The sequence below is a fragment of the Marivirga sp. genome (assembly GCF_035704835.1).
GTDB lineage: Bacteria > Bacteroidota > Bacteroidia > Cytophagales > Cyclobacteriaceae > Marivirga.
Genome location: NZ_DASSWQ010000012.1, coordinates 1 through 100,050 on the forward strand (window position 1 = coordinate 1; position 100,050 = coordinate 100,050).

Sequence of the window (100,050 nt, forward strand, 5' to 3'; positions counted from 1 at the left end):
TGGCGCCATCACCTCTTTTAGCACCAGTGCCAATGATGAAAATGCTGTCGTGACAGTTGACGCTTATGGTACCTATACCTTCCGTTGGACTGAAGACAACAATGGCTGCACCGATTTTGATGAGATTACCGTGAATTTTAACCCCCTCCCCTTAGTAACCGACCCAACCCCTGAATTCTGTGAAGAAACTGAAGGATCAAATAATGCAACAGTAGATTTAACTGCATTGGAAAGCGATATAAATTCAGAAGCTAGCAGTGCTTTTACATGGTTTACAAATAACGATTACCAAACAGGTGAAATCACTACAGGATTATCAACTTATGTCGTTTCAAATAACCAAATTCTTTATGTTGAAGTAGAAAACACCATCACTGGATGTGTTAATCAAACTCCTGTAAATTTCACGGTGAATCCGCTGCCTGTGGCTAATGATTTAGCTAAAAGCCTTAATGAAACAACTGCCAACAGTGGTATTGCAGAAGACGTTGATTTAAATCAATATAATACAGAGGTAAACATAAATTGGGAAGATGCAGGTTATTCAATTATTTGGCATGCTGAAACTTCCCAAGGTTCAGGAATCAAAGCTGGGGTTGTTAATATAGTTGATATCTCAGACGGAGAAAGATTTATTGGAGTAGTAAATGATCCAAATAATTGTGAAAATGAAGCTATTATTGATTTTACAATTAATACAATACCAGATATCCAAGATCCAGAGCCCATATATTGTGAGGATACATATGCTTCAGGAAGTGCACTAGCAAATCTAAATGATATTGAAAGTAGTTATGGATTATCAGAAGTTAATTATAATTTTATATGGTATGAAGATTCAGGATTAAGTCAAGCATTGGCCAATCAAGAAGAACAAAACGTTACTTCTTCATCCTTCTTTTATCTTAAAGTAGAAGATGCTGGTAACTCATCTATTTTCAACTCAACACAGGTCACATTTACAGTAAATTCTAAACCACAAGCTAAAGATTTATCATATACTTTCTGTGAAGAAACTTTAGGTACTCTTCAAAGAACTCTTGATCTAACAAGTTTTCACCCTGAAGTAAACACAGCAACTTCTGGAAGTTATAGCTTTGAATGGTTTACTACTGCAGATTTAAATCCAACAAATCAAATCGCTGCGGGTGATTTAATTAATTATACTGTTAGCGATGCAAGTTCATTGTATGTATTGGTTACAAATGACAATACAGGCTGCGAAAATAGTTCTGAAGTAAGTTTCACAATTGTACCACAACCACAAGTAAGTATTGCATCCCCTACTTACGAAATTTGTGAAACTGATATTTTTGAGGTTACTAATATTGCTGCGGACATAACTATTCAGGATGAAGCAAGCTATGAATGGACTATAGTTCCTGGTCAAGGCACGGGAATAATTACTAATAAAACTACGCTAACAGCAACATATCAACCAAGTGCTACAGATATTGCAAATGGAAGTTTTTCATTAAGATTAACAGCCACTGGAAATTTTGATTGCGCATCTGTATCTGAAGATATAACTGTTAATATTACCTTGGCTCCTACCGTAAATGCAGGTGATGACTTAACCATTTGCGAAGGAGATATTGTTGATTTCTCTACAGTGGCAATGACACCATCAGCAACAGAATATGCTTCTTTATTGTGGGAAAGCACAAGTGCAAATCAAGGGACTTTTAGCGATGATGAAAGTTTGAGGCCAAATTATACCCCATCAGCTGATGAAATTACTGCAGGATCCGCCACTTTGAAACTTAGTGCTATTGGTAATAACAGCTGTGCAAATGTGGAGGATCAGATTACAATTACAATCAATCCTGAACCAACTGTTACTACAATGACTGATTTCACAATTTGCGAAACAGAAGTAATTAATATCTCAGGTGACTTCGGAGGCAGTGTAAATGCTGCCGAGTGGCAAATCGTAAACGGAAATGGCTCTATTATTTCTGAATCGACTACTGGAAGCACAGTTTCTGCAATCTATGATGCTGACCCTACCGATATTGGTTCAAATGTTATACTAAAATTAATCTCTACTAGTCAAGATGCCCCTTGTGATGTGGTAGAAGATCAATTAACGATTACAATTAAAAGAGCGCCTATCGCCACAGCACCAACAGATTTTGAAATTTGTGAAAATGAAAATATAAATCTTTCTGGAACTATTGGTGGTTCAGCAACTGATGGAGATTGGATCATTACTTCTGGCGCTGGTAGCATAGGGACATCAACATTTACAGGTACAACTGTCACAGCTACTTACACACCAGCCTCTGCTGATTTTGGAAATACAGTTACCTTTGAATTAGTAGCCCTTGACCCTGAAGGAGAATCATTTTGTGCTAATAATTCTGATGAGGTATCTGTTACAATAAGAACTCTTCCAGTGGTAAATGCAGGTAGCAATTCAGAAATTTGTGAATATGATGACTTTAATTTTGCAGATGCCACAACTAATGCTTCCGCTTCCAATTATAACAGTATTGAATGGTCAACTTCAGGGGATGGATCTTTTGATAATTCCTCATCACTGCTTCCTGTATATAGCCCAGGACCTAATGATATAATTAATGAGTCTGTTACGCTTACATTAACTGCTCAATCTAATAATCCTACGGTATGTAATGCAGTGAGTAGCAATATGACTTTAACTGTAAAACCACAGCCAGTAATTAATACAATTAGTCCTATTAGTTTATGTCCAACTGATACTCAACCGGAAATAGCCTTATCTTCAGACCTAGCTGGAGGAGCATTCACATGGACAATAACAAAGAGTGATCAATTAGGATTAGCTTCATCAGGAAATGGAAATATCCCAGCATTTACAGCTCAAGAAAACATTTCTGGATTACCTGTTACTTCAATTGTGACGATTCATTATGAACTTAATGGATGTATAGCAGATCAGAGTACTTTTGAAATCACTACAAAACCAACACCAGTTACCGAACAGGTAGATAACATATCCGTTTGCGCAGGTGATTTAGTGGAAGTAAATTTTGAGGCAAACACAACTGGCGAAACCTTTAACTGGTCAAATGATGGTATTGATATTGGGAACGGTTCATTTACATCTGGAAATGGCACCATCACATTTATAGCTGATGAAAATATTTCAGGATCACCTAGAGTGAGCACATTTACCTACAATGCGACTTTAGATGGTTGTGTCAGCGAAACGAAAACATTCTCAGTTACATTACTGCCTACTCCAGTTTTCAATACTGTTGCAGACATTGAAGTTTGTTCTTTTGATAATATCACAACTAATTTTAATACCAATGTTGCTGGGGTTAGCTATTCTTGGACTAATGATAATACAGATACTGGAATTCCTGCAAATGGATCAGGCAATTTAAATTTCTCAGCTAATGAGAATCTTACTGGTGCCGATGAAGTGAGCAATATTACTGTAACCGCTACTAAAGGCGGATGCATTAGTGCCCAAGAAACTTTCCAAGTTATTGTTAAGCCAAAACCTATTATTGTTGTGCAAAACGATATAGAAATTTGCCCAGGCGATGATATTTCATCAATTCTATTTTCCGATAACTCCTCTGGAAATAGCACTATTACTTGGACGGCAACAAACGCATCTAATATAGGACTTCCTGCTAGTTCAGGTACTTCCGCTATCCCAGCTTTTACAGCAGCTACTAATAATGGGACCAATGTAATTGTTTCAACCATTACAGCAACTAGTACATGGGATGATTGTACAAGTGATCAGATAACATTTAGAATTAGGTTAAAACCTACTCCTATTATGAATTCAATCCCAGACCGAGCATTTTGTGCTGAGGATGTGGTTTCTACTAACTTCTCCAATAGTTTAGGGGCAGGTACAACCTACAATTGGGTAAACGACAATATTAATATAGGATTAGCGGCTAGTGGTACAAATGATTTCAACTTCACATTACCTGAAAACAAAACAGGCTCAGCAATAGTAGCTAACATATCCGTTACACCTGAAAACAATGGTTGTATTGGCCCTACTGAAATTTTTACTATCACCTTAAATCCTACACCAGTAATTACTAGCTTGCCAGATATTGAGGTTTGTTCAGAAGAAATTTTATCTATTCCTATAAGTACAGATTTATCAAATGTAAGTTATTCTGTATCTGCCACTGATAATAGCTTATTCACAAGTGGTCCTGTTGTTAATAATGGAAATATTGAATTCACCATGGCAATAAACACTTCAGGGACAGATATTGTCTCCAATATCATTCTTGTCGCAGGAAAAAATAATTGTGAAAATCAGGAAGTTTTTGAAGTAACATTAAAAAATAGACCAATTGTTACTCCTGAAAATGATGAGTCGCCTTTATGTGCTGGAACTAATGTACCTGTAAGGAATTTTTCTCATGTTGTAGGAGGTGGAACATTTAGTTGGGAGATAACTGAACCAGATTTAATTGGTGACGCAACTCCTCTCACTGGTAATGATGATTTCCCTGGCTTCACTTTAGCCGAAAATAATACAGGTTTAGCCATTGAAGGCTATGTGAAATATTTTAGTACAAGTAATGGATGTGAAAGTTTACCAGATTCTTTTAAAATCACCTTAAAACCTACCCCAATAATTCAAAATGAGAATTTGGTTTTCTGTGATGGAGAATTTGTTAATATAGAATTCTTAGATAATGTAGAAGGAATTGGCAGCTATAGCTGGAGCATAGAAAATGTTACACAACCTACAATTGGTATTAACAATGCTTCGGGTACAACTGATCCTGGTTCTAACACCATTACATCAGCAGGATTTACAACAGTTAACAATTCAGAAACTGAAGATAATATTGCAATCATTACCGTTAATTCTATTAATAATGATTGTGAGGGGCCTATTAAGACTTTTGAAGTCAGGGTTTTACCTATCCCAACTGTTACTAATAGTAATTTTGAGCCTACTACCTGTTCTAATGACACCTTTGTTTTTGAGCCACAATCAGAGGTAGCATCCGTAACCTTTGAATGGAACTTAATTTCTGGGGATAGTACGATTGTAAAAGGGCTAGAGTCTAATGGAACCGGTGATATTAGTCTAGACCTCATTAACACTTCAAGTGTTAATCAAATAGTAAATTATGAAATCACTCCTATAAATGGAGATTGTACGGGTGAAAGTGAAGAGCTAACCATTACCGTTAGACCAGAAGTGAGGTTTTCTGAAATAGAAACTGAATATATCGTTTGTAGTGGTCAAGATTTTACTTTGCCATTAAGAGTACAAAATAATTTAGCAAATATTAAGTATAGATGGACAGTATCTGACAATAATTCTGGCGCAAAAGATAGCATAGCAACAACAGTAGGAGGTAATTTGGTCAATACAATAGATGGAAAAAGTGATACTATTTTATACACTATCACTCCATTATTAGATAATGGAGTATGTGCAGGTTCTTCAAAAACTGTTCGAATAATTGTAAACCCGAATGCTATTGTTGAAATAGATCCAGTTCAAAATATTTGTCAGGGAGAAAGTATAACCTTAAATGCAGTCTTATCCAATGGAGCTGAGAGTGGAACTTGGTCTGGAGGATCTGGTGAATTCAGTTCTTCAGATTTACTAACTACTGTTTATACACCTGCACCTTCAGAATATGGTGAAGATGTGACGCTAAGATTCACAACTAATGACCCTGAAGGACCATGTGGAGAAGTTTTTGATGAAATTACCTTTACAGTAAATACTCTTCCAGAAATAGAAATCTTAAATGACCCATTCCCTAACGAGTATTACTGTGTTGATAATGGAGAAGTTGAATTAGTTGGAAGTGAGGAAGGCGGTATTTTCAGTGGAAATGATGGTGTGATAGAAAGAGATGGTAAATATTATTTTGATCCAGAAGATGCTGGAGTTGGTGGTCCGTATCGTGTTTTTTATTCCTATACAAATGAAAATAATTGTGAGAGCACTGTTGAAACTAGAGTGACTGTATCAAATGGACTTGATGCTGAATTCGAAACTGAGGTAGATGATAATGGTGGTTATTTCTGTGCCAATGGTCGGATACTATTAGAACCTGAAGAAGATGGTGGCACCTTTGAAGGTCCTGGACTATTAATTACTGGTAATTCTACCTATTTTGATCCAACTTCTGAAGATGTTATTGGTCTAGATTCAGTAACAATTACCTACAGAATTTCAGAGTCTGAAGCTAGCTGTGTTAATTCCAGTTCAAAAATTTTCATAAGAATTCCAGAACCTAATATAACACTTGATTATCAAAATGTATGTGGAACTGATAATGCGGTTCAGGTAACTATTAACCCTGGTTATAATACAGACCGTGATGAATTATTTGATTTCGAATTAATCTATAATAATTCTGAATTGTCAGTGGATGCTAATGGCATAATTCAATTTTCATCTCCAGGTGAAAAAGATATAATCATTATAGGTACAACAGCATTAGGATGTCAATTTGAAACGGACACTACTATAATAGTTGGAAATATTCAGGAAGTAAACTTCAGTGCTACTAATTTAAAAACAACTACTCAAGGAGAAACACCAACTCAATTTAATGATGAAAGTATAATTGATATAATTAATAGCGACTCAACTATCCACTCAATCAAATCCTATCTATGGGACTTTGGAGTAGATGGAGTTGATACAGATACTTCAAGTTTACAAAACCCAACTTTTAATTATGAAATAGCTGATGCCTATGATGTTCGATTAATAATTGAAACAAATTTAAATTGCTATGATACAATTACAAAAACAATAAACATTGTTCCTGCTATAAACACGTATCCATACTTAGAAACATTTGACAATACTACGGGAGGATGGTACACAACATCAGATATTGGTTCAAGCTCTTGGATACATGATTTCCCTAATGGAGCATTTGAAGGTCAAAATGATAACAAGGAACCTGGTGAAATATGGAAAACTGCTGCTTATCCAGATAGCATTCCATCAGGCTATCTAGAAAATGAAAATTCATTCCTAGTAGGCCCAACATTCGATTTAAGTAGTTTAGAAAAGCCAATGATATCTTTTGATATGTGGCTTGATGTTGAAGATGAAAGATTTGAAGGAGCAATAGTAGAGTATTCTACTGATGGGAGGAAATGGGAAGTATTTGGAGGGGAAAATGATGTATTAAACTGGTATAATGTAACTAATAACTCCCCTATTGGTGGTGATTCATCTAATACTGATAACCTAGCCTGGTATTTTACAGGTAATGAGAGAAATTGGGTAAGAGTTGCACACGTAATTGATAACGGTTCAATTGGCAACCTATCAAATGTATCATTTAGAATAAATTTTAGAGGTGATAGATTTAGTGGTACACCTGACGGCATGGCAATTGATAATTTCTATGTAGGAGAAAGACAAAAACTTGTACTTCTAGAAAAATTCACGAATTTAAATTCTAGTGACTACAGTGCGAAGAAAGAAAATGTTCAAATCCTTATGGATTCTGAAATTGGTAAAGACGTATTACCATTAAACTATCATATCTCCAGTCCGTCTCCTGATCCAATAAATGCTAGAAATCCTATACAATTAGATTCAAGAGCTGCAAGTTATAGCATTGAAGAAAGTTCTAAAATAATGATTGATGGTAAACCTTTTGACAATAGCATAATAAATTCTGATGGCAATAGCCTAAATGAGGATTTCATAGCTACAATTACAAGGCAATCATTATTAGAACCAAGTGGGCTGATAAATGTTACAATTGATGAAATTGATGACGAACATACAATTCGCTTTACTGCATTACATCAACCTAATGAGCAAAATAAAGAGGATATCATAGTGTATTTCTTTATAGTTGAAAAATCTGCTGAAACATCGGATGGTTCATTTACCAATATCGTAAGGAAAATAATACCAAATATAAATGGATTAAATTTAAATGATTTAGATGAAGGATCAAGTATAACTTATGATTGGGAAGTGAATTCAATCTATACCAACGATGAACTTGCTGTTGTTTCAGTTATTCAAAACCAAATTTCTAAAGAAATATTAGAAGTAATGATAACTGACATTAATAGCTATAAATCACAAGCTGAAATCACTTCTATAAAAGAGAATATAGGGAAATTAGGAATGAAGTTATACCCAAATCCTTCTAGAGGTTTGGTAAATATTACATTTACACAACCATTAAAAGATGATATAGATTTAATGATTTTTGATATCAAAGGAGCTTTAGTAAAACATAAAAATGTAAAAGCAGGTTTACAAAGTGAACAGTTTGATTTGAAAGGTATTTCTTCTGGTGTTTACCATATTATTTCCAAAGATGGTGAAGGTAATTTAAATAGAATGAAGCTTGTTATTATTGACTAAATGTTGATAAAATAAAAGTAAAGATTCTTAAAACTATATTTTTATACTGGCGTTATTTCAAAAGTTTATTATTTTTTGATTAATATTCACCGCTGATAAAAGCGAGGTTTTATTAAAGTGTTTTTTTGCTTAATTTCGTGAATTATTAAACCTTTGTTTCAACATTTAATATAATTAAATTATACATGTCAGATCAAGCAAAATTATCATACGCAGGAAAAGATTACAATTTACCGGTTATTGAAGGTACAGAAAAAGAGATAGCTATTGATATTAGTAAACTTAGAGCTGATAGTGGACTTATCACTATTGATCCAGGTTTTAAAAATACAGGCTCAACTAAAAGCGCAATTACCTTTTTAGATGGTGAAGAGGGTATTCTTCGTTACAGAGGGTATTCTATTGAAGAATTAGCAGAAAAATCTTCCTTCTTAGAAGTATCTTATTTGTTGATCTATGGTGAATTGCCAACTGAATCTGAATTAAAGCATTTCCAAAACGAAATTACAACGCACACTTTAGTGCATGAAGATATTAAAAAAATATTAGATGGTTTTCCTTCTAATGCTCATCCAATGGGCGTATTATCATCTTTGGTTTGCTCTCTAACTGCATTTTATCCTGAATCTCTAGATCCTAATCGTTCAGCTAAAGAAGTAGATTTAAGCATCGTTAGAATTTTATCTAAAATGCCAACCTTCGCAGCTTGGGCATTTAAGAATCAAATTGGCCATCCTGTAAATTATCCTGATAATGAATTGGACTATGGTTCAAATTTCTTAAAAATGATGTTTGCTTTACCAGCTGAAAAATATAAAGCAAATCCAGTGGTTGCTAAAGCATTGGATACTTTATTAATCCTTCATGCCGACCATGAGCAAAACTGCTCTACATCTACCGTAAGAATTGTAGGTAGTTCTCAGGCTAGTTTATATGCTTCAATTTCTGCTGGTATCAATGCCCTATGGGGTCCATTACATGGTGGAGCTAATCAAGCTGTATTAGAAATGTTGGAAGAAATTCAAGAAGCTGGAGGCGATACCGCGAAATTTATTGATAAAGCAAAAGATAAGAATGATCCTTTCCGCTTAATGGGATTTGGACATAGAGTTTATAAGAATTTCGACCCTAGAGCAAAAATCATCAAAAAAGCAGCTGATGATGTTTTAGAGCAATTAGGAGTTAATGACCCATTATTGAACATTGCCAAAGAATTAGAAGAAATTGCATTGAAAGATGAGTATTTCGTAGAGAAAAAACTTTATCCTAATGTTGATTTTTATTCTGGTATCATTTACCGGGCAATGGGTATTCCTACTGAAATGTTTACCGTAATGTTTGCACTAGGACGCTTACCGGGATGGATTGCTCAGTGGAAAGAAATGAGAGAAAATAATGAACCTATCGGTCGACCAAGACAAGTTTACACTGGAGAAAACTTAAGGTCTTACGTGGCGATGAACAAGAGATAACTATAAATTAATTGATTTAATCACAAAGTCAACCTACAACTATAGGTTGACTTTTTTAATTTTACAGAATTAATAAAATATACACATGAGTTTACAAGAAGATTTTAAAAATGCAGCTGAAAGGTCTAAAACAGAAATTAAAGAAAGACCTTCTAATGAAGATTTGCTAAAATTATATGCATTATATAAACAAGCTGACGAAGGAGATCTAACTGGAGAAAGACCAGGCGGATTTGATTTTAAAGCAATTGCTAAATTCAACGCATGGGAAGAATTAAAAGGGAAATCTTCTGAAGAGGCGATGAAAGAATACATTGACTTGGTAAATAAACTAACTAACGCTTAATTAAATAAACTTGCAACAATCTGAAAAAGAAATATTTCTAACTCATATAGCACAAACTTCTCCATTTCCATTTTTATTGGAAATAGAAAGCGCTAAAGGTATTTATTTGTACAGCTCAGATGGAAAACCTTATATGGATCTTATTTCAGGTGTAGCGGTAAGTAATTTGGGACATCAACATCCCAAAGTAATTGAAGCAATAAAAAAACAACTGGATAAACACATGCACATCATGGTATATGGTGAGTATGTGCAATCTGCTAGCAATCAATTAGCTAAATTACTTTGTGATCATCTCCCAAAACATCTTAACAGTGTTTATTTCTGCAATAGTGGGGCAGAATCTATAGAGGGGGCATTGAAATTAGCTAAAAGGGTAACAGGAAGAACGCAAATGCTAGCGTTTAGAGGTGCCTATCATGGCAGCACACACGGAGCATTAAGTATTTCTTCTAACGAAAATAAGAAATATCGTTTTAGACCATTGCTTCCAGATGTAGGTTTTTTAAGGTTAAATAACCATGATGATTTAAGCTTCATTACCGAAAGAACAGCTTGTGTGGTTATTGAAACTGTACAAGGAGATGCAGGAATAAGAATCCCCGAAAAGAAATTTTTAGAAGCCTTACGACAAAAATGTAATGAAACTTGTACTCTATTAATAATGGATGAAATTCAATCTGGAATTGGCAGAACAGGAAAACTTTTTGCATTTGAACATTTTGGGGTTGAGCCAGACATTTTATGTACTGCAAAAGCATTGGGAGGTGGATTGCCTTTAGGCGCTTTCATAGCTAATAAAAACCAGATGAGTTTGTTCACAAAACAGCCTATGTTAGGACATATTAATACATTTGGTGGTAATCCTATGAGTTGCGCTGCAGCTGTTGCTACGCTCGAAGTAATTTTAGAAGGAAACTTTCTTAGTGAAGTGGAACGAAAAGGGGCAAAATTTGAAGAATTGATTTCTCACCCAGCAATTGTAGAGGTTAGACGAAAAGGAATGATGTTTGCCTTTGAGTTTGAATCAGATGAAATAGTAAATAAAATAGTGCAAGAATGCCTCGCAAATGGTGTGATTTGCTTCTGGTTTTTATCCTGCCCAAACAGTTTTCGAATTGCCCCTCCCCTAACAATCAATGATGAAGAAATAGATAAAGCATGTGAAATCATTAATAATGCCATTAAAAAAGTGGTGCAGTAAGTCGCTTCAAAAACTATTTAAACTTTAATTTCTATGTCTGAGCTTAGCATTCTTAAAATATATGATGCGGAAGAATTAGAAATTCTTATTAATAGCTTAGAAAAAAAGTTTGGCAACTTAGAATATGAAGATTCAAAAAATCTATTAAAATTTCCCACCAATCCTTCCATTTCAATTAGGCTTCCTTTTGATTTTAAATACGACCAAAAAAAATTGAATCATTCAAATTTTTTAATCATCATTATTCATTCAGGTGAAGCAGCTTTGGCGTATTCAGAAGAAAGCCAGATTGTAGAGCATAAGATGATAAAAGCCTACATGGTCCGTCAAAAGCAAGGAAAGAGTCAAATCAAACACTTAAAAACAAAAGGCAAATCCAAGGCAGGATCTAGAGTCAGACTAGCAGGAACTGACCATTTTTCTGAAGAAATAAATGAAAAAATAGCAGAATGGGATGAGTATTTTGAGATAGGTAAAATAGCCATAAGTTGCAATAAAACCTTACAACCATTTTTATTTAACCGTCCCGATGCTGCCCTTAAAAAGAATGACGTGAGAATGTTTAAAATACCTAAACACATTCAAGAAGCTAACTTTGAGAACTTATCTTTTATTCACAACTATCTCATATCAATGGAGTTAAAATTTGATGATTCTGATAAGGAATTAATAAATAATTTAATTTCGACTATTGATAATGATTAAAAATATAAAGTGGAAAAATGAATTAATAAGTTAGAGTGTAATCATTGTCATAATTGCAACTTTATAACTAACAGGATGGCACACTCCTGTAATTGGAAAAGTACAATCTTGGTTTTTAGCTACTCATATTCTCACGCCAACTTTAGAAAAAAAAGAAAATACTTCTTTTGATTATGATGGTCAATTAATGACACCTGAAGGCAAAAGAATTGACTATGATGATCTAAAAGGTAAAACCAACTTCATTAACTATTGGGCCACCCACCTGGTGTCCTCCTTGCCTGGCTGAAATGCCTTATATTGAAAAGCTCTATCAACCATTAAAACACGAACCAGATATTGTTTTTCTAATGATTTCAAAAGATAACAATTTTGAAAAAGCCATAAAATTTAAGATAAAAGAAGATTATGATTTACCAATTTTCAAAGAATTGATAAGTCCTACTCAATTAACATCACAAATATTACCCACAACCTACGTAATTAAAAATGGAACAATTGCTTTTCGGAAAGAAGGGATGAGTAATTTTAATACTGAAGATTTTAAACGATTTTTATTAGAATAACAGATTTTATTAAAGTTAAGAATTAATTCAAATCCGAATTGCTTTATATGGCTAAACACCGTATTTTAGAAATATAATTTTAACATTCTAAAAATAATTTAGATGAATTGGTTGCGAAAAATTGGTTATTTTAGTGCATTTATAATTCCAGCATTAACTATCCTAGGCTTTTATTTAGGTGGAATTGCCAATTTGTCAACTTTGATATTTGTTTATGCACTTATTCCGGCTATAGATGCAGCGGTTGGAAGAGATCAAACTAATCTGTCAAAAGAAGCTGTAAAGTCAATAACCAATGATTACTATTATAGATTTATCACCTATTGCTGGACTTATTTTCAAATAGCATTTTTAATTTGGGCAGTTTGGGCTGCTTCTACGCAATCATTAACCATATTCGAATGGATAACCTTTACTGTAGCTGTTTCACTTTCTACTGGAGGCATAGGAATCACAGTTGCACATGAGCTTGGTCATAAGAAATCAAAATTAGAACGATTTTACAGCAAAGTACTGTTAATGACGGTAAGTTACATGCACTTTTACATTGAGCACAATAAAGGGCATCATGTACGCGTATCTACTCCCGATGACCCTGCAACCAGTCGTGAAAATGAAACCTTTTATGCCTTTTGGTGGAGGTCGGTTTCTAAAGGATATCTAAGCGCTTGGGAAATAGAAAATAAGAGATTGGAGAGAAAAGGGAAATCAAAATTCTCTATCCACAATCAAATGATTTGGTTTACACTCCTACCTTTTATTTTTGCAGGATTCTTGACTGCAAGCATTAGTTTTTATTTAGGTCAAATTACCTGGATTCCAACTATATTCTTTTTTGCTCAAAGCTTTCTTGCTTTTTCTCTACTAGAAGCAGTAAATTATGTAGAGCACTATGGTTTAAGAAGAAAGAAAATAAATGATATTAGATATGAAAGAGTAGCACCTCATCATTCATGGAATGCTAACCATATGGTGAGTAATTTTTTCTTATTCCAGTTACAAAGGCATTCAGATCATCATTTTAATGCGATAAAAAGATATCAGGTATTAGATAATTATGAAAATGCACCGCAACTTCCAGCAGGATATCCTAGCATGATTTTGTTAGCTCATTTTCCACCAATATGGTTTAAGGTTATGAATCCAAAACTACAAAAATGGAATAATCTTAAACCTACCTAAGTGCGAATCAATAAGTAAAAGGCATAAAACTAAATGGCTATTAATAATACCATTTTGATCGACCTCTTCTTAACATTTTTCTCACATCACGTATAAAAGCTAAAGCCAAGTATAATAAAATAGGAGAACCAAAGGTCAAAAAAGACGAATAAATAAAGAAAATTCTAATATGAGAAGAAGGAAGTTCCATGATTTCGCCCAATCTACTACAGACGCCAAATGCTTGATTTTCGATGAATTCTTGAACTTTTTTCATAATATCCCTTAATTTTAAACAAATAAGGCAAAAGCCTCGTTGATTATTCGATAAATTTAGAATTCTTTTTTTAAATTTACTAAATACATTGGAATAGTTCCAATATAAATATAATTTCGCATTAACTTCCAAACATAATCAAATAATGAATCAAATGAGACAATTATTTTACGCTGCCGTTCTTTTAGGAACAATGACTTTTTCAGGCTGTGCATTAAATAAAATGATGCAAGCTGCCGAAGAGCAAGCTATCGATGTAAATCCAAACCCTCTAGAACTTCACGGAGATGAGGTGGCATTTACGGTAGATTTCACCTTACCATCTAAAATGCTTAAAGACGGAATAACTTATACTGTAAATCCATATTATGTATATGGTGATAAAGAAATTGCTCTAGATGCAGTTAATTTCTTAAAGAGTGATTTTCCTAATAGTGATACTGAGCCTGTTAAAACAAGCCAAGACTTCACTTTCGCTTATGAAGAAGATATGAGTGAAAAAGGTGAATTAGTAATGCAAGGAACAGCTACTATCGAAAAAAATGGTAAATCTGCATCTACTGATAGAAAAGCTTATGCTACAGGAATTGTAACAACCTCTCAGATGGTTATTCCTTCTTATCACGCTGCATATGCTGACCACGGATATAACAATAAAGAGGAATTAGTTCCTAACAATGTTAATTTTTACTTTGACCAGGGGAGTTCAGTTTTAAAATCATCTGAATTAAGAAGTGAAAAAGGTAAACAATTTAACGCTTTTATAGCTGATAAAAACGTAACAAGAACTGTAACTATCACAGGTACTCACTCTCCTGAAGGTCCAGAAAGAATTAATAGTAATCTATCAGAAGAAAGAGCTAAAGCTATCGAAGACTATTACAAAAGACAAATGAGACGTTATGACTATAAAGGCATGGCCGACTCAATAGAATTTATAATAAAGCCAGTAATAGAGGATTGGACTGATTTCAAGAAAGCTTTAGCTGAGTATGATGGAATTTCTAGTGCAGAAAAAAGCGAATATACTAACATAGTAAATGGTGCTGGAAGCTTTGAAGAAAAAGAAGATAGATTACATCAATTATCAACTTACGATAAAGTATTTAGAGATATTTATCCAGATTTAAGAGCAGCTAAAACTGAAGTTTTAACAGTAAAAGAGAAAAAATCAGATGCTGAGATATCAGTATTAGCAAAGCAAGTTGCTTCTGAAGAAATATCTGCTGACACTTTATCATTAGAAGAATTAATGTTTGCTGCAAGCATGACTCCATCTTTAGAGGAAAAAGCTACAATTTACGAAGCTGCTACTAAGAAAAATGATGATAGTCCTGTTGCGCACAATAACTATGGTGCTGTTCATTTAGAATTGGCCATGAATGCTGAAGGTAACGAAATGACGACTTTGGTTGAACAAGCTATTACGCAATTTGAAATTTCTAATAAGAAATCTGAAAATGCAGAGGCATATGCAAACTTAGCAACAGCTTATGCAATGCAGGGAAATTATGAAAAAGCATACGAAGCTGCTTCAAAAGCAAATGAGATGACATTAAGCAGTGAAAATGAAAGAGGCTTAATGGGTGTTAAAGGTGCTTTAGAAATAATGATGGGTGAATACAGCGAGGCTACTACATCTTTACAAAATACTAATGAATCTGAAGTTAACATGTTTAACAAAGGTTTAGCTTTATTGCTTCAAGGAAATTACGAAAATGCAGTAAGCACATTTGAAGAAGTTGCTGGAAAAACATCTGGTAAAGGTATTCATTCAAAAGCTCATTATTTAGCAGCTGTTTCAAGTGCTAGATTAGGAAAAGAAAGTGATGTAATTAGTCACTTAGGCGAGGCTGTTGCTGCTGATGCTGATTTAAAAGCAAAGGCTTTATCTGACCTTGAGTTTTCTAACTATCAAGCAAATGAAAATTTCAGAAATGCATTGAAATAAAATTCAATAAAAAATACTAGTAAAAGCACTAGCCATTTGGCTGGTGCTTTTTTTTGTCAAATTTTGAAATATCAAAACACCACTTCATCCGCTTTAAAATAGAATTATAGTTAGTTATATCAAATGTATATACTTGTTTGATACTGCTTGGGATTAAGATTATATTTAAGTATGCCGCAATCAAAATTTTTAATCTGAATAAAAATTAATGAACTCTGGAGATTGAGTTGGTAATTGGCGGTTGAATAACTATTTTTACCCTGTAAAATTTTCAAAATAGATGAGAGAGATTCAGTTTAGAGAAGCGCTTAATGAAGCAATGTCCGAAGAAATGAGACGTGATGAAAACGTATTCATTATGGGTGAGGAAGTTGCCGAGTATAATGGTGCATATAAAGTAACCCAAGGGATGTTAGATGAATTCGGTCCTAAAAGAGTGATAGATACTCCAATAACCGAATTAGGGTTTTCTGGTATTGGCGTTGGTGCCGCAATGAATGGAACACGCCCTATCATTGAGTTCATGACTTTCAATTTTTCATTAGTAGCGATTGACCAAATCATTAATTCAGCTGCAAAAATGATGAATATGTCTGGAGGTCAATTCAATGTTCCTATTGTTTTTAGAGGTGCAACAGGTAACGCAGGACAATTAGCTTCACAGCATTCTCAAAACTTTGAAAATTGGTATGCAAATACTCCTGGTTTAAAAGTAGTAGTTCCTTCTAATCCATATGATGCAAAAGGATTATTAAAATCCGCCATTCGTGATAACGACCCAGTAATATTTATGGAGTCGGAACTGATGTATGGTGATAAAGGTGAAGTTCCTGAATCAGAATATCTTGAACCAATCGGTAAGGCCAAGATAACAAAAAAAGGTACTGATGCCACTTTAATATCATTCGGGAAAATGATGAAAGTAGCCCATGCTGCTGCTGAAGAAATGGAAAAAGAGGGTCACTCTATTGAAGTAATTGATCTACGAACAGTAAGGCCTATCGACTATCCTACGATTTTTGAATCAGTAAAGAAAACCAATAGATGTGTGGTAGTAGAGGAGGCCTGGCCTCTAGCTTCTATTTCTGGAGATTTGGCATTCAATATCCAGAAAACTGTTTTTGATTTCTTAGACGCTCCAATTTTAAGAGTAAATAGCTTAGACGTTCCTGTTTCTTATGCCCCGACCCTTTTGGAGGCAGTACTACCAAATAAAGAACGAACAATTAAGGCATTGAGAAAAGTCATGTATTTAGATTAAACTCTTAAAAATTTTTATAATATTGGAAGGCTAATCCTCAAATGGTTAGCCTTTTTTTATACAAAAGATTTCCTGTTCTATCATTTTGTTCCCATTTAAATTAAGCGACTATTTGGCATTATTAGTAATTAATACGCCTCTCCACCAAAGCTAGATAACAAAAAAAGGCTGCCTTCCTATATGGAAAACAGCCTTCAATTTAAATTTGATGAGTTTTAAGATTCTTTTGGCAAAACGTTTGTAGAAATTCTCACGCTTCTTTCTTCACCAATATTTGATACAATTCTTATTACTTTTTTCTGTGTCCCCATTTTACCTCTACTGTTGAATTTAACAGTAATTTCACCAGTTGCCCCAGGTGCAATTGCTTCACCTTTTGGGTATTTAGGAACTGTACAACCACAAGTTGTTTTTACATTTGAAATAATCAATGGTTGTTTACCAGTATTTTCAAATTTGAAAACGTGCTCTACAACATCACCTTGGGTAATATCACCAAAGTCATGATTTTCCTCCTCAAAAGTGATTTCTGGTCCATTTGTACTTTCAGTACTCTGTGCTATCGCACTACCTAAAATTAGAAATGATGCGAAAAATAATATTGCCTTCTTCATAATTGAAATGATTTTTTATTAACGATAAGTAAAGTTACGAAAATTCAATAAAAATGATACCATAAAAAATAGATTGTGCAGGATTATTATTCTCTAAACAGAATATGTAGCCTAAAAAAACTTTGGATGAAAATTTACCAAAAATAGCTCATTTGTTGATCTAGTGATAGCAGTGTAAAGCCAGCGGATATATTCTTTATTTACCATTTCGTCTGTCAGATAACCTTGATCTACAAAAACTGATTTCCATTGCCCTCCTTGAGACTTATGACAGGTTAGTGCATAGGCAAACTTTATTTGAAGAGCATTTAAGTACGGATCTTTTTTTATTGCAGCTTTTCGTTCTGCTTTTGTTTCCAATTCCATATAATCTTCTGCTACTTTATGATATAAATCTCTATACTCATCATTATTTAATGATGGACCGTTAGAATGCAAGGTATCTAAAATGACTTTAACTTGTAAATTTGGATGATCTTCATAATCAGTTAGCCGGATCTCTAAATCCGCAAAGCGTAAACCGTACATTTCTTCGAAATTGATAACTTTTACCACCTCCATAAAATCACCATTCGCTAAAAATCCTCCAGGGGTATCTTCGGTTTGATATACATAATTGTTTTTGACAATCATTAAGAAATCACCCGCTTCTAATTCACCTTCCATAAAGTGGATTTGCCTCCTTATGTATTCATTATATTGAACAGCCATTTTATTTGACCTACAAATAATAACCGTATTTTCTATTCCATATTTATCGTAGGCATATCGAAGACCGTCTTCCAGTCTTTCTCCAGTCATTCTAAAAATATCTTTGTAGGCATTAGTTGTGAAGTGAATATTAAATTCTTTTTTCGATAATTCACTCCTAAGCACAGTTGCATTGTAGAGAATACCAGAATCTTGGGCCTGCCGCATTACCTCTGTTAAAACAGTCTCTATTACTTCCGCTCTGTAATTACTTTTTAAGAAATTTGCATCCAAGCCTGCACTATTCAGTTTCCCTACAGGGGGAAGCTGAGCATCATCACCTATAAATAAAATTTTATTTCCCTCATTTTGAAAAACATAATTGATGACATCATCTAATAAGCTACTGTTTCCAAATCCTTTTTCATCAGACAACATACTGGCTTCATCAATAATGAAAAGTGTTTTTTCATGATAGTTCTTTTGAAGAGAGAAGTTCGGTTCCCCACTCCCCACCGCAGAAGTTTGTCTGTAAATCTTTTTATGAATCGTAAGTGCTAACCTTTTAGAATAGTTACTCATCACTTTGGCAGCCCTACCCGTTGGTGCCATTAAAACATATTTATAATTGAATAATGGCAAGAATTTAACCAAAGCACTGACAATAGTAGTCTTCCCAGTACCTGCATATCCTTTTAAAAGTAAAATAGGCCTGTCTGCATCATCCAACTTAAAAAAGGGATCTAAAGCTTGGAAAAATTGAGACTGACCAGGAGTAGGTTCAAAAGGAAATTTTGACCTTATAATACTGGAAGCACTAGGCATTCATTTTATGATTGATATCTTGAGGAGTAATAACTGCCATTGTTGTACTTGCTTTTGCAATCAAATCTCTTCTTTCACCATCTACTGACCAAATCTCCGCTTCGCAAAAATTTAGTTTTCTTCCTTTCTTTACTACATATCCTATTGCGTGCAATTTTTTACCCATTCCTGCTTTAAAATAAGATATTTTAATTTCAGCAGTCACCACATGACAATCCGCCGGAACGGTAGTATACGCAGCAAATCCCGCCACAATATCAGCCACAGTAGCAGTAACACCTCCGTGAACTAATCCCTTTTGTTGTTTATGAATCTGTTGAATATCAAGCCATCCCTCTGTTCTACCTTCTTCAATTATGGATAAATCAAATCCAATGTGTTTCATGAATTCTTGACGTTCTAAAAATTTATCTACTCTTAACTTAAAGTCGTTGGTTGCTATTTTTTCCTGCATTTTGTGTAATTTCAAATAATTTACAAATATAAGCATATTGATGGCTGAAGAAGCAAAAGAAAGTATCAATCATAAGTTTGGAGGAAAAGTTAGAACTCGAGTTGGTGGAATTTTAATAGAAAATGAACAAATTTTACTGCTTAAACATGAAGGTATAGGTAAAAAAGCTTTTCTTTGGTCTCCGCCCGGTGGAGGGATTGAATTTGGAGCTAATTCAGAAAATAATTTAATTAGAGAGTTTCAAGAGGAAACAGGATTGAATATCCGAGTTCATGAACTACTTTTTGTAAATGAATTTATGAATGATGATATTCATGCCATTGAACTTTTTTTTAGAGTGGAAAGGACTGGAGGAATTCTTAAGTTAGGAGAAGATCCTGAAATGGAAAATAATCAAATTTTAAGCGAATTAGCATTTTTCGATGAAAATAGATTAATAAAAACAGAAAATGACTACTTACACAATATGTTTATTGGAATAAATAAACCTCAAGAGGTTTTAAATCTTAAAGGATATTTTAAATTTGTGATTAATTCCATAACATAGCGTTTTAAATAAATCCAAAATAGAGAAAAAAATAAAAAGATGAGTAAGACAAAGATTGCATCAATAATTTTCTTCGTAGCAGCCGTAGTAATTGGTTACTTTTTCGTAGATAGCATTGCAGCCGATATACAGCAAGAGAAAAAAATTCAACGAGAAGAAGCACGTGTTATCGAAAAACTTAAGCTGATTCGCTCTGGATTAATTGCATATCAACGAGTAAATGGTCAATATACTAGTGATTGGGATAAGCTTATTAATTTTATCGATACTGGTGAATTCTATTTAACGGAACGATCTGAAACTATTATTCCAAGAGAATATGGTGGAGATAGTGTTGTAATTAATATTGATACCTTAGGAACCATCCCTATATATGACTCGCTTTATGCAGATATTCCTAATTTCAAATTACAAAACCTACCATATAAACCGGGAACAAAGGTTAAATTTGACATCTTTGCAGATAAAATTATCAAGGGTTCTGTAAGGGTTGATGTGTTTGAGGTAAGTGATCCTAATCCGATTAATCCAAAAAGAAAAGAGGATAATAATGAAAAAGCATTAAGAGTGGGATCACGTTCAGAAGTTACTACAGCAGGAAACTGGGAATAATATTTTGGATATAGCTAAAGAAAAAGTTTTTAAACCAATAAGAAAGATTAAGGATGACAAATTTTCAATCGATAAAATAGAGCAGTATTGCTTAATTTTATCAATTGGAGATAGAGACCTTCAATTGACTATTATTGATATTAAGTCTAATCGAGTATTAATCTTAGAAGATTATAGCTTAAATAAGACTTCTGATGAGCATCAAAAAGTGCAAGTTTTGAAAGCACTTTTTGATGAACATCATCTTTTAATGGTTGGGTTTTGGAAAGAAGTGCTTTTATGCTTCAAAACACCCAAATACTGTCTATCGCCACTCTCCTATTTTTCGAAAGATAATGCTAGAGCTATTTTGAAAATGAACTGTCAAGTAGAAAGCTCTGATTCTGTTGGTTATTACAAAGTGAATAGCAATGATTCAGTTAATATCTTCACCTACCAAAAAGAAGTATTAAAGTTCATTCGTTCTATTTACATTAATAGTAAAATAAAAGTAACTCACCAGAGTGGTATGCTGGTAAATGCAATACTAAATAATACTCCAGTCTCAAATGAGAATGAGCTATCGATTTACATCGATAGATTCTACATGCATGCATCAGTTACAAATAGTGGTAAGCTGCTCTATTTTAATTCCTTCCTAATTCAGAAATTTGAAGATTATAGCCGATATATAAATCTTATTTGTAATGAGTTTAAAATATTGAAAAAAGAAGGAAAGATTAAATTATGGGGTTATATCAAAAGTGATTCATCTCATTTTAATGCTTTACAGAAAGATTTTCCTGTGTTAAAAGCCGGCAACAGAACTTCAAAGCTAAATTTCGGATTTAAATTCGATGAAATTCCTGAGCATCAATATTTCGATGTATTTGGAAATTATTTTAATCTTTAATTATGGCCAAAAGAATCGCAATATTTCCAGGTTCATTTGACCCGTTTACTAAAGGTCATTACGATATTGTTAATAGAGGGCTTAAGATATTTGACGAAATAATAGTTGCGATTGGCTATAATTCAAAAAAACAAAATAGATATTTCGAAATCGACATGATGGTTAGCAAGTTGAAAGAAACTTTTGAAAACGAACCTAGGGTATCCATCATTGTTTACAATAAATTAACCTCCAATTTAGCAAAAGACCTTGGTGCAGGTTTTTTATTAAGGGGATTACGGAATACTACTGATTTTGAATATGAGAACAGCATATCCCAAGTGAATAAATATTTGAATGAAGAACTGGAATCTGTTTTTCTAATTACCGCACCACAATATGCAGCAATTAGTTCCACTATTATTCGAGAAGTTCACAGGTTTAGCGGTAATGTGGATGAGTTTCTTCCTTATAAAATAGAGAAATAAAATTAAGAAAATCATCAGATTTTCTAATCAATACTATAATATCAAATCTTAAAAATTAATTCATACTTATTTCATACAACTTATTTAAAAATACGTTAGATTTCGTCATATAAAATTAAATACTATAATGGCACTTAATGAAGCATCAGATTTCGCCCAGTTTGACGAATATGATGAAAAAGATTACGATGATGAGCTCGAAGATGATTTTTTTGATGACGATACTGACGACATCAAATTAAATGATGTTGAAGAGGACGATACAACTTGGCGATTTAAAATCGATGATAATTTAGAAGAGGATGAAGAGGGAGATTATGAAGATGAAGATTATGAAGATGAAGATTATGAATTTGATGACGAAGATCTAAAAAAAGATTTGGACGATTATTAACAATAAATGGGTGCTTATTAAAACTCAGCACCCATTTTTTTATTTTTATTTTGCAGGAAATACTTCTAATGCTAATTTTTGTGCTTCCGTGAAAGCTTCTTGGTTGATTCCTAGCGGTATATTTTTACTGTTAAAATATGCAACCATATCCTCAGTCACCATATTTCCTACCAAATCATCCTTTGCCATTGGGCAACCACCAAATCCTTTAATTGCACCATCAAATCTTCTACAACCTGAGGAGAAAGCTGCATTTAGCTTTTCCCATATAGTAGCAGGATTACTGTGCAAATGGGCTCCAAATTCAATATGAGGATACTGATGAATTAATTGCTCAAAAATCCAAGAAATATTTTCAGGATTAGAAACACCTATAGTATCAGAGAGAGAAATCACTTTAACTTCCATTTCATCTAACTTCTCTACAAATTCTTGCACGAAACCAGCATCATAAGGATCACCATAAGGATTTCCAAATCCCATAGAAAGATAAACCACCAAAGTTTTATTATGGGCTAGTGTGATATCTTGAATTTCTTGTAAATCTTCCATGGCAGTGCTAATCGAACGTTTCGTATTTCGCTGCTGAAATGTTTCCGATAGAGAAAGTGGATAACCTAAATAAGATATCTGTTGGAATTGTACTGCATCAGAAGCTCCTCTTTGATTAGCAATTATTGCTAGCAATTTAGAACTTGAATTTTGCCAATTTATCTTATCAAAAACCTCTGCACTATCGCGCATCTGAGGTATAGCTTTAGGTGAAACGAAACTTCCTGCATCAATCGTATCAAAGCCTACCTCTAATAATTGATTTATATAATTAATTTTATGGTCTGTAGGGATAAAATCATGCAAACCTTGCATGGCATCCCTCGGACATTCGATTAGTTTAATATCTTGATTATTTATTTCCATACTCAAAGCTAATCAATAGGTTTTTTAGCTAAAAGAAATATTTATCCTGAATGAGTTTTCAATAAAGAGAAATCATAAGTATAATAGTATTTTATTTAGTACTACTGACTAAATTTCATTTTCTTTTTAAAAAATAACTGTGGGAGTCCTCATTAAACAAAGTGCTTATGCTACCATTATCAACTATTTTGGAGTTGCAATAGGTGCCATTAATATTCTATTTTTATTTCCGGAATTTTTAGGTCAAGAGAAATTGGGGTTTTTCCAAGCATTTACATCCATGGCCATTATCCTTTCTCCATTTGCCCAAGTTGGTCTTCCTCGCACGCTTTTAAGATATTTTCCAAGATTTAATATCGGACCAGAATCTTGGGGTAGGTTTTTTACTTTTGTTTTAATACTAGCTTTTTTTTCAATTTCTTTATTCATTGGCGTTTTTCAATTAGTAGACCAATGGGTTTTTGGCTTTTTTGAAGACAAGGCTCCTGAACTCATAGACCAATATTGGCTCATCATTTTGTTAGCTAGTATTTTGGTTTATATCTCAATTTTTGAATCATTTTATAAAGCAAAGCTTCATGTGGTAATCCCCACATTTATGCGAGAATTTTTCTTGAGAATAATGAGTAGTTTACTCGCTTTATTATTCTTTTTGGATTACTATTCATTTGACTGGTTTTTACTACTTACCGTAGCCGTTTATGCTTTTAGCTTAATATTAATGATCCTAATTTTGCTAATTAAAGGCCAATTACATTTTAACTTTTCAATCTTTCATTTAGAAAATTCATTTATAAAAGAAATGTTGAAATACACATTTATTATCATGGCTGGTGCAGTAGGTGGTATTATTGTTTTGAGAATTGACACTTTAATGGTTACAGGTTACCTTGGTCTTAATGAAACTGCTATTTACACCATAGCTTTTTTTATGGGTACCATTATAGAAATTCCCAGAAGGAGTATTGCACAAATGTCTGACGCAATTATAACAACTGCTTTCGAAAATGAAAGACTTGATGAGGTAAAGAAAATTTATAAACAAACCAGTATCAATCAACTAATTCTAGGAAGCTTTGTATTTATTTTGGTTGTTATAAACCTCGATAATATTTATGCTATTATGCCAAAAGGCGGAACTTATGCAGAAGGGGAATGGATTGTAGTTTTAATTGGATTGAGCAAACTAGTTGATATGGTGTTTGGCGTTAATTCTGAAATCATTATTTCATCCAAAAAATATAAAAGCAATATCTATTTTATACTGATTTTAGCTGTTTTAACCATAGGACTTAATATTTTATTGATACCTGAATATGGACTAATTGGAGCCGCTATTGCTACTTTGACATCAATCTTTTTGTTCAATCTTATTAAAATGATTTATATCTATTACATTTTACAATTTCAGCCATTTTCATTGCACACATTAAGCACTATTTTATTGTCAGGATTTTGCTTATTTATAGTAAGTATCATTCCAGAATTCTCTCACCCGATACTCAATATTGCTTATTTAAGCTTAGTTACCTTAATTATCTACGGATTGTTAATGTTACTTTTCAAGCCTTCGAAAGAAATCACTGTGATAATTAAAGACTTACGAGAAAAATTTAACCTCTGAAAAAGCGTTTGATTGTTTGAGCTACATAATCAATTTCTTGTTTTGTATGACTGGGATGAATTGGTAATGATAAAATAGTATCAGAAGCTAAGCTAGCACTGAGAAATTTTTCATTTTTTTCAAAAATTTTCATGTCCGAAAGAGCTTTTGGATAATGAATATCGGTTTCAATTCCTCTACCTATCAAAAATTTCTGAAGCTCATCTCTCCTTTTCGTTCTCAATACAAATTGATGATAAACATGGCCTTCAATTTTCAGAGGTAAACTACATTCAACATCTTGTAATACATCAAAATAAATCTTTGCAAGTTCACGTCTATGTTCATTATCAGAATCTAAAAATCCTAGATTTGCTGTAAGTACTGCAGCTTGAAGTTCATCCATTCTACTGTTTCTTCCTAGTTGAAGATGTTCGTTTCGGGTAACTTGTCCATGATTGGCCCAAAGCTGACATTTAGTTGCTAAAAATTCATTATTGGTAGCAATTGCTCCAGCATCACCCAAAGCAGCTAAATTTTTGGTGGGATAAAAACTAAAGGCAGTAATATCACCAAATGTTCCAGCCAATTTTCCATTTAAAGTAGCACCGTGTGCTTGTGCGCAATCTTCAATTAAGATTATTTTTTTTTCTCGACAAATAGACGCTATTTTCTGGACATCTGGATGAACCATTCCAAATAAATGTGGAAGTATGATTGCTTTGGTTTTAGATGTTATTCTATTTTCAAAATCAGAAATATTTAATCCAAAATGAGTGATGTCAATATCACAAAAAACTATACTTGCACCTACAATTTGAATAACTGAAGCGTCCGAAAACCAACTAAAAGATGTTGTAATAACTTCATCCGTTTCTTGAATTCCCAAACTTCTTAAGATTATCTCCAAAGCGTCTGTGCAATTTGCAGTTGGAACTATATGATTAAGCTGAAGATATTTTGAAAAATCTATCTTGAATTTATGAACATAATCACCATTCATGAAAACACCTTTATTCAAAACAGCATCAATAGCAACTCTAACTTCTTGCCGAACTGGTGATAATTTTAAAAAAGGAACAGTTTCAAATTGCATATCGTAACTTTGTATTGTAGGCTCTCCACAAATATATAATGATTTTTATTTGCAATAACAGCATCGCTTTTCCAACTTTAAAATTGTTTTTGAAGTGTTTGAGCAATAAAAATCATTAAATTGAAATAATATAATTGATACTTCAAAGATTAAAAATTTTAAATAAAAATTAGTCATAAATGAATAAAGTGGCAATAATGACTTCTGGTGGTGATGCACCAGGCATGAATGCTTGTATAAGAGCAGCTGTTAGGGGTGCAGTATATCATGGCATTGAAATTTACGGAATCTATAGAGGCTATGACGGAATGATTGAGGGAGATATTATAAAAATGAACTCTCACTCTGTAAGTAATATAATTCAAAAAGGTGGCACTATTCTAAAATCCGCACGCAGTGAAGAATTCAAAACCAAAGAAGGAAGAAAAAAAGCATATGACGAACTTCTAAAGTTAGGAATAGAAGGCTTAATCACGATAGGTGGCGATGGAACATTTACAGGTGCTAAAATATTCTTTGAAGAATACGGTATACCGACAGTAGGTGCTCCAGGTACTATCGATAATGATCTATATGGAACTGACTTCACGATTGGATTTGATACTGCCGTTAATACCGCATTAGGCGCTATCGATAAAATTCGTGATACAGCAGATTCACATAATCGATTATTCTTTATAGAAGTTATGGGCAGAGACTCTGGCTATATTGCTATCCGCTCAGGCATTGGCGGAGGCGCAGAACTCGTGATGGTTCCTGAAACATCCACAAGTATCAAAGAAGTAATTAGCACGTTACAAGAAGGCTGGGCTCGCCATAAGACTTCCTCCATTGTGGTGGTAGCTGAAGGTGACGAAGAAGGTAATGCAATGGAGATAGCTGAGAAAGTCAAAAAGAAAATTAAACAAAAAGATATTAAAGTCTCGATTCTAGGTCACATCCAACGGGGTGGTTCACCAAGTGCGCAAGATAGAATTCTCGCTAGTCGATTAGGACTGGGTGCTATTGAAGGACTGATGAGAGGAGAAAAAAATGTTATGGCTGGTATTATTGATGACAAATTAGTGTACACTTCTTTCGAAGATAGCATTACAAAAAGTAAGCCTTTAAATCAGGAATTAATTCATATGGTCAAAGTGTTGAGTGTCTGAAATTATATTCCGAATCAATAAAAAAATTAAAACGTATTAATTAGGGAAATGAATTTCTGCGTTAAATCGGTGAAAATCCATATAATTTAGAAAAATGGAATTAAAAACAACTATTGAAATAAAGCCAACGGAAGAAAAAATCCATCCGCATGATAAGATAACTTCTATTGGCAGTTGCTTCGCAGACCATATTGGCAGTCGTTTTGAAGAAATGAAAATGGATATTTTAAGTAATCCATATGGCATTATCTACAATCCCATTTCTCAAATGCGTTTAATTAAAGCTGCTTTGAATAATGAAGACCTAAATGAGGACCATATTATTGAAAACAGAGATATTTATAATCATTTAGATGCGCATTCCATTTTTGGAAAGAAAAATTTATCTGAATTAAAAGAGGGCATCAGGGAAGCATCTGCAAAACTTAAGGAATACCTTGAAAGCTCAAAAGTTTTGATTTTAACATTTGGCACTTCATGGGTCTATCGATTCGATAAAACTCAACAAATCATAGCTAACTGTCATAAATTACCATCTCAAAATTTTCAAAAAGAATTATTAGAATTAGATGATATCGTAAAAGAGGTAAGTGAAACATTAAAATTTCTTAAAGAAAGAAATCCACATATCAGAATAATTTTAACTGTCAGTCCTGTTCGACATATTAAAGATGGAATTCCTGAAAATAGCTTAAGTAAGGCTATTTTAAGATTAGCTGTATATAAGATTAAAAAAGCTATTGATAAGACCTATTATTTCCCTTCATTCGAATTAATGATGGATGATTTAAGAGATTATCGATTCTATGCAGAGGATATGATTCACCCCAACAATGTAGCTAGAAATTTCATCTGGCAACGTTTTAGAGAAACCTTCTTTTCAGAGCCTCTATTTACATATTGCGACAAATGGCAAGCAATAAAAAATGATTTAAACCACAGGGTTATGAATCCTGGGTCTGAAGAACATATCCAGTTTTTAGAAGCCTTACAGAAAAAATTAAATCGATTTTCAGTAATGGGGAATGTGCAAGAGGAAATGAAACAAGTGGAAAAAGAACTAGAAAATGCCAAAAGCCAATAAACTTATTCAAGAAAGTAGTCCATATTTACTCCAGCATGCTTACAATCCTGTTGAATGGCAAGCTTGGAGCCAAGAGGCATTGAATCAAGCTAAAAGTGAAGATAAACCTATTTTATTGAGCATCGGTTATGCTGCTTGTCATTGGTGCCATGTGATGGAGCACGAAAGTTTTGAAGATGAGCAAGTGGCTAAAGTGATGAATGAAAATTACATTTGCATAAAGCTTGATAGAGAAGAAAGACCCGACATTGATCAAATCTATATGGATGCGATCCAAAATATGGGGTTAAACGGAGGGTGGCCATTAAATATATTCTTGACGCCTAATCAAAAACCATTTTATGGGGGCACTTATTTTCCTAAGAAAAAATGGCTAGAGATATTGGACAAAGTAGCCATAGCCTTCCAAAGCAACAGAAATGATTTAGAAAATTCAGCAGATAAATTCACTAAAGCGCTCAATGCCTCAGATAGTGAAAGATTAAGTTTAGGAAAATTAAAATCACAAAATTTTGAACCCAAAATATTAACTGAAGCTTACCAAAAATTAGTTACTTTCGTTGATTTGGATAATGGTGGAACTTTAGGTGCACCGAAATTCCCAATGCCTGTAATTTGGCAATTCCTATTGAAGTATGCATTCCATAGTCAAAATCCTGAAGCTAAAAAAGCCTTGGAATCTACATTAACTTCTATGGCCGATGGAGGAATTTATGACCAAATTGGAGGCGGATTTGCACGTTATTCAGTAGATGCAGAATGGTTCGCTCCTCATTTTGAAAAAATGCTTTACGACAATGGGCAATTAATAAGTCTTTATGCAAATGCTTATCGATACACAAAGAATCCTTATTTTAAAGAGATTTTCGAGGAAAGTATTCGATTTAGCGTCAGAGAAATCATGGATTCATATTGTAGGTTCTATTCTGCTTTAGATGCCGATTCTGAAGGTGAAGAAGGGAAATTTTACACTTGGACCTATAAAGAGCTACAAAACATTTTAGGAGGAGAAGTAGCTCCGGTTTTAAAATTTTACAATGTAAGCAAAGAAGGAAACTGGGAGAATGGAAGAAACATTTTATTTCGCCACAGTTCAATTGAAGATTTTTGCAAAGCAGAAAAATTAGAACAGAATATTTTTGAAGAAGAATTACAATCTTTTAAAAATCAACTTTTAGCAACAAGGGCAAAGCGAGTTCGTCCTGCAATGGATGATAAAATCCTTACAGGATGGAATGCCTTGCAAATGAAAGGGATTTGTGATGCTTATAAGGCGCATCAAGATGAAAAGTATAAAGCCATTGCTCAGGATAATTATGTTTTTTTAAGTGAATTTGTGTGGAATGGAAAAAACCTTTTCAGAAGTTTTAAAAATGACCAGGTAAAGTTAAAAGGCTACTTAGAGGATTATGCGTTAACAATTCAGGCTTCTTTAAGTCTATTCGAAATTTCCTCAGATTCTAAGGCTTTAGATTTTGCAGAAAAACTTACTCACTACACAATTGAGAACTTCTATGATGAAGATGAAAAATTATTTTTCTACACTGATAAATCCAGCGAAGCCTTAATTGCTAGAAAAAAAGAAATATTTGATAATGTAATTCCTTCTTCCAATTCGGTCATGATTGAAAACCTTCACTGGTTAGGGATTTTAAAAGGTAATTCAAAATTTAGTGAAATATCAGAGCAGATGTTGATGCAAATTCAGCATCTAATTCCAAAAGAGCCAAAATACTTATCCAATTATGCATCAGCCTATGCTTTAAAAGCATATCGTAGCTATGATATCGTAATCGTTGGAAAAAAAGCAATCCAATTCCAAAAAGAATTATGGAGTCATTACCTTCCAAACACTTTTATTACCGCCATCCTTGAAGAAAGTGATGAACAATTGGTTTGGAAGGGAAAGGAAATATTCAATACCAAAACCACCATTTATGTTTGTGAGAATAACGCTTGCCAACAACCTGTATATTCCGTTGAGGATGCTTTAGCCCAGTTGAAAAAATGAGTCAACTTAGCTTGAATAGTATTGAGGAAGATAGTTTAACAAAGACATATTTTGTACAGGTTTTACTGCCTGTACCTATCCCTAAAACATTCACTTATAGAGTTCCTCGGAAATATGAGAAGCTAATTCAAGTAGGAATTCGTGCTATTGTTCCTTTTGGTCAAAAGAAAATCATTACGGGTGTAATCAGTTCCATTCATCAAGAAGCCCCATCAGATTATGAAGCAAAGTATTTACTAGAATTACTTGATGAATATCCTGTAGTGAGCCGACAGCAATTTCAATTATTTGAATGGATGGCACAGTACTACATGGCCACAGCAGGAGAAGTACTCAACATTGGACTTCCTTCAGGTTTAAAACTCAGTAGTGAATCTAAAATTCAGCTTAATCCTGCCTTTCAATTAGAGCAATCACCTTATATCTTTAGCCAGATAGAGGAAGTAATCATTAATTTACTTAAAAAAGAAGGACTCCTCTCCTACCAGCAATTTGCTGAAATTTCAAATTCGAAACAAACCAGCCTTTTAATTAAGGATTTGCTTAAAAAGCAAGTTATCATGCTAATTGAACAGGTTCAGGAACGTTACAAACCGAAGACCGAAAAGCGATTAAGATTACATAAGGACTGGTTAGATAAAGCACAAATGAATGAACTTATGCAGCAACTGGATAAAAAGCCAAAACAGTTGGATGTACTTTTAAAGTATCTGCAAGAAGTTCCTGTTTTTAAGGATATAAGCAAAAATGAAATTGGCGTTTCAAAAAGTATTTTTAAAGAAGAACAATTCTCGATTTCATCCATCAATACCTTAATTAAGCATAAAATTTTTGAAGAATACGAAGTCATCACTTCTCGCTTGGATTATCTTAACCGTCAAGAAAATCTGGATCATGAAATTTCTTTAAGTGCTGCTCAGCAATACTGTAGAGATGAAATCAATTCCATATTTGTAGAAAAGGATGTGGCATTATTACATGGCGTAACGGGAAGTGGAAAAACAGAAATTTATCTTTCCCTCATCCGCGAAGTGATTGAAAGTGGGTCGCAGGCTCTGTTCTTATTACCCGAGATTGCCATTACCACCCAAATGATTCAACGTGTGCGTAAAATATTTGGAGATCAGGTAGGTATTTATCATTCTAAATTTTCCGATGCGGAACGAGTTGAAGTTTGGCAGGGAGTTGCTGAAGGCACCATCAATTTCGTGATTGGTGTCCGTTCTTCTATTTTATTACCATTCAATAATCTATCGTTAATTGTGGTAGATGAAGAACATGAAAGCAGCTATAAGCAATATGACCCAGCTCCGCGTTACAACGCTCGCGATACTGCCGTTGTACTAGCCAATATTCACAGAGCAAAGTTGATTTTAGGTTCAGCTACACCTTCGTACGAAAGTTATTATAATGCTAAAACGGGAAAATATGGACTTTCCGTTTTAACCGAACGATTCGGTGAAGGCACTATGCCTGAAATTGAAGTAATTGATATGCGTAGGCAGAAAGCTAAAAAGCTTGTAAAAGACGACTTTAGCCATAGCTTTTTAGCAGCACTTGAATCAGAAATGAATAAGGGTAATCAGGCCATAATTTTTCAGAATAGAAGAGGTTATGCTCCGTACCTACAATGTGAAACTTGTGGCTGGATTTCTGAATGTGAAAACTGCTCAGTAAGTCTTACATACCATATGCATCAACATGAACTCAAATGTCATTATTGCGGCTACAGACAAAAAAGTCCAAGTGCATGCTTGAGCTGTGAATCAACGGCTTTAGTGATGAAAGGATTTGGAACCGAGAAAATTGAAGATGATTTAAAATTGCATTTCCCAGATGTGAAAATCCAGAGAATGGATAGAGACACCACAAGAAAAAAATATTCATATCAACAGATAATTGAATCTTTTGAAAATGGAGAAACCCAAATTTTGATTGGCACTCAAATGGTAACCAAGGGATTAGATTTTGAGAATGTGAGCATTGTGGGTATTGTTGATGCTGACAGAATGATGTATTATCCTGATTTTAGGGCATATGAAAGAGCATTTCAAATGATGCTTCAAGTTAGTGGAAGAGCTGGAAGAAGTCATAAAAAAGGTAAAGTATGGATTCAGAGTTTCCAAGAAAACCACCCGCTTTTTAATTATTTATTAAAATATGATTATGAGGGTTTTTATGAATTACAACTGAAGGAAAGGCATTCATTTTTTTATCCTCCATTTTGCCGATTAATCAAAATTATTTTGAAAGGTGCCCAATCAGATGCCGTAAAAAATGGTTCGAAATTATTATATGAATCTCTGATTTCACAATTAGGCTATCAAAGAGTTTTAGCTCCACATGAACCTATGATAGCCAAAATTCGCAATATATATCATATGGAACTTTGGATAAAACTGGAAAAAGGATACCCATTAGAAAGTACCAAAAATCAGATTAAATCTTCAGTTAACAAATTGCAAGAGAATTCTCAATTTAGAAAATTACGAATTATTTTTGACGTTGATCCTCAATAAGGTCCTTTTCAATTAACTTCCTGCCTAAATTATACGGTATAATTAGTATAATTTCACTAAATTGTGTGAAAATTTTTTGTTTGGATAAAATCTACCAATATAATTTAATTGGACTTTGGTTCAAAAACCCCGAAACAGAGCGTAAGTTTAACCTAAGCAGTTTCAAAGAAGACCTATATGCGCTTCGATTTGTCATCATTTTAGGAACAGCTTTAAGTATCATATTTATTTTTGTAGATGTCATACGGTATAAACCTGATTTAATTTCTATTGTCTTTCGAGGGGGAATGGCATTGATTTTATTGATTTTGGGTAGCTTAACTTTTTTATTTAAAAAAGAAAAATATCAATCCACTCAATATATGAGTGTTCTAATAGCCTTATTTGTCTCCTCTATATTTTTTTTACATTATCATTTTAATGAAGATCCTGACTTTGATATTTTCCTTTCAAATATTTTAATGGTCATAATTTTTGTAACCTCTACCATTATGGGGATGCGTTTTCGCTACGCATTGTTAGTCAATACGATTAATTTTTCAGGATATATAATTTATATCGAAACTATTAATTATTCAATCATAGCAGAAAGACAGATTTCTCAACTATTTGTTATTTATATGGTTGGAATACTCGCTTCCTACCTGCTTGACAGACAAAAAATGAGCTCATTCATCAATAAAAATGAGCTAGATATGGAAGTCAAGAAAGTTGATGAGCTTAACAAAGTTAAAAACAAGCTTTTTTCAATCATTTCCCATGATTTGAGAGGCCCAATAGTTTCACTCAAAGGAATTTTAGGATTGTATAAAAAAAGGGCTGTAAGTGAGGAAGAGTTTAAGCAATTAACTCATAATTTGGAAAATGATTTATATAGCTCTTCCAATTTACTGGATAATCTTTTGGCTTGGTCAAAAAGCCAAATGCAGGGATTAGAAATTAATAAAACTAAAATTAATCTTAATGATGAACTGCTGATATTAAAACAGCTATTTGAATCACAACTAAAATCTAAAGGGATTACAATTGAAATTTCTATAGCCGAAAACCATAGTATTCTTGTTGATAAAGAAAGTATTCAAATCGTATTTCGAAATATAATATCAAATGCCATTAAATTCACACCGCTTGGAGGAAAAATTTCAATTTCATCCAAGAAACACAATGATGAAATGATTAAGCTTGAAGTTACTGATTCTGGTGTCGGAATTCCTCCCGAAAAATTAAACCAATTATTCCAAATTAGTAAAGATACTTTAATTGGAACATCTTCTTCAAACGGGGCGGGAATTGGATTGTTATTGGTAAAAGAATTTATTGAACTCAATAATGGAGAGGTTTCAGTTGATAGCACTCTTGGAAAAGGAACTTCTTTTCGAATTTTGTTGCCTACCAATTAAAATCAAGACGAACTTTTTATATCTTCTTTTCATTACAAACAATCATTTCAATTCTGTTAGGATAAATCCATCAATTAAAATTATTTTTGCAACATGATATTAGTCGGAAACGCAGTCATCACAGATGACATTAAGGATAAAAATTTTGTATGTAACATTGAAAAATGTAAAGGCGCTTGTTGCGTAGAAGGTGATTTAGGTGCCCCGCTTACGAATGAAGAATTACCTATCATGAAGGAAATATATCCGAAAGTAAAGCCTTATTTATCAGCAGAAGGTATTAAAGCAATAGAAGAACAAGGTGAATATATTGAAGATTGGGAAGGAGACTATAGTACCACCACCATCAATGATAAAGAATGTGCTTATGCAGTTTACGATGAAAAAAACATTCTAAAATGCGGCATTGAACAAGCCCATAACGATGGCAAAATAGACTTTCTAAAGCCAATTTCATGTCATTTATATCCTATCCGAATCACTAAGTATGATGAATACGATGCTTTAAATTATGATAGATGGGAGATATGTGATCCAGCTTGTGATTTTGGAGAAAAACTTGGTGTTCCTCTTTATAAATTCCTTAAAGATGCACTTATAAGAAATTACAGCAAAGAATGGTATGAAGAATTGGTACGAGAAATTCAATCTGACAATACTACGGATTAAGATTTTAAGTTAGGGATAATAACTGTGAAAATAGTTCCTTTTTCCAATTCCGATTCAACATTGATTTGCCCTTTTATTTTTTGAATGGTTTCTTTTACAATGTAAAGCCCAATTCCTGTGCCTTTACTATTGTTAGAAGCTCTAAAAAACATTTCGAAGATTTTTTCTAAATACTGAGATTGAATTCCTAATCCATTATCTGCTATTTTAATGACCGCTCTCTTTGAATCCGTTTTCACATTTATTTTCACAAAAGGATTATCAGAATAGGGGTTAAAATACCGTATAGCATTGGAAATAAGATTATTAAAAATGACTTTTAATCTTCTTTTATCAGAATAAAATGGAATGTCATCTTCAATTTTTATATGCTTTTTAATTTTATCATAATTTTCTAAATAATGATAATTATCCAAAGTATCTGTGAGTATTTCGTTAAAATCAATTAACTCTGATTGAACTTCCTGCCTAGCATTTCGAGATAAATCCACAATATCTTTAATAAAATTATCGAGCTTATTGATGCTTTTATCGACTAAATCAAGATAATCTGCTAGTTTTTCCCTACTCGTTTCATTTTTCGCCAAATTAATTAGCCCTTTTACAGAACTAAGTGGGGCTTTTAAATCATGAGAAGCGCTGTAAACGAAACTGTCAAGCTCAGTATTCAATTTCTTCAATTCACTATTTTGATTTTGGAGCTTTTCTTGAGCACTTTTAATGGCTGTAACATCTCTAATTGCTCCATCAAAATATTTAGTACCATCCTCATCTTCACTAACCATGCTGCTAAGAAGCCCTGTGAAAATGTCTCCATTCTTCTTTCGAAATTTCACTTCAACGTTGGTTACTTCTTTTACTTTAATCAGAAATTTTCCTAATCTCTCCCTATCATTCGGGTTTTCATAAAGGCTATTTAGTTTGGCATGTTGGTATAGTTCTTCTTTTGAATCAAAGCCAAACATTTTGACAAATGCTTCATTGACAAAAATCAATCCCTTTTCATGAGATGTCCTATATATCGCTTCAGATATATTTTTATTGACTGAAGCAATTATTCTTTCATTGCTCTTAATTCTTTCCTTTTCTTCAAAACTTTCGGAGATATCGTTGGTCAAACAGGCCACTCCACTTATGTTTCTATTCAGTATTACTGGAAATATTTTGGAATCCACAACCTTAACAACTTCACCATCTTTTTTGTAAAAATCTCGATAATTTTCTTCCTTTCCTTTTAAGGCTTTCTTAATTCTATCTAACGTTTTTTCATACTTATTCAGCAAATCACTTTGTTCCAAAACATTCATACCCACTTCAGGTGTAATTCCGTATTCAGATTCTAAATGGTGCCTAAATTTTTGATTGAATGCCATTAAATTGAATTCTGAATCCACCAACCATATCATTGAATCAAGTGTATCAAAAATTGCCCTTAAACTAGCCTCTTGATGTAATATCTCTCCTACCTGAAATTGAAGTTTATTATTGAATTCTTCTGTAAGACTTTCAAGTTTTTGATTTATATTTTTGTAATCCGTGCTAATTGAATTCAATACTTCATAGAAAGGACTAAAAGTATTTTTTTCGCTAGTTTCAAATAATTTCGTCTCTTCTTTATTCCATTTGAAGCTTTTAAGAATATTGAGCAGCTGATTAGATTCTTTCTCAGAATTTTCTACTAATTTATTTGACTTTAAATTCTTAGCTTCCTCAATTAATTCTTCTCTACTTAAAGAATTAAGATAATTTTCATAGGAATTATCAGAATGACCGTTTAAAGCATACTCTATAGCTAGATGGGGCTTATTAAGCGTTTCCACATCTTCAGCAAATTGAGAATTATGGTCACGAAAAGATTCCAATACAGTGTTATCTAAATTTTCATTAATAAAATACACTTTAGACCAAGACTCTCTTAAGAAAAGTTGATAATCCTCTAATTCATTCTGTGAAGAGCTAGGAATATCACCTAATTGACTAGCATCCATGATAAATGTCAGTTTCTGTTTTTGATGAATTTTGGAGGCACTCCGCAAATTTTGAAAGAATAATTGCCATGTAGCGCTATCAGCATTGCCTATTGATATTACATATAATATGCTATCATCTATGAGAATGAAATAACATCTAAAATCTTGAAAATCAGTGATATTAAAACTTTCTAAAAACTGATAACTAAGTTTCTTAGTCTTTAAAATATCTTCTATTTGATGTAGATAGTGGGTATTCAAATCAATTTTTGATTGTAAGATTTAGCATTTCTAAAAATATGCAAAATCTTTTTCAAAAAACTGTCTGAACGCTTAAATTATAGTTAATGTAGGGAATATAAAAAATTACATAAAAATTTAGTTAATATTGATTTTCAAATTCCTGTTAAAACAAAAGCCTAGTTTAAATAAATAGACTGGGCTTTTGCAGAAATGAATAAAAACTATCTTTGGAAACCTCTAAGTTTAATCTCCGTTAGCTTCCTTTTGGTATCCATCGGAAAGTCTCCTTTCATCATCCAGTCGTAGTAACCAGATTCTTTCTTCATCACTTCCTCTACAGGAATTCCCTTATGTTTACCAAAATTAAAAACCTCTATCCCATCATCATTGAAAACAAATCTTCCGGCCAAATCCACCATATTCTCATTGGTTATTTGATGTAAGGTTTCTACATTATTTTCAATTGTACCTAGTACCTTTCCCTTTAAGTCTCTTAAACTTTCACCTTCATATCTTTTAATCTGAGCATCCAAAACTTCAAGTGTAGCTAAAGTATCTGCTTCTGCTGAATGAGCATCTACCAGATCTTTTCCACAATAGAATTTATAAGCTGCGGTTAAGGTTCTCTTTTCCATCATATGGAAAATCTTTTGCGCATCCAATAATTTTCTTTTGGAGATATCAAAATCAACATCCGCTCGTAAAAACTCCTCCACCAATACTGGTACATCAAATTTCAAAATATTGAAGCCTGCTAAATCACAGCCATGCAGGAAAGCAGAAAGCTCTTTTGCAACGGATTTGAATGTAGGTTTATCTTTTACATCCTTGTCGTAAATCCCATGAATCAAACTACTTTCAAGAGGGATAGGTCTTTCCGGGTTAACTCTTGCGGTATTTTTGATAACATCCCCTGCTGTCATCACTTTTACAAAGGAGTATTCCACAATTCTATCGTTTACGACATTAGTTCCAGTGGTTTCCAAATCGAAAATGACTAAAGGATTTTTAAGTTTTAAAAACATAAATTATTTAACTAAAATTTGAGCAGTTTCTTTTAAATCTAAATTCCTGAAATGACCAGAACTTAAAAAAGCAAAAGTGGAAGTTTTTCCTTTTTGAATTTCCATTGCTTTTTTCAATTCATTTTCATCATTAAAAAATTGTAATTCAGGATTATTAAATGCGTTTTTAATGTCATCTTCCTTTATTTTATTTTCTCCAGCAATTTTAAGGTTGTCAGGATTAATGTAAACAAAAGCTTCATCTGCGTGCTTTAAGGTGTCTTTATATTCTTTTAAAAACTCTTTATCTAAACTACTAAAAGTATGTAGTTCATAAGCAATACAAATTTTACCTTTTGAAAATTGATGATGCAAAGCATTTACAGTAGCCTTTAATTTTGAAGGGGCATGTGCATAGTCTTTATAAACTCTAACTCCATTATTCTCAGCAAGCAATTCCAATCTGTTTTTTGCACCCTTAAAAGAGCTAATAGCTTGATAGAATTTATCAGCGGGCACTCCCAATAAATCACAAACTTCTTGAGCAGCTTTTATATTCTGAAGATTATGCTTTCCAAAAACATTAATTTTTACCTTTCCGTGGTCTTTCGTTTTAAGATATGTAATCCCTTCCTTTATTTCTGCTTCATGGGCTGAATAAGGAATCTTACGCACATCCTCACGTTCTTTTGCCCCTACTATATTCGCCAAATTATCTTCTTCACAATAGATTAATGAGCCAGCTTTTGGTGTTTTATCAGCAAATAAGTCAAATTGCTTGGTATAATCCTCAAAAGTTGGAAATACATTCTTATGATCCCATTTGATTCCTGAAATCACGCCAACATGATGATCATATTTCAAAAACTTGGGTTGAGGATCTAATTTCGAAGCTAAGTATTCATCACCCTCAATGACGATTATAGCGGCATCCGATAATTGAACTGTCAATTCAAAACCATCTATTTCAGCACCTACCAAGTAATCAAATGTTTTACCTGCAGATTTTAAAGCATGCATTATCATTGCAGTAATTGAGCTCTTACCGTGACTTCCACCTACGACAATCCGTTGCTTATTGGTTGAAACTTCTCTAATAAATTCGGGGAATGAGAAAATAGGTAACCCTAACTCTTGTGCCTTTTTCAATTCAGGATTATCTGCTTTAGCATGCATTCCTAAAATGACCGCATCTAACTTGTTATGGAGCTGATCAGGATTCCAACCTATTGATGCGTTTAGTCCTGCGGCTTTTAATTTTCCAGCAGCTGGTTCGTAAATTTCATCATCTGAACCAGTTACTGTAATTTTTCTTTTATGAAGTGCTAAAGCGAGGTTGTGCATCACGCTTCCACCCACTGCAATAAAATGTACTTGCTTAATATTATTTAAATCCATTGATTTTATATTCGGTTATCCAAAAATAGAATAAAGTTTATGCTGTGGCAAATTATCTACCATTTTTAGATGTTGATAAGCTGTGGATAAGTTGTCGGAAACTTGGTCGCTTTTCACTAACGATAAAGGAAATAATAATTTAGCTTTGTTAGCTTTTGAAATTTCAAAAATTAGCAGGGAAACACATGGAGTCAAAAAAATCATCCGCATTGAGAATAGGTCAAAAAAACAAAAAGCTTGATATAAGTGATAATATGGGGAAAATACCCCCTCAGGCGGTTGAATTAGAAGAAGTTGTATTGGGTGCTCTTATGCTCGAAAAAGATGCTTTGACCAATGTTATTGACATCCTAAAACCTGAAAGTTTTTACAGAGAAGCTCACGAAGAAATTTATAAAGCAATTGTTCAACTTTTCAACAATTCGGAACCTGTTGACTTAATGACGGTTACGAATCAGTTAAGAAAAAATGGAAAGTTAGACCTTATCGGTGGTGCTTATTATATTACTTCCCTAACTTCCAGAGTTAACTCTGCCGCCAATATTGAATACCATGCTCGAATCATAGCAGAGCAAGCTATTAAAAGACAATTGATAAAAATTTCCCGAGAAATTCAGGAAGATGCCTACGAAGACACCACGGATGTTTTCGATTTGCTGGACAGAACCGAGCAGGAATTATTTGATGTGACCAATTCCAACATTAAAAAGAATTATGCGGATATGTCCTCCCTCATGAAGCAAGCTTTTGTGGAATTGGAAGAAAGAAGAAATCATACCGATGGTTTAACAGGTGTACCTACTGGTTTCTCCGCACTGGATAGAGTAACCTCAGGATGGCAAAAATCAGATATGGTGATTATTGCGGCAAGACCAGGTATGGGGAAAACCGCTTTTATCGTTTCAGCGCTCAGAAATGCCGCTGTTGATTTCAAACAACCTGTTGCTATATTCTCATTAGAAATGTCTTCAGTACAGTTAGTTAACAGATTAATATCTGCAGAGGCAGAATTAGATTCTGAAAAAATTAAAAAAGGTGACCTAAAAGACTATGAATGGCAACAGCTCGTTCATAAAACAGCCGCTTTAACTGAAGCGCCAATATTTATAGATGACACCCCAGCCCTTTCTATTCTGGAACTAAGAGCGAAATGTAGAAGATTGAAACAGCAGCATGATATTCAATTGGTAGTAATTGATTACCTACAGCTAATGTCTGGTGACACTTCTAAATCAGGAGGTGCGGGAGGAAATCGTGAGCAGGAAATTGCTTCTATTTCTCGTTCTTTAAAAAATATTGCAAAGGAACTAAACGTCCCTGTTATTGCCCTTTCTCAATTAAGCCGTGCTGTAGAAACCAGAGGAGGTGACAAAAGACCACAACTTTCTGATTTAAGGGAATCAGGATCTATTGAGCAAGATGCGGATATGGTAATGTTCTTGTACCGACCTGAATATTATGGTATTACAGAAGATGAGAATGGAATATCCACTACAAATGTTGGTGAAGTTATCATTGCAAAGCACCGAAATGGGTCCTTAGATACCGTTCCGTTGAAATTTATTGGTCGATTCACCAAATTTTCAGACCTTGATGCTCCAGGAAGCGATAGTGGCGTACCAGGTTATGGAACAACATTCCCTTCTCAGGCAGGAGTACCAGCTGATTTTGATGAGCCAAGTTCAGTTACTTTACCTAGTAAAGCCACAGGGAATGAAAATTCACAAGACTCAGATGAAGCTCCTTTTTAATTGTTATAGTCGCTTGTTATTGCACATATATTCTTAAAATGTAAAATCTACAAGCACTGTTTAACCAAATTTACTGAAAATGAAAGCACTGATTATAGCAGATAATAATCAATTAGAATTTGTAGATAAGGAAATTCCAATTCCAAAAGACCATGAAGTATTGATAAAAATCAATGCTGTAGCTCTAAATCATAGAGACCAATTTATTAGAGAAGGAAAATATCCGGGAATTTCTGTAGGAACTATTTTAGGGTCAGATGCAAGTGGTACCGTTTTGGAAACTGGTAAAAATGTAGATTCAGTTTGGAAATCGAAAGAAGTCTTAATAAATCCTAACGTCAATTGGGGAGAAAATTCCAAAGTCCAATCCTCAAATTATCATATACTAGGAACGCCTTCAGATGGGTTATTTTGTGAATATGTAACAATTGATGCACAAAAAATAGCCGAAAAACCAGCGCATTTAAGTTTAGAAAATGCAGCTGCTCTACCCCTCGGAGGAATGACTGCATTCAGAGCACTTTTTCACCATGGCAGATGTCAAAAAGGTGAAAACATATTAATATCAGGAGTTGGTGGTGGAGTAGCACAATTTGCTTTTCAGTTTGCCTTAGCAAAAGGTGCAAATGTATATGTGACTTCTAGTGATGAAACTAAGCGAACTAAATCTACTGAACTTGGAGCAAAAGGAGCTTTCAATTATAAAGATTCAAACTGGGTTAAAGAAGCTAAATCAAAATCTGGTGGATTTGACTTAGCTATAGATAGTGCCGCAGGTGAAGGCATTAATGACCTTATAAAACTTATGAATCCGGCTGGAAGAATTGTTTTTTACGGAGCTACCCAAGGCAAAACTCAAAATTTAGATGTTCATAGAATGTTCTGGAATCAAATTACTTTGCAAGGAAGCACTATGGCCAATGATGATGAATTCAAAGAAATGCTTGCTTACGTAAGAAAAAATCGAATTGAACCAATAATTGATTCTGTCAGACCATTTAATGAAATTATAACCGCCTTCGATAAAATGAAAGCTGGAGACCAGTTTGGGAAGTTGGTGATTAGCTTACTATCAAATTGAAATAAAAAAAGCGATGACTAACCAATCATCGCTTTTCCACTGTTAGCTATTCATTATATCTTCAATTTCATCTACTTCTATAGGAATATTGCCCATCATATCATGAATTCCATCTTTTGTAATAACCACATCATTTTCTAAACGAATGCCAAGGCCTTCATTTTGAATGTAGATACCTGGCTCAATAGTAAATACCATTCCAGGTTCAAATTCTCTATAAATATTTCCTACATCATGAACGTCCAATCCAATGTGGTGAGAAGTTCCATGCATAAAGTATTTTTTATAAGCTGGATTTGCCGGATCCTGATTTTTTATATCAGTTTTATCCAATAACCCCAAGCCTAATAACTCACCTTCCATCAATTTACCAACTTCCTTGTGATATTCAGGGATTCTATTACCTGGCTTTAACATTGAATAACATTCCTTCATCACTCTCAATACCGCATTATAAACATCTTTTTGACGCTGAGTGTATTTACCATTAACAGGAATCGCACGCGTCATATCAGCATTATAATTACCATACTCCGCTCCTACGTCCATCAATAAAAGTTCACCATCTTTGCATACATCCTTGTTTTCAATATAATGCAATACACATGCATTTGCTCCAGAAGCGACAATAGGTGTGTACGCAAATCCTTTTGATCCTTGTCTTACGAACTCATGTAAAACCTCCGCTTCTATTTCGTATTCTTTAACTCCAGGCTTTACAAATTTCAAAGTTCTTCTAAAAGCATCTTCTGTTATTTTACAAGCTCTTTCCATTTGCGTGATTTCCTGAGGGTCTTTTATAGCTCTTAAATCATACAAAATAGGAGCTGCCTTTCTATATTGATGAGCTGGATATTTTTCCTGAAGCCATTTGATAAATCGCATATCACGAGTTTCCACAGGAGAAGCATTTCTAATATGCTCATTAGTATTAATAAAAACTTGCTCCGCTTCCGCCATCAACGTATTAAAAACTGCTTCAAATTGAGAAAGCCACATTACGGTTCGTATTCCTGAAGCTGCAGTTGCCTCCTCCTTAGTATATTTATGTCCTTCCCAAACGGCTATATGTTCATTTGTTTCAGTAACAAATAAAATTTCTCTCCATCCATCATTATCAAAATCAGGAAACAAAACCAAGATACTCTCATCTTGATCAATACCCGTTAAATAAAATAAATCACTGTTTTGCCAGAAGGTCATTGTGCCATCAGCATTCAAAGGCATAACATCGTTAGAATTGAAAACTGCCAGAGATTTTGCAGGCAATTGCTTCATGAAATTTTTGCGATTCTTTATGTAAAGAGAAGAATCTAAAGTTTTGTACCTCATAAAATTATGTTTTATTTCAAATTAATCGTTTAAGCTTCGTAAATTTCAAATTTACATTTTATTATCTCATTCAACATGTTAAAACAGGCTTTTTTCAAGACATTCTTCTTCTTAATCACTTTTCATCTGCTTTCTATTGCAGTTTTAGCACAAGAGAAGTACTGGTTGGAATTTGAAATAGAAAGTTTAAAAAATGATAAAGTCCAAATTGAATACTTTAAGGAAAAACTAAAAGTAGAATTTCAAGATGATATTGATTTCTTATATCATTCAAAATGGAATCCTGTAATAAGCATATCTACAACAGGAGAAATAGCTAAATCACTGGTAAAATACAAGTTCATAAAAAGTATTCAAATTCAAAACGAACTTATTCCTTTATCAATTGAGACTTTAGCACCTGCTGAATATTCATATGCTTTAGAGCAAATAAAGGCTCACTACATAACCGATAGTTTGAAATTAAGTGGTCGTAATGTAAAAATTGGAGTTATAGATGGTGGATTTTTGGATGCAAATGAGGAACCTTCATTACAGCATTTAATCACAAATAATCAAATTAAATTTTTTAAAGATTTCCTGCTGCAAGGAAATAAGGATGCTTTTTATGGGAAAAGAATAGCTGAAGATGACCATGGAACACAAGTCTTAAAAATGATAGCTGGCTCAGATAATGGAACTTCCATAAAATATGGTATGGCAGAAAATGCAGATATTTATCTTGCACGAACGGACCACGGCATAAGAGAAAGAAGAATTGAAGAAGATTATTGGGTAGCCGCTATTGAATTATTTCATGAAATGGGAATCCGCTTAGTAAATTCCTCTCTTGGTTATACAGATGGGTTTGATAAAAGAAAAGAAAACCATAGTAAGAAAGAGGTAAATGGAAAAAGTAGTATGATTACTAAAACTGCGCAACTGGCGGCAGAAAAAGGAATGTTGCTTGTAAGTGCAGCAGGAAATGACGGACACCAAAAATGGGAAATATTATCTTTACCATCAGATGCAAAGGACGTTTTAACCGTAGGAGCAGTCCGCTTTGATGATTGGTCCAAAATGTATTACTCCTCAATTGGTCCAGAAAGACTGCATTACGTAAAACCTGATGTAGCTTGCTTTGCTGCAAATGGCACATCTTTCTCAGCTCCTGTTATAACTGGACTTGCAGCTTGCATTTGGGAATATGATAGCAGTCTAAATAATTTAGAAGTAATTAACATCATAAAATCAGGAAGTCATTTGGCGGAAAGTCCTAATAATTATGTTGGTTGTGGTATTCCTGACGGTAAAAAAATAAAATCTATACTAAAAAACGAGAAACCAGAATCAAATTTTCAAATTTATAATTCAGATAAGAATTATGTAGAAATAAAAATTCCTGATGAAATTGAAACGGTAGTAGTGTTTCATAAAAAAGATTCCATTAATGTAATAGAACAACTATCGATAGATATGGAAGAAGGAATGTCTTTTTTAAAAATTGAGAAGCAGAATAATTGTAATTTCTCTACCATTGTGGCACAAGACAAATTACACATTGAAATTAAATGGAATTAACACAAAAAAGCATTCATATCGCTATGAATGCTTTCAAAAAGATTTTTATAATTTAAAGTAATATCAGAACAAATTAAAGCTTAATCCAAATCTGTAAGGAGTTGTTTGAGTGGCAACTGGGTTTTCAGCATTGTTCAATGGTCCTCTTCCTGGATTAAATAATTCAGAAAAATCATATTCAAAGTAACCAGCAAATCCACCAATCCCTATTCGAAAGTGAGCACCGTAACGAAACTGATTAAGTTCAAATTTCTCTTTACGCTTGATCTTCTTTGTTTGCTCATTTTCAACATACTTAATCTTAGTTTTTCCATTGATTAAATAACCAATACTACCACCAGCTGCTAAGAAAAATCCTCCATTATTCATTTTTTCTTTATTGAAATAATATCGAAGTTCAAGCGGGATATTTATATAATTAGATTCAAATTTTGTTTTTTCTACCGTACTATTTGTACCTACTATATCTGTTCCTAATCTTTGTAATCTTACTCTTGTAATCTGATTATCATCTGAAACGACCTGCAATGTTAAACTGTCTCCCTCAAAAGCGTATTTATTAAAAGATAAATCAATTCCACCATTAAAACTGAAATTAGAATTAGATATTTGAACAGGATACAAATAGCCAATCTTAAATGCATTATTTCCAATTGGTCTTAAATTTAGATTTTCGACATCATTGCCTGCCAACATACTTAAACCTACTGAAAAAGTAAGGTCTCCAATCAAATTCGGACGAGGTCCAAAAGTATTCTTTTCTTGTAAATTTTGGGCATTTACTGTGGTTACAGCAGTTAAAATCGTTAATGCAAATACGAATAATTTTTTCATTGGTAATTTTTTGAATTGTACTTTTGAAAAACAAAGATAGCGTTTTATGTAAAGGATAAATAAATAATTCCTTTTTCTTATAAGAAAATATTTTCTACCTTTGCAAGCTCATTAGCAAACGTAGTTGATGAAAAGATATTGTTTTCAAAAGTGAAAGCAAAAGTCGAATTACAAAAAATGGCCTCGTAGCATAACTGAATAGTGCACCACATTACGGCTGTGGAGGTTGCAGGTTTGAATCCTGCCGAGGTCACAAAAAAACCGCTTGATATATTTCCAAGCGGTTTTTTTTATACCCTATTCTAAGGGTTTGCAATTATTATCACGTAATGATTCTTAACTCTTGATTCTCTAGCTTATCTCCCTTGAAACTCCGGCTTTCTTTTCTCTAAAAAGGCTTGTTTCCCTTCTTTATAATCTTCTGATGTTCCTGCTATTTGCTGAGAGTATTTTTCATACTCTAACATATCATCTAAAGAAGAAGTAGCCGCTTTGTTCAACATCTTCTTAATCATACCAATTGATTTAGTAGGCGCTTTTGCAAAATAATCAGCATAAGATTTTACTGCTTTATCCAACTCTTCATCCTTCACTACTTTATTTACAATTCCCAACTCAAACGCTTCTTGGGCTGTGATTTTAGTGCCCATTGCACATAATTCAAACGCCTTTTGATAGCCTACTAAATTCGGAAGGAAGAAAGAAGAACCTGAATCGGGTACCAAACCAATATTGATGAATACTTCAATCATTTTAGATGATTCACAAGCAATAATCATATCAGCAGCCAAAGCTAATGAACAGCCCGCTCCTGCAGCCACTCCATTCAATCTAGCTATAATGGGCTTTGGTAAATTTCGCATTGCCCTAATGATAGGATTGTATCTTTTCTCCAATGAATTATAAAACATTTTATCATCTTCATCACGAGCAGATTTCAAATCTTGTCCAGAAGAAAAGGCTTTTCCCTCTCCTGTTATCACCACTACTCTTACTTCTGGGTCTTTTCCTGCTTCTTTTAATGCTTTTTGAAATTCATAGCTAATTCCATCATTAAAAGCGTTATAAAAATCTGGGCGATTAAAAGTGATGGTGCAAACACCATCTTGAAGTTCGTATTTTAAAAACTCGTACATTATTTATTTTTCTTTATATGGAATCTGTTAATTAATTTTAAAAAAATTTATTATTAGGTAATTAATACCAAAAAGATATAGGTACCGCTCATTATTGCATAAAAGGCTCTATTTAATTCAAAATCAAAATTGTAAGGAAATTTACAAAAAACCCAATCAGGAAACCAACCCAAACTTGTTTGGAATCATGAACTGATAATTTCAATCGGGCAGTTCCAACTAATCCGCAGAACAAAAAACATAAAGCGACCGCATAATAGAAATTGGAAGGCTCAGCTTTTATCAGCAAAGCAAGGTAAATTCCGGTTGCACCTGCAATTGCAATGGCATGTGCACTTATTTTCCACCAAATGGTGACAATTGTTAAAATTAAAATGCTAATAGTTACAGACAATAAAATCACCGTAACCAAATTGGGAAACCTGAATTTCTCCCAGAAAAGGTAAGTGGTGGCTCCATAAAAAATAACATTAAATAAAAATGGAAAGACGCGTTCTTTCCTGTCCTCCATATTGAGATTAGTGATATTCCTCGTGAATTTTAAAAGTAAAATCCCCATTAAAGGGATAAGAAAAGTCGTCATGAAAATCATGGACATAAAACGCCAAACCAAATCACCAGTCATATTTAAGCTATAAGGCAGGAAAAATAAAATTCCTAAAAATATATAGCTCGGAATCAGTAACGGCTGAAATACAATAGATATAAAATGTGCCCAAAATTTATTCACTATAACTCTTTTCTTAATCGTGCAACAGGAATATTCAACTGCTCTCTATATTTTGCAACAGTTCTTCGGGCAATCATATAACCTTTTTCCTTCAATAATTTTTCTAATTTATCATCTGAAAGCGGTTTGCTTTTATCTTCCTTATCAATGAATTCTCTTAATGTATTTTTCACTTCTCTAGAACTCACATCCTCCCCTGACTCTGTGGCTATTCCTTCGGAAAAGAAAAATTTGAGAGGATAAATACCAAATTCCGTCTGCACAGATTTACTATTAGCTACCCTCGAAACAGTTGAAATATCCATATCAATTTTCTCTGCTATATCCTTCAAAATCATTGGGCGCAATTTACTCTCGTCTCCTTCTCTAAAAAACTCATATTGATACTCTAAAATAGCCTGCATAGTATTCAAAAGCGTAAATTGGCGCTGTTTAATGGCATCAATAAACCATTTGGCAGCATCCAGTTTTTGCTTGACAAAGCCTACGGTTTCTTTTAATTTTTTATCTTTTTTATCACCCTTATCATAAGCTTTCAGCATTTCAGAATATGACGGACTGACTCTTAAATCAGGAGCATTCCTTGAATTTAAGGTAATGACCATTTCTCCATTCTGGTTCGTCAGAATAAAATCAGGCATTAAAAATTGCGTTTTTACCGCACCTGAGCCAGAACCTCCCGGCTTAGGATTTAAACGCTTGATGGTATCTATTGCATCCTTAAATAGCGACTCATCTTCAATGTTAAGCTTCTTGACTATCTTTTCATAATGCTTTTTTGAAAACTCTTCAAAGCATTCATCTATAATCTGATAAGCTAATTTAACTGCTTCTGATTGGTCTAGCTTCCGCTCTAATTGTAATAAAAGACATTCTTCTAAATTGCGAGCTGCTATTCCGGCCGGGTCAAAATCCTGAATTTTCGTTAATATACTTTCCACCTCATCGGCATCAGTATTCACATTTTGAGAAAAAGCCAAATCATTCACAATAGCATCAATATCCCTACGGATATAGCCATCGCTCTCAATACTGCCGATTAACTGTTTACCAATTTTATATTGATTTTCATCCAATCCTAGAAATCCCAATTGTGTCATCAATTGGTCATTCAAAGTGGTGCCCATGGCAATTGGCATCTCCTTCTCTTCCTCCTGACCATTTCCATCCCCTTGCATTCTGTAGCCAGCTTCATCATCATGCAAATAATCATCTATGTCAAAATCATCGGTGGCTTCTTCTTCATAATCCTCCTCATAATTATCTTCTTCCGATTCTTCTTTCCCTTCTTCCAGCGCTGGATTTATCTCTAATTCTTCTTCAATTCTTGTATCTAATTCAGCAGTAGGCACTTGCAACAGTTTTATAAACTGAATTTGCTGAGGAGACAACCTTTGCCCCAAGGATTGTGAGAGTACTAATTTTTGCATAAATCTAATTCTCTAAAAATTGTGCCAATTTTCTTACTTCAAATTTATTTTAAATTCTGGAATTAAGCATTAAAAAATCAATTATATGCGCATTATATCTTTGATAAAAAGCCAATAATATCGAATTTTGGCAGATTAAATTTTATCATTTTTAAACGCAATAATTTTATGACTGTTCCGGCAAGAATTAAAATCAATAAACTATTATCTAGCGAAGCTACTGAACAACAGGCAAATGTAAAAGGATGGGTGAGAACTAAAAGAGGTGGAAAGCCTGTTTTTTTTATTGCGCTTAATGATGGTTCCACTATCAATAACGTTCAAATTGTAGCCGACCCAGAGGTGATTTCTGAAAATATTATCAAAGATATCACCACAGGTGCTGCAATAAGTGTAGTGGGAAAAGTGGTAGCTTCTCAAGGAGCAGGTCAGTCTGTAGAGATTTTGGCTGAAAGCATTGAGGTCTTGGGAAAAGCAGACCCTGAAAAATACCCATTACAACCGAAAAAGCATTCTATGGAATTTATGAGGGAGAAAGCTCACCTCAGAATGCGAAGCAGCACCTTTAGTGCAGTTTTCAGAATTCGTCATTCCTTGGCGTTTGCTATTCATCAATTCTTCCATGAAAAAGGATTTTATAATTTACATACACCTATTATCACCGCTAATGATGCCGAAGGTGCCGGTGAAACTTTCCATGTCACCAATTTCGATTTGGACAAAATCCCGATGACGGATGACGGAAAAGTGGATTATAAGCAAGATTTTTTCGGCAAGGAAACCAACTTAACAGTTTCTGGTCAGCTGGAAGGAGAATTGAGCGCTTTGGCTTTAGGTGAAATTTATACATTCGGACCAACATTTAGAGCTGAAAACTCCAATACTACACGTCACTTAGCTGAATTCTGGATGGTAGAACCAGAAATGGCTTTCTATGATTTGAATGACAATATGAATCTGGCAGAGAAAATGCTGAAGTATGTAGTAAAATATGCTTTAGAAAACTGTAAAGAAGATTTGGATTTCTTAGCCAACAGAGCAGATGAAGAAGATAAATTGAAACCTCAAAATGAGCGTCAGGAAATGGGCTTATTGGAAAGATTACAATTCATTTTAGAAAATGATTTTGAAAAAGTGAGCTATACGGATGCTATCGAAATCCTAAGAAACAGTAAGCCAAATAAAAAGAAAAAATTCAACTACCTCATTGAAGGCTGGGGTGCAGATTTACAGTCAGAGCACGAAAGATTCTTGGTTGAAAAGCACTTTAAAAAGCCGGTTATCTTATTTGACTATCCGAAAGACATCAAAGCATTCTATATGCGTCAGAATGATGATGACAAAACTGTAGGTGCCATGGATATTTTGTTCCCAGGCATAGGCGAAATAGTGGGTGGTTCACAAAGAGAAGAAAGGCTTGAAAAGCTAACCCAAAGAATGAAAGAAATGGACATTCCAGAAGATGAATTATGGTGGTATTTAGATACCCGTAAATTCGGTACTGCTCCACACAGTGGTTTCGGCTTAGGCTTCGAAAGATTAATGCTATTCGTGACTGGAATGGGAAATATCAGGGATGTGATTCCTTTCCCTAGAACGCCAGATAATGCAGAATTTTGAGGAAGTTGGAAGTTCGAAGTAGGAAGTTTGGTCAGTACCGAAGGTCGGACCGACTTATGCCCTAATCTGTAATAGTGACTTCACACAATTTTGAAAGGATTGAAGTCAGTAATTTAGTTGGTTGATTTAATATGATTTGATACTTTAGTATTTTACATAATAAATCAACCATGAGCTTTAAATTTGAAAACCTTCGGATATGGCATATCGCTATGGATTATGGCGAAGACTTGTTTAATTTGTCAAAAAACTTCCCAAAGAATGAAATATTCAATCTAACTTCTCAACTGCGAAGAGCTTCTGATTCAATCGCTTTAAATATTTCAGAAGGCTCGATTTTGCAATCTGCGCCTGAGTATAAAAAATTCCTAAGTTACAGCATTAGGTCTCTTGCTGAAGTTGTAACTTGTTTGCATAAAGCGAAAAGAAGAAATTATATTGATGAAAATCAATTTCAAACTCAATACAATCAAGCTTATAATTTAATGATTATGATGGTAAGTTTTCGAAGTAAGGTTCGATAGGCTCAACTTCATACTTCCATCTTCTAACTTCCAACTTTTTCACCATGCTAATCACCAACATCAAAACACTTTTTGGAACCAGAGAAAAAACCGAATTATTAAGAGGTAATGCATTAGGAGAATTGCCTTCTATTGATAATGCTTTTCTTGAAATAAAAGACGGTAAGATTTTGAATTATGGTAAAATGGAGGAATTGAATATTGACCAACAACAAGAAGTATTCGATGCGAAAGGAAAATCTATTTTACCTACTTTTTGTGATTCTCATACGCATATTGTTTTTGCCGGTAGTCGTGAGGATGAATTTGTGCACAAAATCAAAGGCTTAAGCTACGCTGAAATTGCGGCTAAAGGTGGTGGGATTTTAAATTCAGCTAAAAGACTGTCCAATACTTCTGAAGATGAGCTTTTTGAACAAGCCATGGTTCGGGTAAATGAAGTCATGCATTTAGGGACTGGGGCTTTGGAAATTAAAAGTGGTTATGGATTGAGCCTTGAAGCAGAGCTCAAAATGCTTAGAGTAATCAGAAGAATAAAAGAAACAGTTAAAATCCCTGTAAAATCAACTTTTTTGGGAGCTCATGCTTTTCCTGAGCCGTATAAAGAAAATAAAGCTGCTTATGTAAAACTCATCATTGATGAAATGTTACCTGCCATAGCAGAAGAAAAATTAGCGGATTACATCGATGTATTTTGCGAAACTGGCTTTTTTGATGAGAAATTAAGTGAACAAGTATTAAATGCAGGTAGAAAATACGGTTTGAAAGCTAAAATTCATGCCAACCAATTGAATAATAGCGGTGGCGTCCAGTTAGGAATTAAAACCAATGCGCTTTCTGTCGACCATTTAGAGACATTAGGTGAAGAAGAAATTTCATTATTGGGTAAGCATGATATCATATCAACATTATTGCCATCTGCAGCATTTTTCTTAAGAATGGGCTTCCCGCCTGCCAGAGAATTAATTGATGCAGGAGCGGCTGTAGCTTTGGCTACAGACTATAATCCGGGCTCTTCACCAAGTGGAAATATTCCATTATTAATTTCATTGGCCTGTATTCAAATGAAAATGACTCCAGAAGAAGCTTTTAATGCTGCTACGATAAATGGAGCGTTTGCAATGGAAGTAGAAAATGAAGTGGGTTCCATTACTAAAGGAAAAAGAGCTAACTTGATACTCACAAAGGATATTCCATCCTTAGCCTATATGCCGTATGCATTTGGCTCTCAGAATATTGAAAAAGTTATGATTAAAGGAGAATGGATATAAATCACTTTCAATTTTTTGAGGAAAAAGCTTTAAATAACTACCTAAAGCCAAGAGAAGGAGAAACCAAAATTGGCGAGAAAATCGCTTATGGAAATGACTTTAAGAATTCAACTGCCAGATTTGTATTGTTGGGAATTGAAGAGTCTATAGGCGTAAAAGGGAATTTTGGAGTAAGCGGTACTCACACTGCTTGGGATGCTTTTTTGAAAGCTTTTTTGAATATTCAATATACCAATAAATTGAAAGGCGAAAGTATTCACCTTTTAGGCAATTTTAATTTTCAGCAATTGGCTGAGAATGCTAAATCTATAGAAGATTTCAGGGAGTTAGTTCCCACGATTGATGATGCAGTATTTCCACTCATCCAAGTAATTTCAGGAGCAGGAAAAATTCCGATTGTTATTGGCGGCAGTCATGCAAATGCTTTCCCCATTATAAAAGGTGTGAGTAAGGCAAATAATGCTGCGATTAATGTGATAAATCTAGATGCTCATGCTGACTTCCGTGCTCTGGAAGGAAGACATAGTGGAAACCCTTTCAGTGCTGCCAAAGCAGAAGGATTTATGGCTGATTATAGTATTTTAGGTTTACATGAAAATTACAACAGCCAAAATATGCTGGATGAAATGGCAAACCATAAGGGCATTCGACAATACTTCTGGGAAGATATTTATTTACGAAAAAAGATGACTTTTGAAGATGCACTAAATGATTTCATTCAAGTCAACCAAAATAAAACTTGTGGGATTGAAGTGGATATGGACAGCATAGAAGGGGTTTTGAGCTCAGCTATGACACCATCAGGTTTTAGCACCACAGAAGCTAGATATTACACTTATAAAAGTGGTAATAATTTGCATCCCGCTTATTTCCATATCTGTGAAGCAGCTTCTGAATTAGAAAATGGTTTGAAAAATAATAGCACAGGAAAATTACTTTCTTATTTGGTGAGTGATTTTGTTAAAGGGGTTTTAGAGAGCTAAATATTTTTTTCAATTAATAAAATATCTCAGTAGAAAAACTGAATCGAATTTGAGAAAAACTGCAATAAATATCAAAACTGATAAGTGGAATGAAATAATCTCTGGATTAAGAAAAAGAGGTTGGATTGTTACTTCAAAATATTGGGGTTTTGATGCGGGAATTGACGATGACTTTTTAATTTTAAGAAAAGGATTAAAAAAAATTATTTTTGGTTGGACAAATTTGCTTGAAGGAGAAATTAAATGTAATGACAAACTTTTTAAATATTTAGAAAACGAATTTAATATGAAATTTGAATTTGGAAAACCATTTAGTTTAAAACCATTAGTAATTTTAACATATAGGTTACAATCACTTCCTTTAGCTGTCCTAAAAAAACTAAAATATAAGATGGAATAAATAAGTTTTAGCCAACACTTTGTAAAAATGCTTAATAGCAGAACTTTATAACTAATACTTCAAAATATCCCCCAAAGTTTTCTTCATTTGTTCCATACAGACAGGTGGAACTTCTCCCAATTTATTGACAAATCGGTCTTTTGAGATGGAGCGGATATGAAAAACCAAAACCTCTGACTTCTCATTCAATCCATTCTTAATATCTGGCTCTAAAACAGGATTGCCTTTATATCCTTTAATTTTTGTGGTAAGCGGACAAACTATTACTGTCCGTAAAAACTCATTAGCCAAATTTCCGCTTAAAATGACAACAGGCAGAAATCCTGCCTGCTCACTTCCTTTAACAGGATTTAAGTTTACATTCCAAATTTCTGCCTGCTTCATACTTCATCAGTATCTTTGAGCTGCTTCCAGTAATCTTGCATACCTTCTTCTGCAACCATCATGACATCAACGTCATGTCCTGCCATTTTATAGGATTTGGCATATTCTGCCTTTTCTATGTTTTCTAAATATGCGGTTAATGCCTTTTCTATCAATTTATTCTTAGGCATATTTAATTCATTAGCCTTTTTGGCCAATAAATCAACGACATGTTTGGGAAGTGTAGTTGTTATATTCATGGCTATTTTATATTTGTATATCACAAATATAATACAAAAATATTAACTAAAAAATTCCAAGCTACTCTAATTCATTAACTCTGAACCCCGAAACTATCATTCCCAATCAATGAAGGCTGATTAAATCTTCCATTTTCATCTCTATTTTCTAGGTTCAAAACACCTCTTGGGCAAACTGATGAGCAAACTCCACAACCAACACAGGAAGAACGAATAATATTTTGGCCTCTTTGCGCATACCAACGAACATCTATACCCATCTCACAGTAAGTAGAACAGTTCCCACAAGAAATACATTGTCCACCATTTGTCGTAATTCTAAATCGGGATTTAAAACGTTGCACCAATCCTAAATAAGCCGCTAAAGGACAACCAAATCGGCACCAAACTCTATTTCCCATAAATGGATAAAAACCTGTACCAATTACACCTGAAAACATAACTCCTATTCCAAATCCATACGCTGCTCTTATATTGTAAGTATTGATTCCCAACAATTCAGAACTTGCTGTAAAATAAGTATATAAAACCCCAGTTGTCATCACTACAACAAAAACCAAAACACTATGAACCATCCATCTTTCAACTTGCCAGGCCCCTAAGGATTTATCAGATAATTGTCGGTATGGGTCACCTAAAGTTTCGGCTAAACCTCCACAACCACAAACCCAGCTACAATACCATCTTTTGCCATATAAATAAGTAAATAAGGGAACTCCAATTGCAAATAAGGCAATTCCCCATCCCAGCATAAATATACCTATAGTTCCAGCTTCCAATTTTTCATTTAATCGGTAATCAAAAAAGAAGCTGTAATCCAGCGGCCACATATTCTTCAAATCCATATAGGGTTGATTCAAGCGAACCAGAATTTCAGGAATCAAGAATGCAAAAGATAGCTGGAAGAACATGACTGAGACGGTTCTAATCATTTGATATGGGCTATGTCTATATTTAATAATCATCCTTATTCCCATTACCAAAATTGCCAATGTGTAAAGGAATCCATACATAAACCATTGGCTTGCAGGATTTCCACTCAACATTTTACTCAGTGGGTCAACCATTACAATCCAGGACGTCATATATTCTGGATACCAATAGAGAAAAACATAAAAGCCAATCAGAAATGTGCCCAATAAGATACCTATCCAACCTCGATTTTTCAGCGCACTATGGAATATACCATCATTTTTAATGCCTGCATGCTGGGTTTTTAATCTTGGTAATAAATACATGATGGCACCGATAATCGGTATACCAATCGCTAAAAATAACCATAACCAAGGGTTTTGAGCAACAGGGCCAACTTCTGATTGTTTTGTTATAGTAAATGCTGTATTGTTGATATTATTTTGGCTAAACCCTTTTTGAGAAATGATGGAATTATTCACATCTGCAATAACTTTTTCTAATTCAGCAGTCAGTTCCTCTGAAGATTCATATTCACGGCCTTCCATCCATCCAGTATAATCTTTTAGTTGTTTTAGTTGCCACGCTCCTACTTCCCCGGAAGACTTGCTAAATGCTTTTTCAATTGCGGACTGTTTAAATCCCTTCCCTTCTACATTACTAGCAATTTGATTTGCCAAATCCTTGTTGATTTCAAATTTAGATTTTAAGTCCTGGTTGCTTTGCTCTAAGACTGATTTAAAATCGCTTACAAATGCAAATTGACTTTTGTAGGTTTTATCATAGATATCGCTAGCATATTTATCTACCAAAGGAAAAGAATTTTCTACTATTGATTCTTTCAGCGTATTTTTATCCAATTGATATTGCCCCAAAAAGAACATTGACAAAAAAGTCAAAAATCCTATGGTAAATACTGCTAACCCTATTTTATGTATAAATTTCAAACTCTTCATATATCTATTTTAAAATAATCCTAAGACTTTTTTTCTACCCAATTTCACTGCTTCATTCGGATATCTTTCATTATACATTCCCACTAATTCATCCTCATACCTTTTGAAAAATTCAGGGTCAAAATTAGCCTCTTTCAGATTTTGAAACACCTTTTTCATAGTCCAATGATCCCTTATCATTTTATCACAAACCTCATGGCGGTACCTGACTCCCATCAAATTCACGCCTTTTAAAGTTTTATCTTCTTTATGGAAAACCAGTCTGATTGATTTCTCTCCTTTTTTATGCTCCCAATAGAAATGCTCTTCAGTATTTTCGTCCGGTACATTGGTCACCTGTCCGTAGGTTTGATATTCTATATCCAAAAACTTAGCTGAATTGAACCAAATACCAGGTTGATAAGCTGTTCTATTTCCGCAAATTGTCTGCGCCAGTGTCTCTCCATGCATTCTACCTGTGTACCAAACTTGCTCGATTGGTTTTCTGTCCTCAGCAGGGGCTTTTTGAAACTCCGCACAATCACCAATAGCATAAACATCTGGTTGATTGGTCTCAAAATATTCATTTACTTTTATGCCTCTATTAATATCCAATTCTGAATCCTTCAGGAAATCAATATTAGGTGAAACTCCAACCGTTAATCCGACAAACTGAGCATCCAATTCTCCACCATCTTTTAATTTCACTCCATTTGCTCGACCATTTCCATCATCCAAAATTTCAGTAATTTCAGATTCTAACTTCAGATTAAAGCCATGCTTTACGATGTGTCGATTGACCATTTCAGATTCCTCCGGAGGCAAAACATTATTCCAAAAACTACTTTCCCGAACCAAGAAGGTGACTTCTATATCACGAGTATGGAACATTTCTCCCATTTCGATTCCAATCAACCCGCCTCCAACTATTACTGCATGATTTGTAGTAGGAGAGTATTTTTCCATATTCTCCAAATCCTGGTAGCTGTAAAGTCCTTGTACAGCTTTTAAATCCTGACCAGGCCAGCCAAATTTGTTAGATTTCGAGCCAACAGCTAATACTAAAACATCATAACTAATATTTTCAGATTGCTTTAATTGCAATTTCTTATTCTTAAAATCTATTTGTTCCACATAGTCATATACCAAATCAATTCTGTTTTTCTCCCAGAAGAAATCTTCATAAGGTTTAGTACTCTCATATTTCATATGCCCCATATAAATATACATTAAGGCTGTTCGGGAAAAGAAATGCTCCGTCTCTGCTGAAATTATGGTGATATTATCTTCACTATGTTTACGAATATGCCTTGCAGTAGTGACTCCAGAAATGCCATTTCCAATGATGACTATGTTCCTCATAGGGTTTAATTTGGGTTTAGTATTTCAATATTAAAGCTAATAAAACTAATCGATTGTCAATTTCAAGACAATAAAAAGAATCCGAAGGTAATATCTTATCGTAAATCAAGAAAAACTATAAGAACTATGAGAAATTTTAAATTAAAGGTTGCAGCCATTTTTTTTTCTAGCCTAAGCTTGATGGCATACAAACAAGGAACTAACGAATTTAATAAAGAAGCAGATGTTTTCCTTAAAAAATATGTTCATGACGGAAAAGTTGACTACCAAAGATTAAAAAATAATTTTGAAGAGGTGGATAAATTATATCAATCATTAGCTTCTGTTAAGATTGATGGATTATTAGATAAAGAAATTAAAGCACTGTATATTAATGCATATAACATTATCGTAATCAGACAGATTACAGAGTATTTCCCCCTTAAATCCGCTTTAGATAAAAACGGATTTTTTGATAAAGTGAAACATAATGTTGGGGGTGAAATGCTTACATTAGACCAAATTGAAAAAGGGAAAGTAATTATCCCCTTCCAAGACCCCAGAGTTCACTTTGCTTTTTCATGTGCAGCAATTGGATGTCCAGAACTGGCCAATTTTGCCTATACAGCAGATAAATTGGATGCTCAATTAGATGAAAGGACCATTAGCTCAATAAATAACCCTGATTTCATAAAACTAAAACCTAGTGAAAATTTGGTAGAATTATCCATGATTTTCAAGTGGTATGAAAGGGATTTTAAAATGAAAGCAGATAATGTCGTAGACTATATTAATCAATATAGAGAAAGTAAAATACCATCTACTTACAAAATAGACCACTATGCCTATGATTGGAGTTTGAATATTCAATAATAAGCAAGAACTTTTCCAAAGTAAAGTTACTTTGGAAAAGTTCTCTTTTAATCATTTTCTTCCTCAGTAACTTCTTCTTGCACTTCAGATGATTCGGGAGAGATATCTCCAGTATAATTAAACACTTCAATGATTGGACTTTCAATTACTTCAGGTACTTGAAATGAAACCAACATATTATTCAAGCTAAGATAAATTCTGTCATACGCTTCTTTGACGTTCTTAGCAGTTACAATCATTTGATTTGTGATTTTCTTTTCTTTCCCGCTTTCCTCTGCTACATAATAAACCACCTTGCATTTATGCCATATATCTGCATCTTCATAATGGAAAACATCCACTATTTTACTTTTGCTTATGCCTGTAACCATAAACTCCCCTCTAACACGCTCGCCCATCTCTTCGTAAATACGCGTTTCCGCTTCCGTAAAAGAAACGGCATCCACCAAATAAGGCTCCGTTACGGATTTTAATCTTCCGTTTTCATCCTCCTTTTGATATTTTATTTTACACAAAAACCACTGCTTCATAATCTTATTTTTCAAATTGGATTGCGAATATAAAGGAATTCAAAATCGAATGGAAATGGCTCATGAATTTGTTTTAACTTTGACCTATGGAAAAAAGCAAAATCGTTCTCCCCTGCCCCCCTTATATCGCTCCTGTTTTAAGACAGGAAATAGAAAGTCTAGGATATAAAGTGACTCATGAGGGTCCATTGGATGTTGCTTTGGAAGGAACCAAAACTGATTGCATGCATCTGAACTTGCATCTTCGAACTGCCAATAAAGTTCTTTTCCTGATAAAATCATTCAAAGCACACAACCCTGACAAATTATATCAACAACTATATCAAATCAAGTGGGAAGATATTCTTGACCAAAACGGTTATTTATGTATTACATCCTATGTGAACAATGAAAAAATATTGAATACTCAATTTGCCAATGTACGGGTTAAAGATGCTATAGTAGACAGATTGAAAGATAAAACAGGGGTTCGACCGGATTCTGGGCCTTTGAGAGACCAAATGGTAGTTTTCCTTCATTGGATGGAAGACCAAGTTTCCATTTATCTAGATACATCTGGGGAAACCATTTCAAAACATGGTTACAGAAAAATCCCAGGAAAAGCACCGATGAACGAATCTTTGGCAGCGGCTACTATCTTGGCTTCAAGCTGGAAAACCAATCAGGCATTTATAAATCCAATGTGTGGTTCTGGAACTTTAGCTATTGAGGCTGCTTGCATAGCAGCAAATAAAGCACCCGGACTCAATCGTGAAAAATTCGGGTTCCATTACCTTAAAGGCTTTGATCTTGAGGCTTGGGAGAAATTAAAGGAAGAAGCTATCCAAGCTGAAAAACCCATTGAATGTGAGATTATTGCTGGAGATAATAGTAGAATGGCAATTCAAGCAGCAGAGCAAAATGCAGCAGAAGCTGGAGTGGCAGATGCTATAACCTTCGAGAAAAAAGATTTTAGAGATAGTACAATTCCTGAGAGTGAAGGAGTTGTTTTTCTAAATCCTGAATATGGAGAAAGATTAGGAGAGGAAGAAGAATTAGCCAATGTCTATGCTCAAATAGGTGATTTTTTCAAAAGAGATTGTAAAGGGAAAACTGGATATATTTTTACTGGAAACTTGAATTTAGCCAAGAAAATTGGTTTGCGAACCAAAAGACGAATTCCTTTTATGAATGCCAAAATTGAATGTAGGTTATTGGAATATGAACTCTATGCAGGAACCAAAAAAGACAAATAAAATTTTTTAAAATTCACTTCCAAAGGCTTATTTTAAAAAAATGCAAATTAGCAAAAAGGAAAAAGAGATAGTTGACAAGGCTATTAATCATTGGGAATCAAAAGGATTGATTGATAACCAAAAAGCAAAGGAGCTTGACGAAACTTTAGAAATCAAGCCTTTCAATTGGCAGTCCTTGGCTTATTACTCTTTTTTGTTTGCAGTTGTGAGTTTGCTTATTGCGGTTATCAGTATTTTTGCAGACAAAGCCCTTTTAGACCTAATTGATTCCTTAATATCCACTTCCTACATTACTAAATCAATCACTTTTTTAGGTTTAAGTGCACTTTTCTTTTGGTTGGATTATCGATACAACTTAAAAAAGAAACGAAAAAAATATAGCAAAGAAGTGTTTTCATTCTTTGGATGTATATTTTTAGCCATAGCATCAGGATTTATCAGCTTCCTTTTCGGTATGGAGGAAAATCCAGGCACATTCATTTTAGGATTAGCGATTTTGTATTTCATCTTAGCAGTAATTAGAAAAAAGGAACTGCTTTGGTTATTTGGAATAACCGCACTTGTCATTGCTTTTGGAGCCATCACTCATAATATAGGAAAGGAAAACAATTTATTTGTAGGAATGAATTTCCCTATGCGATACACTATTTTCGGAGCACTTATTTTAGTTGCCACTTATTTCATCAATAAAACCGATAAACTAAAACCATTTGTGGACCCTACCTATTGGAGTGGGCTAATTATCTTCTTTATGGCATTATGGTTTTTGACTATTTTTGGAAACTATAATAGTTATGAAAAATGGCTGGAAATTCGGCAATATTATTTATGGTGGTACAGTCTTTTATTACTTTTAGCTAGTTTTGCAGCTATTTTAATTGGAATTAAAAAAGAAGATCCTCTATTGAAAAATATAGGTATGTCATTCATTTTCCTCAATTTATACACTCGCTACTTTGAGTATTTTTGGGATGAATTACATAAAGCCCTATTTTTTGGCATTATAGCTGTATCATTTTGGTTGATTGGTAAGAAAGCCGAAAAAATTTGGGACAGTTCAGACGGTTGAGTTTTAAAGCTCTGAAGCTTTATCCAAAACCATCTTAATAAGTGTATCAATCGTTTTATCTGAATTTTTTGAGAATTGATGTGTCATTCTGTTAGCTACAATTGCATTGCAACTCAAAACATCATGGCCTAACAATCTACCCATTGCGTAATAGCCAGCAGTTTCCATTTCGAAATTGGTCAACCATAAATCTCCGTAATGAAACATAGAAAGACTTTCTGCAATGTTAGGGAAACGAATTGGAGTTCGTAATTGTCTACCCTGTGGTGCATAAAACCCTGGACATGTTACTGTATTTCCAATGTTCATTCCATCAGAAAAATGTTTGAGCAGTGAAGAAGAACCTTCCACGCAATACGGTCTGAATGGTAGTCCGATTTCCAACTGCAATGCAGATTCAACATTGGATTCTGCTTCAGTTCTTTCCAAATGATAAAATTGCATTAAGGTATCTATTCCTATTGCAAATTGTGAAGCCAATAATGAATCCACAGGCAAATCTTGCTGAAGGCCGCCCGAAGTGCCTATTCTAATTATTTTTAATGATTTTTTCTTAACCTTATTTTCCCTTTTCTTAAGGTTGATATTGGCAAGAGCATCTAATTCGGTCATTAAAATTTCAACATTGTCGGTGCCCATCCCGGTGGACATAACAGTTAATTTTCGACCTTTATAAGTACCTGTATGGGTGATGAACTCCCTTTTATTCATTTCAAAAGTAACCTCATCAAAATATTGGCTTACTTTATGAACTCTAGAGGGATCGCCTACAGTAAGGATGACATCTGAAATATCCTGAGGTCTTAAACTCAAATGATAGACGGAACCGTCTTTATTCAATATTAATTCGGACTCAGGATATCTCTCGTTCATATTAATTAAATTTTACTCTTTTCAATTTTACCTTGAAAACCTTTATATGGATCATAACCATTGGTGTTTTTTTGGTAATATCCAGTTCCATTATAATCTCTTTTTTCTGGATGTTCTTTACATTCTGTAGAGCATGCTCCTTTCATTTCCCATCCGCATTTTTCACAAATCGGCACATGCACATTGCAAGTAGGATTAGCACAATTCACCATTCTGTCAGAGTTTGTTCCGCAGACAAAGCATTCAGAAACCACTGTAGGGTTCACTTTGTTTACGTCTACAGAAAGTCTATTATCAAACACATAGCATTTTCCTTCAAAATCTTCTCCCTGAGCTTCCAAACCGTATTTGATAATTCCGCCATGCAATTGATGGACATTTTCAAAGCCCTGCTCTAGTAGAAAAGCACTTGCCTTTTCACACTTGATACCTCCTGTGCAATAAGTCACAATCTTTTTGCCTTTGTACTGCTCCAGCTCATTTAATTTATCAGGGAAATCCCTGAAATTTTCAATATCGAGGGTAACTGCATTTTTGAAGCGACCTAATTCATGTTCGTAGTTCGAACGAACATCCAAAATGACTATATCCTCCTTATTTTTAATCATTTCCCTGAATTGTGCAGGTTCAACATAAGCACCAGTTCTTTTTCTAGGATTGATATGAGAAAGGCTTGAATGTACGATTTCCGGCTTATGCCTTACATTCAGTTTTTTAAAGGTATGTTCAGGGTGAAAATCTTCTTTGAAATCAGTATCTGCAAATCTTGGATCTGCTTTTACTCTTTTCATGTATTCATCCACATTTTCCACGCTTCCTGAAACGGTGCCATTCAAACCCTCTTTTGAAATGATAATTCTACCTCTTAAGTCAAGTTCTAAGCACATTAAATGGTGTTCATCCCTGAATTGGTCAGGATTCTCAATTTCTGCATAGCAGTAATAAAGAATTACTTTGTATTGGTTTTCTGTATTTTCCATAATTTCCTCCTTAGTGTAAATAAGGTGATTTTATATTCGTAATAAATTAATTATCAATCGTTTGGGCAGGATTTCCAAATACGGTTTCTCCGTCTTTTACATCTCTAATCACAACTGAACCTGCTCCAATATTGGCTTTTTTACCGATTTTCACTCCTGAAACCACAGTTACGCCAGAACCAATGAAAGTTTCATCCCCTACGGTTACTCCACTATTTATTTGAGAACCAGCTCCAATTTGAACATAATCCCCAAGTTCTACATTATATTCTATTATCGCTCCAGAATGAATCAGACAATGATTGGGTACTTTGGAATATGCTCCCAAAACCGCTCTCGCATTAATGAAATTCCCATAACCTAAATGCGCTGAACCGGAAACAATCGCCTGAGCATGAATTGCATTGGCAGGCATAGTCTTCCTACGGTCGTTCAACATTTTGGTCATTTTTTTACGGGCTTTCATATTATCTTCCGCCACAAAAGCATCACATTTTTTACCGATATATTTTAAATAACCGTCATCATCTGTTTCTCCCAAAACCGAGACGAAATCAATCTCGGTGCCATGCATGGCTTTATCATCATCCAAAAAGCAGTAAATTTCTACCTTATTGCTTTTGAAAATTTCCGCTGCAGAAGGCCCAATTCCTTTAGCCCCTAAGATTATTACTGGTTTTTTATCCATAGTTAATTTTTCGATTTGCAAAGTTAAGGCTTAAACATTCCTTGCGCAATAAAGCGGTTCCTATTTTAGATTATGTTTGTATTTATTCAAGACCATTAAAACCAAAAGCCATAAAAAGGGCATATAGGCCACTTCATAACGAATTAACGTTCCAAAGTTTGGAGTAGCTAGTGTGACAATCGAAGACAACAGGGAAGCATAAATTAAAATGGCTATCCCCCACCATTTTTCAGTTTGAGTAAATTTAAGTTTGAAAGAAAGGATAATCGCGGCAATTACTAACAAGGTAAGAACACTCTTTTCCAGAGCCCAAAATAATGAAAATGCACTAAAAGCTTCCCAAAGAAAAGGTCTAAAAATACCCGTAAACCAAGCTAAAGGTAAATTTTGCATTACAAATAAAACATCACTTTCTGTTTGCTGAAAATGAATCACCGCTTCAGTAGAGTTTTGAGCTATTGCATCATGACTGATACGAATTAACTCAAAGAAACGACCGCTGTGAAAAACCGGATGAATAAAAGCAATTGCAATTCCTCCAACAATAAGAAAGATAAAATAAAGCACCAATTTTTTGGGAAAAGTGAATTTGAGAAGAAATTCAGACCGATAAAAAAGAAGTGTCAAAACTAGAATTGGCAATAAAGCAATTGGGACATAGTATTTGATTTTCCACAGCACCAAAACACTTAAAATTACAGGAATAGTATAAATCCACTTTTTAAAATTAGTCTGCCATTTTAAAATTGAAAAACCTAACGCATACAAAGCAATAGTCATCAAGCTTTCTTTTAATAAACCCGAACTCCAAAAAATGACGGAAGGAATAAAAAGCAAGGAAATATAAATCACAAACTTATTTTCTTTGGAAAATTTTACGAGCTCATGAGCAAAAGCCCAAGTGGCTAGTCCCGAAAAAAAGCTCAAATAAATACTCATACTCAAATAATTTCCCTGAGTGATAGCATATAGAAAACTCATCAATCGTACAAAAAAGAAAGTTCTTGGCTCAGATTGAGCCGAAAATTCAGGATGCGATAAACTCAGTGGAGCAAATCCTACCCATTTTGAAAATGAGATTCTATCTGTCTGAAAATATTGAAAAAGAGCTTGAGCTTGCTCATAAAAATAAATGGTATCACCAACTCCACCATAATAAGACCAATACAAAAAGCCTATTAGAATCCCACAACTGATTTTCAGGAGAATAAAAGTGCTAAAGATAATCTTATCATCCATTCCTGATATCCTTCGATTGAACGCAATAAAAACTGCAGCAATAATCAGAATATGGATGAAAAGTCCAATCATGCTTTCAATATGGATAAACCAATGCTACAATCCAGACATTTTTTAGGTTGGCAATATTCATTTTGAAGTTGAATCATGGCTTGAGAATCAAATGATGCTTTAATTTCCTCTCCTAAGTCGGAGAATTTCTTGGTAATATAATTCTTTTCTGCTTTTAAGTCATTTAAAAGTGCAATGGCTTTATCCATATATTTCTCCTCTCCCACACTATTGGCATAAAGTGCTAACAGAGGCGGAATGCAATTTATAATCAGCGTATGAATCGAATTCTGTCCCAATTGCTTATTGCGAAATTTGCTTTCTTTGTCAAACTGATAATGGTTCAGCCAATAATCAGAAACCTTAACTTTCAATCGTTTTTGAATAGTTTTCAAATCCATATCAATCACAAAAGCATCGAATAAAGATGGAAATACATGTAAAATTTGAGCTAATTCAGCTATTCTGATGGTTGGGAAATTGGCAGGTCTCAAACGCAAAAACCGCCATTCATGCAAATGCATTTCATTACCTAAAGTAGCTTTATGCTTATGGCTTAAAAACTCCCATTCTCTCTTTAACTGATTCGGATAATCCTCTGCAAATTCCTGAGCTAGAAAGCCTGAAGCTCCAAAAAGCAAAGCTTCCAATTGAAAAACAGAAGAGCTGTATTTCTTAATCAATGGATAAGGAAGGATTTCAGATAATCGCTCAAATGGATGTTGATTTACTTTGAAACCCATAGCAGACAACAGCATAAAATAGGATGCTTGATCCCAGTTTTGAGTTCCTTCTTGAAAATTGGTTTTGGCTTTTTCTGATTTTTGATAAAGCCTTTCGACCAATGCTTTCTCCATCATTTCAGATTTATGCAAATCACTTATCTCAGACCAATGTCCAGCGCAGGGAATTTCATCCTTCGAGCTTTGAAGATTCTGATATTTTTCAATCAAATCATAATCTACTCGGTTTTTTAATTCGATAGTGGGGATTTTACTACCATCGGGATGTTGAATAGGCTCGTCATTTTTCCAAACTACATGTAAAACTACATTTTCATAATTTGGGTCAGTTTGATGATTGTGGCGCTTCCAGTCAGAGGATTTAATATGGATTTCCACTGCCCCGTTCCATTCCATTTCATCTATCAGTATTTTTGCTTGCTGAAAATCAGGTCCTGAATTAGAATGAGCAAACCCAGTTTTAATAGATTGTACTTTACTACCATCAGAAGTTTTCAAATCAGTGGTATCAAATTTCTGATATCGCCAGACGTAATGCAAAAAATCCTCTTTCATCTCTTTAATAGGTCGGTTGAAAATTGAATATCTGAAAACTATGGATTTATTACAAATTGGGAATTGAAATAAAAGAATTTATGTTTTAAAAACTTAAATCAGTATTTTTATTATCTGAAACAAACAAATATGGATTATTTAATCATAATTGAACAAACAGAAGACGGATACAGCGCTTATGTGCCTGATTTACCCGGATGCATTTCTATTGGAAAGGACAAAGCTGAAGTGGAGAAAAATATCCGGGAAGCTATTATTTTTCATATAGAAGGGATGAAAGAAGATGGAGAGGAAATTCCAACAGCAAAATCAGATGCTTATAAAATTAATATCCCTTCAGTTGCATGAATGTAAAAGAATTGACCAAATTGATTGAGAAGGACGGCTGGTTTAAAGTAGCTCAAAAGGGCAGTCATATATAGTATAAACATCCTACCAAAAAAGGAGAGTTACAATCCCATACCATGGAAAAAATGAAGATTTAGCAAAGGGAACTGAAAACAGTGTTTTAAAGCAAGCAGGACTTAAATAATCTTTACTTTTTTATTATCTTAATTTCCTCTGTTCATAATTATTTTTAATGGTCAGATGGAACATCAAAAAAAACATTCCTCAAGTTGAGCAAATTATTCTCATCGAAGTTTCTTTCTACATATTTTTACCGCATTATTGTAAATTCCTGTTTTTAGTGATTAATTGCGCTTATGGTTCTCAATTACATCTGGATTGCATTTTTTCTAATTGCATTTGTCTTTGCCCTAGTCCAATGGATTTTCATGGGCGATATGGAAATATTTCCTGCATTAACTCAAGCTACTTTTGACAATGCAAAATTGGGCTTTGAAATTTCTTTATGGCTGACTGGTGTAATGTCTTTATGGTTAGGCATTATGAAAATAGGCGAAAGAGGTGGAATGGTCTCTATTTTAGCTAAAATCACTTCTCCCCTTTTCTCAAGATTATTCCCTGAGGTTCCAAAAAATCATCCAGCTATGGGTTCCATGCTGATGAATATCTCTGCCAATATGCTTGGTTTGGACAATGCTGCTACACCTTTGGGACTAAAAGCCATGCATAGTCTGCAGGAACTAAATCCTGATAAGGATACAGCTAGTAATGCTCAAATTATGTTTTTGGTTTTGAATACATCAGGTTTAACTATCATCCCAATTAGCATAATGGTTTATCGTTCTCAATTAGGAGCTGCAGACCCTTCAGATGTATTTATTCCAATTTTATTGACTACTTTCTTTTCAACATTAAGTGGATTAATAGCCGTTTCTATATTTCAAAAGATAAATCTTTTCCATAAAAACATATTGCTTTCGCTAGGCGTGTTAAGCATTATTATCGCAGGAATTATATGGTTTTTCAGCAGCCTAAGCCAAGCTGAATTAGGCCCTATTTCATCCAATATTGCGAACTTCATTCTATTCTCCATTATAATTGCTTTTATAGTGTTGGCTGTACGCAAAAAGGTGAATGTATATGATTCTTTCATAGAAGGAGCTAAAGAAGGATTCAATTATGCCATTATGATTATACCTTATTTGATTGCCATCTTAGTTGCTGTAGGTGTATTTAGAGCTTCAGGTGCTATGATGGTTTTGAAGGATGGATTAGAGGCTATTGTGGCATTTGCTGGTTTAAACACTGATTTCGTACCTGGTATTCCAACAGCTTTAATGAAACCATTGAGTGGTAGCGGTGCGAGAGGTATGATGGTGGACGCCATGGAAGTTCATGGAGCAGATTCATTTGTTGGTAGATTAGTAAGTGTGATTCAAGGCTCAACAGAAACTACATTCTATGTCCTTGCTGTATATTTTGGTTCAGTAAATATCCGAAATTCTCGCTATGCTTTAACTTGCGGATTGATAGCTGATGCAGTAGGAATTGTTGCAGCTATTTTGATTAGTTATATGTTTTTCCACTAGTTCAATTTTTTCAAAGTTGAGCTTTCCTAATTTGATTTGAAATGCAAATTATTAAAACATAATTTCTATTCAGAATTTTAGAAAATTTTAACTTCAGTGCCATTAAAATACTCAAAACATTCAGCTAAGCTCATCTGTTATTCATTCATGAAAAGAATCAAAGATTTAAAGCCTGAAGAAATTGACAGAATAGTAGAAATGGGCTGGGAAGATCGCACCACTTTTGACGCTATTTTCAATCAGTTCGGCATGACGGAAAAGCAAACCATTAACATCATGCGTAAAGAAATGAAGCCTTCAAGTTTTAGGATGTGGAGAAAAAGAGTTCAAGGCCGAAAAACCAAGCATGAAGCTTTAAGAAAAGATGAAGTAAAACGATTTAAATCTACCAGACAGAAAGCAATCAGTTTAAATAAGTATAAATAAACCTAATGTAGCCTATCTTCCCTTACTTCCAAATTTTTCATTATTTCAGCTTCGGCAGACAACAACTCTCCCCACCTTTTTCTTACTTCTTCCTTTGGTTGATAGCTCTCAGCTAATTGTAAGAAGTTTTTATAATGACTAGCTTCTGAAACCATTAATTCATAATAGAATTTTTTTAACTCATCATCCTGTATATAAAGATGCAATTGCTTGAATCTTTCACAGCTTCTTGCTTCAATCAATGCGTTAATCAAAAGCTTTTCCATTAACTGAAATTTACGACTTCCTCCCTTAATTTCTAATTTCATTAATTGAGAGACATACTCATCCTTTCTTGGAGAGCCTAATTTATACCCTCTCTTTTCCAGCTGCTCCAATACTCTTTCAAAATGTGACCATTCTTCAGCTACGACAGGAGTCATCACTTTGACCATTTCATCCATCTCAGGAAAATTAATGATTAAACTGATGCATGCACTTGCAGCTTTTTGCTCACAATATGCATGATCCACTAAAATATCCTTAATATTTTTTTGAGCTATATTAACCCACCGTGGGTCGGTTGGTAATTCTAATCCAAGGGTAAATTTCTCTTTTTCCATGTCAATTATGGATTTTTGTATTTAATCGAAAAATGACCAGGTGACTCCTAAATCTAAAATCCTTTCTTGACCAGTATAATATGGAGTTGTGAAATACCCTCCCGCTGTTAGATCTTGATTAAAGTGACGGAATTTTACGAATAATCTTGCCGTGTTTATTTTTGCGCTAGCATATACATCTGCAAACATATAGCCTGGCACCTCAAAGTAATTTTGTAGATAAAATTGCTGGGTAACTGGATCATAATCATCAGCAAAATATGTTGATTTATAATGCGCTTCTATACCAATTCGTGCTTCCAAGCGATCCTCAAAAACTTTGCTGTAATATAAATCAAGATTTAAAAAATGTTCAGGAATTCTAAATAAATCAGCATCTGCACCTTCTTTAAGTGTATAGATATAATCTGCTTCCAAATTCATTGCACCTAATCTGGCCTTCATTTCCACTCCCGGATGTAATAATGTGGCAGTACCAGAAGATTGCTGAGGTGTAGCCTCAGTATCGAAATACATATGGTTGCTGACTATTTTTAAATCAAGTTTAGGTTGAAATCTAATATAATCCTTCCATCTAATATCAAGCTTACCACTCAATTGCTGTACCCGCTCACTTCCAAAATTATTTCTCCAATAGTCATGATTGCCGAAATGTTGTTCATAGAAAAAAGGTGATGCAAATTGCATACTGAGCGCACTTACCGTTAGAAATGGAATCTTTAAATTTGCCGCTAACTTATAGTTTCCACTCAATTCGTATTCAGCATTCGCATCAAATTGCCAATTCTCTCTCGGTGCAAATCTAAAGTAACCTCCTGCATAATTTTCAGCTGTCGCATTTACTGTTTGAAGATATTTCCCGGTAAATCTTATATCTTTTCGTTTTGCATAAAACCGATAAAAAGCACTACCAATTTCTCCTTTAAACCCTACTTCATTTTGCACATAAACATACCTTGTTAAATCTGTGGTGGAATCGGTCCTTAGCAAGAATTGATCAAAATAATCAACATCTGTTGCATCAGTGGGACCTGAATTTAAAAATAGGTTCATCTGATTTGTCCGATCAAATGTGTAGTAAAATTGTAGTAGTTTATTCAACTTATATTGTTGGTAAAGGTGATATTGCTGTCTTAATTCACCTCCTTGCGCGTTTCTTAAATTTATATCTTCATCATCGTAACCAAAAAGATTTTCATAAACAATTATCTCAGCTGAATCTCTGATACCACCTGTTTCATTTACTTTATGGAAAGTTCTAGTAAAATTAAAAAGTACTTGATATTTCCTATCAGGCGACCGGTAATCAGTAGAAATATCGTACGAATGAGATATAACATTTAAATCTCCTCTACTTTGCAAAGGCCCAATTTGTTTATCAACAGTCCATCTTCTGAAACTAAATCCTGCATTCCAATTCTCTGTAATATTTCTAGAAAAATCAACTCCAATGTACGCGCGATAGTTACCTCCTAAAACAGACCTCATTTGAGTAAAAGGAGATTTAGTATCAAAATATTTAATTTCGTCAGGCGTTTTTATGTAATAATCATAAGCACTAAAACCACTTCTTTTTCCAATTACATCAGGAGTTTGGTAAAAAACTGGCCGTAAAGCTGTACCTACAGTACCCAAATTTTGATATCTGTAATCTGTTAAAGCCACCGGATCCCACAGATGAGTTTTTTCAAGACTGGTATCAATTACCTGATATTGCTCAATATTGTTTTTGATATTTTCTTCTGTTGTAAAAAGAGTAGTTTTTGGCCCATACACAAGTTGAGTAGAATCATCAATTACTTGACTAAATAGAGGTGTAAAACCAAAACAAAAAATCGATATGATAAATAGATATTTCTTCAAAACAGATGCAAAATTAAGTAAAGTCATGGATTTATTAAGCTCTAGTTATAGAATCTTCCAAGATTTGATGAAAAGATTTTTCATCTTCCAAAAACTGTACCATGATGGGGATATAAAATAGCTTACTTTGAAATGATTTTGATAACTCTGGCATATATATTAACCTAACCCAATCCTTTTCAGTAGTCATGATATCTGCATTTACATCATTTGCCATTTTTTCTACTTCCTCAATTTCTCTAAATGTAAAATTATGATGATCTGCAAAATCAAAATGCTTTACTATATCAAATCCATCTTCGACTAAATATTCTTTGAATTTTTGAGACTGTGCAATGCCTGTTACTAATACAATATTCTTATCTGGTTCATTACCTTTTACAGTTGCTACTGGTCTTTCATATTTGACAGTCGTGAAAAACACATCTTTTTGAGCATAACGTTGAATATTCCCTTTTATCTGTTCCTTCTCTAATTTACCCAAATCAACCGGACATTTCGTCACCACTATAACATCAGCTCTTTTCGCCCCCTTTCTGCTTTCTCTTAATGTTCCTGAAGGCAGAACAAAATCTTTATAAAAACGGAAATTAAAATCGGTCAATAAAATGGAAAAGTTCGGTTTAACGCTTCTATGTTGATAAGCATCATCTAAGATTATGACTTCATTTTCTGGATGTTCAAAAATGATGCTCGGGATTGCCAGAACCCTATCCTCTCCGACTGAAACTACTGCATCATTTTTAAATTTCTGATAAATCTGAAACGGTTCATCCCCGATCGTATTGGGTAAATCTTCAGCAGCGGCAATTCTAAAACCTTTTGATTTTCTGCCATAGCCTCTGGATAAAGTCGCCACTTTTTTAGAATAGCCTTTTTCAACCAAAAATCTTAAAATATATTCCACAAAGGGCGTTTTGCCTGTTCCTCCCATAGAAAGGTTCCCTACAGATATAACTTTAGTATCAAAACGGAAAACAGGCTTGTATTCGATATCGTATAAATGATTTCGAAATTGCATCACCCATTTGTACATTATACTAAATGGTGACATCATTAATTGCCAATACTTATTTTTAAATAATTGCAAGGGCTGTAAAACTTTTTAACTTTGACGGAATTGAAACAAAAACAAATATGAGCAAAATAAAGGATATCGTCCAACATTTGGAAAGCATTGCACCTTTAGCTTATCAAGAATCTTATGATAATGCAGGTTTGATAGTAGGTGATGCCTCCCAAAATGTGAGCAATGTCTTAATCACTTTAGACGTAACTGAGGAAGTTGTAGATGAAGCCATTTCTAAAAACTGCGAACTTATAGTGGCTCATCATCCTATCATTTTTAAAGGCCTAAAAAAACTGACAGGAAGAAATTATGTGGAAAGGACGGTCATAAAAGCAATAAAAAATGATATCGCCATTTATGCTTCCCATACGAACCTGGACAATATTAAAAATGGAGTAAATGCCAAGATAGCTGAAAAGTTAGGCTTGATTAATACTGAAATTTTAAGTCCAAAAAATGGATTCTTGGGAAAATTAAGTGTTTTTGTTCCAAAGGAAAATGCTGATGAATTGAAAAATGCTTTGCACAAGGCAGGTGCAGGTCAAATTGGTGAATATAAAGATTGCGCTTTCGAAACTGCTGGAAAAGGAAGTTTCTTACCAACTGACAAAGCTAATCCGAGCATTGGCAAAAAAGGTAAACTAGAAACGGTAGAAGAACATAAAATAGAAGTTATTTTCCCTCTTTATTTAAAAAATAAAATATTGAGCGCCATGAAAACTGCACATCCCTATGAGGAGGTTGCCTATTATTTGCATCAACTGGAAAACACTTACGATGATTTAGGCTCGGGCATGATAGGAGAAATGGCAGAACCTATGGAACCAAAAAAGTTTTATACCTATTTAAAAGATAAGATGGGTTTGTCTGTAATAAAACATACTGCAGATATAAACCGTAAAATAAAAAGAGTTGCAATTTGCGGAGGAGCTGGTTCATTCCTTATTTCGCAAGCAAAAAATAAACAAGCTGACATTTATATCTCATCTGACATAAAATATCATGAATTTTTTGATGCTGACGGAAGGCTGATTATAGCCGACATAGGGCATTATGAAAGCGAACGTTTTACAAATGAGATATTTTATGCAATTTTGAAAGAAAATTTTGCTAATATTGCACTCCATTTAGGACAGACTGTCACGAATCCGATAAAATATTATTAACTGCATGGAAAGTACTGTAGCACAAAAACTTGACGCCTTGAAAAAATTGCAAGGTATCGATTCAAAATTAGACGACATTAGAAAAGTGAGGGGAGCATTACCTGACGAGGTAGCTGATTTAGAAGATGAAATTGCAGGTTATGAAACCCGTATTCAAAAATTCGATAATAGCGTTCAAGCTATTAAAGATGAAATTGAAGCCGCAAAGCAAGGAATCAAAGAATCAGAAAAGCTTATTGCAAAATACGGTGAGCAACAAATGAGCGTTAGAAATAATCGCGAATATGATGCCATCACAAAAGAAGTGGAACTACAGCAATTGGATATTCAAATCCATGAGAAAAAAATAAAAGAAGCTGAAGCTAAAATCGAAGATAAGGTAAAAGGCATCGAAGAAACTAAAGCTTTGCACGAAGACCGTAAAAAAGATTTAGAAAGCAAACGCGTTGAACTTGAAAATATCGAAGCTGAAACTGAAGAAGAAGTTGCTAAGCTGGAAAAAGATAGAGAAAAAGCACTCAAGAAAATTGAAGATAGATTAGTAGCTTCTTATGAAAGATTAAGAGGAAACGTTAGAAATGGTTTGGCTGTAGTTCCTGTTAAAAGAGGTGCTTGCGGTGGATGTTTCAATACAGTTCCTCCTCAGAGACAAGCTGACATCAGAGATAGAAAGAAATTAATTGTTTGTGAGCATTGCGGAAGAGTCTTAACTGATGTTGAAGACGAAATCGTAGAAGAAAAGCCAAAAAAGAAACGTACTGTAAGAAAAAATACAACTGCTGCCAAAAAGAAAGTGGAAGAGTAAATCTTAAAAAAAGAAATAAAATTTTAAGACCTGTCAAAATCAAATTTGACAGGTTTTTTTATGAATTCTAGTTTAAGACAAATAATAGACGAAATATTGTAATTAGTGATTAAGAGCTCGCATATTTCATCTCTTTAATTGGCATTTGAATTAATACTTCTTTTTGCCTTAACTCTATTGATAACATAATCAGCATACAAATCATCGAAAAACATATCCTCATAAAGTCTTTTGGTATCAGAATTGCTCAGCATCCAATTATGTCCTTTTTTGTCTAGCATTGTACAAAAATCTCTTAATCTAATTTGTTCCTTATCATCAGAAGCATTTTGAGTATAGGCATTAAAACTAGAAGTTATCTTCAAAGGTTTATTGGGTGGATCAAAATAAGAAAAACTGCCTTTAGTTATATAGAAGCCGTTTCCTCGAAATCTCCATTTAGAATTTCAACTATTTGCATAAGATCACTGACTTCTTTTAAATTCTCAGCATCACAAATCATTGGTCTTTTATAAGAACCTACTGGAACATTGAAAAAACCTTTTCTATTTACTCTGTAAAAAAACCTTTAAAGCAGGTTCTATTCAAGAAAATAAACAAAGCAGATTGATGGATTTTGTCAGAATCTTACTGATTAAATTCACTTCTCTTTTGGTAAAATTATTCCTTTTTATACTCAAGATTTGATTCCAATTCATGGAATTCATTTTGGAATTGATTTAAAATAGAAATCAACTCCTGGGCTGGTCTCTTATCGTAATGTTAGTATCAATAAGTTTAATATTGATATCTTTAAGGACAGCTTTTTTATTTGTTGGGAAGTTATTTAGCTTCCAGAATAAAATCGCACCACTTCCCACAAAAAGCTCAATAAAAATGACCTAAGCTGATGACAAATTTTCTAGTAAAGCTCTTTTGATTTCGTTTAATAGTTGAGTTTTACCCCCTGCCCATTTAAGAAATGGCTTTTTTTTCATATTCAGTTTAATCTTTCCGAACAACAAATTAGCGTTGCTAAATTGATCATTTAGAAATGATTGCAAAGTAAATAATTACGAATTAGAACTTAAGGAAATGCGCTATTTTTTTAATTCTAAGGAATACTTATTTCAAGAATGAAGGACTTAATTATTATTCTTTCTAAATATTCGCTGTCTTAAATCATAGTATTCAAATCTTTCGTCATCCAAATAGCTCAACATACTGTCAAGAAAGCCAATGATTAAGAATCCACCGGGCTTTAGTGCTTTATAGATTTTTTCAATGACTTTTTCCTTTGCAGGACCATCGAAATAAATTAAGACATTTCTGCAGAAGATTATATCGTACTGATTCTCACCATAATCTTCCATTATTAGATTGGAGTTTCTGAAAGTTACTTTATCCAAAAATTTTGGCTTGAATATAATTTCATCTTGCCCTTCAGTAAAATATTTATCCAACTTGGAAGTAGCATTGTAAAGCTTCAAGTTTCGTTCGTATTCAGTTAGTTTCGCTTGAATAATTTTTCCGCTTTCAGCTGTCTTAAGCGCATTAGAGGAAATGTCAGTTGCAATGCTTTTTACTTTTCCAGTAAATCCTAAATCATCCCAAACGATGGCCGAAGTGTAAATTTCCTCACCAGAAGAACATCCGGCATGCCATACATTCATTCTGTACTGGTCTGAGAAATGTTCTTTACAAACATTTTTAAAAGTTTGCCAAAATTCAGGATCTCTAAATAAAGAAGTTAAACCAACAGAAACCTCATTGATAAAATCATGGACAAAATCTTTATCTTTTAATGTTCTGCTCCACAAATCAAAGCTAGATGTAAAATTGAATTTCCTATAGATCCTTTGTAGCCTTCTTTTGAAAGATTTGGGCTCATAATTAAAAAAATCTATCCCATATCTTTTCATGATGGCTTCCTGAATGGAACGCATTTCTTCATCTGTGATTTCTACTGCGGAGGATATGGATGGATCAATTGACATTTTTCAATTTTATATTTTGCTCCACCATTCCAGTGAAAAGTACAATGATTTTATCTAATTCTAAATCTAAATTTTGTACCCCAGCAATGCTGACTTTTGAGCTAATCCACTCTCCTTTATTTGTTTTAAAATCTAGGTAAGTCTCTACACTTTTACCATTTTCTAAATCTTTCAAGACTAATTCAGGGGTAATCCCTTTTTCAAGCTTGAAATTCTCTTTAAAATCTACATTTTTCAGGGTCATTCTGCTGTATCCAGAGGCATCAAAAAACAATGGGTTGGCATTTTTTAAACTGAAATCAATATTCATTTCTAAGATTGGAATAACGCCTTTCATAGCGGTAACTGAGCCACCCAATTCATTTAACTTTTGCTTTGATTTGGTGGTAAACTGAGCTAGCATAAGCACCTTCTCCAAATTTCTTGCACTATCGTAAATCGGATTGATAGTGCCAGACAACCATACTTCGTGGCCGGCTTTATCAACTTGCTTAAACTCTCCAGAGAAGAATTTTCCACTTTGCAAGCTTTCCCACATCAACTGATATTGAGGCTTGAAACGATCTTTTTCAGGCAATAAATCAAAATACGATTTACCCGCTATATCCTCTAATTTGAAACCCGTGATACTTAGATAGATTTCATTAGCTTTTACAATTTTCCCCTTTTTATCAAATTCTAATGAACCAATAGTTTTGTTGATGGCTTCCATGTGGCTCATCAATTCCGCCTGATTTTTTTGGTTTTCTCTTGCCAGAGTCTTCTCTTGAGTAATGTCAGTGGCGAATTTCACTACCTTGATGGTATTCCCATTTATGTCGAAAATTGGATTAAAAACACCTTTAAGCATTACTTTTTTACCTGATTTGGTATAACGTTCAAATTCACCTGTTACAAATTCACCCTTAGCCAATCGCTCCCAAAGCTTTTTATATTCAATAGATTGAGAAGTAGTTTTATCAACCATCAGCTCATGATGCTTACCTATCAATTCTTCTTTTTCGTAACCAATGATATCTAAGTAATTTTGATTTGCATCCAACACAAGTCCCATAGTATCGAATTCAATAACGGCATTAGACCTACCGATTGCTTCAAGCTTATATTTAGCATCTAATGCAGATTTCTTGGTGGCAGTAATGTCTGCTTGAACCGCAATGAAGTTTTTTATTTCTCCTTTTTCATCCCAAACAGGATTAATTGCTAAAGAAACCCAGTAAGATCTACCATCTTTAGAGTAATTAAGAATTTCCTCGTATATAGGCTTTCGCTCTGTCAATAATTGACTGATTTTTCTCTTGGTTTCTTGATTGGTTTCTGGACCTTGTAGGAATTCGCCTGGCTTTTTACCTCTGATTTCATTCAGCTTGTAACCTGTCATATTTTCAAAACCAGAATTAACATATTCTATTAACCCTTCCTTATCCGTGATGATGACTGAATTATCTGTATTGTCAGCCACCAAAGACAATCTTCTTTGTTCCTCTTCATTGGCTACTCTTTCGGAAATATCCTGACCCAACATCAAAATTTTGTTAAGATTGCCATTAGCATCCAAAACAGGAGAATAAGAGGCTTCAATCCACACTTTTTCTTTTTTGGAAGTGTGGGTTTCATATTCTACTATATGATTTTCACCTTTCCTTACTTTTCTCCAAATCTCACCAGACTTTTCAATATTCTTACAAATATTACTATGCTTTTTATTTTTAAGTTCAGTCTGTTCCCATTTCAAAAACTCAAGAAATTTTTGATTTGCAGAAATAACATTTCCATCTACATCAAATTCTGCTTTTAATAACGTATTATTGATTGCACTAAATACACCATCTAATTCGAGTTGATTGCGTACCATTTCTTCCTGAGTGGCTTCCAACTCCTCCATATTCTGTCTCATTTCCTCCTCATTGGCTTGTAATTCGGTTGACATCTTTTGAGATTCTTCTAATAGCTTCTGTGTATTTTCATTCACTTGAATTACGGCAACGGAAGCTGCAATATTCTTTGCCAAATCTTTTAAAAACTCAATCTGATAATCTTCTAAAACTTTAAAAGAAGCTAATTCCATAGCTCCTACCATTTTCTCATCGCTAATTAAAGGAATAATTAAAATATGGCGTGGTGAGGCCTGACCTAATCCAGAGGTGATTTTGATGTATCGTTCAGGAACATCTGTGATATAAATTAAATCTTTTTCCTGCATACATTGACCAACTAAGCCCTCACCTTTAGAAATTCTCTTATTGGCTAATTTTCTTCGCTCGTAAGCGTAGCAACCAATCATTTCCAAATATTCTTCCACCTCATCTTTTCCAGCCAAGAAAATAGCGCCCTGATTTCCTTCAATATATTTTACGGTTTCTCTGATAATGTGAAAACCAAAATCTTTCATATTTTCATTGTATGTGCGCAATAACTCGGAAAATTTGGCTATTCCTTCTGCTTGCCACGTCCGTTTTTCTTCTTTGCTTCTGAATTTTATGAGTTCAGATTGAAGGTTGACAACCGCTTTGGATAAGTGGTTGTCATTCTCTTCTTTTAATTCAATTTTTTCGCCTTCTGCTATGGCATTTATCCATTCAGTGGCTTGCTTTATTTTTTGCCTGTTAGACAGGATGTCCTGATAGAAATTTTGAGTCCATTTGTTCGAAGATTTAACCTCAAAATTGGAATCATCAACACTAAGGTCGGTGCCTAAATCAGAAATTTGTTTGATGCCTTTTCGTTCTCGGACATAATTCAAAACCATTACGAAAAAGAAAACAAAGGCAGTAGCGTAAATACTAAGGTGGTAGTAAGGGTTCAGGTTTTTTAAAACCAGAGTCAACAAAATGCTAGCCATAAAAGCTATTAGCATTCCACAAAATCCTACTATTAAAAACCTGTGGGTTCTATCTATCCGCATAACTAAGTTTTTTGTGGTTCAATACTGAATAGAATTGCTTATCCAATATCCAGATGAAATAAGGGCTTATTTTCATATTGTCCTCAAAGGCAAAATTGGCTGAAGATAGAATAGCAAACATATCCTCATTATGCTCTATTTCATCTTGCAACCATTCTCTATTTGCTTCATCAGGAAACACAATTTTAGGCACATCACCATAAATCTTTAAATCCAATTGATTGGATAGCTCGGTAATAACCGCAGCAGAAACCATATTATCTACTTCTTTCAAAATGATTTCTACAAAATCAGGATTAGATTGTAAGCTCTTCATTTTTCGAATCAACATATCCGGCACTACTTGCGCATCTTTCTCACTAAAAACCAAATAACTTCTTCCTTTTGCCTCACCTATTATGTCTGTAATCAAAATGGAAGGATTATTGGTTTTAATGATTTTCTGTAATAAATCAGGAGCCTCTCCAAAAAACAACTCAAAATTTTTGATGCTTACCTGCTCACCAGATAGGCTTGAAAATGATTGACTAGCTTTTTCATATCCTTTAAGGAAAATATCCTGAGCTACAGCTTTTAATTCTTTACTAATTTTGTCCATAAGACTAGGCTACAGCAGTAGCGTTTACATTTACTGAATGATTAAATAATTTTTGTATGATTTGCGGTATATTAATCACCAAACAAACCTTCCCATTTCCTAAAATGGTTACACCGCTTACATAGCGCACAAAATCGACTGGCTTTTTCAAAGGCTTCTCGACTATCTCCTTCTGCTGTAGTAACTTATCAACTACTAATCCTAATTTCTTACCGTTATAATGTACTAAAACTACACTCCACTTTTCGTTTGATTTTAAAGCCTCTGCTCTTTTGGAAGCTTCTTCTGGAAAGAATAAATCCCTAAGGAAAACAGTTTCAATAGTCTGGTCTTGATGATTAATCATCAAGCGGTTTTGAATTTTATAAATCTCTTTTCGCTCTAATGAAAGCACTGCATCGGTATAAGTCAGCGGAACTGCATATTGGCTATGCCCTACTTCAAATAAAAGGGTAGATTTCACTGCCATGGAAGAAGGCAATATCAAAGAAAATACTGAGCCCTTTCCAGCTTCCGTTTGTACTTTTATATTTCCCCCTACCGAATCAATGGCTTTTTTTACCACGTCCATCCCTACTCCACGACCAGAAATACTGTTGACTGCGTCATTGGTAGAAAAACCTGGTTCAAAAATGAAGGAAATGATTTCTTCCTGAGTCATTTTATCCAAAACAGAAGGTTCAACCCAGCCCTTTTGCGCTACCTTTTTCTTGATTTTCTCTACATCAATTCCTTTCCCATCATCTTTGATGTCGATTACCACGCCTTCAGTTTCATTTCTTGCGGAGAGTGTTAATTTACCAATAGCATCTTTTCCTTCACCTCTTCTATCTGCCTCGCTTTCAATCCCATGACCTATAGCGTTTCTAATAAGGTGGATTAATGAATCAGAAATAATTTGTAAGATGTTTCTATCGATTTCAGTCTCGCTTCCTTCAATGATTAAATCCACCTGCTTTTTTTCAGTAGTAGCTGCATCACGAACCACTCTATGGAATTTATTAAACAAAAAACCCACTTGAACCAAGCGAACATCCATTACAGAATACTGTAAATCAGAAGATACTCGCTTTAAGCTGTTGAATTCATTTCTTGAAACATTCCCCTCATGAGTGGTAATCAATCGGTCTCTTTCGATGATGAGTTCACCAACTAAATTTAAAAGATTGTCTAGCTTCGCCACTGGCACTTGTACCATATCGGAGAAACTGATTTTCTTAGCATCCTTTTCTTCAGCGGTAATCATTTCTCTTTCCTCCTCTACTGCCATCACCCCTTTAGGCTGATTGACCTGATGTTCTTCAACCTGAGCTTGCAATTCTTCTAATTGCTGCGCTTCAGTTTTAATTTTTGGGACAGGGTTTTTAGCTTTAGGAGCAGGTTTCTTTACTACCTCCTTTTTCGCGTTAGTTGGTTCTTCCTGAGGTTTTTCAGCTTTTCGGCTACTCTCTACTATCACTTCTAATTTGCGCTGAATGCCTCTATACTTCACATTCAATTTATCATCAGAAAGTGATTGCACTAATTCTTTCAATGTATCCACCGCCTTGAAAAGCGTAGTGAATATCTCCTCTTCAATTTTAATATTAGACTGCTTGATTTCAGAAAATAAGTCCTCCAAAGCATGAGCAAATTTGGAAATAACTTCAAATCCCATTCCAGCTGCATTGCCTTTTAAGGTATGTGTAATTCTGAAAATAGAATCAATTGTCTTCTGGTCAGCAGGAGATTTTTCCAATTGCGTTAATAGGGTTTCCAGCTCTTCCACATTGGAGTCTGATTCTGAAATAAATAATTTTTTATATTCTTGTTCTTTGTTAGACATCTCTGAATATTTTTATAAACAACTTACCAAATAGCCACCCATTTGATTTAATGGTACCAATTTATCGGTAGCACCTGAATCAAAAGCGCTTTTTGGCATTCCATACACCACAGAAGTCTCTTCGTCCTGTGCTATGGTGATTCCACCTTTGGCTTTTACTTTTTTCAATCCTTCTGTTCCGTCTTTCCCCATTCCTGTTAGGATTATGCCAATCATTCTATCTCCATAAACTTCTGCAGCTGACTCCATCAAACAATCGATGGAAGGATTATTGAATTCTGTGAAAACTTTATCCGTAAAATGAACCACTACCCCGCCTGTATGCGGATTTTTTCTTAATCGCATATTGGAATGACCAGGAGCCAGAAAAATGTAGCCTGGTCTGATTTCCTCACCTGAATCGGCTACTTTCACCTTTAGTTCTGTCAAATCATTCAATCTTTTGGCAAAGGAATGGATAAAACTATCAGGCATATGTTGAGCAATGATGACTGGTAAAATCAAATTATTGGGTAACTGCTTCAATAAATTTTCAATTGCTCCAGGACCGCCAGTTGATGCACCAATGACAATTGCTGAATAAGCGACTGTACCATGAAAAGCGTGATTGTTTTTATTCTCCTTTACCTCAATTTTCTTGATTTTCGATTCAGCAGCAGCTTTCACTAAAGTAGTTAATGGATAGTTTTTTGCCTTAATGGAATTTGTAATATCATCCTTAGGCTTATCCAGAAAATCAAAAGCACCTTTTTGCAAAGCATCGAAAACCAAACCATCATTTTTCTCTAAGGAACTTAGTAGAATTACAGGAGTCGGTATTTCTTTCATTATATTCTCTACCAAATACACACCATCGAAATCGGGCATTATCATATCAGAAATAATCACATCAGGCTGCAGCAGTCTTGCCTTCTCCACTCCTTCTTTTCCATTCTTGGCAGTTCCCAGTAATTCGATATTAGGATCTGCTTTTAAGATGTCTGAAAGTAAAATTCGCATTAAAGCTGAATCCTCTACGATTAAGGTTGATATGATTTTGGAGGAGCTCATTAGGCTTTAGAAAGTGCTTGAACTAATTGCTCTGAGGTAAAAGGTTTCACTATATAATCTTCAGCTCCCAAGCTCATTCCTTCTTCAATCACAGAATTCTGTCCTACAGCGCTAATCATATACACTTTTGAAGGCAAGCCTTCATCTTTGTAAACCTTGAGGATATCAGTACCTATCATATCAGGTAAAATATTATCTAAAGTGATAATATCAGGTTGTAATTCAAAAGCCAAGTCAATGGCTTCTTCACCATTAGCTGCCTGACCCACAATTTCGTAACCACCTTCTTCAAGCGCATCTTTTATGAGTGTTCGCATATAAAGCGAATCATCTACAATTAAAACTTTCTTTCCCATTATCATAATTTTTTAAATCGCGTAATTTATATTTTGTGAGGAAACTGATAGGTCTCCATTTACTGTATTAAAGCGAGCAGTTCGGCTTTTATTACCGCCTACATCCTGCCCTGCCAGAAAGATTTTATTATCTAAAATCAATTTTCTTAATGTGTTTACATTTCGTTCACCTGTATTGAATCCAGAATTGAAAAGATTAGCACCGCCTACTATTTTAGCTCTTAATGCATTTTTATTTCCTCCGATTTTTTCAATCTCCTCTATCAATTTTTCAAAAGCAGTTTTGGCATTGTAGGTAGTATCTTTCTCCAATTCATCGGAAAGAACCACGTGTGCAGCAGCTGAAATTTTATTGACTCTGTCATAAATAAACAGCCCTACACATGAACCTAAACCATAACAAGCAATATTGGTCGGGTCTTTGGTGACAATGAAATCACCCAAATTCAAGGCGTGCTCAAACATGTTCAGAAACTTTGTTATTCTTGAAAACACCATTTAGCTCGCTTTCACTCATGGTTTTGAAAACATCCAACATGATGATGAGTCTGTCTTCCAGTTTCACAATTCCCTTGATGTAAGATTGCTCAGCTCCACCGTCCTGAATGATATTTGCTGAATCCTCAATTTGAGATTGCTTCACATTTAAGGTATTCGGTAACTCTCTTACCAAAACACCCATTTTAACCTCATCACTTTCTACAACCAAGGTGTAGTTATTAGCTGCTCCATCGGATTCCTTTTTCAAACCAAATTTCTCTTCTAAATCTACCACAGCTATGATGTTTCCTCTGATATTGGCTACTCCTTTTACATAAGGAGGAGTTTGTGGTAAGCGCGTGATATGAGGTGTTGGTACTACTTCCTTGATTTGACCAATCTGCAAACCGTATTCCTCATCGCCCAGGCGAAACACAATCAATTGTGATTTCTGCTGACTTTCTTTATTATCTTTTTCTCTTACGGCTTCCATCTTAAACTTTAGTTAAAGTAAATTTTTTAATACCTGATTTCAATTCTTCTGCAATTTTGCTCAACTGATTGCTGGCATCGGTTACTTCCATCATACCTGCATTTAACTCTTGAGAAGAACTTGCAACTTGCTGAGTTCCGGCAGCCGTTTCTTCCGCCACTACTACAATCTGCTCGATGTTTTTCACTACAGCTTCGATTGCTTCTTTTTGTCCGTTTGATGCGGTCAAAATTTCTTTTGAATGTTGGAAAGTAATATCACTAGAGCCTGCAATTTCTATGAAGATATTCTCTGCATTCTTAGTGGCATTTCCACCTTCTTTCACGCTAGTCTGCATGCTTTCTATTGCTTTTCCCGCAGAAACTGTATCTTTTTGAACATCACTGATGATTTTCTCAATATCCACAGCTGATTTTCTAGAATCCTCTGCTAATTTTCTGATTTCTTCAGCAACTACCGCGAAACCTCTACCTGCATCACCCGCTCTTGCAGCTTCGATTGCAGCATTCAATGCCAATAAGTTGGTTTGAGAAGCGATATCAGTGATGACATTTAATGTTCTACCGATTTCTTCCGCTCTTTCAGTTAGAATAGCTATGGACTGAGACGTTTTCATGGCAGAACTATCAATTCCTGTCATATTCTCCACCAAATTCTTGATGATTTTCAAGCCTTCCTCAGAACGTTTTTGTCCGTCTTGAGCAGTCTTATTTATAAAGTCCGCTTTAGATTGCATTTCCTGAGATGATTTCATCACACCATCTACCAATTTGGATGACTCATCAGTTCTTAAAGCTTGGTCTTGTGCACCTTTAGCCATTTGAGAAATGGCAGAAGCTACTTCATTAGAGCTGTTTTTAATGCCCTCGCTTCTTTTCAATAAATTCCCAGAGGAAGTTGAAACTACCTCTGCTCCACTATTGATGCTATTTAAAACCTCATTCAAATTATTAAGCGCACCGTTTACCTCAGCAGCTACTTCAGAATCATTTTGAACTCTTTGCGTCAAATCACCTTTTGCCATCGCACGGATTACTTCAATCACGTCCGATTGCTCTTCCATGGCTTTTTCGATTTCCTGCTCTTTTAATTTTTGCTCGGTAATGTCATATCGTACTCCAATATATTTTATTGGCTTTCCGTTTGGTCCTAAAACAGGGGCAATGATGGCGTCAACAAAGTATGGATCGCCATTTTTCTTTCTGTTTTTAATTTCTCCACGAAAAATATTTCCTTTACCAATAGTGGACCACATATCCTTAAATAAGGATTTAGGAGAATCGGCATGACGGAACATGCTGTGTGGTTGTCCCATACATTCCTGACGAGTATAACCTGTTACCTCCAGCAACTTATCATTTACATATATAATATTTCCTTTTAAATCAGATTCTGAAACTAGGCAAGCAATATCGATTTGTTCCATACGAGTTTGTAATTCTACTTTTACTTTTTCGTATTCCTTGGCAGTTTCGATAGCTACTAATTCTATCTTTTTCTTTTCAGTGATATCAAATGCATATTTAATAACTTTTACCACTCTACCATTTTCATCAGGAATTGGAGTGTAAGATGCTTGTAACCAAATCTCATTTCTAGCTTTATCAAATCTTAGAAACTCTCCATTTTGATGATCTCCGGCTGCCAAAGCTTTCCAAAAGTTTTTGTATTCATTACTCTGCGCGTATTCGTTAGAAACAAAAATACTGTGATGCTCACCTTTTATTTCATTTAAAGAGTACCCAATAGTTTTAAGAAACTGCTGATTTGCAGCAATGATGAACCCTTTAGGGTCAAATTCAATGGATGCGAACGCATTATTTACTGCATTAATATGATTTTCTAAATCTTGTCCGTTTGAATAGGATGACGAAGCCACCTTTGATTGAGGGGCTATGTTTTCTTCTAATTTTGTGGCTGCTTTTACCATTTTGTTTTAATTATATTTTTTTATGATGTAAAGTTATTGCAACATCAAATTGTAATCAATCGAGAAAAACATGTATTTTTTTTTAGTGTTTAATACTGATTTATTACTCAGTATAAATACTTATAAAGTCCCTTAAAACTAATTCCGTAGATTATTTCCAGATTTAAGGCAATAATATATTGAAATAATATCAACATAAACTTTGCTGTACATTAGAAAATTGACTATTATTAAATTCCCATTCAATACCCTGAGAATAACCGAATAGCAAAAATGTCCAAAAGCATATTAATAGTTGAAGATTCAGAGATTGTAAGTATGCATTTGCAAAAAGTATTGCAAAAGGCTCACTATCATGTCTTGGCTATCCTTACTTCTGGTGAACAAGCAATTCAGTTTATTAAAAAAAATACTCCTGCTTTAATTATTATGGATGTATTGCTTGAAGGGAAATTTGACGGTATAGAGACTTCAATTGAAATCAATAAAATAAAGGATATTCCTGTAATCTATCTGACTGCTTTAAACGATAAAAAAACATTTGACAGGGCAAAACTTACTTTCCCTCGGACTTTCTTAAGTAAACCTTTCTCTGAAGCAGAATTACTCAGCAATGTGGAATTAAGCCTTTATAAACATGAGGCGGAAAAACAAAAAAAAGCCTCTCAAAAATTATTATCGACAATTTTAGAAAATATTAAAAGCTGTTTGATTGTAATCGATAAGGATAATAAGATTCAATATGTCAATAAATTCACAGCGGATTTACTTAAAACAGTAGCTGACATTATCTTAGAATTTAAATTAGGTAAGGATATAAAAATATATAATTTTAAAGATGAACCTCTTTCCATTCCTCTATTGAAAGACCAAACTCAAAACAGACTATTAGCACAAGAAATTATTTACATCAATTTTGCAGGCCGAAAATTCCCCATCAATAATTTAAATATCACAAATGCCAAATTCCTAAATAATGAAGAAGAACAATTTCTCATTATGTTTAATGATGCCAAGGAAAGTTTGGAAAAACTCCAGAAAGATAAAGTTGAAAAAAGATTAAAGTTGGCTGCTCAGATAGAAGGTGCAGAGGCAGAAAGAGCAAGAGTAAGCAGAGAACTACATGATGGTTTGGGACAAATGCTGAATGTCGTTAAAATGAATACCAGAAGTATGATTGATGACGAATCTGTAAAAGATAAATTGGTAGAACTAATCGATGCATCTATAGAAGAGTCTCACAAAATATCAGAAAACCTGATGCCTTCTAAATTGAAGATTTTCGATTTAAAATCGAGCTTAGAAGATTTATGCAATTCGTACAATTCTAAAGATTTGAAAGTTGATTATATTAATAACCTTAATGATGGTGATTTAGAAGTGATTAAAATCAATATTTATCGTATTGTACAGGAAGCATTAAACAATATTTTTAAACATGCTCGCGCTAAAAATGTTTCCATCCAACTTTACAGGAAACCTAAAGAAATTATATTAACTATTGAAGATGACGGAATAGGATTTGACTTAAAGAAAACCCAAGCGAACGCAGGTCATAACAAAAGCCACGGATTAGTAAATATGATTGATAGAGTAAAATCTATGGAAGGTGAAATAGATATTGATAGTAATTCAAAATTGGGTACCAACATCATCATACATATAAATTCAAAGAATTATGCTTAAAATTTTACTAGCGGATGATCATCATTTAGTTCGAAGTGGAATTAAAATATTTTTGGAGTCAGAAGAGGAATTTGAAGTAATTGGTGAAGCAAAAAATGGAAATGAAGCTATAACAAAAGCAAAAGAACTTAAACCTGATGTTGTACTTCTTGATATATCTATGCCAGATAAAAATGGACTAGAAGCTGCTCCTGAAATTCTAAATACTCCAAGTAGTCCCAAGGTTATAATGCTAAGTATGTATTTGGATGAGCAATATATTAATTCATGTATGGAAGCTGGAGTACATGGCTATATTCACAAAGGAGCTGATAAAGACGAACTAATTAATGGTGTAAAGAAAGTAATGGAAGGGATTAGTTTCTATAGCAAAGATGTTCGTGATGTAATGGTCAATAATTATATAACCAGCTTAAAAAAGAAAAAACAGCAACTTGCTCAACCCAAGATAAATCTTACCAAAAGAGAATTAGAAATTGTGAAATTAATAATGAAAGGTTATACCAGTAATCAAATTGCAGAAGAACTTTTTATAAGTAACAGAACAGTTGACACGCATAGAGCCAATTTGATGCAGAAACTTGATGTTAAAAATTCCATAGAACTGATTAATAAAGTAACTGAAGAAAGATTATTGCAGGAATAAAAATTAATCGTGTCCTTTATTAAAACTTTCTAGCAATTATTTCGCTATTGAAGAGTAAAATAATTTAAACAAAGCGTTTATTTGATACCTACTCAAAAACAAAATCACCATATTTTTATCTGCACAGGGAAAGACTGTCAGAAAAATGGATGTGAAGGACTAAAATCAGAATTGAAGAAATCATTAAAAGCACGTAACATAAAAAATGTGAAGATTATCAAAACCAAATGCATGGATTATTGCAAAATGAGTCCCAACTTGGTAATCAATGGAAAGTTACTTCACAAATGCATCCCAAAGGATATTCCCAGCATTTTACGAGAATTGGAAGAGTCCTGATCAAAACATTTAATTTTACTCTATTCTTTACAAAATATTAACACCATCGAGAAACTTAGTTTCCTCAGAAGTAGTTAGCTTTATTTAAATTTTCAATGTTGCAACACTAAAATTGTTTTAATATTTGGGTATGACAAAAGCACCATTATATAGTAAGGATTTTTTACTGCATTGCTTTAGCTATTTACTAATGGCAGTATCCTTTTATTTTCTACTCCCTACCCTACCTACATTCGTCACCGATGTATTAGGAGAAAGTGCAGATAAAGTCGGTTATATAATCGGTATTTATGCATTATCCGCATTAGTTGTTAGGCCTTTAAGTGGATATGCTTTTGATAAATACGGTAGAAGAAAATTATTTCTCTTTGCCATGTTTTGCTATGCTCTAGTAATGGCAGCATACGGATTAGCAGCATCTTTCATCTTTTTATTATTCCTAAGATTAGTGAATGGTGGTTTTTGGGGAATAGTCACTACAGGTGGGGGCACCATTACTTCCGACCTCGTTCCAGATGGTCGAAGAGGCGAAGGAATTGGTATTTTCGGATTATCTATGACCTTGAGCATGGCTATTGGTCCCTTGATTGGTTTGCAAATTTTACAAGAAACAGGAAGCTATCAGGTTCTTTTTATCACATCAGGAGTGCTATGTTCATTAGCTGTTGTAATGTCTTTTTTCGTAAATCATCCTAAAATAAGTAATAGAAATAATAAGCTAAGCTGGGAAAATGTTTTTGAGCCTAAAGTATTAAAAGTCTCTATGGTCATGTTGCTTTTAGCATTCCCTTTTGCAGGTATTATGTCTTTTATAACACTTTTCGCAAAGGAATTATCAATTGAAAGCACTGGAATGTTCTTCTTCATTTATGCCATTGGTGTAAGTATTATTCGACCTACAACAGGTAAAATGATGGATAAAAAAGGACCAGCATTTGTGATGGCATTAAGTTTTGTTGGGACAATATCAGGCTTAATTCTTCTATCACAAAGTACAGCCGAACCAAGCTTTCTAATAGCTGGATTTGTTCTAGGTTTAGGAAATGGAATTGTAATGCCTACTTTGCAAACCATGGTCATTAATATGGTGAAGCCTCAAAAAAGAGGGGTTGCCACCAGCACCTTCTTCTCTTCCATCGATTTAGGGATTGGAATTGGTGCTTTTTTCTTAGGAAATATAGTAGAAATTTTTTCGCTATCGCAGATGTACCTATTTTGCGCTATCGGTATGGTTATTCCTGCGATTCTATTTTTCGGAATAACTTTGTCAGATTATAAGAGAAAGTCAAAAATTAGTCTAGAAGCCGCCAATGTCTGAATTATTCTTTACCCCGGGTCCATCAGCTTTATATTTTACTGCTGAAGAGCATATAAAAACTGCCATCAAAAAAGGTGTTTGCAGTACTTCTCATAGAGGTCAGCAATTCAAAGATATTTATAAAGAATGTCAGCAAAACCTTAAAAAAGTAATGGCGATTCCTGAAGATTATCATGTCCTGATAACTTCTTCAGCCAATGAAGCCTGGGAAAGAATTATAGAAAATTGCGTTGAAAAAGAAAGCTATCATGTGAGCATGGGCGCTTTTTCTCAGCGATTTGCCAAAATTGCTACTCTTTTGGGCAGAGATGCTCATGAATTAATTGTAGAAGACGGCACTGTACCAGATTTTGATGCAATTGATGTGCCCAAAAGTGTGGAACTCATTACGATATGTTTGAATGAATCTGCTTGTGGAACTGCCTTCCCTTTGGAGACTATCAATGCCATAAGAGAAAAATATCCTGATAAATTGTTAGCTATTGATGGTGTTTCAGGGGTACCGGTTATCCCAATTGATTTTAAAAATATTGATACGCTTTATTTTTCAGTTCAAAAAGCATTTGGACTGCCAGCTGGATTAGGCATATGGATAGTCAATAATCGTTGCCTAGAAAAAGCTAAAAAAATGGCTGCTGCTGGGAAAATTATAGGTTCATATCATCGCCTTCCTGATATGGTAGAAAAAGCTCAAGTATATCAGACTGCCGAAACTCCCAATATTTTAGGAATATACACATTAGCTAAAGTAGCTTCTGATATGATAGAAAAGGGAATTCTACCGATAAGAAGAGAAATCGATTATAAATCGGCCATTTTAAATCAGGTGATTGAAGCACATCCACAGCTTCATCAATTTGTAAAAAACGAAAACCACCGCTCTAAAACGGTGAAAGTTATTAAAACTGATTTTGATAGTAGTCTAATAATAGATTTTCTGAAACAGAAGAAAATTCATATTGGAACTGGATATGGCGCTTATAAAAAGGAACAAGTGCGAATTGCCAACTTCCCAACCCATTCTAAGGAACAAACAGAGATGTTAGTAGATTTGATTGATGCTTTTAGGGTTTAATTCAGATTAATTATTCTCTTTTAGGATTATACATCACAATTATTTGAATAACAATGGCAAGAAAAATTAAAACGTAAATTTCTATTTCAGTAAATAGGTCTACGGTATCCATTGCTTTTCTACTAATTTCAAGTTGTCTGCCACCTTCATTTAATTGAATTCTTGCTAGCGCATCAAGATTTTTTCGAATATCAGGAAATTGACTAAGCAATGCTGTCTTTTGGCTATAAGCTGATTCCACAAATTCCGATTCCTTTTCCCTCAATTCTACTAAGTTAGTCTTCAATTCATCTAAAATCTTTCCTTCTTTAGATGTTAATTTAGTTTGGTCATAACTTAAAATATAATTTTCAATATCATTGTTAATTTGAGCATTTTGAATGGAATAAAAATTAGAATCCGACCGAATGGCTGCTATTTCTTTCTGATGGATATGATTTGAAATTTTGAGGATTAAATCTTTCACGACAAGTCTATCTTCGTAAATAGTTTCTATAGCAGCATTGATTCGTAAAAAGTTATTCCTATCTACTAGATTTGTAGTAATAACTAAACTAATAATCATTAATATTCCTAAAATCCACTTAATCTTATCGTAAAGTCTCATGTTTATTGAGTTCTGATTATACAATATTACTAAATAATAAAAAGGCTGCCGTGGTCAGTTTCATGGCAGCCTTTGATTAATCAAGTTTAATATTTATTCTTCAATTACCACCTCTTCGGCTTCTTTAATTTCTTCTTTATCAATTTTTTTAGTTCCCATCATTTTTTCATGCAACTGCATATGTTGCATTTCTAATCGCTTTGCAGCTTCTGCTACCTTTGCTTCAGCTTTTTCAATTTTATCCTTTTTTTCAGCTATTTCCTCGTCAGACATGGTTTCTTCTTTTTCAGCTTTCCATAATCTCTCTTTAGCTGCAGCAATTTTTTCTTCAGAACGCTTTATAGCCTCATATGCTTCTTGCATATTTTTATGAGTGGCCATCATTTTCTGTTTGGCTTCCTCCGATCGAATATGAGCAAACTCCATTTCGTCCAAATCACTTTTCATTTTGCCATACTTATTTCCTTTATCATCCCCTTCCGAATTTCCTTTGTTTTTCTGCAGAGGTTTGCCACCCATGTGCTTATCCGTTTCATGCATTTTCTCATGCTCCTTCTCTAGTTCTTTTTGCCTTTCCAGCTCTTTCTCCACCCCAGTAATAATTTCCTCAGATGGCTTATTTTTAGCAATACCCTTTTCCTCTTTAGCCTTTTCAGAATTACCTTGTGCAAAACTGTCCACTTGGAAACCAATCATAAATAGGCTTATGGACAAATAAATAACCGATTTTTTAAAAATACTTTTCATAATTTTCTTTTTAAATGTCTTCTAATAATTCCTCAACTTCCTTTTCTGTTTCTTCAGCTTTCTTTTTGGCTTGCTCAGAAGATTCCACCACCTCAGAAGCAATATTATTCTCTTCTTCCATTATAGCTTCAGTTGATTCTTTCTGCGAATTAGCCCCTCCACAGGAGGCCATCAAAAAAATAAAAGCTGAAATCAGTAAAAAAATGTATTTTCTCATATCCTTTAAAATATTTTGTTATTTCATTAAGTTAAGAATAATTTCAATGAAATAATAAATTCAATAAAATTTTTAGGCATTATACTTAGTTACTTCCAAATTATCTTTACAACTATTCAGCAGTTCAAGCTGCGTTTTATTCAATATTGGATGAATGAAATCAGATGCAATTTCAACTAAAGGCGTTAAAGTAAATTTTCTATCTGGAATGCCAGGATGAGGAATTTTCAAATCATCTTCCTCTATTTCTAAATCATGATAATATAAAATATCAATATCTATGAGACGCTCACCCCATTTTAGTTTTCTTACTCTTCCCAAATCAATTTCAATTTCCAAAATGACTTTGAGCAGGTCATGAGGCCTTAATTTGGTCTGGATTTTTAATACTTGATTTAAAAACGCTTGTTGATCGGTTTTACCCCAAGCTGCAGTTTCAAAAATGGAAGATACATTTTCATTCTTAATCGCTTTTTTTTCTAAAGACTCCACTGCATGCAATAAATTCAAATACCTATCACCTAAATTGCTGCCGAGTAGTAAGAATATTCCTTCCATAATTAAGTTTAGCCATCAATAGAATTATACTTTTTTATCAAATTAATTTATAGCTACTTTGTAAAGTGATGCAATTATAAATAAATTCGTTTTGCATTAAAATTTAATTATTAATCAATTTCTAATTAATCTTATGAAATCGATATTAAAAATTCAGATTTGAAGCTATAAAAACACTAAATAAGTGTGGTAAAAGTTAAAATGAATTTTTAATTATGGATTGCTCTCAAGGAAGCAATTGGGAAAATTAGACCTAAAACAAAAACAAAGTACACATGAAAAGTTTTTTTAAAATATTCTTTGCCAGTCTGTTAGCCTTAGTGGTTTTCATTTTTGGTTTCTTTTTAATTTTTGCAGGAATTGCCTCTCAAGACAGTGAAGTTAAAATCTCTGAAAATTCATTTTTAGAAGTTAATCTTAACAGACCTATAGTTGAAATGACCTCGGATGATCCTTTTACAGAAGTAAGCCAAGCATTAACGAATGAACCTGCTGCGATTAGTCTCAAAAATATCATAGAGTCCATTGAACATGCTAAGACAGATGATAAAATAAAAGGCATCAATTTAAAATCTTCCTATGTATTGGCTGGATTTGCTCAGATTGAGGAAATAAGAAATGCTTTAATTGATTTCAAAGAATCAGGCAAACCAATTATAGCTTATGGTGAGACATTTTCTGAAACAGGCTATTATGTTGCCTCTGTTGCAAATGACATTATTTTGAATCCAGCTGGGATGTTGCAAATGAGCGGTTTAAGTTCTGAAGTAACTTTCTTTAAAGGAACATTTGAAAAACTAAATATTGAACCTCAAATATTTAGAGTAGGAACTTTTAAAAGTGCCGTGGAGCCTTTTTTAAGAAAAGATATGAGTGAGGCAAGTAAAGAACAATTAAGTGCTCTTCTTAATTCTATTTATGGCGTTTTTATAAATAATATTTCAAGTGCAAGAGGAATTGATGCCACAGAATTAAGAGCCATTTCAGACCAATTAAAAGTAAGAACTACCGAAGATGCTTTGAATTATAAATTGGTTACTCAATTAGGTTATTATGACGAAGTTTTAACTAAAATGCGAGAAATTGCTGGACTTGAGGCAGATGCCAGCATTCCTGTTGTATCCATCAAAAAATATAGTCAATCTTACGTAGCAGATAAATACAATGCAAATAGAATTGCTGTAATAGTAGCAGAGGGAAATATTGTTTCTGGTAAAGGCGGAGAAGGTTCAATAGGTTCCGATGTATTCGCTCAAGAAATTAGAAAAGCAAGATTAGATGATAATATTAAAGCCATCGTATTAAGAATTAATAGCCCGGGCGGAAGTGCTTTAGCTTCAGATGTAATGTGGAGAGAAGTAAAACTAGCAAAACAAGTGAAACCTGTGATTGCGTCCATGTCAAGTGTCGCTGCCTCTGGAGGGTACTATATGGCTATGGCATGTGACACAATAGTTGCTCAACCTAATACCATTACAGGCTCCATTGGGATTTTTTCCATCATTCCAGATTTATCTAAATTTATGGATACGAAATTAGGCATCACTTTCGATAGAGTGAGTACAGGTGAATATTCTGATTTATATACCGTTACCCGGAGCTTGAATGATACTGAGAAACAGATCATCCAAAATTCTGTAGAAAGAGGTTATGAAGATTTCACATCTAAAGCAGCTGAAGGTAGAAATATGTCAATAGAGGAATTATTAGCTGTAGCTTCTGGTAGAGTTTGGTCTGGTATTGAGGCAAAAGAAAAAGGCTTAGTGGATGTATTAGGTGGATTTGATGATGCTATTAATATTGCAGCTAACTCAGCAGGATTAGCAGAAGGCGATTTCATGAAAGTGTATTATCCTGAAAAGAAACCTTTCTTCACGCAGTTATTGGAAGACATGGGAACTTCTGCTAAAATTTTACATAAAAAATATACCTATGGCGAGATGGCACATTATGTAGATGAATTAGAATACGTGATGGAAAACAAAGGATTGCAAACAAGAATGCCATTTGATTTGGAAATCAAATAATTTGCCCCTTTTTTTACATTATAGTTAAATCTCAGTTTAGCTGAATTAAAATAAAAAAACTAAAATGACAGAAATAAGGAACGATTGGACCAAAGAAGAAATAGAGAAAATATATAATCAGCCCATTTTAGAATTGATCTATCAGGCAGCTACTGTCCATAGAGAATTCAATGACCCTTCCGAGGTACAGGTTTGTACATTATTAAGTGTAAAAACAGGTGGTTGCCCTGAAGATTGCGCTTATTGTCCACAAGCAGCTCGATACCATACGGATGTTAAGGTTCATAAATTATTACCTACAGAGCAGGTGCTGGAAAGCGCTAGAATTGCCAAAGAAAACGGCAGTACTAGGTTTTGCATGGGTGCGGCCTGGAGAGAAGTAAGAGATAATCGCGATTTCGATCGCGTATTAGATATGGTAAAAGGCATCAATGAGTTAGACATGGAAGTTTGCTGTACTTTAGGTATGCTAACAGAATCTCAAGCTCAAAAGCTAAAAGAAGCTGGTCTATATGCCTATAATCATAACTTAGATACTTCTGAAGAGCATTATGATGACATTATCAGCACTCGAACTTATGATGATAGATTAGATACTATAGGCAATGTGAGAAAAGCGAAAATCTCAGTTTGCTCTGGTGGAATTATCGGTTTAGGCGAACAACATAAGGATAGAGTTGGAATGTTACACACTTTAGCCACTATGGAAGAGCATCCTGAATCAGTGCCTGTAAATGCATTAGTACCTGTTGAAGGAACTCCATTGGAAAAACAACCGAAAGTTTCTGTATGGGAAATGGTGAGAATGATAGCCACAGCCAGAATCACAATGCCAAAAGCGATGGTAAGATTGTCAGCAGGAAGAGTGAGAATGAGTCAGGAAGAACAAGCTTTATGCTTTATGGCTGGAGCGAATTCAATTTTCGCTGGAGATAAATTATTAACGACTCCAAATCCTGAAGTAAATGAAGATGCGGAATTATTCCAAACTTTAAATTTAAAGCCAAGAAAGTCTTTTAAAAATGGTGAGCCTGCTGTTGAATTTCAGCAAATACCCAGTTAATTAGGAATTAAGTATTATAAAATTAAGAATTAAAGGGGTGGCAAATTGCTACCCTTTTTTGTTTTTGCTCAGTCCTATGTGTTTTAATATTTTAATCGGAGATTAAAATGGATAGATTCCTTTCTTCAAAGGAATGACGATCTTTTATGGCTTTTTAGTAAAAGGTTTAGACCATTTTATTAGTGCAGTTCTATTTTACAATTATTTAACTGAATAACTCTAATCTGTGACTCACTCTTACGCAGCTTGTTCCGTGCGTCATTCCTGCGCAGGCAGGAATCTCGTCTGATTGAAACAAAGTTTCAATTCCTTTCCCTATTCCCAAATGCGGTTGAAATAACTAATGACCCACCTATAATCTGCTTAATCGGAATATTTATATAAACAAGACCTAATAAAAATTGTCTTAGCCAATTTTTATTACCAATTTCAATTCTTCAATTTTTTAAATACACCATAATTATGAAAACCACACCTTTATTACTAGTTCTACTCCTGATCTTTGGCTGTAAAACTCCACAGGAGCAAAACACAACCCAAACAGACGCTCCCTTCATGTGGGAAAATGCAACGGTCTATTTCCTTTTGGCCGATCGCTTTAATAATGCCGATAGCACAAATGATTTCAACTTTGGAAGAGAGCAAGATGGCGCCAAACTTCGAAGTTTTATGGGCGGAGATATTAAAGGAATTACCCAAAAAATAAAGGAAGGCTATTTTAATGATTTGGGCGTAAATGCCATTTGGGTTAACCCTTTAGTAGAGCAAATTCATGGCTCAGTGGATGAAGGCACAGGTAAATCCTATGGTTTCCATGGCTATTGGACGAAAGACTGGACTACACTAGACCCAAATTTCGGAACCATGGAAGATTTAGGTGAATTGGTTAAGACTGCGCACGAAAACGGCATCAGAATTTTATTAGACGTAGTCATGAATCATACGGGACCAGTAACCGAACAAGATCCTATTTGGGATGGCTGGGTAAGAACTGACCCAACTTGTACCTATCAGGATTGGGAAAGCACAGTGAAATGTACTCTAGTCGATAACTTACCAGACATTTTAACTGAATCTGAAGAAGAAGTTGAATTACCACAACACTTACTAGACAAATGGGAAAAAGAAGGTCGACTTGATAAAGAATTAGCTGAGTTGGATGAGTTTTTTGAGCGCACTGGCTATCCAAGAGCCCCAAAATACTATTTAATAAAGTGGATTACCGATTACATCAGAGAATTTGGTGTAGATGGATTTCGAGTGGATACCGTAAAGCACACTGAAGCAGGAATTTGGGGAGAGTTATATGCTGAAGCTTTGAAAGCATTAAAAGATTGGAAAAATGAAAACCCTGAAGAGAAATTAGATGATTTAGATTTTTATATGGTTGGAGAAATCTATAATTATTCGATATATGATGGCTTAGAATATACTTACGATGGAGATACTGCCGTAAATTTCTTTGATGAAGGTTTTCATAGCATGATTAACTTTTCACTGAAATGGGAGTTGAAAGACAAAAATCCAGATGAAATTTTCTCTACCTATGACAGCATCCTTAATCACGGTGAGTTGAAACAAAAATCAGTGTTGAATTATCTTTCTTCTCATGATGACGGCAATCCTTTTGATGCTGACCGAACCAACGTATTCAATACAGCAAATTACCTAATGCTAACCCCAGGCGCTGCACAAATTTACTATGGAGATGAAACTGCTCGTTTACTTAATGCAGAAGCGAATGGAGATGCAAAATTACGTTCTTTCATGAATTGGGACGAACTAGAGAATGATGCAAAAAGAGAGGGTTACAGCATTAAGGAAATACATAACCATTGGGAAAAATTGGGACAGTTTAGAAAAAACCATCCTTCCATTGGTGCAGGCACGCATAAAAAATTATCAGATGCACCTTATAGCTTTAGCCGAAGTTTCAGTCAAAACGATTTTGAAGACCAAGTTTTAGTCGTGATGGATAAAAATACCAAAGAAATAGCCGTGAATGATGTATTTGCAGAAGACCAGGAAGTTAGAAATTTCTATACTGGAGAAACTTCAACCGTTAAAAACGGGAAATTAACATTTGAGAAAGACAGTAGATTGTTGCTTTTAGAAGGAGTATAAAAACAAAATACCTGCAAGGTTTAGGAAACCTTGCGGGTATTTAATAGAGCTCAGCATAAAATAAATAGCAATGATTAGCTCACGAATTCAAACAATTAAAACGGTTTGCATTTTTAAACAAATGTGCCACTTTTGAAATAATTAATAAATTAAAATCCCTCCATGCAAAGCATGGCGAGAACGCGGGTTAAAACGGTTTAAATGCCGTTGTGCCACTTTTGAAACTAGGGATAAACTTGAAGGCCACCATGCGGAGCATGGCGGGAACGGGGTTTGATTCACCATACTTTTCGACATACTTGTATCTTCGATAATCATGTTCGTTGTTTAATTGGTCGACATTTGAAATTTTAAACTCTTGATAGTTATTTGAAATTGAAATAAGTTCAAAACCTCCTTCGAGCATTTTTTCAGCTTTTATTTCGTCCTTGGTCTGAACCGTATCAATAACTACTGGGAACTGTTGGCCTTGCAGTTTGAAACAGATTGAAAAATAATATGATTGTTACTATGCGCATATGAAACCTAACGGTTTAGATATGAGCAGTAGCGTCCCGCAGGGCGCTATTGATTATAGGTTTTGTTGAACTCAACCTCCGGTAGCTGAAGTATTTCAACTTACCGGAGCGTTAAGCTCATGATATAAAATATAAATATTATGAGCAATTTAAGTAGAAATTACGGATGGTTAAACACCAAGGCTAATTCAGCCAAAACATTAATTGAAAGAGCCAAGAGAGAAGTGCCTCATTTTTCGGATCATATCAAGAAATTTGAAGAGCAGATCACATTAAAAAGCTATTCTGAGAGCACTGTTTTCAGTTATTCCAGAGGTATAGCGCAAATCAGCCTGTACTTTAAAAAGTCGCCACTGGAACTTGATCCTGATGAGGTAAACAGTTATCTCTACACACTAGCAAGCAATAAAGATTTAAGTGACACTTACTTTAAGCATGCCATTTATGGGTTAAGGTTTTTCTTTCGGGTATATGATTTAGAAGATAGA

Annotated in this window: 90 protein-coding genes, 1 tRNA gene and 1 pseudogene; 48 read left to right on the forward strand and 44 right to left on the reverse strand. The window is 34.1% G+C overall.

Annotation, left to right across the window (positions count from 1 at the left end):
• The first annotated feature begins 49 nt into the window (after positions 1–49).
• From VFM92_RS01840 to VFM92_RS01870, 7 genes and pseudogenes are all read left to right on the forward strand, one after another.
• Complete coding sequence (locus VFM92_RS01840) at positions 50–8,353, forward strand: PKD-like domain-containing protein (RefSeq protein ID WP_325120488.1); 8,304 nt, start codon at positions 50–52, stop codon at positions 8,351–8,353.
• Between the two features lie 185 nt (positions 8,354–8,538).
• A complete protein-coding gene (locus VFM92_RS01845) occupies positions 8,539–9,825 on the forward strand; it encodes a citrate synthase (RefSeq protein WP_325120489.1) in 1,287 nt (428 codons plus the stop codon).
• A gap of 85 nt (positions 9,826–9,910) precedes the next feature.
• Positions 9,911–10,171, forward strand: a complete 261-nt coding sequence (locus VFM92_RS01850; protein WP_325120490.1) for an acyl-CoA-binding protein — start codon at positions 9,911–9,913, stop codon at positions 10,169–10,171.
• Between the two features lie 10 nt (positions 10,172–10,181).
• On the forward strand, positions 10,182–11,375 hold the full coding sequence (locus VFM92_RS01855) for an aspartate aminotransferase family protein (RefSeq protein ID WP_325120491.1): 1,194 nt from the start codon (positions 10,182–10,184) through the stop codon (positions 11,373–11,375).
• Positions 11,376–11,408: 33 nt separating this feature from the next.
• On the forward strand, positions 11,409–12,080 hold the full coding sequence (locus VFM92_RS01860; protein WP_325120492.1) for a hypothetical protein: 672 nt from the start codon (positions 11,409–11,411) through the stop codon (positions 12,078–12,080).
• Positions 12,081–12,328: 248 nt separating this feature from the next.
• Positions 12,329–12,646 (forward strand): annotated as a pseudogene (locus tag VFM92_RS01865) (TlpA family protein disulfide reductase); the annotation flags it as partial.
• Between the two features lie 102 nt (positions 12,647–12,748).
• Positions 12,749–13,828 (forward strand): alkane 1-monooxygenase, encoded by a 1,080-nt coding sequence (locus VFM92_RS01870; RefSeq protein ID WP_325120493.1) that lies wholly within the window; start codon positions 12,749–12,751, stop codon positions 13,826–13,828.
• Between the two features lie 40 nt (positions 13,829–13,868).
• Here VFM92_RS01870 and VFM92_RS01875 read toward each other — a convergent pair whose 3' ends face one another.
• The gene (locus tag VFM92_RS01875) at positions 13,869–14,084 is read right to left on the reverse strand and encodes a PspC domain-containing protein (protein WP_325120494.1); all 216 of its coding nucleotides are present in this window, start codon (positions 14,082–14,084) and stop codon (positions 13,869–13,871) included.
• A gap of 154 nt (positions 14,085–14,238) precedes the next feature.
• Between VFM92_RS01875 and VFM92_RS01880 the strand changes: the two genes are divergently transcribed.
• Entirely contained in the window at positions 14,239–16,035 is a 1,797-nt protein-coding gene (locus VFM92_RS01880) for a hypothetical protein (protein ID WP_325120495.1), read from the forward strand.
• Positions 16,036–16,315: 280 nt separating this feature from the next.
• Positions 16,316–17,296: a pyruvate dehydrogenase complex E1 component subunit beta gene (locus VFM92_RS01885; protein WP_325120496.1), complete on the forward strand. Its 981-nt coding sequence runs from the start codon at positions 16,316–16,318 to the stop codon at positions 17,294–17,296.
• Between the two features lie 215 nt (positions 17,297–17,511).
• On the opposite strand, the gene VFM92_RS01890 is transcribed toward VFM92_RS01885, so the two are convergent.
• The 3 genes from VFM92_RS01890 to VFM92_RS01900 all read right to left on the reverse strand — a co-directional run bounded on the left by VFM92_RS01890 (position 17,512) and on the right by VFM92_RS01900 (position 19,879).
• Complete coding sequence (locus tag VFM92_RS01890) at positions 17,512–17,910, reverse strand: DUF1573 domain-containing protein (protein ID WP_325120497.1); 399 nt, start codon at positions 17,908–17,910, stop codon at positions 17,512–17,514.
• A gap of 111 nt (positions 17,911–18,021) precedes the next feature.
• Entirely contained in the window at positions 18,022–19,425 is a 1,404-nt protein-coding gene (locus VFM92_RS01895; protein WP_325120498.1) for an ATP-dependent DNA helicase, read from the reverse strand.
• Complete coding sequence (locus VFM92_RS01900; protein ID WP_325120499.1) at positions 19,418–19,879, reverse strand: PaaI family thioesterase; 462 nt, start codon at positions 19,877–19,879, stop codon at positions 19,418–19,420. The genes VFM92_RS01895 and VFM92_RS01900 overlap by 8 nt, the downstream gene beginning before the upstream one ends.
• Before the next feature lie 40 nt (positions 19,880–19,919).
• On the opposite strand from VFM92_RS01900, the gene VFM92_RS01905 reads away from it, so the two are divergent.
• The 5 genes from VFM92_RS01905 to VFM92_RS01925 all read left to right on the forward strand — a co-directional run bounded on the left by VFM92_RS01905 (position 19,920) and on the right by VFM92_RS01925 (position 22,791).
• Entirely contained in the window at positions 19,920–20,426 is a 507-nt protein-coding gene (locus VFM92_RS01905; protein WP_325120500.1) for an NUDIX hydrolase, read from the forward strand.
• A 39-nt stretch (positions 20,427–20,465) separates the two neighbouring features.
• Positions 20,466–21,038, forward strand: a complete 573-nt coding sequence (locus VFM92_RS01910; RefSeq protein ID WP_325120501.1) for a hypothetical protein — start codon at positions 20,466–20,468, stop codon at positions 21,036–21,038.
• A 4-nt stretch (positions 21,039–21,042) separates the two neighbouring features.
• Entirely contained in the window at positions 21,043–21,930 is an 888-nt protein-coding gene (locus VFM92_RS01915; protein ID WP_325120502.1) for a DUF3822 family protein, read from the forward strand.
• 2 nt (positions 21,931–21,932) lie between these two features.
• Positions 21,933–22,397: a pantetheine-phosphate adenylyltransferase gene (gene coaD / locus VFM92_RS01920; protein WP_325120503.1), complete on the forward strand. Its 465-nt coding sequence runs from the start codon at positions 21,933–21,935 to the stop codon at positions 22,395–22,397.
• Between the two features lie 127 nt (positions 22,398–22,524).
• Complete coding sequence (locus VFM92_RS01925) at positions 22,525–22,791, forward strand: hypothetical protein (RefSeq protein WP_325120504.1); 267 nt, start codon at positions 22,525–22,527, stop codon at positions 22,789–22,791.
• A gap of 45 nt (positions 22,792–22,836) precedes the next feature.
• Here VFM92_RS01925 and VFM92_RS01930 read toward each other — a convergent pair whose 3' ends face one another.
• The gene (locus VFM92_RS01930) at positions 22,837–23,709 is read right to left on the reverse strand and encodes a hydroxymethylglutaryl-CoA lyase (protein ID WP_325120505.1); all 873 of its coding nucleotides are present in this window, start codon (positions 23,707–23,709) and stop codon (positions 22,837–22,839) included.
• Between the two features lie 139 nt (positions 23,710–23,848).
• Here VFM92_RS01930 and VFM92_RS01935 point away from each other — a divergent pair, with 139 nt between their 5' ends.
• The gene (locus VFM92_RS01935; protein ID WP_325120506.1) at positions 23,849–25,333 is read left to right on the forward strand and encodes a polysaccharide biosynthesis C-terminal domain-containing protein; all 1,485 of its coding nucleotides are present in this window, start codon (positions 23,849–23,851) and stop codon (positions 25,331–25,333) included.
• Here VFM92_RS01935 and VFM92_RS01940 read toward each other — a convergent pair.
• Positions 25,323–26,408: a DegT/DnrJ/EryC1/StrS family aminotransferase gene (locus VFM92_RS01940; RefSeq protein WP_325120507.1), complete on the reverse strand. Its 1,086-nt coding sequence runs from the start codon at positions 26,406–26,408 to the stop codon at positions 25,323–25,325. The genes VFM92_RS01935 and VFM92_RS01940 overlap by 11 nt on opposite strands.
• Positions 26,409–26,587: 179 nt before the next feature.
• On the opposite strand from VFM92_RS01940, the gene pfkA reads away from it, so the two are divergent.
• The 6 genes from pfkA to VFM92_RS01970 all read left to right on the forward strand — a co-directional run bounded on the left by pfkA (position 26,588) and on the right by VFM92_RS01970 (position 35,242).
• The gene (gene pfkA, locus VFM92_RS01945) at positions 26,588–27,559 is read left to right on the forward strand and encodes a 6-phosphofructokinase (protein WP_325120508.1); all 972 of its coding nucleotides are present in this window, start codon (positions 26,588–26,590) and stop codon (positions 27,557–27,559) included.
• 94 nt (positions 27,560–27,653) lie between these two features.
• Complete coding sequence (locus VFM92_RS01950) at positions 27,654–28,643, forward strand: GSCFA domain-containing protein (RefSeq protein WP_325120509.1); 990 nt, start codon at positions 27,654–27,656, stop codon at positions 28,641–28,643.
• Positions 28,627–30,654 (forward strand): thioredoxin domain-containing protein, encoded by a 2,028-nt coding sequence (locus VFM92_RS01955; protein WP_325120510.1) that lies wholly within the window; start codon positions 28,627–28,629, stop codon positions 30,652–30,654. Before VFM92_RS01950 ends, VFM92_RS01955 begins: the two co-directional genes overlap by 17 nt.
• On the forward strand, positions 30,651–33,173 hold the full coding sequence (gene priA / locus VFM92_RS01960; RefSeq protein WP_325120511.1) for a replication restart helicase PriA: 2,523 nt from the start codon (positions 30,651–30,653) through the stop codon (positions 33,171–33,173). Before VFM92_RS01955 ends, priA begins: the two co-directional genes overlap by 4 nt.
• A gap of 80 nt (positions 33,174–33,253) precedes the next feature.
• Positions 33,254–34,573: a HAMP domain-containing sensor histidine kinase gene (locus VFM92_RS01965; RefSeq protein WP_325120512.1), complete on the forward strand. Its 1,320-nt coding sequence runs from the start codon at positions 33,254–33,256 to the stop codon at positions 34,571–34,573.
• 93 nt (positions 34,574–34,666) lie between these two features.
• Positions 34,667–35,242, forward strand: a complete 576-nt coding sequence (locus VFM92_RS01970; RefSeq protein WP_325120513.1) for a DUF3109 family protein — start codon at positions 34,667–34,669, stop codon at positions 35,240–35,242.
• Here the strand turns inward: VFM92_RS01970 and VFM92_RS01975 are convergent.
• The 3 genes from VFM92_RS01975 to VFM92_RS01985 form a co-directional block, all read right to left on the reverse strand.
• Positions 35,239–37,473 carry a PAS domain-containing sensor histidine kinase gene (locus VFM92_RS01975; protein ID WP_325120514.1) on the reverse strand — a complete coding sequence of 745 codons (2,235 nt, stop codon included), beginning with the start codon at positions 37,471–37,473 and terminating at the stop codon, positions 35,239–35,241. The genes VFM92_RS01970 and VFM92_RS01975 overlap by 4 nt on opposite strands.
• Before the next feature lie 203 nt (positions 37,474–37,676).
• On the reverse strand, positions 37,677–38,480 hold the full coding sequence (locus tag VFM92_RS01980) for a 3'-5' exonuclease (RefSeq protein WP_325120515.1): 804 nt from the start codon (positions 38,478–38,480) through the stop codon (positions 37,677–37,679).
• Positions 38,481–38,483: 3 nt separating this feature from the next.
• Positions 38,484–39,857 (reverse strand): UDP-N-acetylmuramate--L-alanine ligase, encoded by a 1,374-nt coding sequence (locus VFM92_RS01985; protein WP_325120516.1) that lies wholly within the window; start codon positions 39,855–39,857, stop codon positions 38,484–38,486.
• A gap of 185 nt (positions 39,858–40,042) precedes the next feature.
• Here VFM92_RS01985 and dnaB point away from each other — a divergent pair, with 185 nt between their 5' ends.
• Both dnaB and VFM92_RS01995 read left to right on the forward strand, forming a co-directional pair.
• Complete coding sequence (gene dnaB, locus VFM92_RS01990) at positions 40,043–41,608, forward strand: replicative DNA helicase (RefSeq protein ID WP_325120517.1); 1,566 nt, start codon at positions 40,043–40,045, stop codon at positions 41,606–41,608.
• Positions 41,609–41,687: 79 nt separating this feature from the next.
• Positions 41,688–42,689, forward strand: a complete 1,002-nt coding sequence (locus tag VFM92_RS01995) for a quinone oxidoreductase family protein (RefSeq protein ID WP_325120518.1) — start codon at positions 41,688–41,690, stop codon at positions 42,687–42,689.
• Between the two features lie 42 nt (positions 42,690–42,731).
• On the opposite strand, the gene VFM92_RS02000 is transcribed toward VFM92_RS01995, so the two are convergent.
• Positions 42,732–44,021, reverse strand: coding sequence for an aminopeptidase P family protein (locus tag VFM92_RS02000; protein ID WP_325120519.1), 1,290 nt, complete (start codon positions 44,019–44,021; stop codon positions 42,732–42,734).
• A gap of 75 nt (positions 44,022–44,096) precedes the next feature.
• On the opposite strand from VFM92_RS02000, the gene VFM92_RS02005 reads away from it, so the two are divergent.
• Positions 44,097–45,581, forward strand: coding sequence for a S8 family serine peptidase (locus VFM92_RS02005; RefSeq protein WP_325120520.1), 1,485 nt, complete (start codon positions 44,097–44,099; stop codon positions 45,579–45,581).
• A 63-nt stretch (positions 45,582–45,644) separates the two neighbouring features.
• Here VFM92_RS02005 and VFM92_RS02010 read toward each other — a convergent pair whose 3' ends face one another.
• Positions 45,645–46,415, reverse strand: coding sequence for a porin family protein (locus VFM92_RS02010; RefSeq protein ID WP_325120521.1), 771 nt, complete (start codon positions 46,413–46,415; stop codon positions 45,645–45,647).
• 179 nt (positions 46,416–46,594) lie between these two features.
• Between VFM92_RS02010 and VFM92_RS02015 the strand changes: the two genes are divergently transcribed.
• Positions 46,595–46,668: transfer RNA gene (locus tag VFM92_RS02015), tRNA-Arg, on the forward strand.
• Positions 46,669–46,771: 103 nt separating this feature from the next.
• On the opposite strand, the gene VFM92_RS02020 is transcribed toward VFM92_RS02015, so the two are convergent.
• The 3 genes from VFM92_RS02020 to rpoN all read right to left on the reverse strand — a co-directional run bounded on the left by VFM92_RS02020 (position 46,772) and on the right by rpoN (position 49,711).
• Positions 46,772–47,551 (reverse strand): enoyl-CoA hydratase/isomerase family protein, encoded by a 780-nt coding sequence (locus tag VFM92_RS02020; RefSeq protein WP_325120522.1) that lies wholly within the window; start codon positions 47,549–47,551, stop codon positions 46,772–46,774.
• Between the two features lie 112 nt (positions 47,552–47,663).
• Positions 47,664–48,281, reverse strand: coding sequence for a PA-phosphatase (locus tag VFM92_RS02025; RefSeq protein WP_325120523.1), 618 nt, complete (start codon positions 48,279–48,281; stop codon positions 47,664–47,666).
• Positions 48,281–49,711 (reverse strand): RNA polymerase factor sigma-54, encoded by a 1,431-nt coding sequence (gene rpoN / locus VFM92_RS02030; protein ID WP_325120524.1) that lies wholly within the window; start codon positions 49,709–49,711, stop codon positions 48,281–48,283. Before rpoN ends, VFM92_RS02025 begins: the two co-directional genes overlap by 1 nt.
• A gap of 168 nt (positions 49,712–49,879) precedes the next feature.
• On the opposite strand from rpoN, the gene asnS reads away from it, so the two are divergent.
• The 5 genes from asnS to VFM92_RS02055 all read left to right on the forward strand — a co-directional run bounded on the left by asnS (position 49,880) and on the right by VFM92_RS02055 (position 54,509).
• A complete protein-coding gene (asnS, locus tag VFM92_RS02035; protein WP_325120525.1) occupies positions 49,880–51,331 on the forward strand; it encodes an asparagine--tRNA ligase in 1,452 nt (483 codons plus the stop codon).
• Between the two features lie 170 nt (positions 51,332–51,501).
• A complete protein-coding gene (locus VFM92_RS02040; RefSeq protein ID WP_325120526.1) occupies positions 51,502–51,855 on the forward strand; it encodes a four helix bundle protein in 354 nt (117 codons plus the stop codon).
• Positions 51,856–51,899: 44 nt separating this feature from the next.
• Complete coding sequence (hutI, locus tag VFM92_RS02045; protein ID WP_325120527.1) at positions 51,900–53,126, forward strand: imidazolonepropionase; 1,227 nt, start codon at positions 51,900–51,902, stop codon at positions 53,124–53,126.
• Complete coding sequence (locus VFM92_RS02050) at positions 53,117–54,109, forward strand: formimidoylglutamase (protein ID WP_325120528.1); 993 nt, start codon at positions 53,117–53,119, stop codon at positions 54,107–54,109. Before hutI ends, VFM92_RS02050 begins: the two co-directional genes overlap by 10 nt.
• Before the next feature lie 49 nt (positions 54,110–54,158).
• Positions 54,159–54,509, forward strand: a complete 351-nt coding sequence (locus VFM92_RS02055; protein WP_325120529.1) for a hypothetical protein — start codon at positions 54,159–54,161, stop codon at positions 54,507–54,509.
• A 51-nt stretch (positions 54,510–54,560) separates the two neighbouring features.
• Here VFM92_RS02055 and VFM92_RS02060 read toward each other — a convergent pair whose 3' ends face one another.
• The 4 genes from VFM92_RS02060 to VFM92_RS02075 all read right to left on the reverse strand — a co-directional run bounded on the left by VFM92_RS02060 (position 54,561) and on the right by VFM92_RS02075 (position 58,341).
• Positions 54,561–54,893 (reverse strand): type II toxin-antitoxin system PemK/MazF family toxin, encoded by a 333-nt coding sequence (locus tag VFM92_RS02060; RefSeq protein WP_325120530.1) that lies wholly within the window; start codon positions 54,891–54,893, stop codon positions 54,561–54,563.
• The gene (locus tag VFM92_RS02065) at positions 54,890–55,132 is read right to left on the reverse strand and encodes a CopG family transcriptional regulator (protein WP_325120531.1); all 243 of its coding nucleotides are present in this window, start codon (positions 55,130–55,132) and stop codon (positions 54,890–54,892) included. Before VFM92_RS02065 ends, VFM92_RS02060 begins: the two co-directional genes overlap by 4 nt.
• Before the next feature lie 74 nt (positions 55,133–55,206).
• Positions 55,207–57,000 (reverse strand): 4Fe-4S binding protein, encoded by a 1,794-nt coding sequence (locus VFM92_RS02070; RefSeq protein ID WP_325120532.1) that lies wholly within the window; start codon positions 56,998–57,000, stop codon positions 55,207–55,209.
• A gap of 9 nt (positions 57,001–57,009) precedes the next feature.
• Positions 57,010–58,341, reverse strand: coding sequence for an NAD(P)/FAD-dependent oxidoreductase (locus VFM92_RS02075; protein WP_325120533.1), 1,332 nt, complete (start codon positions 58,339–58,341; stop codon positions 57,010–57,012).
• 126 nt (positions 58,342–58,467) lie between these two features.
• Here VFM92_RS02075 and VFM92_RS02080 point away from each other — a divergent pair, with 126 nt between their 5' ends.
• A complete protein-coding gene (locus tag VFM92_RS02080; RefSeq protein WP_325120534.1) occupies positions 58,468–59,193 on the forward strand; it encodes a DUF547 domain-containing protein in 726 nt (241 codons plus the stop codon).
• A 47-nt stretch (positions 59,194–59,240) separates the two neighbouring features.
• On the opposite strand, the gene VFM92_RS02085 is transcribed toward VFM92_RS02080, so the two are convergent.
• On the reverse strand, positions 59,241–59,723 hold the full coding sequence (locus tag VFM92_RS02085) for a DUF4494 domain-containing protein (protein WP_325120535.1): 483 nt from the start codon (positions 59,721–59,723) through the stop codon (positions 59,241–59,243).
• Between the two features lie 86 nt (positions 59,724–59,809).
• Here VFM92_RS02085 and VFM92_RS02090 point away from each other — a divergent pair, with 86 nt between their 5' ends.
• Both VFM92_RS02090 and VFM92_RS02095 read left to right on the forward strand, forming a co-directional pair.
• A complete protein-coding gene (locus tag VFM92_RS02090) occupies positions 59,810–60,958 on the forward strand; it encodes a THUMP domain-containing class I SAM-dependent RNA methyltransferase (RefSeq protein WP_325120536.1) in 1,149 nt (382 codons plus the stop codon).
• 40 nt (positions 60,959–60,998) lie between these two features.
• Positions 60,999–62,027, forward strand: coding sequence for a hypothetical protein (locus tag VFM92_RS02095; protein ID WP_325120537.1), 1,029 nt, complete (start codon positions 60,999–61,001; stop codon positions 62,025–62,027).
• A gap of 3 nt (positions 62,028–62,030) precedes the next feature.
• Here VFM92_RS02095 and VFM92_RS02100 read toward each other — a convergent pair whose 3' ends face one another.
• From VFM92_RS02100 to VFM92_RS02120, 5 genes are read right to left on the reverse strand one after another with little or no spacing between them, the layout of a single operon-like run.
• A complete protein-coding gene (locus VFM92_RS02100; protein WP_325120538.1) occupies positions 62,031–62,900 on the reverse strand; it encodes a nucleoside phosphorylase in 870 nt (289 codons plus the stop codon).
• A gap of 5 nt (positions 62,901–62,905) precedes the next feature.
• Complete coding sequence (locus VFM92_RS02105; protein ID WP_325120539.1) at positions 62,906–63,880, reverse strand: rhodanese-related sulfurtransferase; 975 nt, start codon at positions 63,878–63,880, stop codon at positions 62,906–62,908.
• A 46-nt stretch (positions 63,881–63,926) separates the two neighbouring features.
• Entirely contained in the window at positions 63,927–64,568 is a 642-nt protein-coding gene (locus VFM92_RS02110) for an acetyltransferase (RefSeq protein ID WP_325120540.1), read from the reverse strand.
• 60 nt (positions 64,569–64,628) lie between these two features.
• A complete protein-coding gene (locus VFM92_RS02115; protein WP_325120541.1) occupies positions 64,629–65,879 on the reverse strand; it encodes a hypothetical protein in 1,251 nt (416 codons plus the stop codon).
• Complete coding sequence (locus VFM92_RS02120; RefSeq protein ID WP_325120542.1) at positions 65,876–67,156, reverse strand: DUF2851 family protein; 1,281 nt, start codon at positions 67,154–67,156, stop codon at positions 65,876–65,878. The genes VFM92_RS02115 and VFM92_RS02120 overlap by 4 nt, the downstream gene beginning before the upstream one ends.
• Before the next feature lie 129 nt (positions 67,157–67,285).
• On the opposite strand from VFM92_RS02120, the gene VFM92_RS02125 reads away from it, so the two are divergent.
• The 4 genes from VFM92_RS02125 (at position 67,286) to VFM92_RS02140 (ending at position 69,519) form a co-directional block, all read left to right on the forward strand.
• Positions 67,286–67,504, forward strand: coding sequence for a type II toxin-antitoxin system HicB family antitoxin (locus VFM92_RS02125; RefSeq protein ID WP_325120543.1), 219 nt, complete (start codon positions 67,286–67,288; stop codon positions 67,502–67,504).
• A 106-nt stretch (positions 67,505–67,610) separates the two neighbouring features.
• Entirely contained in the window at positions 67,611–67,688 is a 78-nt protein-coding gene (locus tag VFM92_RS16895; RefSeq protein ID WP_325120574.1) for a type II toxin-antitoxin system HicA family toxin, read from the forward strand.
• 172 nt (positions 67,689–67,860) lie between these two features.
• Complete coding sequence (locus VFM92_RS02135) at positions 67,861–69,093, forward strand: nucleoside recognition domain-containing protein (RefSeq protein WP_325120544.1); 1,233 nt, start codon at positions 67,861–67,863, stop codon at positions 69,091–69,093.
• A 147-nt stretch (positions 69,094–69,240) separates the two neighbouring features.
• Entirely contained in the window at positions 69,241–69,519 is a 279-nt protein-coding gene (locus tag VFM92_RS02140; RefSeq protein WP_325120545.1) for a TIGR03643 family protein, read from the forward strand.
• Positions 69,520–69,521: 2 nt separating this feature from the next.
• Here VFM92_RS02140 and VFM92_RS02145 read toward each other — a convergent pair whose 3' ends face one another.
• The 3 genes from VFM92_RS02145 to lpxK are packed head-to-tail and all read right to left on the reverse strand — an operon-like array spanning position 69,522 to position 73,074.
• Complete coding sequence (locus tag VFM92_RS02145) at positions 69,522–70,121, reverse strand: tRNA-(ms[2]io[6]A)-hydroxylase (protein WP_325120546.1); 600 nt, start codon at positions 70,119–70,121, stop codon at positions 69,522–69,524.
• A gap of 21 nt (positions 70,122–70,142) precedes the next feature.
• Positions 70,143–72,011 (reverse strand): putative porin, encoded by a 1,869-nt coding sequence (locus VFM92_RS02150; RefSeq protein ID WP_325120547.1) that lies wholly within the window; start codon positions 72,009–72,011, stop codon positions 70,143–70,145.
• Positions 72,012–72,018: 7 nt separating this feature from the next.
• Entirely contained in the window at positions 72,019–73,074 is a 1,056-nt protein-coding gene (gene lpxK / locus VFM92_RS02155) for a tetraacyldisaccharide 4'-kinase (RefSeq protein ID WP_325120548.1), read from the reverse strand.
• 47 nt (positions 73,075–73,121) lie between these two features.
• Between lpxK and VFM92_RS02160 the strand changes: the two genes are divergently transcribed.
• Together VFM92_RS02160 and VFM92_RS02165 are read left to right on the forward strand one after the other, a co-directional pair.
• Positions 73,122–74,219, forward strand: coding sequence for a Nif3-like dinuclear metal center hexameric protein (locus VFM92_RS02160; RefSeq protein ID WP_325120549.1), 1,098 nt, complete (start codon positions 73,122–73,124; stop codon positions 74,217–74,219).
• A 4-nt stretch (positions 74,220–74,223) separates the two neighbouring features.
• Complete coding sequence (locus tag VFM92_RS02165; protein ID WP_325120550.1) at positions 74,224–75,024, forward strand: zinc ribbon domain-containing protein; 801 nt, start codon at positions 74,224–74,226, stop codon at positions 75,022–75,024.
• A gap of 134 nt (positions 75,025–75,158) precedes the next feature.
• Here VFM92_RS02165 and VFM92_RS02170 read toward each other — a convergent pair whose 3' ends face one another.
• The 12 genes from VFM92_RS02170 to VFM92_RS02215 all read right to left on the reverse strand — a co-directional run bounded on the left by VFM92_RS02170 (position 75,159) and on the right by VFM92_RS02215 (position 86,637).
• Positions 75,159–75,434, reverse strand: coding sequence for a DNA adenine methylase (locus VFM92_RS02170; protein ID WP_325120575.1), 276 nt, complete (start codon positions 75,432–75,434; stop codon positions 75,159–75,161).
• Positions 75,431–75,526, reverse strand: a complete 96-nt coding sequence (locus tag VFM92_RS16900; RefSeq protein WP_414675558.1) for a hypothetical protein — start codon at positions 75,524–75,526, stop codon at positions 75,431–75,433. The genes VFM92_RS02170 and VFM92_RS16900 overlap by 4 nt, the downstream gene beginning before the upstream one ends.
• Before the next feature lie 229 nt (positions 75,527–75,755).
• Positions 75,756–75,902 (reverse strand): DNA adenine methylase, encoded by a 147-nt coding sequence (locus tag VFM92_RS16905; protein WP_414675559.1) that lies wholly within the window; start codon positions 75,900–75,902, stop codon positions 75,756–75,758.
• A gap of 246 nt (positions 75,903–76,148) precedes the next feature.
• Positions 76,149–77,000, reverse strand: a complete 852-nt coding sequence (locus VFM92_RS02175; RefSeq protein ID WP_325120551.1) for a protein-glutamate O-methyltransferase CheR — start codon at positions 76,998–77,000, stop codon at positions 76,149–76,151.
• Positions 76,990–79,905 (reverse strand): PAS domain S-box protein, encoded by a 2,916-nt coding sequence (locus VFM92_RS02180; protein ID WP_325120552.1) that lies wholly within the window; start codon positions 79,903–79,905, stop codon positions 76,990–76,992. Before VFM92_RS02180 ends, VFM92_RS02175 begins: the two co-directional genes overlap by 11 nt.
• Entirely contained in the window at positions 79,892–80,503 is a 612-nt protein-coding gene (locus VFM92_RS02185; RefSeq protein WP_325120553.1) for a hypothetical protein, read from the reverse strand. Before VFM92_RS02185 ends, VFM92_RS02180 begins: the two co-directional genes overlap by 14 nt.
• Before the next feature lie 4 nt (positions 80,504–80,507).
• Entirely contained in the window at positions 80,508–82,328 is a 1,821-nt protein-coding gene (locus VFM92_RS02190; RefSeq protein WP_325120554.1) for a chemotaxis protein CheA, read from the reverse strand.
• 12 nt (positions 82,329–82,340) lie between these two features.
• Positions 82,341–83,378 (reverse strand): chemotaxis-specific protein-glutamate methyltransferase CheB, encoded by a 1,038-nt coding sequence (gene cheB / locus VFM92_RS02195; protein WP_325120555.1) that lies wholly within the window; start codon positions 83,376–83,378, stop codon positions 82,341–82,343.
• Positions 83,378–83,734: a response regulator gene (locus VFM92_RS02200; protein WP_325120556.1), complete on the reverse strand. Its 357-nt coding sequence runs from the start codon at positions 83,732–83,734 to the stop codon at positions 83,378–83,380. The genes cheB and VFM92_RS02200 overlap by 1 nt, the downstream gene beginning before the upstream one ends.
• A gap of 12 nt (positions 83,735–83,746) precedes the next feature.
• Positions 83,747–84,199, reverse strand: coding sequence for a chemotaxis protein CheD (locus VFM92_RS02205; protein WP_325120557.1), 453 nt, complete (start codon positions 84,197–84,199; stop codon positions 83,747–83,749).
• The gene (locus tag VFM92_RS02210; protein WP_325120558.1) at positions 84,192–84,707 is read right to left on the reverse strand and encodes a chemotaxis protein CheW; all 516 of its coding nucleotides are present in this window, start codon (positions 84,705–84,707) and stop codon (positions 84,192–84,194) included. The genes VFM92_RS02205 and VFM92_RS02210 overlap by 8 nt, the downstream gene beginning before the upstream one ends.
• Position 84,708: 1 nt before the next feature.
• The gene (locus tag VFM92_RS02215) at positions 84,709–86,637 is read right to left on the reverse strand and encodes a PAS domain-containing methyl-accepting chemotaxis protein (RefSeq protein ID WP_325120559.1); all 1,929 of its coding nucleotides are present in this window, start codon (positions 86,635–86,637) and stop codon (positions 84,709–84,711) included.
• Positions 86,638–86,910: 273 nt separating this feature from the next.
• Here VFM92_RS02215 and VFM92_RS02220 point away from each other — a divergent pair, with 273 nt between their 5' ends.
• The 5 genes from VFM92_RS02220 (at position 86,911) to VFM92_RS02240 (ending at position 91,701) form a co-directional block, all read left to right on the forward strand.
• Positions 86,911–88,323, forward strand: coding sequence for a response regulator (locus VFM92_RS02220; protein ID WP_325120560.1), 1,413 nt, complete (start codon positions 86,911–86,913; stop codon positions 88,321–88,323).
• Positions 88,316–88,969, forward strand: a complete 654-nt coding sequence (locus VFM92_RS02225; RefSeq protein ID WP_325120561.1) for a response regulator transcription factor — start codon at positions 88,316–88,318, stop codon at positions 88,967–88,969. The genes VFM92_RS02220 and VFM92_RS02225 overlap by 8 nt, the downstream gene beginning before the upstream one ends.
• 81 nt (positions 88,970–89,050) lie before the next feature.
• Positions 89,051–89,308 (forward strand): (2Fe-2S) ferredoxin domain-containing protein, encoded by a 258-nt coding sequence (locus tag VFM92_RS02230; RefSeq protein ID WP_325120562.1) that lies wholly within the window; start codon positions 89,051–89,053, stop codon positions 89,306–89,308.
• A 130-nt stretch (positions 89,309–89,438) separates the two neighbouring features.
• Positions 89,439–90,626: an MFS transporter gene (locus tag VFM92_RS02235; protein WP_325120563.1), complete on the forward strand. Its 1,188-nt coding sequence runs from the start codon at positions 89,439–89,441 to the stop codon at positions 90,624–90,626.
• Positions 90,619–91,701, forward strand: a complete 1,083-nt coding sequence (locus VFM92_RS02240; protein WP_325120564.1) for an aminotransferase class V-fold PLP-dependent enzyme — start codon at positions 90,619–90,621, stop codon at positions 91,699–91,701. The genes VFM92_RS02235 and VFM92_RS02240 overlap by 8 nt, the downstream gene beginning before the upstream one ends.
• Positions 91,702–91,711: 10 nt before the next feature.
• Here the strand turns inward: VFM92_RS02240 and VFM92_RS02245 are convergent, their stop codons facing one another.
• From VFM92_RS02245 to folK, 4 genes are all read right to left on the reverse strand, one after another.
• A complete protein-coding gene (locus VFM92_RS02245; RefSeq protein WP_325120565.1) occupies positions 91,712–92,308 on the reverse strand; it encodes an MCP four helix bundle domain-containing protein in 597 nt (198 codons plus the stop codon).
• 93 nt (positions 92,309–92,401) lie between these two features.
• The gene (locus tag VFM92_RS02250) at positions 92,402–93,055 is read right to left on the reverse strand and encodes a hypothetical protein (protein ID WP_325120566.1); all 654 of its coding nucleotides are present in this window, start codon (positions 93,053–93,055) and stop codon (positions 92,402–92,404) included.
• A gap of 10 nt (positions 93,056–93,065) precedes the next feature.
• The gene (locus VFM92_RS02255; protein WP_325120567.1) at positions 93,066–93,272 is read right to left on the reverse strand and encodes a hypothetical protein; all 207 of its coding nucleotides are present in this window, start codon (positions 93,270–93,272) and stop codon (positions 93,066–93,068) included.
• Positions 93,273–93,344: 72 nt separating this feature from the next.
• On the reverse strand, positions 93,345–93,830 hold the full coding sequence (gene folK, locus VFM92_RS02260; protein ID WP_325120568.1) for a 2-amino-4-hydroxy-6-hydroxymethyldihydropteridine diphosphokinase: 486 nt from the start codon (positions 93,828–93,830) through the stop codon (positions 93,345–93,347).
• Positions 93,831–94,105: 275 nt separating this feature from the next.
• Between folK and sppA the strand changes: the two genes are divergently transcribed.
• From sppA to VFM92_RS02275, 3 genes are all read left to right on the forward strand, one after another.
• Positions 94,106–95,857 carry a signal peptide peptidase SppA gene (gene sppA / locus VFM92_RS02265; protein WP_325120569.1) on the forward strand — a complete coding sequence of 584 codons (1,752 nt, stop codon included), beginning with the start codon at positions 94,106–94,108 and terminating at the stop codon, positions 95,855–95,857.
• 64 nt (positions 95,858–95,921) lie between these two features.
• Positions 95,922–96,920 carry a biotin synthase BioB gene (gene bioB, locus VFM92_RS02270; RefSeq protein ID WP_325120570.1) on the forward strand — a complete coding sequence of 333 codons (999 nt, stop codon included), beginning with the start codon at positions 95,922–95,924 and terminating at the stop codon, positions 96,918–96,920.
• Positions 96,921–97,382: 462 nt separating this feature from the next.
• Entirely contained in the window at positions 97,383–99,044 is a 1,662-nt protein-coding gene (locus VFM92_RS02275) for an alpha-amylase family glycosyl hydrolase (protein ID WP_325120571.1), read from the forward strand.
• Positions 99,045–99,231: 187 nt separating this feature from the next.
• On the opposite strand, the gene VFM92_RS02280 is transcribed toward VFM92_RS02275, so the two are convergent.
• Positions 99,232–99,450 carry a hypothetical protein gene (locus VFM92_RS02280; protein ID WP_325120572.1) on the reverse strand — a complete coding sequence of 73 codons (219 nt, stop codon included), beginning with the start codon at positions 99,448–99,450 and terminating at the stop codon, positions 99,232–99,234.
• A gap of 252 nt (positions 99,451–99,702) precedes the next feature.
• Here VFM92_RS02280 and VFM92_RS02285 point away from each other — a divergent pair.
• Positions 99,703–100,050 (forward strand): phage integrase N-terminal SAM-like domain-containing protein (locus VFM92_RS02285; RefSeq protein WP_325120573.1); only part of this gene is annotated, 348 nt, incomplete at its 3' end.

Excerpts from the sequence above, each read along its gene's own strand:
- sppA (WP_325120569.1), top strand. The coding sequence starts at position 94,106 with ATGAAAAGTTTTTTTAAAATATTCTTTGCCAGTCTGTTAGCCTTAGTG.
- VFM92_RS01860 (WP_325120492.1), top strand. The coding sequence starts at position 11,409 with ATGTCTGAGCTTAGCATTCTTAAAATATATGATGCGGAAGAATTAGAA.
- cheB (WP_325120555.1), bottom strand. The coding sequence starts at position 83,378 with ATGAGCTCCTCCAAAATCATATCAACCTTAATCGTAGAGGATTCAGCT.
- VFM92_RS01905 (WP_325120500.1), top strand. The coding sequence starts at position 19,920 with ATGGCTGAAGAAGCAAAAGAAAGTATCAATCATAAGTTTGGAGGAAAA.
- VFM92_RS02210 (WP_325120558.1), bottom strand. The coding sequence starts at position 84,707 with ATGGAAGCCGTAAGAGAAAAAGATAATAAAGAAAGTCAGCAGAAATCA.
- VFM92_RS01875 (WP_325120494.1), bottom strand. The coding sequence starts at position 14,084 with ATGAAAAAAGTTCAAGAATTCATCGAAAATCAAGCATTTGGCGTCTGT.
- bioB (WP_325120570.1), top strand. The coding sequence starts at position 95,922 with ATGACAGAAATAAGGAACGATTGGACCAAAGAAGAAATAGAGAAAATA.
- VFM92_RS02010 (WP_325120521.1), bottom strand. The coding sequence starts at position 46,415 with ATGAAAAAATTATTCGTATTTGCATTAACGATTTTAACTGCTGTAACC.
- VFM92_RS02070 (WP_325120532.1), bottom strand. The coding sequence starts at position 57,000 with ATGAAGAGTTTGAAATTTATACATAAAATAGGGTTAGCAGTATTTACC.
- VFM92_RS02245 (WP_325120565.1), bottom strand. The coding sequence starts at position 92,308 with ATGAGACTTTACGATAAGATTAAGTGGATTTTAGGAATATTAATGATT.
- VFM92_RS02250 (WP_325120566.1), bottom strand. The coding sequence starts at position 93,055 with ATGAAAAGTATTTTTAAAAAATCGGTTATTTATTTGTCCATAAGCCTA.
- dnaB (WP_325120517.1), top strand. The coding sequence starts at position 40,043 with ATGGAGTCAAAAAAATCATCCGCATTGAGAATAGGTCAAAAAAACAAA.
- VFM92_RS01955 (WP_325120510.1), top strand. The coding sequence starts at position 28,627 with ATGCCAAAAGCCAATAAACTTATTCAAGAAAGTAGTCCATATTTACTC.
- VFM92_RS02110 (WP_325120540.1), bottom strand. The coding sequence starts at position 64,568 with ATGGATAAAAAACCAGTAATAATCTTAGGGGCTAAAGGAATTGGGCCT.
- VFM92_RS02225 (WP_325120561.1), top strand. The coding sequence starts at position 88,316 with ATGCTTAAAATTTTACTAGCGGATGATCATCATTTAGTTCGAAGTGGA.
- VFM92_RS01885 (WP_325120496.1), top strand. The coding sequence starts at position 16,316 with ATGAGAGAGATTCAGTTTAGAGAAGCGCTTAATGAAGCAATGTCCGAA.
- VFM92_RS02145 (WP_325120546.1), bottom strand. The coding sequence starts at position 70,121 with ATGGAAAAAGAGAAATTTACCCTTGGATTAGAATTACCAACCGACCCA.
- VFM92_RS02075 (WP_325120533.1), bottom strand. The coding sequence starts at position 58,341 with ATGAGGAACATAGTCATCATTGGAAATGGCATTTCTGGAGTCACTACT.
- VFM92_RS01850 (WP_325120490.1), top strand. The coding sequence starts at position 9,911 with ATGAGTTTACAAGAAGATTTTAAAAATGCAGCTGAAAGGTCTAAAACA.
- VFM92_RS02165 (WP_325120550.1), top strand. The coding sequence starts at position 74,224 with ATGGAAAGTACTGTAGCACAAAAACTTGACGCCTTGAAAAAATTGCAA.
- VFM92_RS02095 (WP_325120537.1), top strand. The coding sequence starts at position 60,999 with ATGCAAATTAGCAAAAAGGAAAAAGAGATAGTTGACAAGGCTATTAAT.
- VFM92_RS02220 (WP_325120560.1), top strand. The coding sequence starts at position 86,911 with ATGTCCAAAAGCATATTAATAGTTGAAGATTCAGAGATTGTAAGTATG.
- coaD (WP_325120503.1), top strand. The coding sequence starts at position 21,933 with ATGGCCAAAAGAATCGCAATATTTCCAGGTTCATTTGACCCGTTTACT.
- pfkA (WP_325120508.1), top strand. The coding sequence starts at position 26,588 with ATGAATAAAGTGGCAATAATGACTTCTGGTGGTGATGCACCAGGCATG.
- VFM92_RS02140 (WP_325120545.1), top strand. The coding sequence starts at position 69,241 with ATGAAAAGAATCAAAGATTTAAAGCCTGAAGAAATTGACAGAATAGTA.
- VFM92_RS02000 (WP_325120519.1), bottom strand. The coding sequence starts at position 44,021 with ATGAGGTACAAAACTTTAGATTCTTCTCTTTACATAAAGAATCGCAAA.
- VFM92_RS02240 (WP_325120564.1), top strand. The coding sequence starts at position 90,619 with ATGTCTGAATTATTCTTTACCCCGGGTCCATCAGCTTTATATTTTACT.
- VFM92_RS01950 (WP_325120509.1), top strand. The coding sequence starts at position 27,654 with ATGGAATTAAAAACAACTATTGAAATAAAGCCAACGGAAGAAAAAATC.
- VFM92_RS02190 (WP_325120554.1), bottom strand. The coding sequence starts at position 82,328 with ATGTCTAACAAAGAACAAGAATATAAAAAATTATTTATTTCAGAATCA.
- VFM92_RS01900 (WP_325120499.1), bottom strand. The coding sequence starts at position 19,879 with ATGCAGGAAAAAATAGCAACCAACGACTTTAAGTTAAGAGTAGATAAA.
- VFM92_RS02235 (WP_325120563.1), top strand. The coding sequence starts at position 89,439 with ATGACAAAAGCACCATTATATAGTAAGGATTTTTTACTGCATTGCTTT.
- VFM92_RS02005 (WP_325120520.1), top strand. The coding sequence starts at position 44,097 with ATGTTAAAACAGGCTTTTTTCAAGACATTCTTCTTCTTAATCACTTTT.
- VFM92_RS02050 (WP_325120528.1), top strand. The coding sequence starts at position 53,117 with ATGGATATAAATCACTTTCAATTTTTTGAGGAAAAAGCTTTAAATAAC.
- VFM92_RS01940 (WP_325120507.1), bottom strand. The coding sequence starts at position 26,408 with ATGCAATTTGAAACTGTTCCTTTTTTAAAATTATCACCAGTTCGGCAA.
- asnS (WP_325120525.1), top strand. The coding sequence starts at position 49,880 with ATGACTGTTCCGGCAAGAATTAAAATCAATAAACTATTATCTAGCGAA.
- VFM92_RS02060 (WP_325120530.1), bottom strand. The coding sequence starts at position 54,893 with ATGAAGCAGGCAGAAATTTGGAATGTAAACTTAAATCCTGTTAAAGGA.
- VFM92_RS16900 (WP_414675558.1), bottom strand. The coding sequence starts at position 75,526 with ATGATTTGTGATGCTGAGAATTTAAAAGAAGTCAGTGATCTTATGCAA.
- VFM92_RS01985 (WP_325120516.1), bottom strand. The coding sequence starts at position 39,857 with ATGGATTTAAATAATATTAAGCAAGTACATTTTATTGCAGTGGGTGGA.
- VFM92_RS02105 (WP_325120539.1), bottom strand. The coding sequence starts at position 63,880 with ATGGAAAATACAGAAAACCAATACAAAGTAATTCTTTATTACTGCTAT.
- VFM92_RS02040 (WP_325120526.1), top strand. The coding sequence starts at position 51,502 with ATGAGCTTTAAATTTGAAAACCTTCGGATATGGCATATCGCTATGGAT.
- VFM92_RS01980 (WP_325120515.1), bottom strand. The coding sequence starts at position 38,480 with ATGTTTTTAAAACTTAAAAATCCTTTAGTCATTTTCGATTTGGAAACC.
- VFM92_RS01845 (WP_325120489.1), top strand. The coding sequence starts at position 8,539 with ATGTCAGATCAAGCAAAATTATCATACGCAGGAAAAGATTACAATTTA.
- VFM92_RS02125 (WP_325120543.1), top strand. The coding sequence starts at position 67,286 with ATGGATTATTTAATCATAATTGAACAAACAGAAGACGGATACAGCGCT.
- VFM92_RS01880 (WP_325120495.1), top strand. The coding sequence starts at position 14,239 with ATGAGACAATTATTTTACGCTGCCGTTCTTTTAGGAACAATGACTTTT.
- VFM92_RS02205 (WP_325120557.1), bottom strand. The coding sequence starts at position 84,199 with ATGTTTGAGCACGCCTTGAATTTGGGTGATTTCATTGTCACCAAAGAC.
- VFM92_RS02215 (WP_325120559.1), bottom strand. The coding sequence starts at position 86,637 with ATGGTAAAAGCAGCCACAAAATTAGAAGAAAACATAGCCCCTCAATCA.
- priA (WP_325120511.1), top strand. The coding sequence starts at position 30,651 with ATGAGTCAACTTAGCTTGAATAGTATTGAGGAAGATAGTTTAACAAAG.
- VFM92_RS02255 (WP_325120567.1), bottom strand. The coding sequence starts at position 93,272 with ATGAGAAAATACATTTTTTTACTGATTTCAGCTTTTATTTTTTTGATG.
- VFM92_RS02175 (WP_325120551.1), bottom strand. The coding sequence starts at position 77,000 with ATGTCAATTGATCCATCCATATCCTCCGCAGTAGAAATCACAGATGAA.
- VFM92_RS02150 (WP_325120547.1), bottom strand. The coding sequence starts at position 72,011 with ATGACTTTACTTAATTTTGCATCTGTTTTGAAGAAATATCTATTTATC.
- VFM92_RS01870 (WP_325120493.1), top strand. The coding sequence starts at position 12,749 with ATGAATTGGTTGCGAAAAATTGGTTATTTTAGTGCATTTATAATTCCA.
- VFM92_RS01970 (WP_325120513.1), top strand. The coding sequence starts at position 34,667 with ATGATATTAGTCGGAAACGCAGTCATCACAGATGACATTAAGGATAAA.
- VFM92_RS02135 (WP_325120544.1), top strand. The coding sequence starts at position 67,861 with ATGGTTCTCAATTACATCTGGATTGCATTTTTTCTAATTGCATTTGTC.
- VFM92_RS02100 (WP_325120538.1), bottom strand. The coding sequence starts at position 62,900 with ATGAACGAGAGATATCCTGAGTCCGAATTAATATTGAATAAAGACGGT.
- VFM92_RS02180 (WP_325120552.1), bottom strand. The coding sequence starts at position 79,905 with ATGCGGATAGATAGAACCCACAGGTTTTTAATAGTAGGATTTTGTGGA.
- VFM92_RS01930 (WP_325120505.1), bottom strand. The coding sequence starts at position 23,709 with ATGGAAATAAATAATCAAGATATTAAACTAATCGAATGTCCGAGGGAT.
- folK (WP_325120568.1), bottom strand. The coding sequence starts at position 93,830 with ATGGAAGGAATATTCTTACTACTCGGCAGCAATTTAGGTGATAGGTAT.
- VFM92_RS02085 (WP_325120535.1), bottom strand. The coding sequence starts at position 59,723 with ATGAAGCAGTGGTTTTTGTGTAAAATAAAATATCAAAAGGAGGATGAA.
- VFM92_RS02115 (WP_325120541.1), bottom strand. The coding sequence starts at position 65,879 with ATGATTGGACTTTTCATCCATATTCTGATTATTGCTGCAGTTTTTATT.
- VFM92_RS02275 (WP_325120571.1), top strand. The coding sequence starts at position 97,383 with ATGAAAACCACACCTTTATTACTAGTTCTACTCCTGATCTTTGGCTGT.
- VFM92_RS02080 (WP_325120534.1), top strand. The coding sequence starts at position 58,468 with ATGAGAAATTTTAAATTAAAGGTTGCAGCCATTTTTTTTTCTAGCCTA.
- VFM92_RS02185 (WP_325120553.1), bottom strand. The coding sequence starts at position 80,503 with ATGGACAAAATTAGTAAAGAATTAAAAGCTGTAGCTCAGGATATTTTC.
- VFM92_RS02280 (WP_325120572.1), bottom strand. The coding sequence starts at position 99,450 with ATGCTCGAAGGAGGTTTTGAACTTATTTCAATTTCAAATAACTATCAA.
- hutI (WP_325120527.1), top strand. The coding sequence starts at position 51,900 with ATGCTAATCACCAACATCAAAACACTTTTTGGAACCAGAGAAAAAACC.
- VFM92_RS02120 (WP_325120542.1), bottom strand. The coding sequence starts at position 67,156 with ATGAAAGAGGATTTTTTGCATTACGTCTGGCGATATCAGAAATTTGAT.
- VFM92_RS02090 (WP_325120536.1), top strand. The coding sequence starts at position 59,810 with ATGGAAAAAAGCAAAATCGTTCTCCCCTGCCCCCCTTATATCGCTCCT.
- VFM92_RS01995 (WP_325120518.1), top strand. The coding sequence starts at position 41,688 with ATGAAAGCACTGATTATAGCAGATAATAATCAATTAGAATTTGTAGAT.
- VFM92_RS01890 (WP_325120497.1), bottom strand. The coding sequence starts at position 17,910 with ATGAAGAAGGCAATATTATTTTTCGCATCATTTCTAATTTTAGGTAGT.
- VFM92_RS01895 (WP_325120498.1), bottom strand. The coding sequence starts at position 19,425 with ATGCCTAGTGCTTCCAGTATTATAAGGTCAAAATTTCCTTTTGAACCT.
- VFM92_RS02200 (WP_325120556.1), bottom strand. The coding sequence starts at position 83,734 with ATGGGAAAGAAAGTTTTAATTGTAGATGATTCGCTTTATATGCGAACA.
- VFM92_RS01925 (WP_325120504.1), top strand. The coding sequence starts at position 22,525 with ATGGCACTTAATGAAGCATCAGATTTCGCCCAGTTTGACGAATATGAT.
- rpoN (WP_325120524.1), bottom strand. The coding sequence starts at position 49,711 with ATGCAAAAATTAGTACTCTCACAATCCTTGGGGCAAAGGTTGTCTCCT.
- VFM92_RS02065 (WP_325120531.1), bottom strand. The coding sequence starts at position 55,132 with ATGAATATAACAACTACACTTCCCAAACATGTCGTTGATTTATTGGCC.
- VFM92_RS02020 (WP_325120522.1), bottom strand. The coding sequence starts at position 47,551 with ATGTACGAGTTTTTAAAATACGAACTTCAAGATGGTGTTTGCACCATC.
- VFM92_RS02160 (WP_325120549.1), top strand. The coding sequence starts at position 73,122 with ATGAGCAAAATAAAGGATATCGTCCAACATTTGGAAAGCATTGCACCT.
- VFM92_RS01910 (WP_325120501.1), top strand. The coding sequence starts at position 20,466 with ATGAGTAAGACAAAGATTGCATCAATAATTTTCTTCGTAGCAGCCGTA.